Origin of the sequence: Blautia massiliensis (ex Durand et al. 2017) (assembly GCF_001487165.1) — a bacterium.
Taxonomy (GTDB): Bacteria; Bacillota; Clostridia; order Lachnospirales; family Lachnospiraceae; genus Blautia_A; species Blautia_A fusiformis.
Genome location: NZ_LN913006.1, coordinates 916,280 through 1,031,622, shown reverse-complemented (window position 1 = coordinate 1,031,622; position 115,343 = coordinate 916,280). Strand labels below are relative to the sequence as shown.

General features: G+C 45.7%; 109 protein-coding genes and 2 pseudogenes (1 of these 111 cut by a window edge). 7 read left to right on the top strand and 104 right to left on the bottom strand.

Features of this window, described 5'->3' with window-relative positions:
- From brxC to BN3261_RS05675, 8 genes are all read right to left on the bottom strand, one after another.
- Positions 1-3,259 carry the 5' portion of a BREX system P-loop protein BrxC gene (gene brxC, locus BN3261_RS05710; protein WP_059085682.1) on the bottom strand. 332 nt of this gene lie to the left of the window's left edge, so 3,259 of the gene's 3,591 nt are visible here — the first part of the coding sequence; the start codon lies at positions 3,257-3,259; its stop codon lies beyond the left edge, outside the window.
- A gap of 17 nt (positions 3,260-3,276) precedes the next feature.
- Positions 3,277-3,864, bottom strand: coding sequence for a DUF1788 domain-containing protein (locus BN3261_RS05705; protein ID WP_022427246.1), 588 nt, complete (start codon positions 3,862-3,864; stop codon positions 3,277-3,279).
- A gap of 2 nt (positions 3,865-3,866) precedes the next feature.
- The gene (locus BN3261_RS05700; RefSeq protein ID WP_059085681.1) at positions 3,867-4,457 is read right to left on the bottom strand and encodes a DUF1819 family protein; all 591 of its coding nucleotides are present in this window, start codon (positions 4,455-4,457) and stop codon (positions 3,867-3,869) included.
- On the bottom strand, positions 4,457-4,744 hold the full coding sequence (locus BN3261_RS17170; protein ID WP_110925758.1) for a helix-turn-helix domain-containing protein: 288 nt from the start codon (positions 4,742-4,744) through the stop codon (positions 4,457-4,459). Before BN3261_RS17170 ends, BN3261_RS05700 begins: the two co-directional genes overlap by 1 nt.
- 198 nt (positions 4,745-4,942) lie before the next feature.
- Positions 4,943-5,770 carry a zinc ribbon domain-containing protein gene (locus tag BN3261_RS05690; protein ID WP_059085680.1) on the bottom strand — a complete coding sequence of 276 codons (828 nt, stop codon included), beginning with the start codon at positions 5,768-5,770 and terminating at the stop codon, positions 4,943-4,945.
- Positions 5,771-5,835: 65 nt separating this feature from the next.
- Positions 5,836-6,489, bottom strand: a complete 654-nt coding sequence (locus tag BN3261_RS05685; RefSeq protein WP_059085679.1) for a vWA domain-containing protein — start codon at positions 6,487-6,489, stop codon at positions 5,836-5,838.
- A gap of 148 nt (positions 6,490-6,637) precedes the next feature.
- Positions 6,638-7,273, bottom strand: coding sequence for a hypothetical protein (locus tag BN3261_RS05680; protein WP_059085678.1), 636 nt, complete (start codon positions 7,271-7,273; stop codon positions 6,638-6,640).
- Positions 7,274-7,297: 24 nt separating this feature from the next.
- Positions 7,298-7,612, bottom strand: coding sequence for a hypothetical protein (locus BN3261_RS05675; RefSeq protein WP_022427240.1), 315 nt, complete (start codon positions 7,610-7,612; stop codon positions 7,298-7,300).
- A 430-nt stretch (positions 7,613-8,042) separates the two neighbouring features.
- Here BN3261_RS05675 and rpmB point away from each other — a divergent pair, with 430 nt between their 5' ends.
- Complete coding sequence (gene rpmB, locus BN3261_RS05670) at positions 8,043-8,231, top strand: 50S ribosomal protein L28 (RefSeq protein WP_015524898.1); 189 nt, start codon at positions 8,043-8,045, stop codon at positions 8,229-8,231.
- A gap of 294 nt (positions 8,232-8,525) precedes the next feature.
- Here rpmB and BN3261_RS05665 read toward each other — a convergent pair whose 3' ends face one another.
- The 19 genes and pseudogenes from BN3261_RS05665 to rsxC all read right to left on the bottom strand — a co-directional run bounded on the left by BN3261_RS05665 (position 8,526) and on the right by rsxC (position 26,141).
- Positions 8,526-8,897 carry a GerW family sporulation protein gene (locus tag BN3261_RS05665; RefSeq protein WP_015524896.1) on the bottom strand — a complete coding sequence of 124 codons (372 nt, stop codon included), beginning with the start codon at positions 8,895-8,897 and terminating at the stop codon, positions 8,526-8,528.
- Entirely contained in the window at positions 8,881-9,951 is a 1,071-nt protein-coding gene (locus BN3261_RS05660; protein ID WP_059085677.1) for a DUF2953 domain-containing protein, read from the bottom strand. The genes BN3261_RS05665 and BN3261_RS05660 overlap by 17 nt, the downstream gene beginning before the upstream one ends.
- A 4-nt stretch (positions 9,952-9,955) precedes the next feature.
- Positions 9,956-10,267: a hypothetical protein gene (locus tag BN3261_RS05655; RefSeq protein WP_059085676.1), complete on the bottom strand. Its 312-nt coding sequence runs from the start codon at positions 10,265-10,267 to the stop codon at positions 9,956-9,958.
- A gap of 64 nt (positions 10,268-10,331) precedes the next feature.
- A complete protein-coding gene (locus BN3261_RS05650) occupies positions 10,332-10,787 on the bottom strand; it encodes an NUDIX hydrolase (RefSeq protein ID WP_015524893.1) in 456 nt (151 codons plus the stop codon).
- A 100-nt stretch (positions 10,788-10,887) separates the two neighbouring features.
- Positions 10,888-12,381 carry a peptidoglycan D,D-transpeptidase FtsI family protein gene (locus tag BN3261_RS05645; RefSeq protein WP_110925757.1) on the bottom strand — a complete coding sequence of 498 codons (1,494 nt, stop codon included), beginning with the start codon at positions 12,379-12,381 and terminating at the stop codon, positions 10,888-10,890.
- Positions 12,284-13,663: an FtsW/RodA/SpoVE family cell cycle protein gene (locus BN3261_RS05640; protein ID WP_015524892.1), complete on the bottom strand. Its 1,380-nt coding sequence runs from the start codon at positions 13,661-13,663 to the stop codon at positions 12,284-12,286. Before BN3261_RS05640 ends, BN3261_RS05645 begins: the two co-directional genes overlap by 98 nt.
- 6 nt (positions 13,664-13,669) lie before the next feature.
- The gene (locus tag BN3261_RS05635) at positions 13,670-15,829 is read right to left on the bottom strand and encodes a peptidase U32 family protein (RefSeq protein ID WP_021651505.1); all 2,160 of its coding nucleotides are present in this window, start codon (positions 15,827-15,829) and stop codon (positions 13,670-13,672) included.
- Positions 15,830-15,917: 88 nt separating this feature from the next.
- Entirely contained in the window at positions 15,918-16,325 is a 408-nt protein-coding gene (locus BN3261_RS05630) for a cell division protein ZapA (RefSeq protein WP_015524889.1), read from the bottom strand.
- A gap of 130 nt (positions 16,326-16,455) precedes the next feature.
- Complete coding sequence (gene ruvB, locus BN3261_RS05625; protein WP_015524888.1) at positions 16,456-17,466, bottom strand: Holliday junction branch migration DNA helicase RuvB; 1,011 nt, start codon at positions 17,464-17,466, stop codon at positions 16,456-16,458.
- Between the two features lie 210 nt (positions 17,467-17,676).
- The gene (locus BN3261_RS05620; RefSeq protein WP_059085675.1) at positions 17,677-18,774 is read right to left on the bottom strand and encodes an RNA-guided endonuclease TnpB family protein; all 1,098 of its coding nucleotides are present in this window, start codon (positions 18,772-18,774) and stop codon (positions 17,677-17,679) included.
- Positions 18,737-18,871 (bottom strand): annotated as a pseudogene (locus BN3261_RS17165) (transposase); the annotation flags it as partial. The pseudogene BN3261_RS17165 and the gene BN3261_RS05620, both read right to left, overlap by 38 nt.
- A gap of 207 nt (positions 18,872-19,078) precedes the next feature.
- Entirely contained in the window at positions 19,079-19,690 is a 612-nt protein-coding gene (gene ruvA, locus BN3261_RS05615; protein ID WP_022426699.1) for a Holliday junction branch migration protein RuvA, read from the bottom strand.
- Between the two features lie 146 nt (positions 19,691-19,836).
- Entirely contained in the window at positions 19,837-20,901 is a 1,065-nt protein-coding gene (trpS, locus tag BN3261_RS05610) for a tryptophan--tRNA ligase (RefSeq protein ID WP_015524886.1), read from the bottom strand.
- Positions 20,902-21,129: 228 nt separating this feature from the next.
- Positions 21,130-21,921 carry an RnfABCDGE type electron transport complex subunit B gene (locus BN3261_RS05605; protein WP_059085674.1) on the bottom strand — a complete coding sequence of 264 codons (792 nt, stop codon included), beginning with the start codon at positions 21,919-21,921 and terminating at the stop codon, positions 21,130-21,132.
- Positions 21,922-21,934: 13 nt separating this feature from the next.
- On the bottom strand, positions 21,935-22,510 hold the full coding sequence (locus BN3261_RS05600; RefSeq protein ID WP_015524884.1) for an electron transport complex protein RnfA: 576 nt from the start codon (positions 22,508-22,510) through the stop codon (positions 21,935-21,937).
- A 16-nt stretch (positions 22,511-22,526) separates the two neighbouring features.
- Entirely contained in the window at positions 22,527-23,231 is a 705-nt protein-coding gene (rsxE, locus tag BN3261_RS05595; protein ID WP_015524883.1) for an electron transport complex subunit RsxE, read from the bottom strand.
- 14 nt (positions 23,232-23,245) lie between these two features.
- Positions 23,246-23,824, bottom strand: a complete 579-nt coding sequence (locus BN3261_RS05590; protein WP_015524882.1) for an RnfABCDGE type electron transport complex subunit G — start codon at positions 23,822-23,824, stop codon at positions 23,246-23,248.
- Positions 23,824-24,801, bottom strand: a complete 978-nt coding sequence (locus BN3261_RS05585; RefSeq protein WP_059085673.1) for an RnfABCDGE type electron transport complex subunit D — start codon at positions 24,799-24,801, stop codon at positions 23,824-23,826. Before BN3261_RS05585 ends, BN3261_RS05590 begins: the two co-directional genes overlap by 1 nt.
- Positions 24,802-24,815: 14 nt before the next feature.
- Positions 24,816-26,141 (bottom strand): electron transport complex subunit RsxC, encoded by a 1,326-nt coding sequence (rsxC, locus tag BN3261_RS05580; RefSeq protein ID WP_021650509.1) that lies wholly within the window; start codon positions 26,139-26,141, stop codon positions 24,816-24,818.
- 478 nt (positions 26,142-26,619) lie between these two features.
- Between rsxC and BN3261_RS05575 the strand changes: the two genes are divergently transcribed.
- Positions 26,620-27,639 (top strand): ribonuclease H-like domain-containing protein, encoded by a 1,020-nt coding sequence (locus BN3261_RS05575; RefSeq protein ID WP_059085672.1) that lies wholly within the window; start codon positions 26,620-26,622, stop codon positions 27,637-27,639.
- Between the two features lie 101 nt (positions 27,640-27,740).
- Here BN3261_RS05575 and rpsA read toward each other — a convergent pair whose 3' ends face one another.
- The 26 genes from rpsA to BN3261_RS05445 all read right to left on the bottom strand — a co-directional run bounded on the left by rpsA (position 27,741) and on the right by BN3261_RS05445 (position 57,257).
- Positions 27,741-28,817, bottom strand: coding sequence for a 30S ribosomal protein S1 (rpsA, locus tag BN3261_RS05570; protein ID WP_015524876.1), 1,077 nt, complete (start codon positions 28,815-28,817; stop codon positions 27,741-27,743).
- Positions 28,798-29,664 (bottom strand): 4-hydroxy-3-methylbut-2-enyl diphosphate reductase, encoded by an 867-nt coding sequence (gene ispH / locus BN3261_RS05565; RefSeq protein WP_059085671.1) that lies wholly within the window; start codon positions 29,662-29,664, stop codon positions 28,798-28,800. The genes rpsA and ispH overlap by 20 nt, the downstream gene beginning before the upstream one ends.
- Positions 29,661-30,326 (bottom strand): (d)CMP kinase, encoded by a 666-nt coding sequence (gene cmk / locus BN3261_RS05560; RefSeq protein WP_015524874.1) that lies wholly within the window; start codon positions 30,324-30,326, stop codon positions 29,661-29,663. The genes ispH and cmk overlap by 4 nt, the downstream gene beginning before the upstream one ends.
- 25 nt (positions 30,327-30,351) lie before the next feature.
- Positions 30,352-31,581 carry a BaiN/RdsA family NAD(P)/FAD-dependent oxidoreductase gene (locus BN3261_RS05555; protein ID WP_059085670.1) on the bottom strand — a complete coding sequence of 410 codons (1,230 nt, stop codon included), beginning with the start codon at positions 31,579-31,581 and terminating at the stop codon, positions 30,352-30,354.
- Between the two features lie 103 nt (positions 31,582-31,684).
- Positions 31,685-33,097: an oxaloacetate decarboxylase subunit alpha gene (locus tag BN3261_RS05550; protein WP_015524872.1), complete on the bottom strand. Its 1,413-nt coding sequence runs from the start codon at positions 33,095-33,097 to the stop codon at positions 31,685-31,687.
- Positions 33,098-33,133: 36 nt separating this feature from the next.
- A complete protein-coding gene (locus tag BN3261_RS05545; RefSeq protein ID WP_015524871.1) occupies positions 33,134-34,282 on the bottom strand; it encodes a sodium ion-translocating decarboxylase subunit beta in 1,149 nt (382 codons plus the stop codon).
- Positions 34,283-34,297: 15 nt separating this feature from the next.
- Positions 34,298-34,678: a biotin/lipoyl-containing protein gene (locus tag BN3261_RS05540; RefSeq protein ID WP_015524870.1), complete on the bottom strand. Its 381-nt coding sequence runs from the start codon at positions 34,676-34,678 to the stop codon at positions 34,298-34,300.
- 23 nt (positions 34,679-34,701) lie between these two features.
- Positions 34,702-35,463, bottom strand: a complete 762-nt coding sequence (locus tag BN3261_RS05535) for an OadG family transporter subunit (RefSeq protein ID WP_059085669.1) — start codon at positions 35,461-35,463, stop codon at positions 34,702-34,704.
- A 13-nt stretch (positions 35,464-35,476) separates the two neighbouring features.
- Positions 35,477-36,913: an acyl-CoA carboxylase subunit beta gene (locus BN3261_RS05530; protein WP_022426761.1), complete on the bottom strand. Its 1,437-nt coding sequence runs from the start codon at positions 36,911-36,913 to the stop codon at positions 35,477-35,479.
- A gap of 141 nt (positions 36,914-37,054) precedes the next feature.
- Positions 37,055-38,278: a D-alanyl-D-alanine carboxypeptidase family protein gene (locus BN3261_RS05525; protein ID WP_235812345.1), complete on the bottom strand. Its 1,224-nt coding sequence runs from the start codon at positions 38,276-38,278 to the stop codon at positions 37,055-37,057.
- 112 nt (positions 38,279-38,390) lie between these two features.
- Complete coding sequence (locus tag BN3261_RS05520) at positions 38,391-39,188, bottom strand: zinc dependent phospholipase C family protein (RefSeq protein WP_059085668.1); 798 nt, start codon at positions 39,186-39,188, stop codon at positions 38,391-38,393.
- Between the two features lie 73 nt (positions 39,189-39,261).
- The gene (gene scpB / locus BN3261_RS05515) at positions 39,262-39,831 is read right to left on the bottom strand and encodes an SMC-Scp complex subunit ScpB (RefSeq protein WP_022426764.1); all 570 of its coding nucleotides are present in this window, start codon (positions 39,829-39,831) and stop codon (positions 39,262-39,264) included.
- A 23-nt stretch (positions 39,832-39,854) separates the two neighbouring features.
- Entirely contained in the window at positions 39,855-40,640 is a 786-nt protein-coding gene (locus BN3261_RS05510) for a segregation and condensation protein A (protein ID WP_059085667.1), read from the bottom strand.
- A gap of 9 nt (positions 40,641-40,649) precedes the next feature.
- Entirely contained in the window at positions 40,650-41,456 is an 807-nt protein-coding gene (locus tag BN3261_RS05505; protein ID WP_059085666.1) for a metallophosphoesterase, read from the bottom strand.
- Between the two features lies 1 nt (position 41,457).
- On the bottom strand, positions 41,458-42,492 hold the full coding sequence (locus tag BN3261_RS05500) for a molybdopterin-binding protein (RefSeq protein WP_059085665.1): 1,035 nt from the start codon (positions 42,490-42,492) through the stop codon (positions 41,458-41,460).
- An 87-nt stretch (positions 42,493-42,579) separates the two neighbouring features.
- Positions 42,580-43,767 carry a D-alanyl-D-alanine carboxypeptidase family protein gene (locus BN3261_RS05495; RefSeq protein ID WP_059085664.1) on the bottom strand — a complete coding sequence of 396 codons (1,188 nt, stop codon included), beginning with the start codon at positions 43,765-43,767 and terminating at the stop codon, positions 42,580-42,582.
- Between the two features lie 108 nt (positions 43,768-43,875).
- The gene (locus BN3261_RS05490) at positions 43,876-45,897 is read right to left on the bottom strand and encodes a GGDEF domain-containing protein (RefSeq protein WP_059085663.1); all 2,022 of its coding nucleotides are present in this window, start codon (positions 45,895-45,897) and stop codon (positions 43,876-43,878) included.
- Positions 45,898-46,057: 160 nt separating this feature from the next.
- Complete coding sequence (locus BN3261_RS05485) at positions 46,058-49,342, bottom strand: SpaA isopeptide-forming pilin-related protein (protein WP_059085662.1); 3,285 nt, start codon at positions 49,340-49,342, stop codon at positions 46,058-46,060.
- Positions 49,339-50,562, bottom strand: coding sequence for a hypothetical protein (locus BN3261_RS05480; protein ID WP_059085661.1), 1,224 nt, complete (start codon positions 50,560-50,562; stop codon positions 49,339-49,341). The genes BN3261_RS05485 and BN3261_RS05480 overlap by 4 nt, the downstream gene beginning before the upstream one ends.
- Positions 50,559-51,143, bottom strand: a complete 585-nt coding sequence (locus tag BN3261_RS05475; RefSeq protein WP_059085660.1) for a hypothetical protein — start codon at positions 51,141-51,143, stop codon at positions 50,559-50,561. Before BN3261_RS05475 ends, BN3261_RS05480 begins: the two co-directional genes overlap by 4 nt.
- On the bottom strand, positions 51,140-51,787 hold the full coding sequence (locus tag BN3261_RS05470) for a TasA family protein (RefSeq protein ID WP_015524856.1): 648 nt from the start codon (positions 51,785-51,787) through the stop codon (positions 51,140-51,142). Before BN3261_RS05470 ends, BN3261_RS05475 begins: the two co-directional genes overlap by 4 nt.
- Positions 51,788-51,789: 2 nt before the next feature.
- Positions 51,790-52,269 (bottom strand): signal peptidase I, encoded by a 480-nt coding sequence (locus BN3261_RS05465; protein ID WP_021650528.1) that lies wholly within the window; start codon positions 52,267-52,269, stop codon positions 51,790-51,792.
- Positions 52,270-52,751: 482 nt separating this feature from the next.
- Complete coding sequence (locus BN3261_RS05460) at positions 52,752-53,645, bottom strand: M14 family zinc carboxypeptidase (protein ID WP_059085659.1); 894 nt, start codon at positions 53,643-53,645, stop codon at positions 52,752-52,754.
- A 77-nt stretch (positions 53,646-53,722) separates the two neighbouring features.
- Positions 53,723-54,256: a hypothetical protein gene (locus BN3261_RS05455; protein WP_235812344.1), complete on the bottom strand. Its 534-nt coding sequence runs from the start codon at positions 54,254-54,256 to the stop codon at positions 53,723-53,725.
- A 297-nt stretch (positions 54,257-54,553) separates the two neighbouring features.
- Positions 54,554-55,153, bottom strand: coding sequence for a polysaccharide deacetylase family protein (locus tag BN3261_RS05450; protein ID WP_235812343.1), 600 nt, complete (start codon positions 55,151-55,153; stop codon positions 54,554-54,556).
- 4 nt (positions 55,154-55,157) lie between these two features.
- Entirely contained in the window at positions 55,158-57,257 is a 2,100-nt protein-coding gene (locus tag BN3261_RS05445) for a glycoside hydrolase family 3 C-terminal domain-containing protein (RefSeq protein ID WP_059085658.1), read from the bottom strand.
- A gap of 461 nt (positions 57,258-57,718) precedes the next feature.
- Between BN3261_RS05445 and BN3261_RS05440 the strand changes: the two genes are divergently transcribed.
- On the top strand, positions 57,719-58,609 hold the full coding sequence (locus BN3261_RS05440) for a helix-turn-helix transcriptional regulator (protein ID WP_059085657.1): 891 nt from the start codon (positions 57,719-57,721) through the stop codon (positions 58,607-58,609).
- A gap of 167 nt (positions 58,610-58,776) precedes the next feature.
- On the opposite strand, the gene BN3261_RS17655 is transcribed toward BN3261_RS05440, so the two are convergent.
- Positions 58,777-58,932: a hypothetical protein gene (locus BN3261_RS17655; protein WP_173722276.1), complete on the bottom strand. Its 156-nt coding sequence runs from the start codon at positions 58,930-58,932 to the stop codon at positions 58,777-58,779.
- Positions 58,933-59,048: 116 nt separating this feature from the next.
- Here BN3261_RS17655 and BN3261_RS05435 point away from each other — a divergent pair, with 116 nt between their 5' ends.
- Positions 59,049-59,891 (top strand): ABC transporter ATP-binding protein, encoded by an 843-nt coding sequence (locus BN3261_RS05435; protein ID WP_059085656.1) that lies wholly within the window; start codon positions 59,049-59,051, stop codon positions 59,889-59,891.
- A gap of 54 nt (positions 59,892-59,945) precedes the next feature.
- The gene (locus BN3261_RS05430) at positions 59,946-60,677 is read left to right on the top strand and encodes an ABC transporter permease (protein WP_021650531.1); all 732 of its coding nucleotides are present in this window, start codon (positions 59,946-59,948) and stop codon (positions 60,675-60,677) included.
- A 90-nt stretch (positions 60,678-60,767) separates the two neighbouring features.
- Here BN3261_RS05430 and BN3261_RS05425 read toward each other — a convergent pair whose 3' ends face one another.
- From BN3261_RS05425 to BN3261_RS05265, 33 genes are all read right to left on the bottom strand, one after another.
- A complete protein-coding gene (locus BN3261_RS05425) occupies positions 60,768-63,830 on the bottom strand; it encodes a hypothetical protein (protein WP_059085655.1) in 3,063 nt (1,020 codons plus the stop codon).
- Positions 63,831-63,942: 112 nt separating this feature from the next.
- Positions 63,943-65,193 carry a glutamate-5-semialdehyde dehydrogenase gene (locus BN3261_RS05420; RefSeq protein WP_110925755.1) on the bottom strand — a complete coding sequence of 417 codons (1,251 nt, stop codon included), beginning with the start codon at positions 65,191-65,193 and terminating at the stop codon, positions 63,943-63,945.
- Between the two features lie 43 nt (positions 65,194-65,236).
- Positions 65,237-65,797, bottom strand: a complete 561-nt coding sequence (locus tag BN3261_RS05415; protein ID WP_021650534.1) for a 5-formyltetrahydrofolate cyclo-ligase — start codon at positions 65,795-65,797, stop codon at positions 65,237-65,239.
- Positions 65,775-65,996: a DUF896 domain-containing protein gene (locus tag BN3261_RS05410; protein WP_044960849.1), complete on the bottom strand. Its 222-nt coding sequence runs from the start codon at positions 65,994-65,996 to the stop codon at positions 65,775-65,777. The genes BN3261_RS05415 and BN3261_RS05410 overlap by 23 nt, the downstream gene beginning before the upstream one ends.
- 16 nt (positions 65,997-66,012) lie before the next feature.
- Positions 66,013-66,876 carry a glutamate 5-kinase gene (gene proB, locus BN3261_RS05405; RefSeq protein WP_059086874.1) on the bottom strand — a complete coding sequence of 288 codons (864 nt, stop codon included), beginning with the start codon at positions 66,874-66,876 and terminating at the stop codon, positions 66,013-66,015.
- 34 nt (positions 66,877-66,910) lie between these two features.
- Positions 66,911-67,960 carry a DUF3048 domain-containing protein gene (locus tag BN3261_RS05400; RefSeq protein WP_235812342.1) on the bottom strand — a complete coding sequence of 350 codons (1,050 nt, stop codon included), beginning with the start codon at positions 67,958-67,960 and terminating at the stop codon, positions 66,911-66,913.
- A 77-nt stretch (positions 67,961-68,037) separates the two neighbouring features.
- Positions 68,038-68,532 (bottom strand): rRNA maturation RNase YbeY, encoded by a 495-nt coding sequence (gene ybeY, locus BN3261_RS05395; RefSeq protein ID WP_015524845.1) that lies wholly within the window; start codon positions 68,530-68,532, stop codon positions 68,038-68,040.
- Complete coding sequence (locus BN3261_RS05390) at positions 68,529-69,554, bottom strand: PhoH family protein (RefSeq protein ID WP_022426778.1); 1,026 nt, start codon at positions 69,552-69,554, stop codon at positions 68,529-68,531. The genes ybeY and BN3261_RS05390 overlap by 4 nt, the downstream gene beginning before the upstream one ends.
- On the bottom strand, positions 69,547-70,752 hold the full coding sequence (locus BN3261_RS05385; RefSeq protein ID WP_059085654.1) for a sporulation protein YqfD: 1,206 nt from the start codon (positions 70,750-70,752) through the stop codon (positions 69,547-69,549). Before BN3261_RS05385 ends, BN3261_RS05390 begins: the two co-directional genes overlap by 8 nt.
- Entirely contained in the window at positions 70,752-71,015 is a 264-nt protein-coding gene (locus tag BN3261_RS05380; RefSeq protein ID WP_059085653.1) for a YabP/YqfC family sporulation protein, read from the bottom strand. The genes BN3261_RS05385 and BN3261_RS05380 overlap by 1 nt, the downstream gene beginning before the upstream one ends.
- Before the next feature lie 84 nt (positions 71,016-71,099).
- The gene (locus BN3261_RS05375; RefSeq protein ID WP_015524841.1) at positions 71,100-71,645 is read right to left on the bottom strand and encodes a DUF2284 domain-containing protein; all 546 of its coding nucleotides are present in this window, start codon (positions 71,643-71,645) and stop codon (positions 71,100-71,102) included.
- Positions 71,642-72,604: a tRNA dihydrouridine synthase gene (locus tag BN3261_RS05370; protein ID WP_059085652.1), complete on the bottom strand. Its 963-nt coding sequence runs from the start codon at positions 72,602-72,604 to the stop codon at positions 71,642-71,644. Before BN3261_RS05370 ends, BN3261_RS05375 begins: the two co-directional genes overlap by 4 nt.
- Positions 72,601-73,392 carry an NYN domain-containing protein gene (locus BN3261_RS05365; protein ID WP_022426781.1) on the bottom strand — a complete coding sequence of 264 codons (792 nt, stop codon included), beginning with the start codon at positions 73,390-73,392 and terminating at the stop codon, positions 72,601-72,603. The genes BN3261_RS05370 and BN3261_RS05365 overlap by 4 nt, the downstream gene beginning before the upstream one ends.
- A gap of 44 nt (positions 73,393-73,436) precedes the next feature.
- The gene (locus BN3261_RS05360; RefSeq protein WP_059086872.1) at positions 73,437-74,657 is read right to left on the bottom strand and encodes an L-cysteine desulfidase family protein; all 1,221 of its coding nucleotides are present in this window, start codon (positions 74,655-74,657) and stop codon (positions 73,437-73,439) included.
- 77 nt (positions 74,658-74,734) lie between these two features.
- Positions 74,735-75,712 (bottom strand): ABC transporter ATP-binding protein, encoded by a 978-nt coding sequence (locus BN3261_RS05355; RefSeq protein WP_059085651.1) that lies wholly within the window; start codon positions 75,710-75,712, stop codon positions 74,735-74,737.
- Entirely contained in the window at positions 75,709-76,668 is a 960-nt protein-coding gene (locus BN3261_RS05350) for an ABC transporter ATP-binding protein (RefSeq protein WP_022426783.1), read from the bottom strand. The genes BN3261_RS05355 and BN3261_RS05350 overlap by 4 nt, the downstream gene beginning before the upstream one ends.
- A gap of 15 nt (positions 76,669-76,683) precedes the next feature.
- Positions 76,684-77,517, bottom strand: coding sequence for an ABC transporter permease (locus BN3261_RS05345; RefSeq protein WP_021650546.1), 834 nt, complete (start codon positions 77,515-77,517; stop codon positions 76,684-76,686).
- A 13-nt stretch (positions 77,518-77,530) separates the two neighbouring features.
- Entirely contained in the window at positions 77,531-78,481 is a 951-nt protein-coding gene (locus tag BN3261_RS05340; protein ID WP_192925790.1) for an ABC transporter permease, read from the bottom strand.
- Between the two features lie 98 nt (positions 78,482-78,579).
- Positions 78,580-80,151: an ABC transporter substrate-binding protein gene (locus tag BN3261_RS05335; protein ID WP_022426786.1), complete on the bottom strand. Its 1,572-nt coding sequence runs from the start codon at positions 80,149-80,151 to the stop codon at positions 78,580-78,582.
- 222 nt (positions 80,152-80,373) lie between these two features.
- Entirely contained in the window at positions 80,374-80,619 is a 246-nt protein-coding gene (locus BN3261_RS18165) for a hypothetical protein (RefSeq protein ID WP_059085649.1), read from the bottom strand.
- 91 nt (positions 80,620-80,710) lie between these two features.
- Positions 80,711-81,130 (bottom strand): MATE family efflux transporter, encoded by a 420-nt coding sequence (locus tag BN3261_RS18160; protein WP_059085648.1) that lies wholly within the window; start codon positions 81,128-81,130, stop codon positions 80,711-80,713.
- Positions 81,130-81,417, bottom strand: coding sequence for a co-chaperone GroES (gene groES, locus BN3261_RS05320; protein ID WP_044960825.1), 288 nt, complete (start codon positions 81,415-81,417; stop codon positions 81,130-81,132). The genes BN3261_RS18160 and groES overlap by 1 nt, the downstream gene beginning before the upstream one ends.
- A gap of 115 nt (positions 81,418-81,532) precedes the next feature.
- On the bottom strand, positions 81,533-82,012 hold the full coding sequence (rlmH, locus tag BN3261_RS05315; protein ID WP_059085647.1) for a 23S rRNA (pseudouridine(1915)-N(3))-methyltransferase RlmH: 480 nt from the start codon (positions 82,010-82,012) through the stop codon (positions 81,533-81,535).
- Positions 82,009-84,756: a DNA translocase FtsK gene (locus BN3261_RS05310; RefSeq protein WP_059085646.1), complete on the bottom strand. Its 2,748-nt coding sequence runs from the start codon at positions 84,754-84,756 to the stop codon at positions 82,009-82,011. The genes rlmH and BN3261_RS05310 overlap by 4 nt, the downstream gene beginning before the upstream one ends.
- 23 nt (positions 84,757-84,779) lie before the next feature.
- The gene (locus BN3261_RS05305) at positions 84,780-85,655 is read right to left on the bottom strand and encodes an undecaprenyl-diphosphate phosphatase (protein ID WP_015524826.1); all 876 of its coding nucleotides are present in this window, start codon (positions 85,653-85,655) and stop codon (positions 84,780-84,782) included.
- A 180-nt stretch (positions 85,656-85,835) separates the two neighbouring features.
- Entirely contained in the window at positions 85,836-87,230 is a 1,395-nt protein-coding gene (gltA, locus tag BN3261_RS05300) for an NADPH-dependent glutamate synthase (protein WP_021650554.1), read from the bottom strand.
- Entirely contained in the window at positions 87,230-88,117 is an 888-nt protein-coding gene (locus tag BN3261_RS05295; protein ID WP_015524825.1) for a sulfide/dihydroorotate dehydrogenase-like FAD/NAD-binding protein, read from the bottom strand. The genes gltA and BN3261_RS05295 overlap by 1 nt, the downstream gene beginning before the upstream one ends.
- Positions 88,118-88,282: 165 nt before the next feature.
- Complete coding sequence (locus tag BN3261_RS05290; RefSeq protein WP_022426789.1) at positions 88,283-88,996, bottom strand: ClpP family protease; 714 nt, start codon at positions 88,994-88,996, stop codon at positions 88,283-88,285.
- A 68-nt stretch (positions 88,997-89,064) separates the two neighbouring features.
- Positions 89,065-89,808 carry a YebC/PmpR family DNA-binding transcriptional regulator gene (locus tag BN3261_RS05285; protein ID WP_059085645.1) on the bottom strand — a complete coding sequence of 248 codons (744 nt, stop codon included), beginning with the start codon at positions 89,806-89,808 and terminating at the stop codon, positions 89,065-89,067.
- A 153-nt stretch (positions 89,809-89,961) separates the two neighbouring features.
- Positions 89,962-90,309, bottom strand: a complete 348-nt coding sequence (locus BN3261_RS05280) for a type II toxin-antitoxin system PemK/MazF family toxin (protein WP_021650556.1) — start codon at positions 90,307-90,309, stop codon at positions 89,962-89,964.
- 156 nt (positions 90,310-90,465) lie between these two features.
- Positions 90,466-91,635 carry an alanine racemase gene (alr, locus tag BN3261_RS05275; protein ID WP_059085644.1) on the bottom strand — a complete coding sequence of 390 codons (1,170 nt, stop codon included), beginning with the start codon at positions 91,633-91,635 and terminating at the stop codon, positions 90,466-90,468.
- Positions 91,632-93,149, bottom strand: coding sequence for a bifunctional ADP-dependent NAD(P)H-hydrate dehydratase/NAD(P)H-hydrate epimerase (locus BN3261_RS05270; protein ID WP_022426791.1), 1,518 nt, complete (start codon positions 93,147-93,149; stop codon positions 91,632-91,634). The genes alr and BN3261_RS05270 overlap by 4 nt, the downstream gene beginning before the upstream one ends.
- 61 nt (positions 93,150-93,210) lie before the next feature.
- The gene (locus tag BN3261_RS05265; protein ID WP_021650558.1) at positions 93,211-93,858 is read right to left on the bottom strand and encodes a redox-sensing transcriptional repressor Rex; all 648 of its coding nucleotides are present in this window, start codon (positions 93,856-93,858) and stop codon (positions 93,211-93,213) included.
- Positions 93,859-94,072: 214 nt separating this feature from the next.
- On the opposite strand from BN3261_RS05265, the gene abc-f reads away from it, so the two are divergent.
- Positions 94,073-95,989: a ribosomal protection-like ABC-F family protein gene (abc-f, locus tag BN3261_RS05260; RefSeq protein WP_059085643.1), complete on the top strand. Its 1,917-nt coding sequence runs from the start codon at positions 94,073-94,075 to the stop codon at positions 95,987-95,989.
- 30 nt (positions 95,990-96,019) lie between these two features.
- Here the strand turns inward: abc-f and BN3261_RS05255 are convergent, their stop codons facing one another.
- The gene (locus BN3261_RS05255) at positions 96,020-96,886 is read right to left on the bottom strand and encodes a pyridoxamine kinase (RefSeq protein ID WP_015524819.1); all 867 of its coding nucleotides are present in this window, start codon (positions 96,884-96,886) and stop codon (positions 96,020-96,022) included.
- A gap of 92 nt (positions 96,887-96,978) precedes the next feature.
- Between BN3261_RS05255 and BN3261_RS05250 the strand changes: the two genes are divergently transcribed.
- Positions 96,979-98,295, top strand: a complete 1,317-nt coding sequence (locus BN3261_RS05250) for a MocR-like pyridoxine biosynthesis transcription factor PdxR (RefSeq protein WP_059085642.1) — start codon at positions 96,979-96,981, stop codon at positions 98,293-98,295.
- Here the strand turns inward: BN3261_RS05250 and BN3261_RS05245 are convergent.
- The 16 genes and pseudogenes from BN3261_RS05245 to BN3261_RS05165 form a co-directional block, all read right to left on the bottom strand.
- Positions 98,292-98,933, bottom strand: a complete 642-nt coding sequence (locus BN3261_RS05245; RefSeq protein WP_015524817.1) for a precorrin-8X methylmutase — start codon at positions 98,931-98,933, stop codon at positions 98,292-98,294. The genes BN3261_RS05250 and BN3261_RS05245 overlap by 4 nt on opposite strands.
- 2 nt (positions 98,934-98,935) lie before the next feature.
- Positions 98,936-100,456: a cobyric acid synthase gene (locus BN3261_RS05240; RefSeq protein ID WP_021650563.1), complete on the bottom strand. Its 1,521-nt coding sequence runs from the start codon at positions 100,454-100,456 to the stop codon at positions 98,936-98,938.
- Positions 100,441-101,493, bottom strand: a complete 1,053-nt coding sequence (cobD, locus tag BN3261_RS05235; RefSeq protein ID WP_059085641.1) for a threonine-phosphate decarboxylase CobD — start codon at positions 101,491-101,493, stop codon at positions 100,441-100,443. Before cobD ends, BN3261_RS05240 begins: the two co-directional genes overlap by 16 nt.
- 27 nt (positions 101,494-101,520) lie before the next feature.
- Positions 101,521-102,583, bottom strand: a pseudogene (gene cbiB / locus BN3261_RS17150) (adenosylcobinamide-phosphate synthase CbiB).
- On the bottom strand, positions 102,570-103,973 hold the full coding sequence (locus BN3261_RS05220; RefSeq protein ID WP_059085638.1) for a cobyrinic acid a,c-diamide synthase CobB: 1,404 nt from the start codon (positions 103,971-103,973) through the stop codon (positions 102,570-102,572). The pseudogene cbiB and the gene BN3261_RS05220 overlap by 14 nt, the downstream one beginning before the upstream one ends.
- Positions 103,974-105,947, bottom strand: coding sequence for a bifunctional cobalt-precorrin-7 (C(5))-methyltransferase/cobalt-precorrin-6B (C(15))-methyltransferase (locus BN3261_RS05215; RefSeq protein ID WP_059085637.1), 1,974 nt, complete (start codon positions 105,945-105,947; stop codon positions 103,974-103,976). It lies immediately after the preceding gene.
- Positions 105,940-106,671 carry a precorrin-3B C(17)-methyltransferase gene (cobJ, locus tag BN3261_RS05210; protein WP_021650567.1) on the bottom strand — a complete coding sequence of 244 codons (732 nt, stop codon included), beginning with the start codon at positions 106,669-106,671 and terminating at the stop codon, positions 105,940-105,942. The genes BN3261_RS05215 and cobJ overlap by 8 nt, the downstream gene beginning before the upstream one ends.
- Positions 106,664-107,752, bottom strand: coding sequence for a cobalt-precorrin 5A hydrolase (locus BN3261_RS05205; protein ID WP_044960833.1), 1,089 nt, complete (start codon positions 107,750-107,752; stop codon positions 106,664-106,666). Before BN3261_RS05205 ends, cobJ begins: the two co-directional genes overlap by 8 nt.
- A gap of 3 nt (positions 107,753-107,755) precedes the next feature.
- Positions 107,756-108,514: a precorrin-4 C(11)-methyltransferase gene (gene cobM, locus BN3261_RS05200; RefSeq protein ID WP_015524810.1), complete on the bottom strand. Its 759-nt coding sequence runs from the start codon at positions 108,512-108,514 to the stop codon at positions 107,756-107,758.
- A 3-nt stretch (positions 108,515-108,517) separates the two neighbouring features.
- Positions 108,518-109,219 (bottom strand): precorrin-2 C(20)-methyltransferase, encoded by a 702-nt coding sequence (gene cobI, locus BN3261_RS05195; RefSeq protein ID WP_021650569.1) that lies wholly within the window; start codon positions 109,217-109,219, stop codon positions 108,518-108,520.
- A gap of 94 nt (positions 109,220-109,313) precedes the next feature.
- The gene (cbiD, locus tag BN3261_RS05190; RefSeq protein WP_059085636.1) at positions 109,314-110,543 is read right to left on the bottom strand and encodes a cobalt-precorrin-5B (C(1))-methyltransferase CbiD; all 1,230 of its coding nucleotides are present in this window, start codon (positions 110,541-110,543) and stop codon (positions 109,314-109,316) included.
- Positions 110,544-110,562: 19 nt separating this feature from the next.
- Positions 110,563-111,903: an MATE family efflux transporter gene (locus BN3261_RS05185; protein WP_059085635.1), complete on the bottom strand. Its 1,341-nt coding sequence runs from the start codon at positions 111,901-111,903 to the stop codon at positions 110,563-110,565.
- Between the two features lie 216 nt (positions 111,904-112,119).
- Positions 112,120-113,709 carry an AAA family ATPase gene (locus BN3261_RS05180; protein ID WP_059085634.1) on the bottom strand — a complete coding sequence of 530 codons (1,590 nt, stop codon included), beginning with the start codon at positions 113,707-113,709 and terminating at the stop codon, positions 112,120-112,122.
- A gap of 177 nt (positions 113,710-113,886) precedes the next feature.
- Entirely contained in the window at positions 113,887-114,384 is a 498-nt protein-coding gene (locus tag BN3261_RS05175) for a hypothetical protein (RefSeq protein WP_059085633.1), read from the bottom strand.
- Positions 114,385-114,387: 3 nt separating this feature from the next.
- On the bottom strand, positions 114,388-114,903 hold the full coding sequence (locus BN3261_RS05170) for a GNAT family N-acetyltransferase (protein WP_059085632.1): 516 nt from the start codon (positions 114,901-114,903) through the stop codon (positions 114,388-114,390).
- 15 nt (positions 114,904-114,918) lie between these two features.
- On the bottom strand, positions 114,919-115,302 hold the full coding sequence (locus BN3261_RS05165; protein WP_059085631.1) for an SMU1112c/YaeR family gloxylase I-like metalloprotein: 384 nt from the start codon (positions 115,300-115,302) through the stop codon (positions 114,919-114,921).
- Positions 115,303-115,343 lie beyond the last annotated feature (41 nt).

The window sequence follows — 115,343 nt, the reverse complement described above, 5'->3', positions numbered from 1 at the left end:
ATGTTTCCAGTTTTTGCTGCAGTTCTTTAAAAATCGCAATAAATTTATCACGGAAAACTGCTGCAAATGACTTACTATCGAGTTCACTTAATACCGTCTTGAAATCGGCTTCCACAACTGGGCGCATAGCCTCTGTCTCTTTTTCCAGCAACGCCCCATACTGTTGTACAAATTTCATGGACATATCCGGTAATTTTTGTATCTGTCCAAATGGATTCCTTGCATTTACAATCGCTTCCATTTGAGCTACATTATCAGCAATTTCCTTTTCCCTCACATAAACCTTACTGTTTTCAAACATCTGAATCTGCTCCAGTGCTTTCTCAAAGATCTTTTTCTGTCCACCCTTGAAGAAATCAAATACCGGTGCTGTATCCTCTGCATCATCTAACAGATCATCCCGCTTCTTATCTACTGTTTTGAAGAACTCTACTGGTTCTTTGATCGTCAGAAGTTCTTCCAGATTTGTCTTTGCCTGTTCCATTAAAGCTTTGCAGGGAAGCTTTGGATTAATACGGTATTCAATCATAATTTCATCAAATGTTCCCAGCTTATCCTGCACTTTGTTCTTGAAATTGCTCATAATGGTATCATCATCATCACTGGATAAAGAATAACCAAAATAGTCCTTTAATACTTCTTTTACAGAACGGATCTGTCCATCTGTTGCCCGTTCTCTGATATCAATCAGAAGTTTTTCTACAAATTCACGTTTGGTCAGGTAACGCACCAGTTCATCTTTTGTGTTAGACATAAGAGATAAACTCTGACTGCTATAAATCAAAGATATTCTTCCCATCTTAAAAAGCATGGCAACCAGCCACTGTACATCTTTTGGATCAAATCCATATGGAGCTGCCCCGAATTTATCCTGCAAAGACTTCAGAGATGTTTTCATATGTCTCGCATTGTTCAGACTGATGACCTGTATCACTTCTCCCAGCGCCAGCTTATTCGGTGTGGTGTCACTAGTTCCAAGAAAGGAAAGCTGTCCATCATTGCCATTAAACACTGCCGCAATATCTGAAAGTTCCGGTGCTGTCTCCATGTAGGTTAGCTTGTTATACTGCATCTCAACCAGCTTGCCAAGTGCCTCATTGATACGACTTGCCGGCTCTTTTGCTGAGATATTTGCTTTATCACCATTCACATAGATATCTGCATGTTTCAGTGCATCCTCAATAAAGATACGGATACGGTCTTTCTTTTCAATACGCTCATCTTCTTTGGCACGGCGGATACTGTCAATAGTTCCTCTTGCTCCTGCCGCATTTTTATTCAGGAATTTATAAATCTTGATGGATTCTGTAATTTCATCCAGAAACGTACTGTCATTTGGAAGTTTTATAATCACTGTATGTTCCTGTGTAGAAAGCATACGAAGTGCGGAATCCGGATAGTCGTCCCCATATGGAGTAATAATAGATATCCCTATGTCATTCGACTGATTCCCTTTAAAATAGCGATCGTCCACTTTCTGGTTGAAAGGGAATAAGTAACGACTACTATAACGGTATTTCTTATCTGTAAAGATTTCCTCGAAGATCACAGTGGATGCCTCTCCGATAATCTCTCCCATTTCTACAGATTCATTATTGATGGCATTATTGATTTCCTGTTCTTCATTAGTCAGGAAGATATAAATTTCTCCATTCTTCTGCACCAGTGTCTCACGAATCAATTTCTTTAAAGACTCTTCAATCTTGCCACGGATTTCAATACGGTCATCATCTATATTGGAGATCATCAGTGTCGTAAGATTATCTACATTTGCCTTGATCTCTTTGACATATTTAATCATGAACAGAACTTTCAGCAGTTCCACATCGAACTCATCCAGTCGGCTGTTATCCTCTGCATCGGTAATCACCTGGCTGTGCTGATGATCAATGAATTTATGCAGCGGATCATAGAAATAGCTGAACGGTACCAGTACGCCTTCCTGGCTGTCTTTTAAGCGGATCGCAGACTCCTGGAACAGTGCCAGCATGGAACGGGACTGATCCGATAAGTGCTTTCCACTGGCTCCATGGGTACGCACAGCTGTCAATACCTGTCCAAGCAAATTAAACTGATATGGGATAAACGGATAGCAGTCAGCGAAATCTGTTTTATCTGTATATAATTTTTTATCTGCTGTATCTGCTGTAAATGTGATTAGATTCTTAATAATGGATTCTTTCTGCTCATATAACAGCTTCAAGGCAGATTCTGCGATCTCATTTTTCTCCAGGATACGTTTACGGATAACTTCATCTACATTGGATGCAGACAGGGATAATCTGGTATCGAAACGCCCCTGAATCTTGGAGAAGTCATTTCCTTTTGTCTTTGTGATAGAGTCAATATCTTCCTGGCTGGTAACGATAACCCATGCTTTTCCTCTGCAGGCAGTTCCCAGATCTTCTACGATGGTCTGTAAGTTCAACATTAACTGGGTATCATCCGCAATGTACTGTCCAATCTCATCCACTAGGAAGATTACATGATGGTTCGGTCCTTTTTTCTCACAGTACTCTTTGACCAGAGATACAAACTTCTCAATACTGAGGTCATAACTTCCCTTGGCATTCTTACACCAGTTGCGGGCAGCCTCTTCACTCATGAAATCCATAGCCACGATCGTCTTTACGATTTTATCCTGGATAACTGCAAAGGCCTGTCTCTTTTTCTCCCACGGTGCACCCGCAATCTCTTCAAATTTCTCTTTGAACTCTTCAAATCTGCCTTCGTTATCCAGCTGACGTTCAAATTCTGCAAGATATGGAATGGATCCGCAGTATCCCTGCATTTCATTAAACACCTTCATAAATACTTCCACGATAGCTTCTTTTCCTGATCCAACCTTTGCAGATCCTTTAGAATCAATATTAAAGAGCATGACATCAGAAGAAATGGTTCCGGAATTGGTCATCTTAGCAATCAGCATCGGATCATCGATTTTCTTTCCGTCTGTAAAGTACTCGATGGCTCTCTTTCCCTCTACCACACTGTTTTTCAGCAGATAAGAAAGAATCTTTAAGAAATGAGATTTACCACTTCCAAAGAAACCGGAAATCCAGACGCCCATTTTGTCCGTATTGTTATTGATCCCCTTTTCATAGTTATCGAAAAAATCACGGAAATGTTTTAACAATTCTTTTGTTACTACATATTCGTCCAATTCCTGAGATACGTTTTCTTCATCAGACTGACCTACTTTGATTACGCCCTTAATATCACGGTCAATCTGTTTCTCAAACATCTCTTTAATCTGCATTGTTCTTCTCCTTTGTTTTACACAAGCCGGAATGCCCGGTAATAATTTCTGGAATCCATCGTTCCAAATAATTTCAGATCCTGTCCGCTGTATTCTCCAGGATAAAACATCACAACCGGCACACTGTCCAGTACCTGATGTAAATTGTTCAAAATATTATGGCTTGCAATGATCGGATGGCATTTTCCAACTCCTGTCAGGAAAATCACGCTGTCTGTCAGATCCTCCTGTAAAATCTTTGAGATAATCAGGTTCAGTTCGTTCGTTTCATCCAGTCCCAATGTCTCTACCAGACTGTCTGCCATATCAAAAAAACCATTGTCTTTTTCCAGATCAAAGAAGGCTTCCAGATATCCTTCTTCCTCCAATACCTGAATCATCGTGTGAAACAGGTCAAATTCTATGATTTTAAAATCTTTATTGCCATTGTTGATTCTGTCTTTTAAGTATGCGATATGATTCCGTACTTCCAGCTCTGCTCTCGGATCGTAATCAAACACATAATATCCGACTTCATTTCCAAGTCCTTTATTTTCACGGAAAGACTTTTCAGAAATCTTATCCTCAATCCGGTTCAGTCGTTCTTCCAAACTTAATCTTGCCATCCTTAGACTCCCTTCACTGCTTTCAAGTATTCGCCAAGCCCATTTGCAGTCAGTAATTCTTCTGTCCGGTAATCAATATGAATTGACTTGATTGTTCTTGGTTTTGCACTGCTTTCCAGTAATCCCGCCTCAAACATCATTCTGGTAAAGCACTGTTTTAACTTCCGTACTGCAGTATCTGTCCAGCCGGCAACCACATCACTCTGCATTGCCTTATCTGCAAAAAAGACATTCAGATCCCTGTCTGTGATCTCTTTTTCACCTAATCGAATCTTCTCGTCGTATACTTCATGTAAAAACTCAAAAAATAATCTGCTGTCCATCAGAATTGCAATCAGATTCAGAATCTTTGCGGTTTCTACATCACAAGTGATAAATGCCTGTAATACTGCTTCTGGTAAGGCTGATACCCTTCGGTACGTTCCATTCAACACCTCATAAGCTCGATATTCTGCTTTCACCTGATAGATATTTTCCTCCCAGGCAATCTTGCGGATGTCTGCCTTGCTAAGTCCTTCCAGAATATAAGCTGCTGTTTTTCTGGATTCTTGCAACCAGAATAATTTTGATGTAAGTCCTGCACTGTAGTCCATTACTGTCCACCATCCTTTGTTTCCTGGCACAGCGGACATTCGCAATCCGCTTTCGCTACTTGCTCATGAACGCAGCCGCTTTGCGGCTTGCGTTCATAATGGACAATATCTCCGAAATCACAATCTAACTTCTCGCAGATCTTTTCCAGAACCTTCATGGAAACCAGCTCGTCATTGGTCATTTTTGCCACGGTGCTGCTGCTGATTCCCACCTGGTTCATCATATCCACTTTCTTCATTTTTTTATCGATTAATAGCTTCCACAATCCATTGTATGATACTGCCATATGTATTCCCTCTTTGTTATGCAAAACTTATGGTTTTTCTGTATTTTGAAAGTATATTATTTCTTTTCGTCCTTATACTCTCAATCTTCATTATTGTATCATACTGTATATTTTTCTTCAACAATAAGTGCAAATGATAGCTTCGACTTTGCGAAAGATTCATTTGAAAAATCTAATGATAGCACATAAGATTTGCTCCTATTCTTCCAAATACATTTTCAGTGCGTTATAGCAGTTCAGTGTCTCATTGTCTGCATCATTGAAATTCTGGGAATAGGTCTGCAGACTTCCTGTTGGATCCGTAACCAGATTTGTCAGTGATATATAGGCATCATACAACTTTGAAAGGGATTCATAAGCATCTTTATACTCTTCTGGTGGATTCTTTAATTTCTTCATCAGGGAGTTTACAGTATCTTTATTGCTATTGATATCCGCTATTTGTCCACTGAAACTGCTATCTGAAAAGAGCTTTTGCAGGGCATCATTAAAGTCAGATACAAAGTATCCATCCGGTTTTGTATATTTATTTGTCGTGCTATCACTTTCTTTATAAATTGCGTTGTACCATACCTGCTTGATCAGATTACCGCATGTTTCCGCATCACTGGCTCCTGAAAGCATGGAATATGCTGCCATATTCAAATTTGTCCCATATTTCTCGCTTTGTTTCTGGGCCTCTGCCACTGCCTTCGCTGTCACATTCTTCTTATGTGTCTGTACTCCAATGGCTGTGATGATTGCCGCAACAAGAACTGCTATCGTTGCAATCACAATTATTTTCTTTGATTTTTTGGTTATCTTCACACCGGTGACTTCTACCTGCTGTGGAGTTTTTTCTGTCTCAATAATGTTTTCTATTGGGCAACCGCATTTCGGACATATATCCATTCCTTCTTCCAGTTCCGCTCCGCAGTCCGGACAGTATTTCTTTTCTTCTGGGACCAACACGGTTCCACAATGCACACATTTCTTCGCCTTATCTGATATTTGCTCGCCGCAATTCGGGCATGTTGTCATAGCCATAATCTTTTTCCTCCAAATTTTTCATTTTCAATTCCGTCTCTACCATTTCCAGTAGTTTTTCCAGTCTATTTTTTTCCTTCTTTATATGCCTGAATCTCATCTGCCCAATGATCGTCCATAAAATCCATCATTGCATCACTATCAACAGCTTTTGAAATTGCTCTTCCTACAGCTTTAAAATTTAATTCAACGCCCTTGGAATCATTTTCATAAGTTACAGATCTGTTTCTGGCAATCCCTATCTTCTCAGCCTCTCTTCCTGCATCAATATTGGCACCCAGGAACAGAAATTCCCATCCACATTCTTTCTTAGCTTCTATCTTTCGCTTGATCTGCTCCTGTGTGAAATGCTCACTGGAATTTTCTAATCCATCTGTAGTAATAACAAATATGATTTTTCCTGCCCTGTGATCCTCTGGGAGATGTTTCTGTACATTTTCCATTTTTTCAATCGCTGTTCCAACTGCATCTAATAAAGCGGTACAGCCACGTACAAAGTACTCCTTCTCTGTGAGTGGTTCGATGATCTCCACCGGGAATCTGTCATGAATGATATCTACTTCATCATCAAATAAAATAGTGGTCACATTTACTTTCTTTCCCTGCGCCTTTTGCTTTGCGATCATGCCGTTAAATCCGCCAATTGTATCACTTTCCAATCCACCCATTGATCCACTTCTGTCCAAAATAAAAACCAACTCAGTCAATTCTGTATTCATGTGATTTCCTCCTTACTGGCTTGTTTTCAAGCCATCATGGTATCCCCTTGTGGGATTTCCTCCTCTGATATTTGTTGTTAATCACATTTTATCTACAGAACCAACTGGGTTGGTCGCCTGTCAGGTGACATTGCACCAAAATATTTTATTAAAACACTGGTTGTCCATACGCATCCAGCACATCATTGATTTCAAACATATCATAAATCTTATTCTGCAAGAAATATGCTACGATAATATCTGTTTTGGAACTTCTGGATAATGCGAAACCGGCACTTGCCAGTAAATCCTTTGCTTCATCCAGGGATAATTCCAAGGCAATCGTAAAAGCCAGTACCGTTTTTTTATTTGGAACATAATTGACATCTTTCCGGATTTTTGAAAAATGTCGACGATCCACATATGCCTTTGTATATGCTTCTGAATCAGTCATACCACGCTCATCGATCATTCGGAGTAATCTCTGTGAAAATGTTTCCTCCAGCTGATTCATCAGATTATCAATGTTTCTGTTTACTGACATCGTAGAAGACATACCTTTTTGTATTTTCGTCTTCTGCATCGTTGAAACATCAAATTCTTCTGGTAATGCTTTTTCTGAAAAACTGCTTTCTTTTACCGGCTCTTCCTGTAAAGCCTTTTCTTCGGCTCTCTTTTTCCGGAATTTTGTAATTTTATCAAAAATGGATTTCATTTCTTTATCCATTTTGATATCATCTTTTACTGGCTCATAATACTTGTCTATGTATTTCCCTACCTCATCAATCAGCTTCTGATCTGCCATAATCTGTACCGCCTTTTATAATTTTTAATCATCGTAATGATTGAATCCACCTAAAAATCCTGGATTGCTATGCCCCCGCTTATGCCCCTTATCATCATAATGGTTCAAACCGCCAAAGAATCCTGGACGACTCTCACCTATTTTGTGCCCGTTATTATCATAATGATTCATGCCACCAAAAAAGGAAGGCGAACTATGTCCGATTTTCTTTCCATTTGCATCATAATCGTTCATACCACCAAAGAATCCCGGTCGGCTCTCGCCCACTTTTTTTCCGTTTGCATCATAATGATTTATGGATCCAAATAACCCTGGTCTGCTATATCCTTTTTTACTCATAATCTTACCCTCCTGACTCTATTAGCCTCTTGTTTGATCTCAGAATAACACACTTTTTTCATTTGAAAGTCGCATAACAGGCGACATTCTTTTATTTCATTTACAAACATTATACCATTTATAATTCTTCCGACAATACGCAAAAAAGCCGGAAGTCACAATATTATCCGTGATCTCTGACTCATTGTGCTTATACTACACTGTCCTTACACCCCGATCAGCTCTTCTCTCCGGCTTATCTTTTTCTGTGCTACTGCTTTTCTTGCAAGAACACAACGCTTAATTCCACCATGATCCGCCCTGTTCCTGGAGGTATGGAATACTTTCCTTAAAACTCTTTGCAGAATTTTTGATAAATTTCCTTTTTTTGCTTGCAAAAGAGCAATTCATCTGTTAAAATGGTGACTGTTGATAAAAGGAGGTGCTATTCATGGCTAAATGTGCAATCTGCGATAAAGGAGCTCATTTCGGAAACAATGTGAGTCATTCCCATAGAAGATCCAACAAAATGTGGAAATCTAACGTTAAATCCGTCAGAGTAAAAACAACTGCCGGCGGAGCAAAGAAAATGTATGTATGTACTTCTTGTTTAAGATCCGGAAAAGTTGAAAGAGCGTAAGTAATATCGTATGCCCCCGTAGAATGCGGGGGCTGTTTTTTTATCTTTAAGACAGATAAATTACAAGCGGGAAGTATGCCAGGTGCACACTTCCCGCTTATCTGCAAAACATATGATATCCGCATAGCAGACATATGACTGCCATTGCGATCACAATAAAATTCTCTGTAATAAGGATACCAAGAACCATGCCCACACCAATAAAAAACAGCATAAAACCAGTTAGCTTTCCCACTCCTGTCTGCTCATTTCTTGTTTTTTATTACAGTATATGCATGAAATCTAAATGGAATACTACTCTTCTTTCCCGTCTGTATCCTCAGCATTGCCTGCACCTGGCGCAAAACGGTTCACAAAATCCGGCACCATATCCAGAACCTTGGTAAGGCCATCCTGATTTTTTACGTTTACAAGTTTGGTGCTTCCATTCTGGATCACAAGTACTGCACAGGGAGACATCTTTCCGGCAAGACCTCCGCCGCCATTGTTCTTCTTGTCCCCTTCAAAAGCTCCGGCTCCCACGCCGAAGGATACATCGACCAGAGGAAGGATAATGGTATCGCCTACATGAATGGCATCGCCAACCACTGTCTTGGCCGATACAAAGCCATCCATTCCTTTAAATAATGAATTCACGGTATCTTTGAAATTATTCTCTTTCTCCATGATTTACCTCCTTATGTCTCCATCGGTGGATGACGTATTTTATATTTTTATTGAAATAAAGCTTCGCTGCTGTTGTGAGAACTACAATTCCATAAATCCTTCCCTTTAACATGATCTCTCCCTCAAGAACATTTTCATTATCAAAAAGGGGCGCTGCTTCGATCTTGTTTTTATGAAAAGGAATCGTCATTCCTAATACAGCCAATACCATACCTGTAACTGCCGGATCTTCATTGCCAAATGTGATCTTTCCGGTGATCCTTGTCGGAAGCACATGATAAATCAGTTTTTTTGCATTTTTCCACAGAAAGGAAAGAGCCTCTCTGGTTCGGGGATGGTCTAAAAATTCCTTCCACCAGTTTATCTTATCACAGAAATTCCGGATTGTTAATGCAAGACTTTGCATTTTTTTCAGAATCCTTTTGGGGATTCCAAGAAAATTCTGTACGATTCGGATCAGCTTTCCAACTGCCGTTTTTATTTTTCCCACTATATTCGAAATTAAATCTGCAATCTTTGTCCGAAGCTTCTTTTCATCTTCCGATTCTTCCGATATTTCTTCGGAAATCGATATCGGCTCCATTATTACATTTTCCAAAATTTCATTTATATTTTCAACAGTATCTTCCTGAGGCTCAGACATTTGCAGCTCTGCGGTATCGTTCTGATTTTCGCTTTTTGATGTCTTTTCATGACTTCCAGAAGCCTCTGTCTGTTTTTTTGCATTTTGATTTCCGGAGTTGGAAAGAGCTCTTGGTTTCTTTTTTTTACGAAACAGATTTTTTAATTTTTCCAACGGAATCCCTAAAAAACATATTTTTGTTTTCAGAACGCCCTGCTCCCAGAATACCTGTGCAGATATTATATGAAGCAGCCAGCTCACTTCACCGGTAGCATGTATTTCGCGAAGACTATCCGTACGGTCTTTTTTTAAATTCCCTCTGTATCTGATTGGACAAAATAAAAGAAGCAGCAGGATCAGAAAGATCAGCCCGATCAGAATCCCCAGAAGGATCAATATCCATTTTATTATCAGCCATAATATATGCAACATTGGTTCACCTGTTTTTCAGATATTCTTTTATTTTAAAATTTCCAGTTTCGGTATAAACCTGTTCGATCATATCCTGTACCATCTGTATAGCACCGGATTTCCCTCTGGCCATTCCAACGATCAAAGGACAGGTGGCTCTGGCGCTTCGCTGTACAAGCATGCCTGCGGGAAGAATTTCCAAAATATTTCCGGGATTATCAGACAAAGTAACAACGTAGATATCCGGCACGAATTTGCCAGCAGTGATCCTGGCTCTTATTCTAGTAGGATTTTTTACATCATTTCCTATGTAATAGTTTTTCATCCATTTCAGCAATCTGCCATCACCTCCGTTTATAATGCCAAACAGGGCTGCGTAAGTACACAGCCCTGTCCTGTTGTTAAAAATACTTCTGCTGTTTCGCCCAGACGCCCTCACTTCGCATTTCCAGATACTCCTGATAGGCCTGTTCCACGATATGCTTCTCGTTGGAAAAACGGAGAAGATGATAGATCTCATGAAACTTATAGTATCCGGAATCTACAAAATATTCCTCTCGCTGGGGTTTGCTATGATAATTATCAGCTATCATGAGATACCAGTGTACCTCTTTCATTACCACATCCTCCGGAACGGTGAAATTATACTGGCTCTTACCGATATATTTCACGATAGAGGCCCGAACACCTGCTTCTTCCATTACTTCACGTAAAGCAGTCTGCTCAAAAGTCTCTCCTTTTTCTACAGTTCCTTTGGGAAGCACCCATCCTTCATAACGGTTTCTGTAGGATTTATACAATGCCAGGATCTTACCCCGATGAATTACCACACCGCCACAGCTTGTTGCTTCTATCATATTGCAATCCTCCTGTAATGCGTGTGTCTTTTGCACTGGCTATAGTATACCTCTTTTTCACCTTATAGGCAAGGGGCAAGAAGCAGATACTGTTCTCAATTTAATCGAAATAATATGCATCAAAAACATCGGCCGCAATGGGAACTGCCGCTTCACTTCCGGTTCCGCCGTTTTCCACGATCACTGCAATGGCGATATCCGGATCATCTACATTAGAATAACCCACAAACCAGGAATGACTGGAACCATTTTCATCAAACTCCGCAGAACCGGTTTTTCCGGCAACAGTATATCCTCGTCCATTCAATGCGGAAGCCGTACCGTTTTCAACTACATTTTTCATTAGTTTTCCAAGGATATTGGCTTCATTTCTTGTCATCAGACGTTTGTATTCTGTTTTTTCTGTTTCCCTGACCGTATCACCGGAATTATTCACGATCTTATCGATCATGGTTGGCTTCATCAGTATACCATCATTGGCGATGGCACTTGTGATCAATGCCATATGCATCGGAGAAACAAGAGTGTTACCCTGGCCGATCGAGGTCTGCATCACAAGTGCATTCGGAGAATCTTTATCAAGGGTAAAGCGACTGGTTTTATAGGAATTCAGCGGAAGCGCCCTATTAAAGAGCAGATCCTCTGCAGTACTTTTCAGAGTATCTCCTCCCAGACCAAGTCCCATATCTGCAAATGCACAGTTACAGGAATGTGCAAATGCGGAATAAAAATCCTCCTGTCCATGTACTGCACCATTGTAACACTGGATCGTGTGGTCATCCACTGTGATACTTCCCTGACACAGATAGGAATATCCCTCCAGTGATCCCTTTTGTCTGAAATAATCCAGTGCCGTGACGATCTTAAATGTTGATCCCGGAGGATAAGCTCCATTGGTTGCACGGTTTAAAAGGCTACTGTTACTTTCATCATTAACAAGGGTATCCCAGTTCTGTGCGATCGTGTTCGGATCAAAATCCGGTTTGCTCACCATAGCCAGGATACGTCCGGTGGATGGTTCCAGTACAACTACCGCTCCTCTCCGGTCTCCCAGAGAATTGTATGCCGTTGTCTGAAGATCTGCATTCAGACTGGAGATCACGGTATCACCCTGATTCTTTTTTCCCAGGAATTCATTTTTCATCTGTTCCAGAAAAAATGAATGTGAGGTGAGAAGCTGGAAATTTGCTTCCGATTCCAAACCACTCTTACCATTGGTATCATATCCTACTGCATGTGCAAAAATATTGGAAAACGGATACGTTCTCTCTTCTGTTCCATCTTCATACACATTGGTCTGTGCCAGAACCTCACCATCCGAAGACTGGATACTTCCACGTACTACCCGGTCCGAAAATGTATCCTGACGGGTGTTGTACGGGCTGTTGATAAAATCTTCGCTTTTTATGGCGTCAAAATAGGCCAGATATCCGATCAGACTGACAAAGATCAATATAAAGAAGGCCGATACAAAAGTTAAAGGCCGGTTCTTTTTTCTACGGAGTCTGGCGATTTCTCTTTCTCTCAGGCGTTGCTCTCTTTCCTCTTCTTTCAATCGTTTCTTTTCGCTGCGTTTCAATTTGTTCGTCCTCATCTTCCCTCAGAATATACAGTCCCTGAATGATCGCAAGCATCAGGATGGTACACATGACAGAACTGCCTCCGTAACTCACCAGCGGAAGTGTAACTCCTGTCATTGGAATAAACTTGGTTGCACCGCCGATGGTCAGAAATACCTGAAAAGCATATTCTGTTCCGAGCCCCAGTGCGATCAGTTTATAAAACGGATTCCTGATCTTTAGTGCAATAGTAACGATCATCAGAAAAAAGCTTGTGCATACAAGAATCAGGCAGATGGCAAAAATGCCACCCAGTTCCTCACAAATAGCACTGAAGATAAAATCATTTTTTACGACCGGAATCTTCTCCGGAGAGCCCTGGCAAAGTCCCATTCCAAACCAGCCTCCGGTTCCGATTGCAAACAGAGACTGCACGATCTGATAACCTTCATTTTGATAGACAGCCATCGGATCCTTCCAGGCACTGACTCGCTGACGGACATGTCCAAAAAGATGATATGCGATCACCGAACCAACGCATCCTCCGCCAAGTCCCAGAAATAAATAGCTCGGATTCCTGGTTGCCACATAGATCAGTACAAGGTAGGTGACAAAAAAGATTACTGCACTACCCAGATCCCTGGAAAGAACCAGGATCCCTACATGGATCACTGCAACGATCGTAGCCAGTACTACTTTGCGAAAATCCACCTTGGTACACAGAAGTGATGCCATAAAAAATACGAAGGTTATCTTGATCACCTCGGAAGGCTGGATTCCCATAAGAGAAAGCTTTGCACCGTAGCTTGTGCTTGCCAGAACAAGAACTGCCGCCAGAAGTACAATACCAATTCCGGCATAAGCCCATGTAAGATCCTTTAAAAATTTCATTTTTCGTATCATTACCGGTATTACCAGTGATACTGCACTACCTGCGGCCACGATCAGAAGCTGCTTAGTTGCAGACGGAAGTGAAAGCCGGCAGAGCATGATAAATCCTACGCTCAGGAGCATACACATATTATTTAAAAGAAGCAGCGATGCATTCTGATAAATAATTCGATAAAGGATCTGGATCGCTGCAAAAAAGATCATCATTTCGATATAGAACAGGATGACCCTGAAATCCATGCTTTTTAAATAGATCACAAGAAATGCTGTAAAATCAATAAAAAAGATCATGGTCAGCTGCTGATGGAGCAGTTCTCTCTTTTCTTCCTCATCCTGCCGCCACACCATATAAAAACAATGAAAGGTATAGACGATCATCAATGTGAGGATCACATACTTAGATAATTCTGTAATTACATTAATCATACACTTTTACTCGGCTCCTCTTTTAAAATGGCCTTTTGTATACCTGCGTCCGGAAGGTTTTCCGTTTTCCTGATAAACCGTCCGGAATTCTTTCAGGATCGCTTTTGCTTTCTCTGGCTCTTCGATCGTAAATGCCAGTCGCAAAGAGTGAAGGTTCAGTTTTTTTACCTGATCTTTTTCACCCGGAAGTCCGTAAGGAATGCTATTATAAATGATATTATAACAGTATTTTGCTTTTTCGGAGATGTTTTTTCCCCATGGATCACAACTGCATTTTACCGGAAATTCACTGTTATAGCGGTCTTTCAGATAAGCCGTCTCATATTTTCCTGTACATCCGAAAAGATTCTTCCTTACACACTGCGCGGAAAGCATCAGTGGGATATAACCATATAAAAGCAGCTCCGAAGAAGTATTATCTCTATGTTTCAGTTCACCCTCATTCAACTCAAGGGGGACTGTATTTCGAAGAACTCCCTCTTCCCGCCAGAAATCAACACTCTGATCATTCCAGGTATACATGGATGCATCCAGGATACATTTTTCGCCATATCCCATTTTTTTCAGTACGGCGTAAGATTCCAGGTTTCTTACCAGAAAGCCCTTCATACCCTGCTCCAACCATTTTTGAGCTGATCGAAGCCACTTTTCGGGGATTTCTCCGCGATGGATATGTGGAGTAGAAAGATATAATTCACTGCTTGCAGCAAGTTCCGGTGAAAAATATTTTTCCATAGTATCAAAAGGAAAATAAAAACCTGTAATCCCCGGTTCGTTCAAAAGTACTTCCGCAGTATCCGAACGTTCACAGGATACATACACAGGCAGGCTGTCTGTTACCCTTCTGTGGCAGGCAGCCTGATCCTTAGATTTCGTCGGCTGCTTCGTAACCTGTGCTCTCTTCTGACATCCGATCAGTGCTTCTCGCAGCTGACTCAGAGCATCTCTTCGTACTTCATTGAGAACTTTAACCGGAACAAAAATCCTTCCATTTATTTCAATGTTCAGATCCTCCCACTGAAAATCTGTATTTCCCAGTTTCTCCATCTGCTGACGGATCCTCTGTTCTTCCATTGGCTGATTTTTAGCAAACTGTACCTCACCGCCCATAGCAGTTACTGTCTGGCCCTTGCAGGTTATTTCCAGTATAACAGGACTTTCAGGAGAAAGTATTAAATTCCCATGAATTTTTTCTTTTATTTTTCTGATCTCCGGCTGGATATTACCGGATTTTTTTTCATTGGCAAAAGCCATCATTTCCGGCCCGCGATACATATCATAGTATCCTTTGCAGGATCCTCCCCGACTGAAAAGCTCAAGAAGATACTTCCGATCGTTTTCCTGAACGTGATATTCTTTTCCACTTAAATACATATCCAGATATTTTCGATATACTGCCGTGACGCCCGCTGTGTACGCCGGCTGTTTCATACGCCCTTCGATCTTCAGAGACATAACACCCGCCTCCAGGATATCCGGAAGAATATCCAGAGTGCAGATATCTTTCAGGCTTAATGCACAAAAATCCTTGTCTCCTTTATATTTTCTGTGATCCATGGTTACACTGTAAGGAAGCCTGCATGGCTGTGCACAGCGGCCACGGTTTCCGCTTCTTCCACCGAAAATACTGCTCATCAGGCACTGGCCGGAATAGCTGTAACAGAGAGCTCCATGGATAAAAGTCTCTATTTCCAGAGGACTTGCCTTATGCATGGCAGATATCTCTTCCAGGGAAAGCTCTCTGGCCGGAACCACACGCGTTGCTCCCTTTTCCTCCAGAAACCGCATTCCCTCCGGTCCGGTTACTGTCATCTGTGTGCTTGCGTGAATATCCAGATCCGGAAAATTCCGGCGTATAAAAGAAAATACTCCCAGATCCTGTACGATCACCGCATCCAGCCCTGCCTCATAATACGGAAGCAGATATTCAAACAGCTGATCATCCAGTTCACGGTTCTTCAAAAGTGTATTCACAGTAAGATATAATTTACGGTTATGGATATGTGCGGTCTCAATGGCAGTGATCAGCTCTTCCTGGGTGAAGTTCTGCGCATAAGCTCTTGCTCCAAAAGCCGGTCCCCCTACATATACCGCATCAGCCCCGGCACCAATAGCTGCCTCAAAGCTTTCATAAGAACCTGCCGGCGAGAGCAGTTCTGTTATCATATTTTTCACAGTATTCCCTCATCTCCCATCTGTTAATCAATCCGATGACCATAAAACAAAAGAGGATTACCGAAGCAATCCCCCCTCCTTATTTAAGCAGTTCATCAAGTTCTTTCTCCAGCTCCTTCACCTTACCGTCCAGAAGATTCTTCTGTTCCTGAGCTTCCTGTTCTGCCTTCTTCGCCTCTTCAATCTGCATTTTCAAAGAGATCAGTTCATGTTTCAGATCATACATCTCCTGGTCTTTCTGCTGCAGATCCTGTTCAAAAATCTCCGCCTGTTTTTTTGCCTTAAAATAATCATCTGTAATATTCAGACTGAGCAGTGTATGCTTGGTCTCCATGGCCTGTCTGGAGTATCCCGGCATCTGACTCAGCTCACTGATCTTATTATTCATATAGGCTGCAACCTTCTGAAAATATTCCTCGGACTCATACCCGCCCAGAGTAATGATCTTTCCATCGATAACAACCTGTGCTGTATTCTTTACCGCCATTCGTAAAGCCTCCTGAATTTATCTGTTACTGGTAATTTCCTCAATAACATTCCTCTGCATTGCCGGTCTTACAACCCGCAATTTCTTTTATTATAACTGATTCCCGCAAAAATGTATAGAAGTTTTTCTATTATTTTGTCGATAAATCAGGACGAGGATATCCAAGATGGGTATATGCCAGCACGGAAGCCATTCTTCCACGTGGAGTTCTGTTAAGGAAACCTGTCTGCAAAAGATAGGGTTCATACACGTCTTCCAGTGTTCCGGAGTCTTCTCCGATTGATGCGGCAAGTGTTTCAAGCCCCACTGGTCCGCCCTGAAAATTCAGGATCAAGGTCTGGAGAATGCGGCGGTCTGTTTTATCAAGGCCATACTGATCTACTTCCAGAAGATCCAATGCGAAGCAGGCAACATCGTAGGTGATCACACCATTATACTTCACCTGGGCGAAATCACGTACTCTCTTCAGAAGACGGTTGGCCAGACGGGGGGTTCCTCTGGAACGCTTGGCGATCTCGGCAGCTCCATTGGGTTCGATTTCCACGCCAAGCACCTGAGCGGAACGTAGAATGATCGTCGTCAGTTCTTTTTTATCATAAAACTCCAGTCTCTGTGTTACGCCAAAACGATCACGAAGCGGCGCGGAAAGAAGACCTGCCCTCGTTGTTGCACCTACCAATGTAAACTTCGGAAGATCCAGACGAATGGAACGGGCGGATGCTCCCTTGCCGATCATGATATCGATAGCAAAATCTTCCATTGCCGGGTAAAGAACCTCTTCTACCTGTCGATTCAGTCTGTGTATCTCATCTACAAACAGCACATCTCCTTCCTGAAGGTTGTTCAGGATCGCAGCCATTTCGCCTGGCTTTTCAATCGCAGGACCTGATGTTACCTTCATATGTGTTCCCATCTCATTGGCAATGATCGCGGAAAGTGTAGTCTTTCCCAGCCCCGGAGGTCCATAAAACAGCACATGATCCAGTGAATCATGACGCTGCTTTGCTGCTTCGATATAAATTTTCAGGGTATCTTTTGTTTTCTGTTGACCAATATACTCATCCAGACTCTGAGGCCTTAAATTTCCCTCCAGGGAAAAATCCTCTTCTGTAACATCTGTTGTAATGATCCTGTTCTCCATTTGCTATGCTCCGTTCTATTTCATTTCAGTGCGAGCATGTTTGCTCTTACTCACGGCGGTGACATGCTCCCACCACTTAAATCTTACGATTTTGAAGTGGGGGCTTCCTGCTCGATTACCCTTTAGGGCAAAGCTAAAACAGGCTATCCCCGCGTGTCCCGCGGTTTTGTTTTTTATGTTTATCCGGTTATGGATTTTTTTCTTGTGCCGTCAGGTACATTCTTTATAGATTCTTTTTCCTTCTTCACGGATATTGACTGCTGCATTCACATCCCGGTCCATCCTATTTCCACATTCACAAACATACATTCTATCCGACAATGCCAGTTCCTTTTTCTTATGTCCGCATACACTGCAGATCTTGCTGGATGCAAAATAACGGTCTACTTTTATAAGATGTTTTCCGCATTCTTCCAGCTTGTATCCCAGCATGAACAGAAACTGCCCGTACCCGTTATCCTGCACACCTTTCCCAAGGTGCAGTCCTCCGGACATTCCCTTCAGATTCAGATCTTCCACACATACTGCGTCATATCTTTCCGCAAGCTCCCTACTGAGCTTATGCTGGAAATCTTTTCTCTGGTTCTTTATCTTTTCATGACATAAAGCTACCCTTTTTTTCTGTTTCTGATAGTTCCGGCTTCCTTTTTCACAGTGGGAGAGCTTTCTCTGTTCTCTTGCAAGTTTTTTCTCTGCTTTTCTGTAAAACATAGGGTACCCGGCTCTTTCTCCTGTAGAAAATACACACATTCCCTGCATGGCAAAATCGATCCCAAGAAATCTCTCTGCCGGTCTTTTTTCCACTGTTTGGTTCTCACAGCAGAACAAAAGGCTGGCTAAATATTTCCCGGATGGCTCACGGCTCACAGTTACAGACTTCAGTTTCCAGTCTGATGGAATCTGACGGTGAAGTTTTATCCTTATGACGGACATCTTTGGAAGCTTCAGATAGGTATCCTGCAAAAGGATATTTCCGTTTAGTGCATTGGTCGTATATGAATTTCTTGCATGCTTCTTTGATTTATAACGTGGAAATCCGCAGGCTGGTTCCCGAAAAAACTTCCGGAACGCACTTTCCAGATGCAGCTGCGCATTCGCCAGGGCAAGAGAATCCACCTCTTTCAGCCATGGATATTCCTTTTTATATCCGGCCGGTGTGTTCCGGAGCATCTTTTTTTCTTTCTGGTAATAGCTGATCTTATCTGCAAGCATCTGGTTATAGATAAAGCGGCTGCAGCCGATTGTTTGCTCTATCTGAACTCTCTGCTCTTTATTTGGATAGATCCTTATTTTTACGGCGCGGTTCATTCTTCTCACCCTGGCTTTCTATATACTGCCGTATCGTTTCAATCGTTGCTCCGCCTGCACTGAGCAGACAGAAGATCTGACTCCAGAATGCATCTTTCATGGTCTAACTCCATTATATTTATCATCCTTTTTCTTATATCGACGGATATGTATTTATGAACTAATTGTTCTTTTTCAGTATACTACATCAGGGAAAGGAGAACAAGTGTTTCTTTTATACTATAGAGATTTTTTTGAGCAGATATGCTCAGATGTGCAATTCATCTCACCATCTGAAGAGGTGGGAGAATTCTTGCTACATTTGTTAAAAATTTTTCAGTGCAGCCCGAAGAATTGCTTCTACATCATCTGCCGGCACATCTTCCGGTACCTTTCGTACTGCACGAAGGGCATCTGCAGAACTGTATCCTAATGCGACAAGCGCCTCCACCGCTTCCTGACGACTATCCCTCAGATCAGATGCTCCCTCAGCTGCTTCTTCCTGTTGATGCGCCAGTTTCATCTCAAAAGCATCTTCCAGCTTCAGCTTGTCTTTCAGCTCCAGGATCATTTTCTGGGCTGTCTTTTTCCCGATTCCAGGGGCCTTGGAGATTGTTTTTACATCATCGGAAAGCACTGCAAAACGAAGCTCGTCTGCACTGATCCCGGAAAGGATACCCAGAGCGCCTTTAGGTCCGACTCCGTTGACACCGATCAGAAGCTTGAACATGCCAAGATCATCCTTCGAAAAAAAACCATATAGCTGTAGAATATCCTCCCGCACATAGAGAAAGGTATGGATCTTCTTTTCATCGCCTATCCGTGCTTTCCCAAGATCCTGTCCTGTCATATAAATCTCATAACCAATTCCGCCATTTTCCACAACCAGACAATTTTCACCGATATCTGCTACGGTACCTTTTACAAAAGAAATCAAATCTCAAGGCTCCTTCCCTGAAACAGCTGAACATCTGTTTCCCATATGAACGCAATAGTAACATAATTTTCAAAAAAAATCAACCCGGAATACAATCTCCGGGTTGATCCTGTATACGAGCCTGTGATTCCTCTCGCTGTTTTTTATCACTGATTAAGGAAATCCTGATCCTCAAAATAATTGATCCGCATAGAAGAACGAACATCATGAAGCGTTGCGGCAGCTTTTTCTCTGGCAACCTCTGTACCGGCTTTCAGGATATCGAACACATCTTCGGTTCGCTGCTCCCACATTTTCCTTCTTTCACGGATCGGTCCAAGCTCTGCCTGCATAACATTATTCAGGAACTTCTTGACTTTCACATCACCAAGGCCACCTCTCTGATAGTGAGCCTTAAGTTCATCCAGATTCTGATACTCTGGCAAAAATTCAGCAAAATGTTCCGGGCGGCTGAAGGCATCCAGATAGATAAATACCGGATTTCCCTCTACACGACCAGGATCCTGAACACGAAGATGGTTCGGATCTGTAAACATGGACATGATCTTTTTCTTTACAACATCTTCTTCATCAGACAGATAGATGCAGTTTCCGAGAGATTTACTCATCTTAGCCTTTCCGTCAATTCCCGGAAGACGTAAGCATGCTTTATTGGAAGAAAGAACAATTTCCGGATCTGTCAGTGTGTCACCGTAAACGGTATTGAATTTATGGACGATCTCCTTGCACTGCTCAAGCATCGGAAGCTGATCTTCACCTACCGGTACATGTGTCGCACGGAAAGCAGTAATATCAGCAGCCTGACTGATCGGATAGCAGAAAAAGCCTACCGGGATGCTGGCTTCAAAATTACGCATCTTAATCTCGGATTTAACGGTAGGATTACGCTGTACTCGTGCTACCGTAACCAGATTCATATAATAAAAGGTAAGTTCTGTCAGCTCCGGAACCATGGACTGGATAAAAATATTGGATTTCTCCGGATCAAGCCCGCATGCCAGATAGTCCAGAGCAACCTGAAGAATGTTATGACGTACTTTCTCCGGATGCTCTGCATTATCTGTAAGTGCCTGGGCATCTGCGATCATAATATAAATCTCATCATATAAGCCAGAATTCTGCAGCTTCACACGCTCTGCCAGAGATCCAACATAATGACCTACATGAAGGCGCCCCGTCGGGCGGTCGCCAGTTAAAATAATCTTACTCATGAATTTCGTTCTCCTTGAAGTATACTGAATATTTATATCCTATTATAGCCCCTTGAAATTCACCGGTCAAATATTTTTAACCGGAAACTGCAATTTTTCATTGAAATATAACCAAAAGTTTGTATGTATTTATTTTATTTATGCATTATCGGGCACAACATGCTTTATTCCAAAAAAAGAACTGCCATATCACTCGGAAAACTTCCGTGACAGGCAGTCCTTTTTGTTTTACAGAATCACATGTCTTGGGCAAACTTCCTTACATTTACCGCAGCCTGTACACTTATCGTAATCGATGTGTGCACAGAAATCGGTAACTGTGATCGCCTCGGACGGACAATTCTTCTCACATTTTTTACAGCCGATACAGCCAAGCTCGCAGGCAGTTGTAACTGCCTTACCTTTTGCGTGGGAGCTGCAGGCTACACGTGTCTGTTTGTCATATGGTACCAGCTCGATCAGGTGACGTGGACATTTGGCAACACATTTGCCACAGGCTTTACATGCTTCCTGATCTACGACCGCAATACCATTCACTATATGGATCGCATCAAATGGACATGCCTTTACACAGCTTCCGAAGCCCATACATCCAAATGTACAGTTTTTTGCACCGCTGCCAGGGATGAAAGCCATCATCTCACAGTCTTCCACACCTGTGTACTCATATTTCACAGTCGTCTTATCACAGGTTCCTGCACATTTTACAAAAGCAACCTGACGTGCGGTTTCTTTTACTTCCTGTCCCATGATCGCGCCAATCTTGGCTGCAACCGGAGCACCGCCAACCGGACACTGATCTACAGGAGCTTCTCCCTTTGCAATTGCGGCAGCGAGTCCGGAACATCCCGGATATCCACAACCACCACAGTTATTTCCTGGAAGAACGCCGAGAATGGCTTCTTCCTTTTCATCTACCTTAACGGTTAATTTCTTGTCTGCAAGTCCGAGGAAAATACCAATGAATAAGCCAGTACCGCCGACAATGACTGCAGCCATAATAATTCCTGTTATACTCATGCTCTTCTTCCTCCTATACGATTCCGGAGAATCCAAAGAATGCAATAGCCATCAGTGCTGCCGTAAGCAGAACGATCGGCATACCCTGGAAGGATTCCGGAATATCGTTGTATTCCATTTTTTCACGGATTCCTGCAAGTAATACAATTGCAATCAGGTAACCTACACCTGTGGCAAATCCGTTGACAACACTTTCAAGAATGCTGTATTCATATTTAACGTTGTTCAGTGCTACACCAAGAACTGCACAGTTTGTTGTGATCAGAGGAAGGTATACACCAAGTGCCTTGTAAAGGGATGGTACAAATTTCTTGAGAAACATTTCTACGATCTGTACCAGTGCCGCGATAACCAGGATAAATACGATCGTTTTCAGATACTCAAAATGGGTCGGTACCAGGATGAATTTATAAAGCAGTCCTGCAACAAAAGATGCAATAGTAATAACAAACACAACTGCACCACCCATGCCGGCTGCGGTTTCTGTTTTCTTGGAAACTCCAAGGAAAGAACAGATTCCCAGGAACTGACTCAATACAACGTTACTGCAAAGCGCAGAACCAATTGCGATCAACATCAAGCTTGCCATTTTCTATTCCCCCTTTTTATTCTTTGTCGGAAGGACATCCGCCGCAGGTCGCACAATTGGAGCCACAGCCGGACTGGATCTTGGAAACATCTTTGCCCTTCTTTGCCATGTTGATCTTTACTTTGTTCTGGATCGCTGCAAGTCCGGCAAGAACCAAAAATGCTCCAGGTGCAAGGATAAAGATAGTGATCGGGGTATAGCCGGCAGCACCGGTAGCTGCATCAGCAACCGGAATGATCTGTGCTCCGAAAGCCTTTCCAGAACCAAGGATCTCTCTTACAAGACCAATGGCAACCAGGCCCACTGTAAAGCCAAGACCCATTCCAAGTCCGTCAAAGATAGACGGAAGGACAGGGTTCTTGGAAGCATAACTCTCTGCACGTCCCAGAATGATACAGTTAACAACGATCAGTGGAATGTAAATTCCAAGTGACTCATAAAGAGAAGGAGTAAAGCCTTCCATCAGAAACTGTACGATAGTTACAAAAGATGCTACAACTACGATAAAGGCCGGCATTCTGACGGAGTCTGGAATAACCTTACGCAGCATGGAGATGAGCATGTTTGACATAACCAGAACTACGGTTGTGGAAAGTCCCATACCAATACCATTGATCGCAGAAGTCGTTACCGCAAGGGTAGGACACATACCAAGCATCAGGACGAAAATCGGATTTTCGGTTATAATGCCGTTTTTTAATCTTTCACCACAATTATTCATATTCAACTACCCTCCTAAAATGCGTTTTTGCAATAGCCGATAGCTGTATTGACTGCACCGGTAAAAGCTCTGGATGTGATGGTCGCACCACTGATAGCATCAATAGGCTCACCTTCGCCGCCGTCCTTGGATACATAGAATTTGTCGGTATTCTTTCCAACATACTGTTCCTGGAACTTCGCTTCTGTAGCACGCATTCCAAGTCCGGCAGTCTCACTGATGGAAAGAATGGAAACGCCGCTGACGGTACCGTCTTTTGTTACACCAACTGTGATCTGGATATCACCGCCGTAACCCTCTTTATCGGTTACAGTTACCACATAGCCTTCATCTGCTGCTTCACAGACTTCATCTACGGTTGCTTTGATTCCAAGATCTGCAACTGTTTTATCTGCTGCTTCCTTGTCTACATCTACAGCTTTAAAATCTTCCAGGCTTACATCACTGAATACAGTCTGCCATGCTTCTTTTTTTGCCTGTTCCTCGGTTCTTGCAATGGGTTCTTTGGTAACTTCGTAAACCAGTCCAAGGCCAAGGCCGGCAACTACTGTAATGATCGTAAGGATCAATGTATTTCTGATAATCTTACCCATTATTTCTTGCCTCCTTTTCCAAAAGCAACCGGTTTTGTTACTTTTTCAATAAGCGGAACCAGAAGATTGCAGAAAATGATCGCATAGGAAACGCCCTCTGCGGAACCACCAAAGAGACGGAATACCGCTGTCACGATACCGAGGCAGCAGCCATATACCAGCTGACCTTTCGGAGTGATCGGAGTCGTCACATAATCGGTTGCCATAAACCAGGCTCCAAGCATCAGACCTCCTCCAAAGATATGGCTGAAAAGATAGTTTACATCAAAGCCTTTGCCTGTTCCCAGCATATAGAAAATGACAAATATTGCAAAACTTCCAATATATGTAAGAGGTACCTTCAGATCGATGATCTTAAATGCAAGAAGGATCACTGCACCGATGAGGATCGCCAGGGCAGAAGTCTCACCGATGGTACCCTGGATATTACCAAGGAAGAGATTCTTTACAGGAATAGAAGTCCCCTCAATGAATCCCTGGCTTTTAAGCGCTGCCAGAGGTGTTGCCTGTGTAACCGCATCTACAACAGCATGGGAGCTTTTGGAAACTGCAAAGTTAGTCATTTTTCCGGCAAAAGAGATCATAAGGAAACATCTTCCTGCAAGAGCCGGGTTCATAAAGTTCTGTCCAAGTCCACCGAACAGCTGTTTTACAACAATGATCGCAAAAGCACTACCAAGGATCGGCATCCAGATCGGGATCTGGGGCGGCATGTTCAGTGCAAGCAGAAGTCCTGTTACAACTGCACTGAAATCAGTAGTTGTATTCTTTTTATGCATCAGTCGGTCATACAGCCATTCAAAAAACACACTGGATGCAACCGTCGCCAGCACTACAAGGAGTGCATGCACTCCAAAGTTCCAGATACCGAAAAGTGTTGTCGGCAGAAGTGCGATCACTACCAGCTGCATAATACGGCTGGTGGTCATTTTATCCCTGATATGGGGATTAGATGATACGTTATACATTTGTTCCATTGTTATTCCTCCCCCTATTTCTTTTTCTTGCGCTCTGCAAGAACCATTTTTCTCATAGATTTAATACTCTGAGTCAGAGGTCGTTTGGCCGGACAGATGTAACTGCAGCAGCCGCACTCGCAGCATTCCATACCATCCATTTTTTCGAAGCCTGCCATATCGCCGTGTTCTGCAAGAGTTGCAAGGCGGGCCGGAACCACATGGCCCGGACAGACGCTTACACAACGTCCGCAATTGATACATGCAGTCTGGATCTGCTTCGCCTCGGAAACTGCGTCACGCTCCAGGAAAAGCAGGGAAGAAGTTGTCTTCGTACATGGAATATGAAGATCATACAGCGCAAATCCCATCATCGGTCCGCCGGAGATTGCTTTTGCGATCTTTTCCTTCAGTCCGCCTGCAGCATCTACCAGTTCAGACAGATCTGTTCCTGTAAGAACGGAAAAGTTCTTCGGTGTACGGATACCATCTCCGGTAACCGTTACATTACGGCTGATAACCGGCTGTCCAAGGATCACTGCCTTATAAACAGAAGTGACGGTCTCTACGTTATCAACCACGCATCCTACGTCTGCCGGAAGCATGGTGGAATTGATCTCTCTGCCTGTTACCGCATAGATCAGTGTACGCTCACCACCCTGAGGGTATTTGGTCTTAAGCTCTTTTACTTCCATACGCTCTTTGCCTTTGATGGCTTCTTTCATCCTGGCAATACAATCCGGTTTGTTGTCCTCGATACAGATACATCCCACTGCCTTCGGGAAAGCTTTCAGGATTACTTCCAGACCACCAACAATGCTTTCCGGTTCTTCCATCATCCTTCGGTAGTCACTGGTAATATAAGGCTCACATTCCGCACCGTTGACCAGGATATGATCGATCTTGTCAGGTTCCTTTGGTGAAAGCTTTACATGTGTCGGGAAACCTGCACCACCCTGACCAACAACTCCGCCTTCCTGAATCCTTTTCAAGATATCCTCCTTGGAAAGATCCGAAAGCTTTGCAGGTGCATATTCCACAGATTCGTACAGACCGTCATTCTCAATGATGATTGCATCACCCATGGCGCCTACTGCGGTCAGACGTTTCTCGATTCCCTTTACGGTTCCTGATACAGACGAGTGTATCGGTGCGGAAACAAATCCTCCTGCTTCTGCGATTTTCTGTCCTGCAAGCACATGATCACCTTTTTTTACGATCGGCTTGGCCGGAGCTCCGATGTGCTGAGAAACAAGAATTGCCAGATCTCCCTTCGGCAGATACTTCTCGACAGGACAGTTTTTTGACAAATCTTTGCCGTCATAAGGATGGATACCACCCCTGAAGGTTAAAAATGCCATAGATCTCATCTCCTCCTTTATTTTTGCAAGTACATGTACATGGTATTTCTGCGTTGCGCATATACTCTTTTTTAAAGTTGATTCTGTGTTTCTGATTTTCCTTTTCTTATTTCATCCAAGACAAACAAGATCTATTTCGCTCCCATAAATCATTTCGCGAAACATTACCAGCAAACAGTAACAAAGTAGCTTCTGCTTTGAGCAGGATATGTATGAAAGGTTGAATCCAGACACGATCCTGTGATATACTTCGGTAGAAGATATTCATCAGCTCATAAAAAGCTGTAAATGAATAACTAATTTATGAAGCGATAATAGTCATTTTTTCACTGTCAATCCCTACATAAATCCAGTACCATTTCCTGTTTTTTATCATCAACTCTACTAATAACTATAACTCATTTCACTTTAAATTGCACTATTGAAAAGCAATTTTTTTGTGTATAATCAGATACAATCCATAAAGGAGAAAATTAACATGATCGTTAAAAAAATGCCGATTTTACAAGGATTTCCAGACTTTGAGACTGTTAAAAAATTGACTAAAAATCATGGATTTTCAGAGCGTTTTGTACCGCTTTTCTATGATATTGAAACTACAGGACTATCACGAAATTCCACTTTTCTGTATCTGATCGGTGCTGTAGCCTACGAAGAAAACAACTGGCAGATGTACCAGTGGATGATTGAAAACGAAGAGGAAGAACCTGAACTTCTGAAAACATTTTCTGAATTCCTTCAGGATTTTTCATGTACGATCCAATATAACGGTGACAGCTTTGACCAGCCTTATCTGGATGCACGATATCAGATCCACGGACTCTCTTCCCCTTTTGCAAAGCTGCCTTCTCTGGACCTTTACCGGGAACTAAAGCCACTCAAGGGACTTTTGAAGCTTTCACGGATGAATCAGCCTTCTATGGAATCATTTCTCGGTATCACTGAACGGAACTACTGTGATGGAGGTGCCTGCATCCGTCTTTACAAACAATTCGCTTCCGGAAAGAAACCGGAAGCGGCAGAGATCGTTATGGGACATAACCGGGAAGATCTTCTGGGACTTGGAAAAATTTTCTCCATGCTGTCCTATCTTGCTCTTTTCAATGAAGATTACGAAGCACTAAATTGTGAAATTCAAGACGATCAATTGGCCTTTACCATTAAAACTAATTACGATCTGCCTGTTGAATTTTCAAATCATAGTGAAGAATTCTACATAATCGGACAGAATAACCGTGTCCGTCTTCTTGTGAAGCTTCAAAATGGACGTTTAAAGCAATATTATTCCAATTATAAAGATTACGATTACATCCCTTCCGAAGACACTGCAATACCAAAAACCTTAAGTGCCTGCATGGACAAAAAGCTCCGAAGGCCTGCCAAAAGGGACAACTGTTATACTTGGTGTCCTGTAACAGAAGCTTTTCTGCATGATCCTTTAAAACAGAAAACCTATCTGAAACACTGCCTGCCATATTATCTTTCTGTTCTTAAATAATATCTCTCTGTTACGCAATTCCAATCAAAAAAAGGCCGTCACAATAAATGTGACGGCCTCTGAAATTCAAAATATTCAACTGCTGTACAGCTTCTGAGAAATTACTCCTCTGTCTGCTCTGCAGAATTATCCTCGAGTGCTTTCATGCTGAGGCTGATCTTTCTGTCTTCGCCATTGAAATCAACAACCTTAGCCTCGATCTCCTGACCGATGGAAAGTACATCAGATGGTTTCGCAACGTGCTCTCTGGAAATCTGAGATACATGAAGAAGAGCATCTACTCCAGGTGCAAGCTCAACAAATGCACCGAAATCTGTCATACGTGCAACTTTGCCCTTTACTACGTTTCCTACTGCGAAGTCCTCAGCAGCTGTAAGCCATGGGTTCTCCTCCGGGAATTTAAGGGAAAGTGCGATCTTGTCTCCGTTGATATCTTTGATAAGAACTGTAACTTTATCACCTACGTTGAATACCTTCTTCGGGTTCTCTACTCTGCCCCAGGACATCTCAGAGATGTGAAGAAGTCCGTCTGCTCCGCCGAGGTCGATGAATGCACCGAAATCTGTAACATTCTTAACAACACCCTCAACTTTATCGCCTACGTTAATCTTAGCAAGAAGCTCTTTCTGTTTCTCAGCTTTCTCAGCAAGAAGAAGCTGTTTGCGGTTACCGATGATACGGCGTCTTCTTGGGTTGAACTCTGTGATAACGAACTCGATCTCCTGATCTGCATATTTGGAAAGATCTTTCTCATATGTGTCAGATACAAGGCTTGCAGGAATGAATACTCTTGCTTCCTCAACATTGACACAAAGACCACCGTCAAGTACCTGTGTTACAGGAGCCTTCAGAACCTCCTGGTTCTCAAATGCCTCCTCAAGACGTTTGTTGCCTTTCTCTGCTGCAAGACGTTTGTAGGTAAGTGTAACCTGTCCCTCTCCGTCGTTTACTTTGAGAACCTTTGCTTCCATGGTATCGCCAGGTTTAACAACGTCTGTAAGCACAACGCTTGAATCGTTTGTGTACTCGTTCTTTGTGATGATACCGTCTGCTTTATAGCCGATATTCAGGATGATCTCATCATCTTTAACATCGATGACGGTACCCTGTACGATCTCTCCATTTCTGATTGTTTTTACGGAATCTTCCAGCATCTGTTCAAAACTTAACTCTGACATGTTCTTGAACCTCCTCAATAATTTTCTTTGGGGTGGAAGCCCCTGCTGTAATACCTACACAACTACTGCATTGGAACATTTCAGAATCCAAGTCTACAGGTGTTTGTATATAGTAAGTATTTCCACATTCCTTTTTACATATTTCAAACAGCTTTTGAGTATTGGAGCTATGTCGGCCACCTACGACCAACATAGTGTCTACCTCTCCGGCTATCGCTTTAGCTTCTTTCTGCCGTTCTTCGGTAGCATTACAAATAGTGTTTAAAATATTTAAAATATTTAAAACATTATTATCATAACTCTTTTTGCGGAGAATTTCAACTAATTCTTGAAATTTGTTGTAATTAAATGTCGTCTGGGACACTACACATACTTCTTTTTCCGGAGAAATATTGAATTTCTCAGCATCCTCAGCATTTCTGATCACAGTATATGGTCCCTGACACCATCCGCAGATCCCCTGGACTTCCGGATGATCCGGATCACCAATGATCACAATATGGGCACCTCTGGAGCTTTCTCTCTCAACGATCTTGTGGATCTTCAGCACAAAAGGACAGGTAACATCTACATATCCGAGACCATATTTTTTGATCGTGTTATAAATCTTGCGGCCTACTCCATGGGAACGGATCACAACAGTGCCGCCCTTCAGGCTGCCAAGATCCTTCTCACAGATCACAGCCACACCTTTTTTTTCGAGATCTGAGACAACCTCCTCATTATGGATGATCGGGCCCAGTGTATAAATCGGTGCTGCATCGGAACCGATCAGCTCATAAACACGGTCAACTGCTCTTTGTACGCCGAAACAGAAGCCGGCAGTTTCTGCAACTTTTACATTCATCCGTTCACCCTTTTTCTGTATACGGAAAGGATACTCTCAACCACTTCGTCAATTCCCATCTCAGATGAATCAACAAGAACAGCATCCTCTGCTTTTTTAAGCGGAGAAACCGCGCGGTTCATATCTCTCTCATCTCTGTCAACGATATCTTTCAGGATCTCATCCATATCGCAGGCTTCACCCTTCTCTGTAAGCTCCAGGTATCGTCTGCTGGCACGGGTCTTTGCACTTGCAGTCAGAAAGATCTTCACTTCCGCATTGGGAAGAATGGTGGTTCCGATATCTCTTCCGTCCATAACTACATTATTCTCGGCTGCAAGATTGCGCTGCAGCTTCAGAAGATGTGCACGCACCTCCGGATTTGCAGAGCTTACAGATGCCATATTTCCTACCTCTTCCTTACGGAGGAACGCAGTTACATTCTTTCCGTTAAGGATCACCTGCTGCTCACCGTTCTCATAACGGATAGAGATATCCGCATCGTGACAGGCTTCAGAGATTTTTTCGTCACCGCTGATCCCTTTTTCCAGAAGATAAAGTGCCATGGCACGATACATTGCCCCTGTATCTACATAAATAAAGGACAGCTCCTTTGCCACTTTTTTTGCAATTGTGCTTTTTCCTGCACCTGCCGGTCCGTCAATTGCAATATTAATACCCATAATCGTTGCTCCTTCCTCTTTTCTGTTATTCTATCGCCTGAGCTGCCGCATACGCTGTAGACCATGCGATCTGAAGATTATAGCCACCGGTCACTGCATCCAGATCCAGTACTTCACCTGTAAAATACAGATTTTTTATTTTTTTGGATTCCATTGTGGATGGCTGTATCTCTTTTACTGACACACCGCCTCTTGTGATGATCGCTTCCTTAAACTCTCCCATTCCCGTGATCGTAAACGGAAAAGCCTTGATCAGACGGCCAAAAGCCTGACGCTCTTCCCTGGAGATCTCATGTACCGGTTTTTCCCCGGGGATACCGCCAATTTCGATCATGATCGGAGTCAGAGAAGACGGAAAAAGAACACCGATCACATTTTTAAACTGCTTGTTATGATTTGCATCAAATTCACGCAGGATCCGGGCGTCAAGCTGTTCTGCATCAAGCGCCGGCTTCAGATCCAGGAAAGCCTCCAAAGGCTCCTTTTCCAGCTTTTTGCCGATCTGGGCACTGGCGGAAAGGATCAGCGGTCCTGTCACTCCGAAATGAGTAAACATCATCTCGCCGAAATCTTTATAGAGAACTTTTTTGCCGGATTTTACTGTAAGCTCCACATTCCGGAGGGAAAGGCCCTGAAGTTTGGAGACATAATCTTCTTTTGCCACCAGTGGTACCAGTGATGGTGACTGGGAAATAACTTTATGTCCCGTCTCAGCAGCAAAACGATATCCATCTCCTGTGGAACCTGTGGACGGGTAGGAAAGCCCTCCTGTGGCAACTACCACAGTATCCGCTTCAAAAAAGGTACCGTCCGAAAGTAATACACCGGTAACTTTTTCATCCTGTGTACAAACTTCCTTTACCTCTGTATGAAGATGGATCTGCGCTCCGGCTTTTTTCAGTTCCCGCTCAAGCGCACGGATAATATCTGATGAATGATCCGATACCGGAAAAACCCGGTTTCCACGCTCTGTTTTCAGCGGCACTCCTGCCTCCTCAAAAAATTCCATCACATCTCTGCTTCCATAGGTGTAGAAAGCACTGTAAAGAAATTTGCGGTTTGACATCACTGCCGGAAAAAGTTCTTCGGTATCGGAATCATTGGTGACGTTGCATCGTCCCTTTCCGGTGATGAAAAGCTTTTTTCCGAGTTTCTCATTTTTTTCCAGTATGTGAACCTGGTGTCCTCTGCGCGCAGCATATACACCGCAGAGCATTCCGGCGGCACCGCCGCCTATGATCGCAACTTTGGACATTACCTGTTATCCTGCCTTTTTTATCTTTTTTATGCACAAAGGAGCCTGCATACAGCAAGCTCCTTTTCCTGTTTTGAAATGCATCTGCATTTCTATGTGTGCTTTATACCGGGTATGCGCCGTTCTTGGTATCTGCTACAGTCTCATCAACTTTTGTCTTCTGAGCCTGGCGATATTTAAAGAAGTCCATGGCAACCTGCGGGAACAGTGCATATGTGAGAACATCCTCATCCTGCTCCTTGTACTGTGCCATCTCGCTCTCAAGCTTATCAAGCTCATCCTCCAGAAGATCTGCCGGACGGCATGTGATCGGTTCAATATCGCCGATACATTTTTTCTGTACTTCCGGATTGAACGGTCTGGCTGTTGCGCCATACTTACCACTTAACACGTCTTTTGTCTCTTTTGTGACAACCTTGTAACGCTCGCCCATGATCACGTTAAATACAGCCTGTGTACCAACGATCTGAGAGGACGGTGTAACAAGCGGTGGCTCACCAAGGTCTTTACGTACACGCGGAACTTCCTCAAGTACTTCGTAGAATTTATCCTCGGCATGCTGCTCTTTCAGCTGTGATGTCAGGTTGGAAAGCATTCCACCTGGTACCTGATACAGAAGAGTCTTGATGTTTACACCAAGGTTCTTCGGATTGAGAAGACCTGTATCAAGAGCCTCATCACGCATCGGACGGAAGTAGTCAGCGATCTCAGCGAGAAGCTGCTGATCAAATCCTGTATCATATGGTGTTCCCTTGAAGGTCTCAACCATAACCTCTGTTGCAGGCTGGGATGTTCCAAGAGCAAACGGAGACATTGCTGTGTCGATGATGTCAACACCTGCCTCTACTGCCTTCATATATGTCATGGAAGCAACACCGGATGTATAGTGAGAATGAAGATCGATCGGGATCTTAACAGTCTCTTTGAGAGCCTGAACAAGCTCTGTAGCTTTGTACGGAACAAGAAGTCCTGCCATATCTTTGATACAGATGGAATCTGCACCCATATCTTCGATACGTTTTGCAAGATCTGTCCAGTAATCAAGTGTGTAAGCATCACCAAGTGTGTAAGCCATTGCAACCTGTGCATGTGCTTTCTCCTTGTTTGCTGCTTTTACAGCTGTCTGAAGGTTACGAAGGTCATTCATACAGTCAAAGATACGGATGATATCGATACCGTTAGCTGCGGATTTCTGTACAAAATACTCTACTACATCATCTGCATATGGACGATATCCAAGGATGTTCTGTCCACGGAACAGCATCTGAAGCTTTGTGTTTTTGAAACCGTCACGAAGTTTACGAAGTCTTTCCCACGGATCCTCTTTCAGGAAACGTAAGGAAGCATCGAAAGTAGCACCGCCCCAGCACTCTACTGCATAGTAGCCGACTTTGTCAAGCTTCTCAATGATCGGAAGCATCTGCTCTGTGCTCATACGTGTAGCGATCAGGGACTGATGAGCGTCACGCAGGATCGTTTCCACAACTTTCACAGGTTTTTTCTCTATTTCTGCCATAATTATTCTCCTTACAAATTTTTATAAGACAATGGGTTAGACACCAAAAATCGCCATGAATGTACCGGCAGCAACCGCTGTACCGATAACACCAGCAACGTTCGGTCCCATCGCATGCATCAGCAGGAAGTTTGTAGGATCTGCCTCAGCACCAACCTTCTGGGATACACGGGCTGCCATAGGAACGGCAGAAACACCGGCTGATCCGATCAGAGGATTGATCTTTCCGTGAGTAACCTTGCAGAGAAGCTTACCAAGCATAACACCACCAAAAGTACCGCAGGCAAAGGCAACAAGACCAAGAACTACGATCTTCAGTGTATCTACGTTCAGGAACGCCTCAGCACTTGTGGAAGCACCTACAGATGTTCCGAGAAGGATTACTACGATGTACATAAGAGCGTTGGAAGCTGTTTCAGAAAGCTGTTTAACAACTCCGGACTCACGGAACAGGTTTCCGAGCATCAGCATACCAACAAGGGGAGCTGTTGTCGGAAGGATCAGGCAAACAACGATTGTGATAACGATCGGGAAAAGGATCTTCTCAAGTTTTGTAACAGGGCGGAGCTGCGCCATTTTGATCTTACGCTCTTTCTCTGTTGTGAATGCCTTCATGATCGGAGGCTGGATGATCGGTACCAGAGACATATAGGAATATGCTGCTACTGCGATCGGTCCCATAAGAGAAGACTGTCCAAGCTTACCTGCAAGGAAAATGGAAGTCGGGCCGTCAGCACCACCGATGATAGAGATCGCTGCTGCTGCTTTACCATTAAATCCAAGGAAAATTGCAAGGAAGTATGCAAGGTAAATACCAAGCTGTGCAGCTGCTCCCATCAGGAAGCTGATCGGGTTTGCGATCAGCGGACCGAAGTCTGTCATCGCACCGACACCCAGGAAGATCAGTGAAGGAAGAATACTCCACTCATCCATTAAGTAAAAATAATGAAGAAGTCCGCCAACGCCATTGGATGAATCCTCAATGCTCAGCATAATGTCCGGATAAATATTTACCAGAAGCATACCAAAAGCGATCGGAACCAACAGCAGCGGCTCAAAACCATGTTTAATGGCAAGATATAAGAACACACATGCCACTGCGATCATCAGGTAGTTTCCCCAGGTAAGGTTGAAAAATGCTGTCTGATGGATCAGGTTTGACAGGGTATTTGTTACATAAGACATTTGTCTACCTCCTGTTTAGTTCATTGTTGCAAGAGTATCTCCATTTTCAACGGCAGCACCCTCTGCAACATCGATGCTGGCGATTGTTCCGTCCTGAGGAGCAACAACCGGGATCTCCATCTTCATGGACTCAACGATCACTACGCTGTCACCAGCTTTTACACTCTGTCCAACAGATGCAACGATTTTTACAACTTTTCCAGGAACGGCTGCGGAAACTTTAACAGAACCTGCGCCTGCTGCCGGAGCTGCTGCCTTAGGAGCTGCTGCCGGAGCTGCCTTAGGAGCCGGAGCTGCTGCTTTTGGTGCTGCTGCAACTGGAGCTGCTGCGTTTCCGTTCTCTTCTACAGTAACTTCATATGCTGTTCCGTTAACAGTAATTGTATAACTCTTCATTTTAAAATCCTCCTAAATAATGATTATCTTTTTCTGCGGTTGACTTTGCGGATGGAACGTACTACGAATCCGTCTGTGCTTGTTTTGCCTTCAGAAGCAGCGATCGCTGCGGCGATCACGGCAATAAGCTCACCATCATCTGTCACATCTTCAACAGCAGGCTCAGCAACTGGTGCTGCAACCGGAGCCGGTGCTGTGGCTGCTGGAGCCGGTTTGCTCTCTTTTTTCTTTCCTTCCACAAGTCCGGGAATATATTTGAAAAGAGAGATCACGAAGATCAGGAATACCAGGATCACAAATACTGTTCCGAGACCCATCACTGTATTCATCGCTGCCTTCTCCATGTTCTGTGCCAGTGTATAATTCACATCAACTGTAAGAGAAGTCGGGGTTCCTGATTTATCAAATACATAAGTGAAATTCGCTTTGTTTTTCTCGAAGGATACCGGAACAACAACGGTATACTGATCATCGGAATACTCCACTGTGATATCTTTCTCCTCGATATCACCTTTTTTCTCACCAAGCTCTTCTCTGGAGCCATCCCATGCACTTGCAGCACTCTGTGTGAAAGCATCCTCTGATTCCAGATATCCCTGGATATCATCCTCGGACATTGCGATGATCGCATCCGTCAGGCCCTTGGTTGTTGTGACAAGCTGACTCTTTACAGAATCATCAATCTCATCAGCAGCCCATGCAGTAGCTGTGCATCCGATCAGAAGTGCAGCTACGCAAAGAAGTGCCATGCAGACAGAAGAGATCTTTTTATAAAACTGTCTCATACGCTCACCTCACTTAGACTGTTCCATGCTTTTTGGATGGACGGTCTTCCCTTTTTGTGAACAGCATCTCAAAAGCACCGATTACATATTTTCTTGTATCTTCTGCTTTGATCACAGTATCCACATATCCTCTTGCTGCTGCAGATGCGATACCGTTCTGGAGTTCTTTGTACTCAGCTGCCTTCTCATTCAGTGTAGAAGCGTCAGCTCCCTCATACATGATCTTTGCTGCAAGGGAAGCATCCATCATACCGATCTCAGCTGTATCCCATGCATAAACCATATCTGCTCCGACAGATTTGCTGTTCATGGCAACGTATGCAGTTCCGTATGCTTTACCAATTACAACATTTACCTTCGGTACAGTCGCAGATGCAAAAGCATGTACCATCTCACCCACAGATTTAGCCATCATCTTCTCATTGCAGAGTGTAGCTTTAAATCCTGTTACATTAGTAAGAGTAAGTACCGGAATCTCAAAAGCATCACAGAATTTTACGAAGTCTGCTGCTTTTCTTGCACCTCTTGCAGAAAGAGTTCCGTCGGAAATCTCTGTCTTATTGCCATCAGCATCGTAAGATTCGCTTCTGTTTGCAACAGCGCCAACGGTAGCTCCGTTCAGACGAAGGAAGCCTGTTACGACATCCTGGCCGTAAGCTGCCTTTGTTTCAAAAAACTCACCATTATCAGCGATTCTTGAAAGCGCAATAGCTGTGTCGCCTGTGCAGCCTGCAATATCATCACATACTCTGTTCAGGTCATCTGTGCATTCCTTGAAGCTGTCATTGTCTTCATTGTTCTCTGGAAGCATGCTGACCAGTGTACGGATCTGTCCAAGGATCTCCTCTTCTGTTCCGATGCCGTCAACAAGTCCTGTCTCCTCGCTCTGGAACTGTGCGGAAGCTGAATCGCATTTTTCCACTCTGTTTCCTTCCAGTGCATTTGGAGTGTTTACAAACAGTCTGCCCTTCTTCTCCTCTACAAATGTAAAGTCTGTAAGAGCCGGTACAACTGCCATTCCACCGCCGCATGTTCCGAAAACAGCAGTGATCTGTGGAATAACACCGGATGCCAGTGTCTGTTTCAGATAGATCTCACCAAATGCCTCAAGTGCATCGGTAGCCTCCTGAAGACGAAGTCCCGCACAGTCTACAAGACCGATAACCGGTGCTCCAACTTTCAGAGCGAGATCATAAATTTTGGCGATCTTTTTGGCATGCATCTCACCAACTGTTCCGTTCAGTACAGATGCATCCTGGCTGTATACATACACCAGACTGCCGTCAATCACACCATATCCGGTGATCACACCGTCTGAAGGTGCTTTTTTTTCAGTCATGTTGAAATCCGTAGCTCTGGCTGTGACAGCCTGTCCGATCTCAACAAAACTGTTGGCGTCAAGCAGGGAATCGATCCTTGCAGCCGCTACGCTTTGTGTCGCATTACTCATTATACTATGCCCTCCATTTTTTTATTAATATAACCAAAAATTCAGCCGAGTATAATTGTACCTTTTTTTTGCAGAAAATTCAATACTTTTCGTCACGAACGTTAAAAAATTAACCCCTGACATATGCCAGGGGTCGCTAAATTAATGGAAATAATCCTTAAATACTTTATCCACATACCATTTATAGGTAATTCTGTCGATTTTGTCATCGGCGGTTACAAGGCAGGAAAGGAGTTCTTTTCCGTTGAGCTTTGCATGGAGTGTACCGATCTTCTGGTTTTTCTGTATTGGTGCCGGGAGCTTATCCGGAAGCTCCGTTTCCCATGTGATCGTTTCTGTTTTTTTCAGAAGATATCTTTTCTCACGATCTTTTTCAGAAAGTACTGCGTGTATTTTCAGCATAACCTGTTTGGGAGGATATCCGGAATGATCGGACTTTTGCGGATATGGATCTTCTTTTCCCGGTGCTGCTTCTGTTACCGGGATCTCAGGCAGCTGCGGAAGCTCCGGCAGCATCATATACTGATAATTTTCCCTGCCATAGGAAAGGAGCTTCTTAGTATCGCTCCATTTATAATTTTTATTTCCGGGCCATCCGCATCCCAGAAGAGCCACGATAAATAATCGCTCGTCCTGTCGGACTGCGCAGACATAACAATATCCGGCATTTCCTGTAAATCCTGTTTTTCCGGAGATCACTCCTGTTTCCATATCCAGGAAAGCATTGGTATTATGTACCGAATAATGCTTTTTTCCTGAGATATCCGTGAAAGTATAATCTCTAGTCTGGGTAATATGGACAAATGTTGCATTTTTTATTGCATACGCCATGATCAAGGCAAGATCCCGGGCTGTTGTATGATGGATACCGCCTTCATCTTCTCCATCCAGACCATTGGGTGTAACAAAATGTGTGTCCTTACATCCCAGCTCTTTTGCTTTTTCATTCATCTTCTCTGCAAAACCTTCTACGGAGCCACCGATATGTTCCGCGATGGCCACTGCGGAATCATTATGGCTTTTCAGCATCAGTGAATAGAGAAGATCCTCCAGATAAAACTGCTGGCCTTCCCGCATGCCAAGACGTGTCTGTGGCTGAGATGCCGCATTCCCGGAAACCTGTACGTAATCATCTCCCTTTGCCAGCTCCAGAGCAAGAATACAGGTCATTACCTTTGTGGTGCTGGCATTCGGCCGTCCTTTGTATGCTTCTTTTCCGTACAGCACACGGCCGTTCTCCCCATCCATAAGAACTGCAGAAAGTGCATATAGATTTTCGTCATCTGCCGCCTTTACCGGAAAGATCTGACAAATAATAAGGACCGCTGTCACCAGCACGACAGCGGCCATACGCCGTTTGCTCATAATGCATCACCCCGTACACGGTTCATATAACTGTTTACAGTAACTGTTATATTTAATTTTATGCGGGGATAGCATTCAGATATCACTTGTATCTATTGTCTGCCGGGATCGATCATCCGTTAAAGGTCAGATCCCATCTGTCAGAAAGATGTCCTGGCCTGACTGCAAGTGCAGCAAGCTCTTCCAGCATATCCGGCGCCTTGGCAAGTGCCTCTTCCATCAGACTGTCCAGTTTAAGAAGCTCCTCCTTACAGTCGATCTCCGGCTCCGGGCTCATAAAAAATTCGGTAATAAACGCAGATATCTTTTTTCCTGCGGGGGAAAGGGCATGTTCCGAAAGGCGTCTCTTCCTTCCTCCATCATCACATACCAAAATACAGGTGAATATCTTCATCATTTTCAATGACAGATAAATGTTCCAGGTACGGATCGCCGGCAATACCTGGTGGATCGTCCATGCACTGAGAAAACTGGCACGGATCCCATGAGACGGATAAAAACGCAATGGATCTTTGCCGGTTTCATACATCAGCATACGATCAAATTCCTTCTCAAAGAGCGTATGTGAGACTTTCCCCTCGGCAGCTACCTGATTGACGTAAGGATGACAGGTAGAATCCAGGATATAATGACATCCGAACCCCAGCAGATAAGCCATCAGTGCAGGATTTTTTTCCTCCCGGACCTTCGCCATGCCCTTTTCAAAGAATTCTCTTGCTTTCCTTCCATGCATCTGCACTCCGTACTGTGTCACCGGATTTTTGGATATAAAATAATAAAACAGGATATCCGGACCATGCTGTCCGATCCGGTACAGATTTCCGTTGCTTCGGATCAGATGCTGTAATTTTGCGGAAAGTTTCCGGTAAACCCTTTTTCCAAAAAGATCATGTGCGTATGTTGTGGGCATTTTTGTCACTCCTCTTCTGTTTCCTGATCTGTCCGGCAGGTCCCGGTAAACCGGCATCTGTCCGTGTTATTTGTTATACGTCCAGCTTCAGCTGGATCTCTTCCTCTGCTTCCGCCTTGAAATCCTCCAGCTGGACCGGATCCATTTCCGGAAGGTCTTCCAGCCCCTGGACACCAAAGCAGCGCAGAAATTCTTCGGTGGTTCCCAGGAGGATCGGGCGACCCGGAGCATCCAGACGTCCAAGTTCTCTCACCAGATCATAATCCATCAGTTTATTGATGGCATGATCACATTTTACCCCTCGGATCTTTTCGATTTCTGCTTTTGTAACGGGCTGTTTGTAGGCAATGATCGAAAGGGTTTCAAGCATAACGTCTGTCAGCGTGGGTTTCTTTGGCTGCGCTGCGATCCGGATAAGAGAATCATAGTATTCTTTTTTTGTACAAAGCTGAAAGGAGTTTTCGAGCTCTATGATCTGGATCCCCCGTTCTTCTTCCTGATAACGGATCATCATATTTCGGATGATATTTTCCGTTGTTGTCGGATCCTGACGGATCGCTCTGGCAATACGGGGTAATTCCACTGCTTCTCCCATTGCAAACAGGATGGCTTCGATTTCTCCTTCAATTCGTTTGATTTCCACTTATTGTCCTCATTCCTACTATATTATTCATCTGCGAACTCTGTCAGATTCTTCCATGTGTCCGGATCCGTGATAACTTCCACATGAATATCATCAAAAAGATCTTCCTGTTCTGCATGAACATGTCCCATTTTCATCAATTCCAGAATTGCCAGAAATGTCACGATCAGCTGTATTTTGGAATGCTGGTTTTCCATCAGCCTGCGAAAGCTGAATTTTCGGTGAGTTTTTGCATATTCCTTCATTTCCAGCAATTTATCGGAAAGTGATATTTCCTCTTTTTCGATCCTTCCGAATTTACTTCGGATTGGGTCGATCTTATTTTCCTGTCTGCGGATCAAAGCCTGATAGATCGCACTCATCCGCTCCAGTGTCAGACCCCGGAGAAGTTCCTGGGGATCAGACGGTGGAGTATACTGCAGCACTTCTTCCGGAAGATCCTGTTTTCGGTAATAAACCCCTGCCGCATCTCCAAGCCTGTCCCGTAATTCATAGGACATATATTTGTACATTTTATATTCCAGCAGCTTCTGCACAAGCTCTGCTCTGGGGTCCTCCTCTTCTCCTTCCTCATTCACTTCTTTCGGAAGAAGCATTTTACATTTGATATCCAGAAGAGTGGCTGCCATGACAAGAAATTCACTCATGATCCCCAGATCTTCTTTTTCCATGGAATGCAGATATTCCATATACTGATCTGTGATCTCCACAATAGGAATATCATAGATATCGATCTTGTTTTTGTCGATCAGGTGAAGCAGAAGATCCAGAGGGCCTTCAAATACATTCAGCTTAACAGATAATGCCATAGGGTTTCCTCATTTCATTTTTTCGGAAGGTTTTATATCGATCACCAGCAGTTCCCTTGGATTATGGATCCGAAGGGGGATGGTATGTTCTCCAAGTCCAGCACTGACGATCATATGCTGATCCCCTTTGTGAAAGTCTCCACAGCAAAACGGTGGAAGGAACAGATATTGAGGAGATGAAAGGCCGTAATGTTCACTGAGGCGGACAACGCCTCCGTGATAGTGTCCGGACAGGATCAGATCCGCGCCCCATTCAAAATAGGTTTTTCCGTATTTTGGATTATGTGCCAGCAGGATCTGCATCCCTTTATCTTCAGGTTTTCCGATCAGTTCTTCCATCACTTCTTTTTTCAGCTTCGGTGATCTCGGCTTGTGATAATATTCGATGGGAAGCTCCAGGCCCCAGAAACAGAAACGCTCTCCCTTCAGGACCATAGCTTCATGTCCGTTCCTTAAAATATGCACACCAGCTTTTTTCAGTGCCTTTTCATATTTCGCATAATATGGCCGATATTCTTCGGAAAGGAACATTTTATATTCATGATTACCAAGTGCATAATACACGGGAAAATCCCCTGCAAGCTCTGTCAGCAGCTTACATGCAGTTACCAGAGTATCCGTTTCTGTACGTACAGCCATGTCGCCGGCAGAAAGTATCACGTCCGGAGCAAGCTTTCGGATCGTCTCTGTCAGCCGTATATTGTCTTTTCCGTAGGATATTCCGTGAAGATCCGCAAGAAGGATCATCCGCACGCCCTGTGGAGCATGGATCTTGTCCATATGGATCTCATATTGTTTGATTCTGAATTTTTTCATATTATTTTCCAAATCCGCAGTTTGGGAAAGTACAAACCGGACAGTTCAGACAAAGTCCGCCCTCTCCCAGCCTGGCGATCTCCTCTGCCTTGATCTCATCATCCGCCATTACTCTGGGCAGGATCAGATCAAATACCGTTCTTTTTGCGTACATGACGCAGCCCGGAAGTCCAAGTACCGGTATGGATCTTCCGTTCCTCTCAAGATATGCCACAAGCAGCATAGCTCCCGGAAGTACAGGTGCTCCATAGGTTACGATCTTTGCTCCGGTATTCCGGATCCCGCCCGGAGTACGATCATCGGGATCCACACTCATTCCGCCGGTACAGATGATCAGATCTGCTCCTGCATCTGCGAAAGAAAGAATTGCCTTTGTGATCTCTTCCTTATCATCTCCCGGCATCACCTGGCCTGTCACTTCTGTCGGAAACCCGGAAAGCTTTTCCCGGAGTACCGGTGTGAAGGTATCCTGGATCAGTCCTTTTTTGATCTCACTTCCGGTTGTGACGATCCCTACTTTTTTCTGCTGGTAAGGGAGAATGTCAAAGATCGGAAGATTTCCTGCTGCCTTCTCTGCTGCATCCATTTTCTCTTTCTCGATCACAAGCGGAATGATCCTGGTTCCTGCAACCTTATCACCTTTTTTTATCGGAAAATCGCCATGTCTGGAAGCAATCATCATTTCTCCCAGAGAATTCACAGCCACAAGTGCATCACGACGTATTTTCAGAATACCATCGATCTTTGATACCACCTCGATCTTACCTTCTTTGATCTCAGTTCCATGTACTTTGGAAGAATTTCCAGCACAGATTTTGTAAAGGATCTCTGCAGCTTCATTTTCGTGAAGAATCCCCGTTTTTTTCTCCCACACAAAAAGGTGTTCTTTTCCTACAGAGAGCAACAGTGGTATATCCTCTTCTTTCACTACATGCCCCTTTTTGAAAAGAACGCCTTTTTTCTCATCTTTTATGATCTGCGTGATATCATGGCACAGAATGTGTCCCACTGCATCTTCTGTTCTGATCTCTTTCATCCAAAATCCCTTCCCTGTTCTGTTATTTCTTCAATCCGTTGTATTATACATCCAGTCTGCCCTTTTTGTCAAAATATGTTGCAGGCATCACAAAAGAAATGCCTGACAGGTTCTTTCCAGCCAGTCATGGTATCCGGCCTTTTTTATTGTTTCCCCGTACAGGATATCCAGACTACCGATCTTTTTCCCATCCTGATAGTATTCCTGTGCCCCTGCTTTCTGCCCTTTTTTCACCGGCGCACTTTGTTCTTTGGGAAGGATCAACTTTTTCTTAACATTGTCAGGTTTCGTTCCATCTGTGCTGATATATCGGAATTTCCCTCTATATACAAGCGGAACCTGCTCTTTGACTCCTTTGCGGAGCTTCATAGGTTTCAGTGGCTCCAGAGCATCATCCAGATACAATGTGCATTTAGAAAAGCCGTAATTTAAAAGAGCTGCTGCATCCCGGAATCTTGTTTTCGGGTCCGGTGCGGCCATCACTGAGGCGATCAGTGTGATCCCATTTCGTTCTGCCACAGCACTGAGACAGTATTTTGCAATACTGGTGCTGCCTGTTTTAAGTCCCATACACCCCTCATAGCTGCGCAGCAGTTTATTTGTGTTGGTCAGCGTAAATTTCGAGGAGCCTTTTCTGGTAACATGTGTGATATCCTCCATCCAGACAGATGAATATGTAAGAACTTCCGGATATCTGCTGATGAGCTCCCTGCTCATAAGTGCAATGTCATAGGGAGTTGTATAATGCTCCTGTGATTCCGTCAGCCCGCAGCAATCCACAAAATGAGTATTTTTCATTCCAAGATCCTTCGCCCTCTCGTTCATCCTCTCCACAAAGGCTTGTTCTGTTCCCGCAACATGCTCCGCCATAGCTACGCTGGCATCATTTCCGGAAGCAATCACAATACATTTGATCATGGTTTCTACAGTCTGCTTTTCCCCTTCTTCCAGAAATACCTGAGACCCTCCCATGGATCTGGCATAAGCACTGGTGGTAATGCTATCCTCCAGATGCAGGGTTCCCTCACGGATAGCATCAAAGATCAGGATCAATGTCATGATCTTTGTAATACTGGCCGGGCTTCTTCGGGTGTCAGGATCCTTGGAATAGATCACTGTACCGGTTTCTTTTTCCATAAGGACTGCACCCGGCGCTTCGATCAGCTGCTGTGCTTTTCCACTATCTTCCGTTTCTCCCCTGACACCAACGGGTGTCAGAGCCAGGCATAAGACTAAAATACAGATCAAAAGACTTTCCGGAACACTTCTGTTCATAAGCTCACTCCTGCCGCAAACATCTCTGTTCTATTGTAAAAGCTTTCCTGAAAGATTATTCCTGAAATTCTGAAAAAGTATAGATTCCGGTCCGTATTCCTGTATCTTTCACTCTGCATCGCTTTGCTTTTTCAGTTCTTCGTCATACAGCTTAACACCTGTTTCACAATTTCCAGCAGCATATTTTCTTGCATAATTCGCTGCATCGATCGCCTCAGATGCATTGTTACATTCTTTGGTGATCAGATAGATCCCTGTGCGGACACAGAGCTCCATATCCGGATATTTCTCTTTCATCTGCCGTAAGAACTCCTGATTGGTCTTTAAAACAGATGTTTCCGGATCAACATCCATATCACATGGAGTGAAAAGGATAAAATGATCAGAGATCGCCCTGGTAAAATATACATCCATATCTGTTTTTAGAACGCTTATCACATACTCGGAAAACTGCCGCAGGATCTGATCTCCCACACGATATCCGTATTTTGCATTAATACGTTTAAATTTTTCAAAATCGGTATATATCACTGCATGTCCCGGCCCGTAACCTCCGATCAGCATTTTCTCCACATTTTCGCGAAATCTTGAAAAAGAAGACAATCCGGTAAGCTGATCCCGTCCGGATTCTGCAGCAATGCTACGATAAGCACTGTTAAATGCTTGGTTCTTGGCATAATGCGCAGAAATGATCTTGGTCACTTCTCCCAATAGCTTACGATCTTCTCTGGACCAGAGCCTTTTTTCCTGGCAGGTCACGTATGCAATGGCCCCTGTATAGCTTCCCTCACAGTACATGGCAGCACAGACTACGGTTTTTGCTCCGCACTGTAACACATTCTTTCTTCTCTGTTCCGAATATTCAGCCAGATCATTCTCCTGAATCACCACAGTACCATATTCATCATTGTGGCGAAACAATGTGATAAAATCACTTTTTGAAAAATGTATCTCATCTATCAAAAGCCTGTATTCTTCTTCCGAAACCCATTGAAAAACCCTGTTTATTTTCTGCTCTGCCACCTTGGTATGCAGGACTGTGATCCGGTTAAGCCGGAATTTCAGACCGATCACTTTCATCAGAAGTTCAATCGCTGCCTGAAAGCTGCTCATTTTTTCAAATATTTCAAATGCAGTAGAAACAATATCATTATGAAGATATCTGGCATCTATCTCAACACCCTCGTATAATTCCTGCTTTTCCTCTGTCTTATCCTCAAAACGTCTCAGATTATCACAGAAAGCATAGCGGTTTTTTCCATTTTTCTTTGCCTGGTAAAGTGCCCAGTCTGCATTTTCAAAGAGCTGCTGATATGTATATCCGGAAACATTTTCCGGAAGAAAGCAGATCCCCACACTGCAGGTTGCCAGATACGTGGTTCCCGGAAATTTAAGTTTCTGCACTTCCCGTATCAGTTTTCCTGCCTTTTTCATGATCGCTGCATGGCTGATATCCTTCAAAAGGATCACAAATTCATCGCCACCCAGACGCATGATCACATCATTAATGTCGAACAAAGCCACAAACAGCTCCGCAAAACGTTTCAGGACTTCATCACCGAACATATGTCCGTAAGTATCATTTACATTTTTAAAATAATCTACATCAAGCACCATCATCCCGCATCCTGCATAGGGATTTCTGGATGCAAGGTATTCATCGATCAGTTCTTTTCCGAAAAAGCGGTTATACACTCCGGTCAGAGGATCTTTCTGGGCACGTTCCTCAAGAAATTCTTCCTGCAGCTTCTCCCTGGTGATATCTCTGGAGCTTCCTATGAAATAATGATATCCGGTATTTTTATCCTGTGCTATAAATCCCCGTACTGTCAGAAGACTCGCATTACCGTCTTTATTGATACACCGCACTTCTATCGTCCCGCCTTCCCGGGATGTCAGAAAATCCGTCAGGTACTTCCAGTCGTCTTTATAAACATTGCTGTATTTCTGTCCACTGGTCTTAAAATCCGTAATATTTTTTACAGGTCTCAGGTATTCATCCAAACGTTCATATATATCCGTCTCCTGACAGTACTGAAAAAGCTTCAGTGTAGTATTTCGATAAATGCAAGCGTATTTTTCCAATGTATCCCGAATATCAAAAACGGGATTTTTTTCGTCTGTTTTCATCATCGACCTCCCAGAGAGTTCTTGAGTTCACAGTATTTGTAAAAAAGTATACCATATCTTTGGGTATATATGTAGTTCTTTTATTTCTTTTTACAGTTTGTTTTTTACTATATAAAATACGCTGCGGAGGGCAGGATTACTCCTGCCCTACTGTCTTTTTTCATGAAAATGATACTGGTATGGTATTTTTTATGCTGTCATTGTGGGAATATCGATCATATCTGGATTTCTCATTTACAAAAGTCAGCGATGCATTTTTGTTTTGCATTGTCAGAGCAGCCGTACCGGAAGCAATCTTCCGGGGATCTGTACCATATGCAGGTGCAGCGCCTTTTATGATGCGGACATTCTCTGTATTTGCCCGTACATCTTTCAGATAGTAGCGTAGTACCGGTTTTTCCCAGACCGTATACTGCCCCAGCGGGATATTCCTGAGAGTGACCGATAATGTTGCATAGCCATTTTTATCGGTTTCATAGCTTCCTCTGGTAAAGGTCACATAATCCTCATATCTGTGAGGATTTCCGGATAGATCCGTACCTTCTGCCACAAAGGAAAAGGTTGGATTTCCATGAGCCCAGGTAATATCCTCCTCTTTGATCTTTTTTATGATGGTGATATTTCCAAGCGGAAGTGTTACCGGAGTATTCTCTGCTTTCAGATCCACAGTATCCGTATCTGTATTTTCTTTTTTCTGGAAGATTACCTCCTTTTCGTATTTGCCTGTATAGTTTTCCGGATTTTTTGTTTCCACTACTTTGAACCTTCCCTGATTAGCATCTGTAAGCACCAGCTTTTCCGTAGAGTACCATCCGGTTTCTACGTCAAATTTCAGGATGCTCTGCCCGCCCAGGTCATTTTGGTAAGTCTGCTTCCCTCTATTCCACTGAAGCACGGTAAATTCCGCATCTTCCAGAACTTCCCCTGTATAGATATCTGTTTTTCTCAGACGGATCACCCCTTTATATTCCTTTTCCTTTTCATTGACAACTTCAAAGGAAAGGCGTGCATTTTTGTCTGTGATATCTACCACTTCTTCCCAGCTTCCTGTATATCCGGGCGGAGTCTTTGTTTCCACGATCTTATATTTTCCCTCATTATCCGAAGTCTTTAAAAGTTCACTGCTTACATAAAGTTCGCTGGAGCTGTCATAATCCAGAAGTGTTCCTTTTTCTTTATAGGCTTTTTTTGCTGCACTGTATTCATAAAGTGTAAATTCCGCACCTTTCAGGATCTCACCGGTTTTCGCATCGATCTTACGAACTTCAATCCTTCGTTTTTCAGTCTGGTAGTTCACTGCTTCAAACAGAAATTCCTGCTTTTCTCCCGGCTTATCCAGCGTAAAATTCTTCTGCCAGTTTCCGGTGTAATTGGGAGGAGATTTTGTCTCACGCACACGGAATTTTCCCTGATTGTCTTCGGTATAATTAAATTTCCCGGAGTTATAGGTACGCTTCTGTCCATCATAAGTCAGTTTTTTTAAGGTTACGTAGGCTTTGCTTTTTTTACTCCACTGATACAGGGTGAATTCAGCTCCTGCCAGTGGATCACCGGTATTTCCGTCTTTCTTTCTGATGGATACTGTTCCGCTGATATCCATGATATCCGTTACGTTGACGGTTGTTGTCTTTCCACCGGTTACTGTAAGATTTTTGATAACGGTGTTCAGCTTGTAGCCTGCAGCGGCTTTCGTTTCCTTCACATAATATTTTCCGGGAACCAGTTTTGAAAAAAGGATCTCTCCACCGGCGTTTGTTGTTCCGGTTGAAACCTTCTGATCCTTACTGTACATAGTACGATATCCGGAGGTCAGAGCTTCTGCTGCAAACAGTCCGTACTGCGCTCCCTGGATCAGTTTTCCCGTGTTAGGTTCCTTCTTGACCAGCTTTGCATTGCCGTAAACCGAAGGCTTTACTGAAAACGAAAGGCTTCCTCTTGTTCCCTGGTATACGTAAGCACCAAAATCCTGTACTCCATCTTTTCCTGCCTGGGCACTTCCGTCAACTAGGATATAGGAAACCGGCTGAAGCAGCATTTTGCAGGAAAACTTCTTTGTCGCAGATGCATTTAACGGAAAGATCAGAAAAAAATATGCCCCATCCTTAAGGCTCAGGCTTGTCCCCGACATCATTTTGGGATTAGTTTTGTGTGAATTATAATCCGCTGCGCTCGTCCAGTAGGCCAGCTGCCATTTTTCTGCGGCTCCTCTTGTTATGGTGATCCCGTTCCCTGCTTTTGCTCCATCTGTTACTTTCATAAGAGTACTCATCTGAAATCCGTCTTTCATACTGTCCGGAACAAAGGGAAAACCTGCAGGTCTGCTTCGAAATACACTTAACGGGATCGTCTTTCCGGATGCTGCTGCCCAGGAACCGTCTTCGGAAACATAAACGGCAGCTTTGTTTCTTGCAGGGATCGTCAATGTCTGGATCTTATCGATCAGGCGGTTTATCCCTGTATGTTCTACTTCTGCTGCTGTGGCATATCCACAGTCATTAAAATATACCTTTGACAGCGCAATATGAGTAAATACATAACGGTTCTGCCATTTTGACCAGTCTATGTGACTGCAGGAGGGGTCATATCCGGTCCCCAGATCCCCCGGTCCTCCGTAACCAAAGTACAAAAGCTTCTGGATCACAGAATTAGTCAGTGCTTTTACTGCCTCATTCTTCAGCGTCATACTGTCCAGTCCATCCTGAGTTGCTTTCAGGCAATACAGAGGTGAAACCTTTTCCTCTCCTGTATCATCGATATAATGTACAGAACGATACGTACATCCCATACGGGTTTTATTTCCGGGACCAAGAAAATCATTGGCAGCTGTCCAGATCTCATCGCAGTAAACCCTGGTCCAGCTGTCCAGATAATACTGGGACGGGGAAAGTGCTGTAGCTGCGATAGCATCCTCTCCTTCTGAGATTACTTCCGCACTGCCAGCTTCCCGGAACTCCCCGGGAAGTGCTGCAGAAAGAGCAATGATCTCTCCGTTTTCGATATCCTGGATCAGTTCCTGATCCTCTTCACTTTCTCCTGTAAGGATTTCCGCGTTTTCTTCCGTGAATACAGTAAATCCCGGATCCTCTGTCTGCTCCGGTATCTCTGTCAGAGCTATATTTTCTCCTTCTTTTGAAACAGCTTTCGGTTCTTCTTCCGGTTCGATCAGCTTATCACTGTCCGTATTTTCAGTATTATCTTCACCTTCTTCAAAATCTTCCTCCACCGTTTCCGGTTCAGGCAAGGCTGTCGGAACCGGCATCTCAGCCTCCCCGGGCTGATCTGTTACCGGAATATCCGGGGCCTCCTCTTCTTCCTCCGGTTCTGTCTGTTCCTGCTGCGGATCTGCTGATACCGAACTCATATCTGCTGCAGGACTGGCCGAAACCACAAGAGAAGAAGCTGTGATCATCAATGCCATCCATGCACCGATCATTCTTCTTTTCAATTTTTTCGTCCTCCTTTCCATAGCGTCAGACTGCAGGTAAGCAGCGCCATACCAGCCATCAGTGCAAACAGGATCACAGGAGATTCATCTCCGGTCTTCACTGGTGTTGTCCTTACCGAAGAACTGTTATTTCCGGAAGCTCTTTCTGTGGCTTCTTTCCTGTCATTCCGGCGTGGAACAGGGCTGGTATCCGCCGTTTCCTGATCCTCCTCCACAGAAAAGATCCATTTCACATCTGCAGCTCGAAGAGCATATAAATTATCCAACTCTGCCGGAACCGTAACCTCAAATCTCATGTTTCCTTTTTCTCCGCTGGAAAATTTCCCCAGGGACACGGCCTTATTGAGAGACACAGCCAGAAGATCCCCGGAATACAGCTTTTTATCATTCATGGTGATCACCAGCTTCAGCTTTTTCAGAAATTCCTGATCCTTTACCGATTTACATTCCGGTGATGTGCGGAAGAAGATCTCTGCTGCATGCTCCGTTGTATTACGGATCTCTACAGAATCATGAAAAACATCTCCCGGCATTGCCGTGGAAAATCCGGAAAAAAAGTCTTCCGGAGCCGCGATCAGTTTGTGCGCATTTCCTTCAAACTCCACCTTCAGATCCACCGGACTTTTTTTCTGAACCACAAGACCATCGGTATCGTGGATACATCTTAAGATCTTCTGATTTCCCCAGGGTGACATGGCACGGAAATCCGGTGCAAAATTTGCCGCCTGGACAGCATCCGCCACGATGGTGATCCCCAGCTTCTTATCCTGGTAGGATTCATCCCATTGGGATGGTACAGTCACACCGGTAAAAATATCCACGCTGTCTCCCTGTTCCAGCTTCCTGGTATAATAAAAATACTCTCCCTTCCGGATCCATCTCGGTGACATTCCTGTAAGATTCCTGTCATCCAGACCATCCAAACCTTCCAGATCATCTGTATAAGAGATCTTCACCCTTACCCAGCATGGCTCTGAGTGATTGGTGATCCTGGGGATCTTGGATATCTCATCTCCCGGAAGAACGATCCGGCGATCCTGATATTTCATTTCTCGGCCGTCCTTTTTTTCCAGTTCCCGAAGAGAAATATTGATATCTCCCACTGATATGTGATTGGTCACTGTCACGGAATCTGAAAATCTGGCATAAGCAGCCGTGCACGCCAGGATACTGCCTGCTACAACAGCACCTGCCAGCAGGGCTTTAAGGTGTTTTTTCAAGCATTCCCCCTCCTTTCTGCCTGAGCAGAAACCGGATCTGAAAAATACCTCCACGCACTTTCATAATCTGAAAATCCTTCTGCCTGTACAGCTTCCTCATAAACATTGATCTCAAAATCCTTAATGCTGTCCCTATAAGTATCATCGATCTTTTGGGGATCGATCTGAAATCCGGTACACAGAGGAGTTGTTTTTTCACCCTCGGATATTTTTTTCCGGTAGTAATAATAGCCGTCCTGACTGTTATACACCCAGTTTGCCGTATCCGGACCTGTTAATTTCACGCCTCTGCCGATATCGTCATTGGAGTAGGAAAGGGACATCCTCACATAGCAGTCTGCCTGGAACCCTTTCACACTGCCGGAAAAATTTCCGATCCGGATCTCTTTTCTGTAGGACGGACCATTCTCCATAGGCGTAGGTGTAGGATCCGGAAAATCTTCCTCGATCTCCGTTGTCACATACCCCACTGCAGCAGAATTTATCTTTTTTTCGAAGTCTGAAAAATACGCCGCAGTCCCTGTTGCGCACAGGAGCCCTGTTGTCAGGAGAAGGAAAACGGGTCTTTTTAATTTATTCATTTCGTGACACCACCGGCCTGTCCTTTATTCTGATTTACATATTTCTGGTAAGCAGCAGTTGCCTGCTCCAGAACCGTAGTCTTGTCATCCCCAGTATTGGTAGCCTGGATCGCATAAGCCCGTACCGGCATATCGATCTGCTGTGTATCCAGCTGACCTTCGATGATATTGGCAAAGGTTACTGTATCAAAAAGAGTTGTAGTCTTTGTTCCCGGCTTCAGGATGTGGTTATATGCATAGGTGTAGACCATATTCTGCCCCACTTCGGTCCGCTCCAGCTGTGTCCAGTCCTTGTTTTTGGTGAAGCTGAACAGCTCTGTTTTTGCAAGCGCATTCCTGGTACCATCCTTGGCTACCGTGATCACATTTCGGACCGGAACAGAAACTTCCAGATAGACAAATGCTTCATTTACTCCTTTATTTGCTACATAGGGGTCCTTCCGGATCACCTGAGTAGGAACCAGATCTGTATTGTCCTCCGGTTTCCAATTAGGCTCATCCAGGTCGATATCCACTTTTCCTACGGTAAAGCTGTTGGTTGCCGTTTCAAAATCCGTGAGATATGCAGCTGTTCCTCCGGCTGCCAGTGCAGTGATCACAGCAGCAAGTGCGATTCCTTTTACCAGTTTTCTGTTTTTCATCATGATTAAATTCCTCCCTGTATTTTTTTCTTTTTTGGGGTATATGCCAGATCAAAGAGTACTGACAGACATGCCGCTATGCAAACTGCGGCAAAAGGGATCCGGGCTTTCAGAAAATGGATCACGTAGCCCAGATAAGGCAGGTGAAAGACTACCCGCCCGATGATCTGTGACGCCTCTGCGGGAACAGGATCTTCTGTCTTGTTGGCGTCACCTTTTGTGATAAAGATATCCTTTTCTTTTTTAACCACTCTGTGGGTGACAACGGTATCTCCGTTATGAAAAGTAATGATATCTCCCTTTTTCGGAGAAAACTCTCCTTCCTTTGTAAAAACCACAGCTCCGGTTGGAATCTCAGGTTCCATGGATCCGGAATAGACCACATAGGGCCGGATCCCGAAAAGTCCGGGAATAAGAAGCACCAATGCCATCACCAGCATCAGTCCCAGAACTGTGTTGCCGATACATCGAAAAAATATTTTCATTCCTGTATTCTGTTCTACATACGATATTTGATGATCACTTCCCTCTGCAGGGAAAGAAACAGTGTTCGGATATCAGGAAAATTCCGGCGGAGACCTGCCCCACATAAATTGAGCCATAAAAAAGTCCTCCCTGTATAGCAGTTAATATGGCAATTCGCAACATGCTCCCATCACTTAAACTCACAGATTTTGAAGTGAGGACAAGCATAAGCAAAATAATAATACTGCAAAAATACTGAATGGAAATTATTCGAGCAGATATGCTCAGATGTGCAGTTCCTCTCATTACTTACAGAGGTGAAGGATTCCTGCGACATTTGTTAAAAAAGATTTGTTTCAGATGATATTATTATAGGGTCCACAGATCCGGAAGTCAATCAAATTCGTCCGACAGGATTCGACACTGGTTTCTCAGCGGATCTGTCTGTCACCCTATTTTTCATAAGCTGACAGACCCTGCATCCGTGCAACGCCAGATTTTTTTACAGCTGTACCAGAGAGTAAATATATTCCAATGGAAGCAGCATCAGATCACGGATTTCCCGTTCTTCCTCTTCTTTATTTCCGGAATTTACCGGCAATTCGATCCGGAAAGCCGGCTGGCGGATCATTTCTCCGTAATACTGTTCCGGCCTGCCTGTGCTCCTTCGCCCGTTCTGCGCTTCTCGTTCTATTGCAAGCTGCTCCAGCTTTCCCCTGGTACATTTTTTTAAGTGACGTGCAAGACGGTAGCATCTCTGACCCGTGGAAAAATTCTGATCCCGCCGGTAATAAACCACCTTTTTTCCATATCCGCAGAAAACCAGCAGGCCACGTCCTCCGTATTCCTGAAAGATCCGGATCAGTGCACGTGTCTCATTTTCACTGGCAGGCTGCTGATGGATCTTTTTTCTGCTGCAAAAGGTGGTGGGAAAATTCCTTGCAGTATCCATTCCTCTTGCATTCCCCTCGAATTCATCGCAGGGAACATCCTGCATTTTCAGCATCTGACGGAAAATAGGATTTCGCACAGTATTGTAGCCCTTCCGGCAGATCTCATATCCATCCGGATTGACCACCGGTATGATACAAAGCCTGGTCTGATCCAGGAGCTTTTTTACCTCATAAAGCTCGTCCACGGTCCAGTTGCATTCATATATTCTGCAAAGCTCCAGTGCCATCCTGGTAAGCCTGTCCGTCATCTGTCCATCCGTTCCGGAAAAACCGGCCACACAGAAAATACAGGCATCTCCCTGTCCGATCTCCAGCATAGGGATCATCCGGTCATCGTGGCTTTTTCCGATCACCCGAAACTGTGTAAAGCTGCTGTAACGCCTGGCTGCCTCCCACAGTGAATAGTAAATTGTTTCGTAGGTTTTATCCTGTACTGTATCCATGATGTTCCCTTCCTTCCGTCTTTATACATGTTCATTATTATGTATATTATGCGAAAGGGCATAAAAAAAGAACCGGTTTAACACCGATTCCTTTTGTTTACAAAATAATTCAGGATACCGCCGCCGATGATGATCACCAGCGCAACTGCAACCACTCTTTTCGCTGCCTCCTGAGGGAGCTGGCCCTTGGAGCCAATGGAAGCCTCATAAAAGGTCAGTGTATAATCGATCTCATGAGGAGCACCCATGGCCAGTGTATCTGCGATCACTTCCATCTTATCATCCAGGGCAGTTACCGGGACAGTAAAAACAGAATTTCTACCTTCCTCGCTCTCATTGAGATATTTTTCCCCATCTACGATCATATAATCATAGTTGGAGCTGCTCCACTGGAGCCGTGCATACATCTTCCCCTCTTTTACCAGCATCAATGTGGGGGAAGAAACGCTGGCTTTTCCGCTTCCGCCTTCCAGCTCCACCTGTATGGAATATTCTCCGTCCTCCAGATCTGTCTTCACTGCGTTCTCTCCACCTGCAGCCAGAACCTGTATCGGGCATAGCAGTAGCATAGTCAGAAGAAGCAGCATTATTGTTCTCATCCTGTGTTTCATGGTTTTCTCTCCGTTTTCTGTTTTTCCTTCGTATCACTATAGCACAACCCTCCTTTTCTGTAAAGAACATCTCAGAGTTGTTGAAATGTCTCGGGAGTTTGACAGTTGATCCAAGAAATTTATGATCTTGATGAAGAACAGATCCAGAAAGAAGAAATGTAGGATGGGTTTTATGCAGTTATCACAAACCTGGAAGGTGATGTTTCAGAGATCATAAGGATCAATAAACAACGTTGGGAAATCAAAGAAAACTTCCGGATCATGAATTCATTACTAAAGCAGATATGCGGACCCTCATCAAGAATACAAAACAGATAAAATCAAAGCAAGGATAATATAGTACATATCGCTGCAAAAAGAAAAACGGCCACAACACCCATAATCTGGTTTGTGCAAAAACTTTTCTGCAATTCCCCTGAATGCATCATTGTGATGACAGGACGGAGTCCACCTCATAAAATCCTCCGGAATGCGGAAATTTTCTGTAGACTCCACAGTCCTGCTGTATGCAAACCCAAGATTCTTCAGGGTATTGATGACCCTTTCGTCATATTCTCCAAATGCATAAGAACATCCCCTGATAATCCTTCCCGTTTCTCTCTCCAGACTGCATCTGTCCTGATAAAATTCCTGAACCAGTCTTTCCTGCGAAAGATGTGTGGGATACTCATGTGCAACACCATGACAGGCAATTTCATGTCCCTGATATAAGCTTTTCAGTTCTTGTGTTTTTATAAATCCTTCTGTATCCAAAGTCCCTGAGTTCAGATGAAATGTTGCTTTCAGATTATATTTATTAAAAATATCAACCAGTCTTCTATCAAAAATCTGGCCATCATCATAGCTGAATGTAACTGCCCGGTCTTTCCACTGCGGATAAAACAATTCAAATTTCACAAGCTCAGTCTTCTTTCTCCCAGATTATCTTTACAGGTTCTGTTCCGGTAAGCTCCATACTTCTTTCATCCGGCTGGCTGCAGCCTGCAAAAATCTCATATTTCCTGCCATCCTCTACGCGTTCTCCATTTTCATTTACCACTGTAAATGCCTTTTCCCAGACAGGAACCATAACTTTTCTGCGTTCTCCTGCTTTTATAAAAATTCTCTGGAATCCTCCCAGTGCAGGATTTGGAATTGCATTTTTACTGTCAAGATTTTTTACATAAACCTGGACAACTTCCTCAGTATCTGCATTACCCTTATTATATACTTCTGCCTCTACTGTTATCTTCCGTCCGCACTGTCTTACCTCTGCATTTTCTACTTTTACATTGCTGTAGGTAAGTCCATATCCAAAGGGGAACTGTGCTTTTCCTTCCATATAACGATAGGTTCTGCCTTTCATGGAATAATCTGTAAATTCCGGAAGTTCTTCAAGGCTCTCGTAAAAGGTAACCGGAAGTTTGCCGGATGGGGAGTTTTCCCCAAACAGAATTTTTGCTGCCGCTTTTCCGCCCTGACTTCCCGGATACCACAGAACCATAACTGCATCAAATTTCTCTGCTGCATAGCTCATATCAATATCACTTCCTGCCATCAGACAAAGAACCACCGGTTTTCCGGAACCAGCCATTGCTTCCATTAAATCAATCTGGGACTGAGGAAGCTTCAGGCTCTCTTTATCTCCGGATGCATAGCTGTTTCCGGTATCTCCTTCTTCACCCTCCAGTGTCTCATCCAGACCTACACAAAGAATCACCACATCACTATTTTCTGCAACGATCTTAGCTTCCGCAAGACGATCTCTGCTGAATGCCAGAGGTTCTGTTCTGTCTCTAAACAACTCGCTTCCTACAGAACTAAGAATTCTCACATTCTCACCTACATAATCCTGGATTCCCTCCTGGATTGTAATATATCTGGATGCAGTTCCATGATAATTTCCAATCAAAGCCTTTCTGCTGTCTGCATTAGGTCCCACAATTCCGATTGTTTTGATATCCTCTTTTTTTAATGGAAGAATTCCATTATTCTTCAAAAGTACAAAACTCTTCTCTGCTGCTTTCTCTGCTGCTGCCAGATGTTCTGCTGATTCTACTTCCCTATAGGAAATATTATCATATTCACTGCCATCAAATAGCCCAAGAAGATATCTGGTAGTAAAAAGTTTTACTGCTGATTCTGTAATCCTTTCCTCTGTGACAAGCCCCTTTTCATATGCTTTCATAATATGAAGATATGTATTTCCACAGTTCAGATCGCAGCCATTATTAATGGCAAGTGCTGCTGACTCATAAGCCGTATTAGTCACCATATGATGTTCATGGAAATCTCTGATCGCCCAGCAGTCTGATACAAAATGTCCCTGGAACTTCCAGTCATCTCTCAGTTTTTTCTGCAGAGCAGGGTTTCCACAGCAGGGTTCTCCATTTGTGCGGTTATATGCTCCCATAACTGCCTCTACATCAGCCTCCTCTACCAGGCTTTCAAATGCAGGCAGATACGTTTCTTCCATATCTTTTGCAGATGCCTTTGCATCAAACTCATGTCTGATCGCTTCCGGTCCGGAATGCACTGCAAAATGCTTTGCACATGCCGCAGCTTTCATAGTTTCTCCATTACCCTGAAGAGCTTTTACAAAAGCTACTCCAAGCTCTTTGGTCAGATACGGATCTTCCCCGTAAGTTTCATGGCCTCTGCCCCATCTCGGATCACGGAAAATATTTACATTGGGGGACCAGAATGTCAGTCCTTTATAAATATCTCTGTCTTCTTCACTGGAATATGCATTGTATTTTGCACGTCCTTCTGTTGCTACAATATCTGCCATTTCAGCTACGCAATCTCTGTCAAATGTGGCAGCCATGCCAATTGCCTGCGGAAATACAGTTGCCTGTCCTGCCCTGGCTACCCCGTGAAGTCCTTCATTCCACCAATTATAAGCAGGGACACCAAGTCTCTTTATAGCCGGCGCATCATATCTTAACTGACTGGCTTTTTCTTCCAGTGTCATTTTGGATACCAGTTCCTGTGCTTTCTTTCTTGCCTCGTCTCTGTTCATACAAGCCTCCTTTTACACATTCCTTTCATACATCATCCTTTTACAGCACCTGTAGTCAGACCTTCTACAATCTGATTACTGAACAGGCAGTATACAATAACGGTAGGTGCGATTGCGATAATGATTGCTGCGAACATCTGTACATATTTTTAATCCTCCTTTTGATTCATTACCTCGTTTCTTGATGGTTCTACTATATCAGAATGTCCTGTGATTGGCTCCATAATTCTTGTCATGTTGCTATCAATTCTTGCTATTTATCTGCTACTATTTTCTTTAATATGTCAATTTTAATGGGTTTTTATATTCTTTTTTGCATATTTTGACATATGTTTTTATTATTTCAATTTTTTCAATGTTATATATTGCCATTTACACATGTTTTTGATACATTATATACACAAACATTAAAAAGCAACATTTGCTATCAAAAGCAATAATTAGGTGTGAAAGGAATCCATATGATCCATAATTTACAGGGAATTCATGAAACCGTTGATTACAGAGCAGATACCCAGATCTGTCTTTATTACAATGAGGAAGCCGAAAACTATCCGCCTCACTGGCATCCCTCATTCGAAGTGATCATGCCTGTTATTAATGACTACCGGGTTGTCTGCGGTCATAACGATTATCTTATCAAAGAAGGAGAAATTCTTGTTATATGTCCCTGTATACTTCACGAGCTTTTTGCTCCGGCTACAGGAAAAAGGATTATTTTTCAGCCCGGCCTGAACCACATCCAGCTAAAAGAGCTAGATCTGATCACACCACTCCTCAGTCCTGCCATTCTGGTCACCAAGGAAGAATATCCACAGGTCTATGAACACATCCACCGTCTTATGTTGGAAATCAAGGATGAATATATGAATTTTACCACCTATTCTGAAATTTCCATCATTGCAAAATTCCTGGAAATCTTTGTGGATATTGGCAGAAATCACAAAGCTTTTCATCAGCAGGACGGAGACCGTGATATTCACCATCAGAAAGAATATATGGAGAAATTTCTGTTTATCACCGACTATATCAGCAACCACTTTTCTGAAAACCTTACTCTGGAGGAGGTTGCCAGTCTGGCAGGGTTCAGCAAATATCACTTTGCCCGCCTTTTTAAACAATATACTAATTCCTCCTTCTACAAATTTCTGAACCAGAAAAGAATTGAATACGCAAAATCTCTTTTGCTGGATCCGGAGCTTGCTGTTACCGAAGTGGCAGTACAATCAGGCTTTTCCAGCCTGTCCGCCTTTTTACGGATGTTCAAACAATTAAACCTGTGCACTCCCACAGAATTCCGAAATATGTATGATTCACACTTCCAAAAAACACCTGTTTCCGGGAAAAAGTAATCCCGGAAGCAGGTGTCTGTATTTGCTGCTTTGCAGCAAATACACCCCAGATATTCACTGATAACTACATTTCGCAGTTTTCTGGTCAGAGGAAAGGTTCTATCTTCTCGCCCTGAAAAAGCACTCCACATTTTTCTGCGGAGCGCGTTCTTAATCTCTTATGTTTTTCACACCTTGATTTCCGTTCCGTTCTGGAATGTCACCCGAACATCATCTTTACTGTAGACCGTGATGTAATCGCAGAGTGCGTACCATGCTCCCTCGTCAAAAATCTCGACCTGCTCCGGCAGGGACTGCAGCGTTTCCATAAAATTTTCCATCATCTGCCGCTGCGCCTTTTTGCTTTTCTGTAAAGAACATCTCAGAATTGTTGAAATGTCTCTTCTTTTCCAGTATAATAGAGTGAAATTTGCATACAAACGAAAGGAAATGAACAGAGATGATCGAAACAAAAAATCTCACAAAAAAATTCGACAATTTTACTGCTGTGGATTCTCTGGATCTTCGCATAGAAACCGGCGAATTTTTCGGTCTGCTGGGACCCAACGGTGCCGGAAAGACCACCACGATCAGTCTGCTTTCCACTCTGCTCCTGCCCACAGAGGGCGAAATCCTCATTGATGGGCAGACACTTGGACGCAACCGACCGGATCTGAAGCGCAAGATCAGCGTGATCACGCAGGAATATTCCATGCGCCAGGATATGAACATGGACGAGATCATGGAATATCAGGGCCGTCTTTATTTCATGCCACGAAAAGAGATTAAACGGAAAACTGAAGAGCTTCTGGATTTCTGCGGACTTCTTCCCTTCCGCAAGCGGACTGTAAGGAAGCTTTCCGGTGGTATGAAACGAAAGCTTATGGTATGCCGGGCACTTCTCACAAGTCCGGAGATCCTTCTTCTGGACGAGCCCACTGCAGGCATGGACGCGCTATCCAGACGACAGATGTGGAATCTTCTCCGTCAGCTGAACGGAAAAAATCTGACCATTCTTCTGACAACCCACTATATGGAAGAGGCACAGTCTCTCTGCAACCGGGTAGCACTTATGGATCACGGAAAGCTGGAGGAGATCAATACTCCATCGGGCCTGATCGACGGCCTGGGCAAATACACCGTAGATCAGGAAACACCGGAAGGGGCAAAAAGCCACTACTTCCACAGTCGGGAAGAGGCCATCTCTTTTCTGTCCTCTCTGGACGGACAGTGCACCCTTCGGGAGACAACTCTGGAGGATGTTTTTGTGGAGCGCGCAGGCAGGCATCTGATGCAGCGATAAGCCGGCGTCAGCCACAGTTATCTTATAATTTAACAGAATGGACGATGAATTATCATGGGAATACTTACTATTTTATGGGAAAAATGGGTGGAGTTCCGAAGGGATTTCTATAAGATCACGCTGGCGGCCATGATCGCGCCGCTGATGTATCTGATCGTTTTTGGAATGGGGATCCAGACCTCCTCACACGGAGAGCCTTATCTGAATTTCCTGATCCCGGGTGTGGTTTCACTGACTACAATGAACGGAAGCTTTAATGCTATCGCACAGAATCTGAATGTGCAGCGTCTTTACGAGAAAGCCTTTGACCAGGTTATGATATCTCCGACACCTCTGTGGCAGTTTATTGCCGGACAGATCATCGGAGGCAGTCTCCGCGGGCTTTATGCAGGAGGGATCATCCTTCTTCTGACCATGCCGATCGGAACCGGTCTTGTTTTCAACGGATGGTCATTACTGGTGATGTTCCTCAACGGTGCTGTATTTTCAGCCATCGGCGTTGTGGTTTCTTTCCTTGCCAAAAACCATGCGGATGTACCTCGTTTTTCCAATTATATCATTATGCCAATGGCTTTTTTGTGCAACACCTTCTTCTCTACAGAGAAGATCCCGGGCTTTCTTGGGAATTTTGTAGCTGCTCTTCCACTGTCACAGACCAGTCATCTGATCCGTACCATTGCTTCCGGCGGTGGAGTCAATTACCTCAGTGTCCTGATCCTGACAGTCTATCTCATTGCATTCAGCATTGCAGCTTCCTGGTTTATCTATAAGAAAAAAAATCTGTAAATTTATCTTTACAAAAAATCACCGGCTTTCCTGTTCTTTCGGAAAACCGGTGATTTTTTTATTTGTTATGCTATTTTGGCTATTGTGCGTTTAGATGTCCTTTTTTCTTCTTCTCACGATCACATATCCACCTGCAAGAAGGGATGCCACTGCCAGTGCGGACATGGTTCCGATCGGTGAGTTATCGGCTGTTGATACTGCATTCTTAGATCTGGTTCCGTTGCCTCCGTTGGAGGATGTTGCAGATGCCTCTCCTGTTATAGTTGCATCCGGATCAGAACCTGTCTGGCCGCCGGTACCGTATGTACCGTCTGCTCCTGGAGTTCCGGTAGGTGTCAGTTTTGCAGATCTAAACTGATATACTGCGGATTCAATGGTGTCTGTCTCCTGCCACTGACCACCCGTGTAGATGTATTTCTTGAAGAATACGTACAGGTTGTATGTAGCGTCTTTGTTGATTCCCTTGCCGGAACCAATCTTCCATGCTGTATGAATCTGGCTTTGTTTTGGGTTTGCAGCTGTACTCCAGTAAACCGGAACCCATTTCACATCACCCTCATTTGGATCCTGATTGGTTGTTCCAGCACCAATTACAGTAAATGGATAGAACTGATTCGGATAGAACTGAATTGCCTCATCCAGTCCCTGTACTATGCTCTCTTTTACATCCGGGATGTATGCATTCGGTGTGTCAGTCGGAGTTGGATCTGCAACTTTCGGTCTGGAATCTTCTTTAAATGCTATTTTCAATGGATTTGTCAAAACACCATTTTTATCTTTGATCTGGATATAAAGATCAATTGGGTTGTCAGAATCTAAATCCTCAAGACCGATATTAAATTTCTTATCAGCAGTAAATGTTGTCTGTTTTCCGGTAGATGTAAGATCTTTCGGAGTGGCAGACGTGCCATCACTGTTACGAGAAACCCATTTATAATAACAGGTACCGCTCTTATTCGAAATAAGAGTAACATTCGCAGATGTATGGTTGATCCATGAAAATCCAACCCATCTGACATTTGCCGGACGCTTAGCTTCATCCAATGCAATCTTCTTTGGTGTACTTACAGTTCCATCAGTTCCTTTGATGCTCACATAAACATCAATTGCATTGTTTGCATCCAAATCTTTCAAACTGATCGTGAAATCCTTATTTGCAGAAACATTTTTTCCCTTGCTCATTTTATCAACTGTCGGAGCTTTGGAACCACGATTTACCCATTTATAATAGTACACACCAGCTTTATCAGAACGCATAGTTACAGTAGCAGATGTATGACCTTTCCATTTGTAGCTTACGTTGGAAATCTTCGCAGGTGTTTTCGCTGTTTCTTTCAAAGCAACAGTTGCAATCTTTGTTACTGCTGACTCTGATCCATCTTTCGCTACTACCTGTACATAGAGATCAATCGCATCACCTTTCAGATTTTTCAGATCAATCTTAAAATCTTTGTTTTCAGTGATCTCAATCTTGCTGTCTTTAGTTGTGCTAATGGAAGGTTTATCCGCTCCTTTTGCCACCCATTTATAATAGCATGTACCGCTCTTATCGGACTGAAGAACTACTTCTGCAGTTGTTGCACTTTTTCTTTTTGCGCTGATTAGATTAACCATTGGCGCTGTCGGTTTTGGCTTCTCTGCCTGTGTTACTGCAATATCCTTCCTTACACCTTCACCAACAATGGCGTTACCACTTTCACTTTCTTTTACCCATACATAAAGGTCAATAGTCTTGTCTGTGACGTTGGTAAGTTTCAGGGAAGTGGTTTCTCCTGCCTTAACCATTCCACCTTCTGTAGCTGTCTCGATGGTCGGAGCTTCCGCACCTTTTGCAACATATTTATAGTAATATGTACCTGCTTTATCAGATGTGAAGGTTACAGAAACTGTATTTGCTTCTTTACTCGTAGCATTATCAATATTAACCGTTGGTCTGTTAGAAACAAGCTGACCTGTAGCTGTATTTATTCCATAACTCTGGTCGCCCTCATAGCTCATCGCATTAACTGCTTTTTCAAATGCAGTTGCATCTAAAGATTCAGGTTTCTGGAAAACTGTATAGTCAACTGCCGGATTCTCTACGGAATATCCAATATTCTGGTTCTCAAATGCACCGGCAATGATGATACTTCCAGCACTCTGATCCTGCTGTCCTAATACGATATTGGATTTTACGCTCTTTTCTGCGCTTGTATAGTTCTCGATGATCTTTGGTTCGTCATCAGACGCACCCTCACCTTTTTTAAGTGAAACTGTACCTGTGCTGTAAACAGCTCCACCTGCAGATACGTTGTCTTTGATCTCTCCACCGGTAATGATAAGTTTACCACTGTTCTTTATTGCCGCACCTGCGGATGTGGATGAATTATTAGCAAGAGTAACACCTGTAGTCATTACAAATTTTGCATTTGCATCTACAGAAATAATAGAACCCTCTGCCTGTGTTCCATCAGCTTTGGCTCCATTGATAAGAAGTTTACCAATTGTTGTGGTGCCATCTCCGTCATTCTTGGTCATGGACAAAATACTACCAGGGCTTACTTTAAACATATCACCGGTTACTGCTCCACGGCTGACTGTGGTTTCGCTTCCCTGCACACTGAAAATTGCAATATTCTTATTCTCAGGAACCGTAATCGGCTCTGTAAGAGCAAAAGATTCACTGATCAGGATCTTATAAGAAGAAGCATAAAGATTCTCTTCCGTATCATCAATAGAACCTGTAAAATCCGGAGCCCCTTTAATCGCATTCTTAAGATCTTCTGCTGTCTTTACAACGGCATTTGCTGCTTCTGCAGTTGTTTCCGTCTGCTCCTGCTGCGCCTCTTCCGCCTGAGCCTGAGCTGCTGCCTGTGCTTCCGCCTGGGCCTGGGCTGCTGCCTGCGCTTCGGCCTCTGCCTGGGCCTGGGCTGCTGCCTGTGCTTCTGCCTCTGTCTGAGCCTGGGCTGCTGCTTCTGCCTGGGCGTCGGCTTCACTCTGTGACTGGTCATCCACAGCCGCTCCGTCATCTGGTGTTTCTGTATTCTCGTCTGCAGTCGATGCTTCTGCCTCTGTTACCGCTCCGGTATCTTCAGCGGCAAACGCTGCGGCAGGTGCCATTCCAACAGTCATGGAACCTGCAAGCAGGACTGCAAAAAGCTGCTTTTTTTTCATTTATAAGTCCTCCTGTTATGAGTTAGTCTGTTTAAATCCAATTACAAAAAAGTATAGCACAACGCTTCAAAAAAGTAAAGCGGACCAAAGAATCCGCTTTACTTTATCTGTCTTACGGACGTACCTGTCCATTACCATAAATGATATACTTGGTGGTGGTCAGTGCAAGGAGTCCCATTGGGCCTCTTGCATGGAGCTTCTGGGTGCTGATCCCGATCTCCGCACCGAATCCAAACTCATTTCCATCGGTGAATCTGGTAGAAGCGTTCACATAAACTGCCGCTGCATCTACCTCATCCAGGAATTTCTGGGCATGGGTGTAATCATTGGTAATGATAGCCTCCGAATGCTTTGTATTATATTTATTGATATGTGCAATGGCTTCCTCCACGGAATCCACTACCTTTACAGAAAGGATATAGTCAAGATATTCCGTTCCCCAGTCCTCTTCTGTTGCAGGAACTGCTCCCGGCATCAGAGCCTTTGCTGCTTCATCTGCACGGACCTCCACATGCTTCTCCTTAAGGCGTCCGGCCAGCACCGGCAGAAAATCGTCCTTCACCTTACGGTTTACAAGAAGGGATTCGCATGCATTGCATACGCCCACACGCTGGGTCTTTGCATTGATCACAATATCCGCTGCCATCTGAAGATCTGCAGTCTCGTCCACATAGATATGACAGTTTCCGGTTCCGGTCTCGATGACAGGGATCGTACTCTGGTTTACCACTGCTTTGATCAGTCCTCTTCCGCCACGTGGGATCAGTACATCCACATACCGGTTCAGCTTCATAAATTCCGCAGCCGTTTCTCTGGAGGTATCCTGGATCAGCTGGATAGCATCCTCGATAATGCCGCAGGCCTTCAATGCCTCACGGATACAGTTGACAATGGCAGTATTGGAATGAATTGCGTCGCTTCCACCCTTCAGGATCACGACATTTCCGGTTTTGAAGCAGAGACCGAATGCATCTGAGGTAACATTGGGACGCGCTTCGTAAATGATGCCGATCACACCTAAGGGAACACGTTTCTGTCCGATCAGAAGTCCGTTGGGACGTTTTTTCATACCGGTAACTTCCCCGATGGGATCTTCAAGACCGGTAAGCTGACGAAGTCCGTCTGCCATTCCTTCGATCCTCTCCGGTGTCAGCATCAGACGGTCGATCAGTCCTTCCGGCATCTGATTCATTTTACCGTTTTCCACATCCAGGGCATTGGCCTTCAGGATCTCATCGGTATGAGTGACAAGAGCCTTTGCCACAGCTTCCAGGGTTATATTTTTGTCATTTGTGGAAAGATTTCGAAGGACTGTCTCCGCATCTTTCGCATTCTGTCCCAGTTTTTCAAGCATTTCATTCATTTCCAAATATTCCTGCCTTTCTTTCTGTCTTTACAGCAATATCTTACTGTGCATCGCGGTATATATTCTCTTCCGTCACAATGACCTGCGGACGGATATCCGTAGGCTCTGTGGGAACCTCCGAAAGGATCTGGAAGGAAAATCCTACTGCAACGCGGCAGACCTCCGGATGTTTTTCCAGAAAACGGTCATAAAAACCGCCGCCATAGCCTACCCGGTTGCAATTCACGTCAAAAGCCACCCCGGGCATGACCATCATGGCTTCTTCCCAAGAAACCGTTTCTCCGTCTTCCTTTGGCTCAGGGATCCCGAAGTAGCCGGATTCTAGCTGACTGAAATCGGTCAGTCTGTAAAATACCATATCCTTTCCGAAAACCTTTGGCACTGCCACTTCCTTGCCGTCTTTCCAGGCTTGCTCGATGATATAGCGTGTGATCACTTCATGGTTATAATCTGCGTATGCCATGATCCGTTCTGCATTCCGGTATTCCGGAAGCTGTGTCAGGGCCTCTGTGATCCGGAGACTGTTTTCCCGGATCCAGGCATCGGTATGTTCTTTTCTGGCTTTGAAGATCTTTTTTCTAATTTCCTTTTTTTCTTCCATATTTTTCTCCAAGATTGGTGATGCTGCCATCCTTTTCTTTGATATCGATATTATTCAGATGCGCACGGAGATTTCCTTTCACTGCATCCAGATATTCTCTCCGAAGCTTCGCCTGTTCCACCTTTTCTTCCTCGGTAAGACCTACACTTTTCTGTTTATGTGCCAGTGCGTTGATCCTGTCGATCTTGATATTGTCCATCATAATGTTATTCTCCTTAAAGCAGTTTTTCGATATAATCAATGAGGAAGAATTCTTCCTTCTTGTTTCCTACAAATAATGTTCCGCAGCTCCTGCCTTCCACGATCCTGTGGATGTTGTGGAAGTCATTTCCGTTGGCAATGACCATGTCCGCTCCTGCCGCAGTGGCGATGATCGCAGCGGTAAGCTTGGTCGCCATTCCGCCGGTGCCTACATTACTTCCTGTGGAGGATTTGCCAAGCTTACGCATATTGTCATCCATGTTTTCTACAATGTCGATAAACTGTGCATCCGGATTGGAATTGGGATCGTCTGTAAAAAGACCGTCAATATCGGACATGAGGATTAGAAGATCCGCATCGATCAGTGCAGCAACCACAGAGGAAAGGGTATCGTTGTCTCCGAATTTTACCAGGTTCTGGAATTCGTAGGAGGATACCGAGTCGTTCTCATTTACAATAGGGATCACCTTTTCTGCCAGAAGCTGCTGGAAGGTATTCTGGGCATTCCTGCGGTTGGTATTGTTGACCATGGTATTCTTAGTCATCAGGATCTGTGCCACCATCTGATTGTATTCCCCGAAAAGCTTCTGATAAATGGTCATCAGCCTGGCCTGTCCCACAGCTGCACAGGCCTGCTTTTTCTCAAGCTCTGCCGGCTTTCCCTGCATCCCCAGTGCAGCTGCACCTACCGCAATGGCTCCGGAGGATACCAGCACTACGTCTTTCCCCTGATTGTGAAGGTCGCTGAGCTCTCTGGCCAGGATCTCCAGCTTACGGAAATCCAGTCTTCCTGTTTCTGCGTGGATCAGTGATGATGATCCGATCTTGATAACGATGCGTTTCTTGTCTTTCAGTCGTTCCCTGTAATTTGCGTTCATGTTTTTTGTTTCTCCTGATACCTGTATATTAGTCTTACTGATAAGTAACGGAATCGATCCTGTCATTCTGTACGATCTCCACCCAGGTAGTACCCGGATTCAGGCGGATCTCCTGTTCATTTCCGTCGTAATAATGGGTGATCCCCCATGGAGAATCCTTCTCCCAGCGGATATCAATGGCTCTGCCTCTGGTAATAAACTTGCCCTCTCCGCCGGAAATGGCATCAATATTCAGATAGCCGTTTCCATCGTAGGCCGGGCAGGATGAATACTGAAGGATGATATTGTCGCAGGTAAGCGGTTCATTATCCAGCTGATCCACATGTTCCTTGCCAAACTGGAATCTCTTATATTCCTTTGTCTCCTCATCGTATTCATACCAGGGATGATTGTCAGTAAAATTATCCAGCTTCACAAGGCTGGCTGTGATCCCATCCGGTACAGTCTCTGTACCATCTTCTGCAAAAAGATAATGTCCGGTATATTCTTCTTTATATTCCTGGCTGTATCCCATAGCATCTATGCCTGCCTGAAGGTGACTGGCATCTGTGTAGGCATTGTGAGGTGCCTTCCTGTCTGTTGTGCGGAAAAAAGCCAGCTTGCCAATCTGGATCCCGTTGAGGTTATCGATCACATGCTGTTCCAGATAAGGCAGTGCATAGGCAGCCTGTCCGTAGTGGGCATAGATCGCATTAAATTCGTTGGCATAAAAGAGATAATAGTCACGGCAGCTGCGAACGGAACCGATCCGTTCCAGCTCATCGTAATCTTCGAGAATGCCCATAAGACGGGTAATATTACCTTCCACCGGCGCTTCGTAGACAACACCGGCATGTCCGATACCACTCTGGGGAGCTCCGACACTGTTGTTGCCCATCATCACGGCAACCGGTCTTCTCCGTCCAATGCTCTCCGGAACATCTTCGCCGGTAAGATAGCTCTTTACCTGGGTTTCTTCCTGCTTTTCCTCATTGGGGACAAAGCCTACCAGATCCTGCCCTGCTCCAAAAGCGGGAACAGTCTGGGCAATGCAGATGCATGCAGCTGTGATACCTGCCAGGATACCTGTCTTTTTCATTCTCATATATTACCTCCTTTTCTTAAAGCGGAAGAGTTTTCCGCTTAGCTTTTCCGTGGGACAGCCCGCAGTCATTCGCTGTACTAACGGTTAATCCCCAGCTCCTTCAGTGCCGCTGCCTGCTTGGCTTCCATGACCTTCGCCTCATCCTCTGTCATATGATCATAGCCCAGAAGATGCAACATACTGTGTGCCACCAGGAAACAGAATTCCCTTGTCACACTATGTCCGTATTCCTCTGCCTGGGCAAAAACCTTGGGCACGGAGATCATGATATCTCCAAGAAGGAGTTCATCACTGTCCAGATCAAAATAGGACTCATCCTCTTCCACAACGGAATAATCCGCCGGTGTCTCAAAGGGGATCATAGGAAATGACAGCACATCCGTAGGAGCCTGGATATTCCGGAATTCCGTATTTACCCTCTTGATCTCCTCGTTGTCTGTCAGGACAAGATTGACCTGTCCGTCATAGGGACATTTTTCCATTTCAAGAACCTTGTCCGCAACCTGGGATGCAAGGGCAGCATAGTCAATGCCCAGCTCCTGATCTGTCTCATATTCGATATTTATGGTCATCTTCTGTACTCCTTATTTTTTACAGCATACCTGTCATCCTTCCTGGATTTGGCAGGCTTCTGTTTTTTTTCATAATCGTCATAGGCCTGTACGATCTGCTGTACAAGTGGATGACGTACAACATCCTTGCTGGTCAGCTGACAGAATCCGATGTCATCGATCTTCTTCAGCACCTTCATCGCCACATCCAGACCAGACGTGGCATCCCTGGGAAGGTCCTTCTGGGATGCATCTCCTGTGATGATTACCTTGGAACCGAAGCCGATCCTGGTCAGGAACATCTTCATCTGGGCAGGTGTGGTATTCTGTGCCTCATCTAGGATGATGAAGGCATTATCCAGTGTACGTCCCCTCATATAGGCAAGAGGGGCAACCTCTATGAGCCCCTTCTCCATGTTTTTGGCAAAGCTGTCTGCGCCCATGATCTGATACAATGCGTCATAAAGAGGACGCAGATAGGGATCGACCTTGCTCTGGAGATCGCCAGGAAGGAATCCCAGCTTCTCGCCTGCCTCAATGGCGGGTCTGGTAAGAATGATCCTGGAAACCTCCTCATTGCGAAAAGCAGTTACTGCCATAGCCATGGCAAGATAGGTTTTGCCAGTTCCGGCAGGTCCCACACCGAACACGATCATCTTCTTACGGATCTGTTCCACATAATCCTTCTGTCCGAGAGTCTTGGGCTTGATGGGTCTGCCCTGTATGGTATTACAGATAAAATCCTTGTCGATCTCCTCCATCACGGAGCCGATCTTCTCCATGGCAAGGGAAAGTGCGTAATTCACATTCTGCTGTGTGATGGTATTGCCTCTGCCCGCAAGTGTGTTCAGTTCCTCCACGATCGCCCTAGCCTGTGTGGCTCCCTCCTGGCTTCCCAGGATCTTAAGAGAACCGTCACGGAAGATCATGGTTACGTTCAGAGTACGTTCGATCAGCTTCAGATGCTCGTCAAACTGTCCGAAAATATTCGCCTGGCGGTCTGCCGGCACATCCACATATAATTCGATAATGCTGCTAGCCATCCTCTGGTGTCCTTTCTTTTGGCTGCGTCTTTTTTTCTGTGGGGGCTTCTCTTCCGGTCCGTTCAATGACGGTAAGAGTGCCTCTGCTGACGCAGTCCTGGTGATTTATTTCTATTTTAACATTATTTTCAGATATTTGAACCCCTTTTTCTATTAATTTTTCTTCATAGGCATAAAGCCTTTGTATGGCCTGTTTTTTTGCGGCATCCTCTGTCAGCTGCTCTTTCTGTACTTCGTACTTCCCGATCGCAGCGATCCCCAGGGTAACAGGAGAACGAAAAATCCCGATACTGAAAAGAGGTTCCCGGCTGACGAGGCATTCCTCATTTTGTTTCAGAGGAGAGGAAAAATCCAGAAACCAGTTTCCCAGCTGAAAAATAAGCCTTGTTTTCTTTTTACCGGACCACACCTTTTTCTCTATGTCCAACGGAAAGGTATCGTAATAGGCAATGGTATGTCGGATGTAAATATCCGCATCTGCCTGAACATATGCATAGCGGATGACCTCCTGACTGTCATCGGTGATGTCCACGATCCCGGAAACCAGTTCCTGGCCTTTTTTTATTTCATCCCCGGCCCTGACAAGAGGAGTTCCCTGCCGTGTGACCATGGAATCGATCACACCGTCCAGGGTTGAAAACAGACTGCATGCTCTTTCTTCCGGCTCTGCTTTTTCTCCGGCAGTTCCCTCCCGGATCTCAAAACGCAGGCCCGTTCCCGAAAATCCGGCTGACACCCAGGTGATCTCCGGAAATTCTCTTCGCAGGGAAGCTGCAAGTGCACTGCAGCTGATCTTCTTTCTGGATACTCCGAAACAGACCCCTTGCTCTTTCAGAAAGCTCATCAGCTGGGGTGTGGGATTTAAAATATTTCCCCGAATTTCAACGTTCCACACTCTGCCTGACAGAAAAAAAAGGAGGCAGCAAACTGCCAGAAACCCCGCGGGGATCATTTTTCTTCTTTTACAGAAAAGCAGAAAAAACAAAGGCCCTTTTTTTTTCAGGATGTGGATATGTACCCCTGTTTTTCTCCGCAGTGGCGAGATCTGCAGAAAATCCGCTACCTTCATAGTCAGCTGAAGCTCCGTCTCACCGGTGCGGATGATCCTTTTCAGATCCATTTCCCTGCCTCTGCAAAGGTTCACGAACCGCTGACATTGCTGTCCCTTAACAGAAACCCGCACAAAACCTGGGACCATTACTTATTTCCCTCCTCCAGCGTAATGCTTTCGATCTGCCCGCGGATACATAGTTCAAGGGTTGTGTAGCAGGGGATCACAAGGTTTTTCCCACGGATCACAAGTCTACCGGAAGGTGTCAGTATCAGGATCTCCTCCCTTGTATAGCTCTGGATATTCCGGTAATTTTCGATCACTGCCCGGCGTTTTCCCGTAAGTATCACCTGCACCTCCCGAAATGCCGGTTCCTCGGGAAGCTCCAGAAAAGCTGACATTTTTCTCATTAAAAAAATCCTCCGGCTTTTATCATTAATCTATGCCGGAGGATTTCTTCTTATGTATCTTTCACTGTATCTGCTTTTTGTCTTTTATCTGCGGATCAGCACCATGGAAAACCAGAGAATGGTATTTCCACCCAGATTATATTCCATAGCTTCCTTTTCTACGATCTCACTGACTACCACGCCATAGCTTTCCAGACATGGATGCATATGCTCCGGAAAACGGCATGGTTTTCCGTCCAGATAGGCACAGCGTTCACAGAAGTCACAGGATTCCGTGGAAAGCGTAAAGGTCTCATAGCCCTCTCCCTCCAGAAAATCACGTACCTTCTCTGTAAGCGCTTCGTGTTCCATTCTTGTGGAAAGCATCTCCTTCATGTTCATGATATCCGATACCTCCGCAACGCTGGAAAAGAAAACTGCTTTCGGATAGCTCCGGATCTTCTTTTCGCATTCTGACAGCTCTCCCACTGCCGGAGGACAGGCCCATGTGCTCCCATAACGTTCACATTCCTGTTTACAGATCGTACGCACACGTGACTGTACTTTAATATCCCCGGTATCCAGCACACGATACTCAAAAATGGGATACTGGGAAATAAACTCATCAAATTTTTCTTTTATACTGTTCATACCTTTAAGATCTCCTGTTCTCCAAAAAGGCTCATAACTGCTGCCTCATAGTCACCAAAATGCTGGGATTTTTTGATCTTTTTCAGATATCTGGCATAATTGGTAAAGCCCGGTGCCATATAACTCCACAATTCCTTCATGCGGAAAAGTACATTTCGTTCTCCTGAAAGATATTCCTGATAATCCCGGTAAAGACGGTCATGGAACTGCCGCAGCTTTTTCCGGTATTCTTCCCGGTGATCCTCTCCGTCTTCTTTTTGCATAATGGCATCCAGAAGATAGGGCCTTGCGATCAGGCCTCTTCCGTACATGACGCTGTCTGCATCCGGAAATTTCTCCCGGATTTCCTGATAAGCCTCCACTGAAAAAATATCCCCGTTATATCCCAGGGGAACCTTCAGCTTTTCCCTTGCCTCCTCATACAGTCCATATCTGGGAATCCCCTTATAATGATCCTTCAGAAGGCGTGGATGGATGATCAGCTCCTTCAGCGGATATCTGCCGTAGATCTCAAGAAGCCGTTCCCAGTCTTCCTCATAATCCGTTCCCACTCTTGTTTTTATGGAGATCTCCATCCCGGTCTTTTCGAAAATCTCATCCAGAAAACGTTCCAGCTTATCCGGCTCGCCCAGGAAACCGGCACCCTTTCCCTTGGCTGTGACAGTTCCCGAGGGGCATCCCAGATTGAGATTTACTTCCCTGTGTCCGTATTCATCCCGGAAGATATGGGCTGTTTTCACAAAATCCTCCGCATTGTTGGTCAGGATCTGGGGGATCACCGGAAGATCTCCGTTGGTTTCCGGTGATACCTCTTTGATCTCCTTGCTGCTGAGACGTTTATTGGGCTTGGCAGTGATGAAGGGCGTAAAGTATTTATCCATGGGATAAAAACAATCATGATATGCATTCCGGTAAACCCAGTTGGTTACGCCCTCCATAGGTGCCAGATAATTCTTCATTGTTTATCCTCCTTCATCCGGAAATAGATCTGCTTTCTCCCTCCGCTTCCTGTGGGGATCCTGCCTGTCTCATAATTTCCCAGAGATTTGATAAAGGGGGTCAGCTTGGAATATCCGTAATTACGCACATCAAAATCCGGAAGTCGTTTCCCAAGCTGATCGCCCAGCTGTCCGGAGGAAAGCCATCCCTCTTCGTCAGAAAATTTCTCGATGATGGCATTAATGGCCTTGCGCACCCGCTTGAGATCTTTGTTCTTCCTGGAGCCGGAGCTGCTCTGTTTGCTGCTGTTTCCGGATTTTTTAGCTTCTGCTGCAGTAGCCAGATCTTCCTTCTTCTCTTCCTCCTGCTGGTTGCGGTAGAGAAGATCCAGATATTTAAACTGGTTGCATGCGGAAATAAACGGCTTCGGCGTCTTCTCCTCACCCATACCCAGGACCAGCATTCCGGATTCCCGGAGCCTTGCTGCCAGACGGGTGAAATCACTGTCCGAAGAAACAATACAATATCCATCCACATTTCCGGAATACAGAATATCCATGGCATCAATGATCATCGCCGAATCGGTGGCGTTTTTTCCAGTGGTATAGCTGTACTGCTGGATAGGAATGATGGAATCCTCCAGAAGAACCTTTTTCCAGGAGGAAAGCCGTGCACTGGTCCAGTCTCCATAGATCCGTTTGTAGGTGGCTATGCCGATGTTTGCCACTTCATCCACGATGATCTTGATGTATTTGTCTGATACATTATCTGCATCGATCAGTATTGCAATTCTTAATTCGTTGTCCATAAATCCAACCTTTTCTGTTTAATCTGTGCCGTCTCCGATACGGATCAATGCTCCAGCATGATCTTGAGGATCTCTCTGTCTGTTTCCTTCATACCGTCTTTTCCGATCTGACCCACACAGCTGATGGTCTCTGCGGTTTCTTCCTGGAGAATTCCTGTATAAGGTGCATAAGACTGCCCGTTCATGGCAAGATGATGCGCCAGGAAGGCTGCGTCAAGACAGGCTGCGATCTTGGCAGCACAGGAGATCTTGGCCCCATCACAGATGATTCCCGGAATATTGGCAAGGGTATTCTCGATCGTTTTTTTGATCAGGGAAATATCTCCGCCTACCATATAGGTAATGGCAGCTCCGGCTGCACAGGAGGCCGATACCGCACCGCAGAAGGCAGACAGCTTCCCTATATATTGCTTCTGATAGACTGTGAGGAGATTGGAAAACACCAGAGCCCTGTAGAGGCTGTAATCCGGCAGCTCCATCTCTCTTGCATAGACGATCAGCGGAACAGAACATGCAATTCCCTGATTTCCGCTTCCGGAATTGATGACAACCGGCATATCACAGCCACCCATACGTGCCTCAGAAGCCGCTGCAGTAAGACTTCTCATTCTGGTGAGCATATCGTGAGAATAATTTTCACGGATCACGCGCCCGATACCCAGGCCGTATTTTCCGGTCATTCCCTCATGAGCAATGGCCATGTTGCTTCTGATCTGCGCATCCAGAAGCTCCTTTACATCGGAAAGCTCTACGGTATCTGCAAATTCCCGAATATCCTCCAGATTTAACAGGCCGCGGTCCGTCTCTTCCTTTTCTTCCACTGCTTTATCTGCATCAAGGAGGATCTCTCCGTTTTTGCTGATCCTGGTCACGTTGATATGGTCGTATTTGATCTCCAGGCTGACGGCATCTTCACCGGCATACATTTCGATGATAATGTGAAGGACTACCGGCGTGTCCAGAAGCTCCACCTTACAGATATCTGCCTCCAGAAGTTCCCGGCAGCGTGCCCTGCCCTTTTCATCGACTTTGGAAAGAACTTCCATATCCAGTGAGGCATCTCCTGCCACCGCCCCAAGGATCACACCTGCAGGAATCCCCTTTAAGCCTCCTGAATTGGGAATGATCACACAACGCACATTTTTGATGATATTTCCGGAACATTTTGCTACGATACGCTCCGGCTCTTTCCCAAGGATCTCTCTTGCTCTTGCCGCACCATAGGCCAGAGCGATCGGTTCTGTACATCCCATAGCCGGAATCATCTCTTCACGGAGGATCGCCAGATAGTTTTTATATATTTTTTTGTCCACTTTTTTATTTACCTTCCCGTATTTTATGATTATTTCTTTTCCTGATATTTATGACATGCTACCATATGTCCCGGCTCCACCTGACGAAGTGCCGGGGTTTCCTGTCTGCAGCGTTCCTCACACCACGGACAGCGGTTATGGAAGCGACAGCCCCCGATAGATCTGGACTGTACTCCGGTATCCGTAACGATCTGATCCAGAGTTTTGACTCTCGGGTCCGGAACCGGAATCGAGGAGATTAGCATTTTTGTATAAGGATGCAGCGGATTGGAATAGAGCTTATCTGCATCTGCGATCTCCATGAGATTTCCAAGATAAAGCACCCCGATCTCATCACAAATCTTCTGGACCACCTGCAGCTGATGGCTGATGAACAGATAGGTCAGCCCGTATTTTTCCTGAAGATCCTGAAGCATCTGGACGATCTGGGCCTGCAGGGAAACATCCAGCGCAGAAATGGGCTCATCGCAGACTACAAATTCCGGCTGTACGGAAAGTGCTCTTGCAATGGAAATCCTCTGACGCTGTCCGCCGGAGAACTCATGAGGATACTTCAGAAGATCCTGTTCTTTGAGGCCAACCACGCGGATCAGTTCTTTTGCACGCTCCTTACGTTCTTTCTGCGTGTACATTTTATGGATCTCCATAGGCTCACAGATGATATCCTGCACTGTATGGCTTGGGTCCAGAGAGGAATAGGGATCCTGAAAAACGGACTGCATTTTTTTGCGGTATGGAAGCAGTTCTTTTTCCCCCATGGCTCCGATCTCTGTTCCCTCATAAAAAACCTCACCGCCTGTGGGTTTATGATAACGTAGGATTGCCTTTCCGATGGTAGATTTTCCGCTTCCGGATTCTCCTACCAGACCGAAGGTTTTCCCCTTTTCAATCGAAAAGCTTACCTGATCCACGGCCTTCAGTATGCCCGGCTTAAAGGACAGAAGCTTCGGAGATTTCTGTTTAAAATATACTTTCAGATCTTTTACTTCAATTAAGGGCTTGCTCATCTCTTCTCCTCCCTTCTGTGACAGAATATCCTGTGTCCCTCTGAAGCCTCATAATATTTCGGAAGACAAGCTTCACAGGTTTTGTCCGCATATTTACAGCGATTCAGGAAGGGACACAGATCACCGTTTCCGTCCGAAAGATCTCTCTCCAGAAACTGTTCAAAGGTACCTCCCACCCGCGGCATGCTTGCGATCAGTGCCTGTGTATAGGGATGTCCCGGATGAAGAAAAATCTCTTCTACAGTTCCCTCTTCCACCACGTAGCCACCACACATGACAGCTACCCGTTTACAGGTCTGCGCTACAACGCCCAGATCATGGGTGATCAGGATGATGCTCATATTGTTTTTTTTCTGAAGTTCCAGAAGCAGATGAAGGATCTGCGCCTGGATCGTAACATCCAGGGCTGTGGTGGGCTCATCTGCGATCAGAATCTTCGGATCACTGCTCATGGCCATGGCGATCATCACACGCTGGCGCATACCGCCGGAAAGCTCGTGAGGATAGCTGTTCATAGCTTTTTCCGGGTCTGTGATGCCAACGGCTGTGAGAAGCTCCAGCACCCGGGCCTTTGCTTCTTTTTTATTCATATTGGTATGGCGTCGGATCAGCTCTACCATCTTATTACCAACAGTGTAAACCGGATTCAGTGCGGAAAGAGAATCCTGAAAGATCATGGCGATCTCACCACCGCGGATCTCACGGAGCTCTGCTTCATTTTTCTTCAGGATATCTTCTCCCCGGAACAGGATCTCACCACCCATGATCTTACAGTTGGATGGTCCGAGACGGAGAATGGATTTGGTGGTCACGCTTTTTCCGCTTCCGGACTCTCCTACGATCCCGAAAAAATCCCCCTCACCGATGGCAAAGCCTGCACCTTTTACTGCCTGTGTCTCTCCAAGGTCTGTAAAGAAAGACACCTTCAGATCTTTTACTTCCAGTAATTTTTCCATATGTAAATGTCCTCCTTACTTGGGCTCGAATACTTTTCTTAATACTTCTCCCAGATAATTGAAGCTGACGACCGTGATCAGGATCAGGATTCCGGGGAAAATAGCCAGATACGGTGCCTGCTGGATATAGCGCTGTGCATTGCTCAGCATACTTCCCCAGGAAGCCGTAGGCGGCTGGATACCCAGGCCGAAAAAGCTCAGTGCAGATTCCATCAGGATGGCATTGGCAATGTTCATGGTTGCAGCCACGATAATGGTAGGCATGATGTTAGGCAGGATATGATGTACAATGGTGGAGAATTTCTTCTGTCCGGAGATCTTTGCATAGATGACATACTCTCTCTCGTTCAGGGAAATGGTCTCGCCACGGACGATCCTGGCAATATTCATCCAGGTCAGAAAGCCGATGATCAGGACAATGTTCTGAAGTCCCGGTTTCAGAAAGGCATTCATAACGATCATGATCAGGAATGTCGGAAGGCTCATCAGTGCATCCACCAGACGCATCAGCACCGCATCCACCGTTCCTCCCACAAAACCGCTGATGGAACCGATGATCACACCAAGGGCTGTCGAAAGCACCATGGAAAGGAAGCCCACCAGAAGGGATGCTCTTCCTCCGTAAATACAGCGAGCCAGATAATCCCGTCCCATATCATCCGTACCGAAAAGATGCGCCATGGAAGGAGCATTCAGTCTCTCTGTGGCGCTGATGGCATTGGGATCTACCGGATACAAAAAGGCAAAAATGGAGATCAGTGCCAGCAGGATGATCGCTGCTGCACCTACCACTGCAAGTTTATTTGTCTTAAAACCAAGTTTGATATTTTTCCAGATATTTTCTCTCATGTCCCTTTACCTCCTAACATCCTGCTTTGCGGATCCTCGGATCAAAGACAGCATACAGGATATCTGCCAGAAGATTTCCGAGCACCACGAGAAGCGCGGTAAACATGGTGATTCCCATGATCAGGGGATAATCATACTGCATAACAGCGGTCACTGCCAGCTGACCGATTCCCGGCCATGCAAAAACCTGCTCGGTGATAATGGCACCGGAAACCAGAGACTGCAGGCTCATTCCGAGAACTGTGATCATAGGAAGCATGGCATTTTTCAGTACATGCCGGAAAAGGATTCCAGACTCTTTCATTCCATAAGCCTTCTGCACCATAACATAATCGGAGGACATTTCCGTAATGGTACTGCTTCTTAAATACCGGATGTACTGTGACGCATTTGCAAAGGTCAGAACTGCGCAGGGCATGACCATATGCAGGATCAGATCTCCTAAGGAACGGTTGCCGTCTGAATGCATACCGATACTTGGCAGGATATGGAGATGCACACTGAAGAGATAGATCAGCATGATACCGAACCAGAAAGTAGGAATGGAGATGCCTACATAACAGAACATGCTGGTGATCTTATCCAGAACACCATTTTTATTCTTTCCGGAATACAGGCCCAGTACAATGGCAATGAGAAAACCAAGCAGCATGCTGATTCCCATGAGGATCACGGTTGCGGGAAGTCTCTCCAGCATCTGTGTCAGGACCGGTCGGTTATTCATCAGGGAATTTCCGAAATTCCCGTGAAGGATCCTTCCCAGCCACAGAAAGTACTGCTCATAGACAGGCTTTGTAAGTCCCAGGCTTTCTCTCAGGTTCTGGATATATTCTTCACTCATATTTGGTTCCACATAAGTCAGGACAGGATCTCCGGGCGCTGCTTTTGTCAGTGCAAAGCAGAGAACAGAGACAATAAACAGTGTCAGAATACACTGTATCAGACGGTTTACGATCTTCTTCAAAATGTACCTCCTTTATTTTCCCCGAAAACAGGAAATCGGCTGGCGCAAAAACGCGTCAGCCTCTTTCTGTTTCCGGTATTCATCCGCTATAAAATTATTTATTTCTCCAATGTGTAGATCTTGGAATAATCATAATAAATAGTTTTTAACAGACATTCATCAAAGCCTCCGAAATCTTTACTTACCGCATAGAAACCATTGGAATAAGCGATCGGATAGATATACATGTTATCATTGATCGTATTCTGGATCTCCTTATAAATCTCGCCACGTTTTGTCTCATCTGCAGTGCTGTTGCCCTCTTCCCACAATGCATCCAGATCTGTATCCTTGATCCTGGAATAGTTGGAACGGCTGACGGAAGAACTCATGTCTGCATAAAGGCTCGGCTCTTCTCCCAGAGTGTAGAAGCTCAGTACCAGATCATAATCTGTGCACTCCGTATCCTTTGTCTTATTCTTGAAGGTAGACTCATCTGTAGGAAGAAGATTGATGGTGATTCCTACATTGGCAAGGGCAGACTGTACATACAGAGCTTCACTCTCCATTGTCTTATCTGTGGAGATATACATCAGGTTCAGAGAAAGACTTGTCTTTCCTGCTTCGGAAAGGAGCTCCTGTGCTTTAGCCGGATCATTGTCGTAGGTATTGTCCGGTTTTGTATAGTAGAGTGTATCCGGTGTAAAAATAGAATCTGCAGGCTCTGCATAATCCTCGGAAAGGAAAGCAAACTGACAGAACTCCTCTTTATTCAGTGCGTATGCAATCGCCTGACGTACCTTTACATCCTGAAGATCTTCGTTCAGCTCATTCATGAACATGGCGTTGACACGTCCGGAATTATAGGTATTGATGTTTACGTTATCGTAAGCACTGACGGTATCGTAATCATCTGCGCTGATCAGACGTGCATCCAGATCTCCGCTTGCAAGTGCCGCATTGGCGGAGCTGGAATCCTTTACGATCTTGAAGGTGATGGAATCCAGATTTACATCATCAAAATAGTCATCGAATTTTGTTACTTTATAATACTCTCCGGATTTGTATTCCTCGAACTTAAAAGGACCACTTCCCACCGGTTCATTGTTGAGATCACTTTCTCCGATATTCTCCACGCCGTCATAAATATGCTTCGGAATACAGTAAACCTGGCTCAGTCCACCAAGAAATCCTGCGGAAGATGATCCAAGGGAAATCTTGACTGTAAGGTCATCAACCTTCTCTGCCTCTACTGCCTTGTCATTAACGTATCCGTAAGAAGAATACGGAACATTCTGCTTCTCATCTACCAGCACCTGCATGGTGAATACCACATCATCGGCTGTGATCGGCTGACCGTCATGCCATTTCAGTCCGTCTTTGAGCTTCAGTGTGAATTCGCTGGCATCATCATTGGCTGTTACACTTTCGCAAAGTCCGTTTCCGTAATACATCTCTCCGTTCACGATCTCAAAAAACGGGCTGTACAGTGCCTGCATCATATCGAAGCTTGTCTGATCCACAACATAAAGCGGATTGATGTTCTGCGGATCTGCTGTTTCTGCAATGGTAATATTTCCGCCTTCCGCCTTGGTTCCTTCTGTTTCTGCTGCAAAAGCAGTCATTCCTGACATAACAGTTGTTCCTGCCACTGCAGCTGCCAGAAGCGCTGCCAGTACTTTTTTTCTCATTTCCTGTTCCTCCTGTGTTTCAGTGAGTATTCCTCTTTTCCCACCAGTTTAATATGATATAGGTAAGATAATACTATACCATATTACCTTTGTCAAGCTGTCCCTGGCTCTTCAGAGATTTTTTTACTGCATTTCGTTAAAGCTTGTATTTATTCTACATACAGATCACACAGGCGTCAAGATAAATTTTCTGTATCCTGCCTCTGATCTATATATATTTCCTTAATTCGTCATATTTTTGATCCAGTGTCCGTAATTGCACTTCAAAAATGCAGGCACGCATTTAAAGATCTGATCTGCATTCAGGCAGCATACCACCACTGCCGGAGATGCCTTGACTACAAATGCCATAAACATGGACAGAGGGATCACGAGCCCCCAGGTACTGATCAGGTCCACCTTCATGGAATAAGCGATGCTTCCGCTTCCCCGGATGATACCACCGTTTGTCGGCATCTGATAGGACATTCCCACCATTACTACACTTAAGTCATTACCGAAAGCCCGAAGGCAACCCCTGCAATTTCTACACAGCGCAGTGTAGCAAGCAGGATCTGCGTCACCGCAAAGAAAAAGTAAGTAAACCGGATGATCGCCAGATAGGAAAGACCGGCTTCGATAATCGTCTGTCTGTTGTAAAAAGCCCCAGCAGCTGTGTTGGAAAAAGGCTGGCCAGGATAAACAGCATAAGGGCAATAAAAAAGCCTGTGCGCATGGCCCAGGCACTGATCTTCCTTACCGGCTCTGTCTCTTTCTTTCCCCAGTACTGACTTCCGAATATGACAAGTCCGTCTCCCAGAGCCATAAGCAGCTGCTGAAAGACGAACTGTACCTGGTTTACGGTGGTCACACCGGATAATGCAGTTTCGCTGAAGGCTCCAAGCATAATGTTGTCCGCAAGATTGACACTTAAGGTCACTACATTCTGCAGCACCAACATGGAGCATAATTTCAGAAAATTACGATAAAAATTCTTCATCAGTCTTTTACGATGGCAATGATATCATCTGCGTTGATCACCAGATATTTCTCACCCTCATATTTGATCTCGGTTCCTGTGTATTTTCCGTAGATCACACGGTCGCCCGGCTTTACCTGTACCGGTACTTCTTTACCGTCTACGACCTTACCGCCACCTACTGCGATAACCTCTGCCTGCTGGGTTTTCTCCTTGGAGCTGTCCGGAAGTACGATGCCGGATGCGGTTTTGTCTTCTGTCTCAAAATATTTTACGATAACTCTGTCTGCAACTGGTTTTAATGCCATATTCATTTCCTTCTTTCTGTGATTATTAGCACTCTTGAGCTTCGAGTGCTACTCTTTTTTTATCATACTACATATCCGAAAATTGTCAAGATATTTGCAGATATGTAGTATGATATTATTTATGATAGGGCTCTCCGCTGATGATACGATAGCTACGGTAGATCTGTTCCAGAAGGATCACACGCATCAGCTGATGAGGAAATGTCATCTTCGAAAAGCTTAAAGCATAGTCTGATCTCTTCAGTACTTCTTTTCCAAGACCGATAGAGCCGCCGATCACAAACTGGATATGGCTGGTCCCACGTATTCCCAGCTCGTCGATCTTCCGTGCGAAGTTCTCAGAGGTCAGCTGTTCGCCTCCGATCTCCAGAGTGATCACAAACGCATCATCCCGGATATATTTAAGAAGACGCTCCCCTTCCTTGTTCCGAATGGCATCTTCTACTGTTTCGCTGGCATTATCCGGTGTTTTTTCGTCGGACACTTCTATGATCTCCAGCTTGCAGTAACGCCCGAGGCGCTTGGAATACTCCGCAATGGCATCCCGCAGATATTTTTCCTTGATCTTCCCTACTGTCAGGATACTTATTTTCATCCGCCGTTCTCCTCCAGATAATTCTCAAATTCTTCTGCTGACATCAAAACCTTCCTTGGCTTGGTTCCTTCCTCCGGACCTACCACTCCTGCGTCACAAAGCTGATCCATGATCCTTGCCGCACGGTTAAATCCGATCTTGAACATACGCTGGAGCATACCGATGGAGGCCTTTTCCTTCTCAATGATAAATTTACCGGCTTCTGTAAAATAGACATCTCTGTCACCGCCGCCGGCTCCTCCCGGGACACCGGCTGTATTGACCTGCTTCTCGATGGAGGTATCATAAACAGCACCCTGATTTTTGTCAGAGACATATTCTACGACTGCACTGACCTCCTCATCTGAAACAAAAGCGCCCTGCAGTCTGGCCGGCTTCTGATATCCCTGAGGATAAAACAGCATATCGCCCTTGCCAAGAAGCTTCTCGGCACCGTTCATATCCAGGATCGTTCTGGAATCCACACCGGAAGATACGGAAAATGCGATCCTGGACGGCATATTGGCCTTGATCAGACCTGTGATGACATTGACCGATGGCCTCTGGGTAGCAATGATCAGATGGATACCTGCTGCACGTGCCAGCTGGGCCAGACGGCAGATCGCATCCTCAACTTCTCCCGGCGCAACCATCATAAGATCCGCAAGCTCGTCCACGATGATCACGATCTGCGGCATCTTCTCAGGTGCCTTTTCTCCCTCCGGGACCCGCATATTGGCAACCTTTTTATTATATTCTCCAAGATTACGTACCCCATATTCCGCAAAGGCATTGTAACGGCTGGTCATCTCGGAAACAGCCCAGTTCAACGCACCGGCCGCTTTCTTCGGATCTGTGACCACCGGAATGAACAGGTGCGGGATCCCGTTATATACACTGAGCTCCACCACCTTCGGATCGATCATGATCAGACGCACCTCATCCGGTGTAGCCTTATAAAGGATGCTGATGATCAGCGTATTGATGCAGACGGATTTTCCGGAGCCGGTTGCTCCGGCGATAAGAAGATGCGGCATCTTGGCAATATCTGCCACTACCGGTTTTCCGGCAATATCCTTACCTGCTGCAAAGGACAGCTTGGATTTTGCATTTTTAAACTCCTCTGACTGAAGAAGATCCCGCAGCATGACCGGGCTGTTCTCCTTGTTCGGAACCTCAATCCCCACGGCTGCCTTTCCCGGTATCGGTGCTTCGATGCGGATATCCGGTGTAGCAAGATTCAGTTTGATATCATCGGAAAGACCAACGATCTTGCTGACCTTCACACCCATTTCCGGCTGCAGCTCATAGCGGGTAACGGTAGGTCCGCAGCTCACATTGGTAACGGTTACATTGACGCCGAAATTATGCAGGGTTTCCTGAAGCTTCTGTGCTGTTTTACGCAGATGTGCATCGGAATCTCCCTGAGATCTGCCATCTCCGCGCTTCAGAAGCTTCAGCGGCGGATACTGATATGGTTTCTTCTCCGGAGCTTCTCCCTGGCTGATCTCATGCTGGATATTTCTGATCCCATGCTCGATCTCTGTCTGAGATGACTTCGGGTTTCTGGAGGGCTGATGGGATGCCTTCTGTTCAGCTTCCGGCTGAGGATCCTCCTTTATCTCAGCGGGAACGTCTGCCTTTCCTGTTTCCCGGGAAGCTTTTGCTGCTGCAGCTGTCTTTGCCGGCAGGATCTGCTGCATCTCGGGAATATCTACATCCTCATAGCCGGCATAAGCATCCTCCTCTTCGGCTTCCTGCATTTCTCTTTCGAAATCCGGCTCCTCCGACTCTTCCCGGGCCGGCTGGGACTGTGAACGGTGGATCTGGAATTCCAGCGGCTGAGCATGCTCCTCCGGTTTCTCATCAAGCCCTGGATCCTCTTCTGTCAGATCTGTATCTGCCGGAAGTACAGCCTTTTGTTCATCAAGGAAAGAAGGAAGATTAAATTCTCCTTCCCGGTTCGCCTTCACCGCAGCCTGTCTTTCTTTCTGCGATCTTCTTGTTTTTTTCTTTTGTTTTTTTGAGATATTTTCCGGATCTTTCTCTGTAAGGGCAAGTTCTTCTTCCTCCAGCTCTTCTTCCAGCCGGCGGATCTTCTCCGCTCTTTTTTCCGCACGGATCTTTCTGCGAAGCTCCTTCTGCTTTTCTCTGTCCGGCTGTCCCTCAAGATAAGCTTCTCTGCCCTCTCTTGCTGCATCTGTAAAAAAGTCCAGGATCTTATTCATAAATCCGAAGAAGGATCTCTGTGTTATGATGATGAAAGACACAAGAAGCACCAGAACGATGATCACAGTTCCGCCCACAACGCCAAAAGCGGATGCTGTGGAAATACATACTGCACCACCGAATACTCCACCACCGGTACGGTATTCCGAACTCAGTGAATAATAATCCGAAAACGTGGTACTTGGCGTATAGCCCTCTGTGATCAGCTGAAGAAAGCCGCAGAGGAACACAAAAAATACCACGCCCGCCAGTACCTTTTTGTAGGCAAGGCGGTTGGTATTGTTCACGATCAGGAACGTAACTCCGGCAAAAAGCAGGATCGGGAAAATATATGCACAAAGTCCCATGATGCCAAAGCATACGGCACTGATGGCATTTCCTACGATCCCTCCCATACCAAATGCACTGATCATCAGGATCAGGCAGGCCGCAAACATCACAAGGATCAAGATCTCTGTCTGAAAGCGGTTACCGACAGGCTGCTGCTTCGCCGCAGGTTTTCTTTTTCTTTTTTTTGTCGTTTTTGAAGCTGCCATTGTCAGACTCCTCCCAGTTGATATCAAATATAATTCGCTGCCAGAATAAGGATTCCGGCTGCAAAAGAATAAAATGCAAAATAACGCAGTCTGACCTGATTCGAAAGCTTAAGCATAAAACGGATCACCAGATAGCCTGTGATCCCGGCCACGATCATTCCAAGAACATAAGTAAATCCCTGGCCAACAGTCATATGAACAGAAGTGAACTCTCCCATCTCCACAAAAAAAGCTCCCACCACAGCCGGAATGCTCATCAGCAGCGAATATTTCACTGCAAACTTCCGTCCGAGGCCGCAGAAAAGTCCTGCGCTCATGGTAAGTCCAAGCCTGGAAAGTCCCGGAAACACAGAAAGGCCCTGACAGATACCCATCCACATAGCATCTCCGAAGCTGGTTTCTTTTGTTCCCTTGCTGCCATTGACATTACTGTAGTCCACAACAAGGAGGATCACACCTGTAAGAAGGATTCCGATCCCGGAAAACATGTGTGAGGATGCGCTTCGCACAACAAGTCGTTTGCACTGATATCCGATCAGGACTGTAGGAATGGTGGATACCATGATCAGGGCAGTAAGCTTCCGGTAAGTTCCGCTTATGATCTTTGCGTAGGTAAGCTCTTTCCCAGTCCTACGGTTATAGAGAAAAATATTGGCATTTCCGATCAGATCCAGTATCATTCCGATCAGCTCGATCCCGATCTTCTTGATGTCCTTCAGAAAAACAAGGATCAGAGCTATCATAGTTCCCAGATGGAGCATCACTTCAAAAAGCACACCGGAGCCTCTGGTACCGCCCAAAAGATCCTGCACTCCACAGAGATGTCCGAAGCTGCTCACCGGCAGAAATTCGGTGATTCCCTGAATGATTCCCAATATAATCGCATGTATCACTGACATAATGATATTTCCTTTTCTTAAATTTTTTCCAACACATTATAGCATAACTGAGTAAAACTTACAATCTTCACTTGGCAAAAGTTTCAAACAAATGTTCTTTTTTTAATCTGCAAGAAAAAAAATCCTCCGGCTGCATCAGAAAACACAGTCGGAGGATCTGTTTATAAACAGACTTTCTGCTTATTTATTTTTCAGATATTCGTCGATACCTTTTGCACCAGCTTTACCTGCACCCATGGCAAGGATTACGGTAGCTGCACCTGTAACGGCATCACCACCGGCATATACGCCGTCCTTGGATGTCTTACCGGTTTCTTCCTCGGCAACGATACATCTTCTCTTGTTGATGTCAAGGCCCTTGGTTGTGGAAGAGATCAGAGGGTTCGGTGAAGTACCAAGAGACATGATGACAGTATCTACATCCATATCATACTCGGAACCAGGAATCTCTACCGGACGTCTTCTTCCGGATGCATCCGGCTCACCAAGCTCCATCTTGACAACCTTCATACCGTTTACGTGGCCGTTCTCATCAACGAGGATCTCCTTCGGATTTGTAAGAAGATCAAAGATGATGCCCTCTTCCTTAGCGTGATGAACTTCCTCTGCTCGTGCAGGAAGCTCTGCCTCACTTCTTCTGTATACGATATGTACCTCAGCACCAAGTCTCAGCGCTGTTCTTGCAGCATCCATGGCAACGTTACCACCGCCGACAACTGCAACCTTTTTGCCTGCTGCGATCGGTGTATCATAGGAATCATCGAATGCTTTCATGAGGTTGCTTCTTGTCAGGTACTCGTTTGCAGAGAATACACCGCTTGCATTCTCACCCGGGATACCCATGAACATCGGAAGTCCTGCACCGGAACCGATGAATACAGCCTCAAAGCCCTCATCCTCGATCAGCTGATCGATGGTAGTGGATTTACCGATGACAACGTTTGTCTCGAATTTAACGCCAAGCTCTTTGACCTTCTCGATCTCTTTCTTAACAACCTTCTGCTTCGGAAGACGGAACTCCGGAATACCGTAAACAAGAACACCGCCAAGCTCATGAAGAGCCTCGAATACAGTGACATCGTATCCTGCCTTTGCAAGGTCACCTGCACAGGTAAGTCCGGATGGACCGGAACCAATCACTGCAACCTTATGTCCGTTCTTAACCTCTGCTCCTGCAGGTTTGATATCATGCTCCAGAGCATAGTCTGCAACGAATCTCTCCAGCTTACCGATAGAAACAGCCTCGCCCTTCTTACCGCGGATACACTGTCCCTCACACTGGGATTCCTGCGGACATACACGACCACAGATAGCCGGAAGTGCGGAAGATAAACCGATCACCTTGTAAGCCTCTTCCATGTTGCCTTCTTTGATGTGCTCGATAAATCCCGGAATATTGATGGATACCGGACATCCCTCTACACATTTCGGTTTCTTACAGCCAAGACATCTCTGTGCCTCTTCCATTGCTTCTTCCTGATTATATCCAAGACATACTTCCTCGAAGTTTGTCGCACGTACCTTCGGATCCTGCTCTCTTACAGGAACTTTTTTTAACATTTTTGCATCTGCCATTAGTTGTCACCTCCGCAATGTCCGCATCCACCGTGGTGGGTATCGCCTTCCTGAAGCTTCAGTAATGCACGGCCCTCCTGGGTCTTATACATCTGGCTTCTCTTCATAGCCTGATCGAAATCAACGAGATGTCCGTCGAACTCCGGTCCGTCTACGCAGGCAAATTTGATCTCATCACCGACCTGGAGACGACAAGCGCCGCACATACCGGTTCCGTCAACCATGATCGGGTTCATGCTGACAATTGTGTGGATACCAAGCTTCTTGGTAAGAAGACAGACAAATTTCATCATGATCATCGGTCCGATCGCTACACAGACGTCATAATGCTTGCCCTCGTTTGTCACAAGATCCTCAAGAGTCTTTGTTACCATACCGGAACGGCCATAGGAACCGTCATCTGTTGTAACATAAAGATTGGAAACAGCGCCAAGCTCTTTCTCAAGGATAACCATATCCTTAGTCTTGGAACCAAGGATAACATCCGCTGTGATGCCGTGCTCATGGAGCCATTTAACCTGCGGATAAACAGGTGCGGTACCGACACCACCGGCTACGAATACCATTTTTTTCTTCTTAAGTTCTTCGATATCCTCATGGACGAACTCAGACGGACATCCCAGAGGTCCTACGAAATCACGGAATGAATCTCCCGCCTTCAGTGCGGACATCTTAATGGTAGATGCTCCGATCTCCTGGAATACGATGGTAACTGTACCGGCCTCGCGATCGTAATCGCAGATGGTAAGCGGGATCCTCTCTCCCTTTTCGTCAAGTTTCACAATGATAAATTGTCCTGGCAGACAGTGGCTTGCCACACGTGGTGCATGCACAACCATAAGATGGATCTTAGCTGCCAGCGTTTCAGCTTTTAAAACCTTATACATGGTCTTCCTCCTCGCGCAAATTATAAACCTTTATTAATAATACGCTAAAAATCAGCATATGACAAGAGTAGATTTACAATTTCTGTCAAAATTCTTTACCACAGCACAGCGCAACCATGTTAGCCTTATACAACTAGCATCATCAAAAGCCACATACAAAACTGGTTATTTCTGTGTTTTTTTCCTTTCGATAAGGGTATACAATCGGTCCAGTGCCTCCCGGATCCCTCCTACTTCATCGATGAGTCCTTCCTTTACCGCTTCCTCACCCTCCAGCATAGTCCCCACATCTTTTACAAGCTGGGAAGTATCCAGCATCAGCTCCTCCATCCGTTCTGCCGTGATATGTGAATGTCCGGATACAAAGGCAATGATCCGGTCCTGGATCTTTTCCATATTGCGGTAGGACTGCGCCACGCCGATGAACATTCCGTTCTGGCGTACCGGATGGACCACCATGGTAGCACTTGGCACGATAAAGGAATAATCTGCTGATACCGCCATGGGTACACCTATGGAATGTCCCCCGCCCAGCACCAGAGAAACCGTAGGGATACTTAGAGACGCGATCATCTCCGCAATAGCAAGCCCTGCCTCCACATCTCCTCCTACCGTATTTAAAAGGATCAGAAGCCCCTCGATCTCCTCATCATCCTCAATGAGAGCCAGCTTTGGCAGTACATGCTCATACTTGGTTGTTTTGCTGTGAGACGGCGCGGATTCATGACCTTCGATTTCCCCGATCACCGTCAGAAGCTCCACTTTATGCTTCCGGGAATTTCCATCGAGCACTGCCTGCCCGGTTTCCCGGATCTGTTCGTTCTGGCTCGCTTCCCGGTCCAGTTCCTTCTGTTTTCCCTCTTCGCTCTGTTTTTCCATAAAAAAATACCTCCGGAATCTGAAATTCTGGAGGTATTATATGCAAAATATTACTTTCTATTCAGAGATCATTCGTCCCAGTTTGTCCATACGTCAGTAACGTCGTCGTCATCATCAAGAAGATCCAGTGTTCTGTGAAGATCTTTGATAGCCTGATCATCCGTCAGATCCACATAGGTCTGCGGGATCATGGCGATCTGTGCTTCTACAAGCGGGATTCCGGCTTTCTCAAGAGCCTCACGTACAGCACTGAAATCGTCCGGTGCTGTGATGATCTCAAAGCTGTCCTCTTCCTCGTTGAAGTCCTCAGCACCTGCATCCAGAGCTGTCATCATCAGCTCGTCCGCATCCATCTCGCCGCACTCATCCTCAAGCTCTTCCTTGTCGATGATGATCTGGCCCTTCTGGTCGAACATAAAGGATACGCATCCCTGTGTTCCGATGCTTCCGTTACCCTTGGTAAACGCGTTACGTACATTACCTGCAGTACGATTCTTGTTATCTGTAAGAGTCTCTACGATAATAGCAACACCGTTCGGACCATATCCCTCATATACAGCCTTCTCGTAGCTGTCTGCAGAATCCGCACCTGCTGCCTTCTTGATTCCACGATCGATCGTATCGTTCGGCATGTTGTTCGCTTTTGCTTTTGCAATGACATCACGAAGCTTGCTGTTGTTTGCAGGATCCGGGCCGCCGGCCTTTACTGCCATAACGATCTCACGGCCGATGACTGTGAAGATCTTACCCTTCTTGGCATCATTTTTCTCTTTCTTATGTTTGATGTTGGCAAATTTTGAATGTCCTGACATGGTATCTTCCTCTCCTTGTTACCGTATATTTTCTTTCGTGCCCTGCTCATTTTGGGTACCGTTTTACATAATTGCAACTCGGTTTAATATAGCACTTATGAAAGATTTCGTCAAGAATCAGAAAACAAACCGGTCAAAATTCCTCATGTTCCCCTAAAAAGTCAGTTCCAGACTGATCTCAAGCGCATGATTCACCTTATCAAGCATAGCACTGTCCAGATGACACACCTTATCCTTCAGACGCCGCTTGTCGATGGTGCGGAGCTGTTCCAGAAGGATCACGGAATCCTTTTCGATCCCGTAGGCGGATGCATCGATCTCAATATGTGTCGGCAGCTTTGCCTTATTCATTTTTGATGTAATTGCCGCACAGATCACTGTGGGACTGTGACGGTTACCCACATCGTTCTGGATGATCAGCACCGGACGGATGCCGCCCTGTTCACTGCCCACTACAGGTCTTAAGTCCGCGTAAAAAATATCCCCTCTTTTTATAACCACACAATTCACACTCCGATTCTGGTCCGGCTTATTTGCAAGCCGTATTCCTTTTTACAGATAAGTATTTCCACAATTTCTTTGTGTATACCATGCGTGGTACTTTTTTACCGGCCTTATGTCTGACCCGGCGTTTTCCGGATCCGGGTATTTACGGATCTACTGGAAAAAGCTCTCCTCTTCTCCGCATTCCTTACCGTCTTTGATATAAACCCGCGGAACACGTTTACTGATCCCGCAGACAAATTCATAGGAAAATCTTCCGGAAAGATCTCCCAGTGTCTCCACACTGATAAATTCCTCTCCATCTCTTCCCATCAGGGTGACCTCGTCCCCGGCCTTCACCTTCGGGATATCTGTGACATCAACCATAAACTGATCCATGCAGACACGTCCGAGGATCGGAGCTTTTTTGCCCCGGATCAGGACCCAGCCCTTATTGGAAAGCTGTCTCGGATAGCCATCTGCATAACCTACGGGGATCGTTGCCATTCTGGTAAAGCGTTCTGTAACAAACGTTCCTCCATAGCTTACCGCTGTTCCACGTTCCACATTTTTCACATAGGATACATGACTTTTCAGCTCCATTGCAGGTGTCAGCTTCACAATATCACGTTCTACCTCCTCTGACGGATAAATACCGTAAATGGTGATGCCGGCACGAACGACATTGAGATTTGCTTCCGGAACACGGATGATACCTGCACTGTTGGAGCAGTGACGTACCGGAATATGAACACCTCTTTTTTCCAGAAGCTCTGCAAAACGGAGATAACGGTCCAGCTGCACCAGTGCAGGAGAACGGTCGGTCTCATCCGCCCTGGCAAAATGGGTAAACATTCCCTCGATCACCAGATTCGGGATTTTTGAGATTTTTTCGATCTTTACCGCATTTTCCGGAATATCCGCATATCCGATCCTTGCCATTCCCGTATCCAGAGCCAGATGAATATGTACATTTTTTCCAATGCGTGCACCTGCTTTTGCATATTCTGCTGCTGTATTAAGATCCGATATGGTGATCCGGATATCATTGGCTGCAAGTTCCTCATAATATTCCTCAAATACAAGGCCAAGGATCAGGACAGGCTTGGTGATCCCTGCATGCCGAAGCTCCAGTGCCTCCTCCGCAGTAGCTGTTGCAAATCCCCAGATATAGTCATAGTCCTGGATCAGACGGGCAATAGCTCTGGCACCATGACCATAACCGTCTGCCTTGATCACAGCGATGATCTTTGTCCCTTCTTTGACATTTTTATGCATTTCCTCAAAATTGTGGGCAATGGCATCCAGTGATACCAGTGCTTTTACTCTCTCGTATTTTTTCATAATCCCGACTCCTCTTCACCTATAGCTAATGCCTTGGGCAGATATTCTATGATATCTCCTGCCAGCATACTGCGCTTTCCTTTTTCAGCGGCTGCAAGATCGCCGCAAAGTCCGTGAAGATAAACACCTAACGCGGCCTTTAAAACCATGGGAGGCTGTTCCTCCGTTTTCAGATACATACATAACACTGCTGCCAAGATCCCGGAAAGCACATCTCCGCTTCCTGCAGTTGCCATTCCGGAATTACCGGAAAGATTCAGATACATCTGGCCTTTCTCATCTGCGATCACCGTACATGCATCCTTCAGTACGCACACAGAGCCTGTTTCCGCAGCACATTTCAGTGCAGTATCTGCGATCTCATGCTGGATCTCCTGGATCGTTCTGCCACTGAGCCGGCTCATTTCTCCGATATGCGGTGTCAGGACTACATGCTCTCCCAGATACTGATACCACTGTGGATGTGCAGCCAGAAGGTTCAGGCCGTCCGCATCCAGGATCAGCGGCTTTTTCTCCCGGGCAGCCGCCGTGAGAAACCACTGTTCTCTCTCACGGCTGGCCACTGATGTTCCAAGTCCCGGTCCGATCACGATCACATCACACCAGGATAGAAGCTGTTCATTGGATTCCTGATCAAAGCGGCTGCAGACCATAGCCTCCGGAAGGAGTATCTGCAGTGGGATCCTGTTGGCTTCCACAGTCTGGATCTTTACCATTCCCGCACCGGCACGAAGTGCTGCACTGGCGCTTAAATAAGCGGCTCCGCACATTCCCTCACTTCCGGTCACAAAGAGCACTTTTCCGAAGGTACCCTTGTTTCCGCCGGGATCACGTTCCGGAAACAGCTTCAGATCTTTATTTTCCAGACAGGCGGCAGATGCAGTCACAGCTTCTTGCTCATAGATCCCGATATCGGCGGTAACGATCCTTCCTGCATACAGTCTTCCCGGATAAAAGCAAAGACCTCTTTTCCGGTAGGCAAATGTGACAGTCAGATCGGCGCTGAAGGCAATTCCCATTTCCAGGCCAGTATCTCCGTTCACTCCTGACGGGATGTCAACTGCGATCTTTTTGGCCCTCGCACTGTTCATCTCATGGATGATATCAGCATAATGCCCCTCGATCGGACGCGTCAGGCCTACCCCAAACACGGCATCTACTATAGTAGTATATTCACTCCACTGCGGGTTATTCACCTCCGGGACACGATAACCGGAAGCGATCTTATACTGAAGAGCGGTCTCGCTGGTCATTTTATCTTTGTTTCCGACCATATAAAACTCTACCCGCATCCCCTTCAGATGGAACAATCTGGCAACTGCGATACCGTCACCGCCATTGTTTCCGCTTCCGCAGACTACCAGGATCCTTTCGTCCTTCTGGAGATACTTTTCTGTTTCCTCTACCACCTTCAGTGCTGCCCGCTCCATCAGAACCTCGGAGGGAACTCCGATCTCACGGATCGTTGTGGAGTCCAGATCCTTCATTTCTTTGCAGGTAACAAGCTTCTTCATTCTGTCTTCTGCCTCCCCTCTGTCATAGAGAAAGCTGCCGTTTCCGGCAGCTTAACAATTCTTACTTATCCACATGTTCCTGCCTGTATTTACTGAGATTATAAGACAGTGTCATCAGACTCTCGGAAAGATGAACGTTCTCTACGATCACATCATCCGGTGTCTCAAGATCGAGATGTGCAAAATTCCAGATTGCCTTGATCCCGTTCTCCACCAGGATATCTGCCATTTCCTTGGCTTTATTCTTGGGAAGTGTCAGGATCGCGATCTCCACGTTATTTTCTCTCAGGAAAAACGGAAGCTCACTGAGCATTTGGATCTCAAGTCCACGGACTGCGATGCCCTCAAGCACAGGATTTACGTCAAAGATACCAACCAGCCTGAACCCGCGCTTCTCAAAATCCACATAATTGGCAAGTGCCTGTCCCAGATTACCGGCACCCAGGATGATCATCGGATGAACGGTATCCAGTCCCAGGATCTTACCGATCTCTGTATAAAGATAGTGTACATTATAGCCATACCCCTGCTGCCCAAAACCGCCAAAATTATTAAGATCCTGACGGATCTGAGAAGCTGTGGTATGCATCTTTTTACTTAATTCATTGGAAGAAATACGTTCTACATTATCTTCCATCAGCTCTCCTAAGTAGCGGTAATAGCGTGGCAGACGCTTAATCACCGCTTTCGAGATTTGTTTTGTCTCCACGATAGTTTTCCTCCTTACCTTACACTAGGTTAATTATAACGAATTGACATTTTCCTGTCAATTAAAGTTGTCTATTCTGTACAAATTTCTTTATATTTTTTCTAATAATTGATTTTTTCTTTGAAATCCCGGCAGTTTCCGTTATAATAGGTGGAGGATTTTTCCCTGTTCAGACATAAACAGGGGTGATTCTTTATACAGGAGGACAGTTTTTATGATCTTATCATGTCAGAATATATGCAAGGCCTTTGGCGAAAAAGTAATTTTAAATGATGCATCCTTTCACATTGAAGACCGTGAAAAGGCTGCTCTGATCGGATGCAACGGTGCAGGAAAGACCACACTGCTGCGGATCATCATGCAGGAGCTTTCTGCTGATTCCGGTACCGTGGTGCTTGCCCGGGATAAAAATATCGGCTATCTTGCCCAGTACCAGGATATCCACGGACATCATACCATCTACGAGGAGCTTCTTACCACAAAGCAGCACATCATCGATATGGAACGCCGTATCCGCAATATGGAACAGGAAATGAACACGGTGACCGGTGATGAGCTGAACCGTCTGATGGAAACCTATACCCGCCTGACCCATCAGTTTGAGCTGGAGAACGGATACGCTTACAAAAGTGAGCTGACCGGTGTCTTAAAGGGTCTCGGCTTCACGGAGGAAGATTATGACAAGCAGATCGAAACTCTTTCCGGCGGTCAGAAAACCCGCGTGGCGCTGGGCAAGATGCTTCTTTCCAAGCCGGATATCCTGCTTCTGGATGAGCCAACCAATCACCTGGATATGGAAAGCATCTCCTGGCTGGAAACTTATCTTCTGAATTATCCGGGAGCTGTTTTTATCGTCTCCCATGACCGTTATTTTCTGGATAAGGTGGTCACCAAGGTCATTGAGATCGAAGCCGGACAGACCCGCGTATACAGCGGCAACTACTCTGCCTATGCTCTCAAGAAGGCTCAGCTTCGTGACGCACAGTACAAGGCATACTTAAATCAGCAGCGGGATATCAAGCATCAGGAAGCTGTTATCGCCAAGCTGAAATCCTTTAACCGTGAAAAATCCATCAAGCGTGCGGAAAGCCGTGAAAAAATGCTGGACCGTGTACAGAGGATCGAAAAGCCTCTTGAGCTCCAGGACCGGATGCGTATCTCGCTGGAACCCCGGGTGTTAAGCGGAAACGATGTGCTCCACGTGGAAGCGCTTTCCAAGGCCTTTCCGGGACAGACCCTGTTCTCCGATATCTCCTTTGATATCAAACGCGGCGAGCGTGTGGCACTGATCGGAAACAACGGAACCGGAAAGACCACCATGCTGAAGATCATCAACGGTCTTATTGAGGCAGATGCCGGCAAGTTTTCCCTTGGTTCCAAGGTGCAGATCGGTTATTACGATCAGGAACATCATGTTCTGCATATGGACAAAACGATTTTCCAGGAAATCTCCGATACTTATCCGACTCTCACAGAGACCGAGATCCGAAATATGCTTGCCGCATTTCTCTTTACCGGAAATGATGTTTTCAAGGAGATCTCCGCACTTTCCGGTGGAGAAAGAGGCCGTGTTTCCCTTGCAAAGCTGATGCTTTCCGAAGCCAACTTCCTGATCCTTGACGAGCCTACCAACCATCTGGATATTGCCTCCAAGGAGATCCTGGAGGAAGCACTGGTCAGCTACACCGGTACAGTCCTTTATGTCTCCCATGACCGTTACTTTATCAATCAGACTGCAACCAGGATCATGGAGCTGACAAACCAGGCAGTGGTAAATTACATCGGTGATTATGATTACTATCTGGAAAAGAAGGAGGAGCTGACCAGTACCTATGCACCGGGAAGCACTTCTCCGGAGGCACCTGCCGAAGAAAAATCGGTTTCCGAGAACAAGCTTTCCTGGCAGCAGATGAAGGAAGAACAGGCAAAGAAACGAAAACGGGAAGCCGAGCTGAAAAAAGTCGAAGCCCGTATCGAAGAGCTGGAAACAAGAGACAGCGAGATTGACGAAACCATGGTCCTTCCGGATGTCTGCACCAATGTAGCGGAATGTACAAAGCTAAGCCGCGAAAAAGCAGCCATCGCTGAAGAACTGGAAGAGCTTTATGAAAAATGGGAAGAGCTGGCCTGACGGTCAGCTCTTTTTTATCCCCTTATGTTTTTATGGAAGCAGCATGCCGAGATGCTGTTCAAAGCATACGCCATCGTTACGGTCTGTTCCTTCCTCCACCGCATCCCGGATCGATGCCGAGATAAAGTCCACGGCCAGCTCTGCACAGGTTTTCATGGAATATCTTTTTACCAGCCCTGCACTGAGCACGGATGCAAAAAGATCTCCTGTCCCGGAATAGCTTCCGCCGGATTTCTCTGCAAATACCCAGGAGCTGTTTCCGTTTTCCAGGACAAGATTTCCCATTTTCAGAGGCTGCCCCTCCTCCCTGTGATCCACTCCGGTGATCACAACGGCAGGAAGTGAAAATTTCCGGGCAAGTCCGCACCCGATCTCCCGGATCTCTTCCATCCGCCGGGCCTCTGATGCCTTTTGCAGTTCCTTCCAGATCTCCTCCATTTTTTCTTTTCCGTAGAGAAGAAGGAGGGCTTCCGTAAGGTTCGGTGTGATCACATAGGAACGACGTGTCAGTTCGCAGAACCGGCTGCGGAGCTCTTCTGTATAGATCGGATAAACCGCGCCGTCATCCCCCATCACCGGATCTGTAAGGATCAGAGTATCCTTCCCTGCAAACGCATCCATAAATTTCAGAATCCTGTCTGCCTGCTTATCATCAGAAAGAAATCCAGTATAGATCCCATCCGGGAAAAATCCTCTTTTTTTCCACTGCTCCATATATGGTTCCATATGCTCTGTGAAATCCTCACAGAAATAACTTTCATAACCGGTCTGGTTGCTTAAAACAGCGGTGGGAAGTGGACACGCCTGGACTCCCATCACCGAGATCACCGGGATCGCTGCTGTCAGTGAACATTTCCCCAGCCCGGAAAGATCATTGATCACTGCTATTTTTTTCATGGTAATTCTCCAGTCTTGAGTTTTTTTCTGTAATATTATAGAATGAACTGTCAGGTTTACGCAATCATTTTTGGAAGGAAATCATCATACTTATGTTAAATATATCTGCAGAACACAAAAAAGAACACCTTTATCTGGAGGTTTATCACTATTACCGGAAGCTGATCCTGGAAGGCCGTCTCCTTCCCGGAAGCAAAATGCCCTCCCTCCGCAAATGCGCCCAGGAGCTGAAGCTGAGCCGTACCACCATCGAAAATGCCTATCTTCTGCTGGCAGCAGACGGCTATATCATCGCCAGGGCACAGAGCGGCTATTATGTCACCGGCATTGCTTCCAAGCAGCATCTGCTTACCCCCGAAAAACAGGATAAGGATATCACGCCCTGCCTTTATGATTTTGCCTCTTCCGGTGTTGACCGGGAAAGCTTCCGTTTTGATCTGTGGCAGCGTTACATCAAAAGCGCCCTCCGCCAGGGCGACCGTATGCTTTCTTATGGCGAACCCCAGGGCGAAAGCGATTTCCGGGAGGTTCTCGCAGACTATATCCGGGAACGCAGAAATGTGATCTGCTCCCCGGATGACATTGTAGTAGGGGCCGGTCTCCAGCCCCTTCTCCAGATCCTCTGCCCTCTGATCCATGAACGGAAAACCGTTTCGTTCCCCACACCGTCCTTCACCACATGCAGCACCATCTTTCAGGATTACGGCTTTGATGTCCATTACCGGGACAAAAGCTGCGATGTGATCTATGTTTCTCCTGCTCACATGACGAAATGGGGCGAGATCATGCCGGTAAAACGACGCCTGGAGCTGATCCGTCATGCGGAGATCGATGACCATCTGATCATTGAGGATGATTTCGAAAACGAATTTGTTTATTTCCAGAAACCGACGCCTTCACTTTTCGGTCTTGCAGGTGGTGAAAACGTTGTCTATATCGGTTCCTTTTCCAGGCTGCTGCTGCCCTCCATCCGTGTCAGCTTCATGGTATTGCCACGCTCTCTCCGGGAAAAATATACAAAAAAAGCAGCCTTTTATAATCAGACTGCTTCCAAGGCAGAACAGATCGCGCTCTGCCAGTTTATCCGCGACGGGCATCTGGCTTCCCAGACTAGAAAGCTCCGCCGCCTTTATTCCCAGAAGCTGAAGGCTCTTTCCCAGGCTGTCCGGGAAACCTTCGGCCAGGACTGCCAGATTCAAACAGGAGCCGCAGGAACCAGCCTTGCCCTTACTCTTCCCTGTTCTCTCACAGGCAGTGAACTGACAGACAGAGCCCGGAACCGTGGTCTGGGACTGGAGGTTCTCAGAGAAAACGGAGCCGAGGTCACCCTGGTCCTCTCCTGCTCCTCCATTCCATCCAAGGATTTTCTGCCTGCCTGTCAGCTTCTGAAGGAGGTTACCGGCTCCTAATCTCTCCGGTTATCGATCATGTAGAGCAGGGCATTTACAATGCACGCAGCAATATTGCTTCCACCCTTGCGTCCTTTTGCCACAATATAAGGCACATCTGCGTGCATGATTAGCTCCTTGGACTGCACAACATTCACAAAGCCTACCGGCACACCAATGATCAGCTCAGGAGAAAGCTTTCCGTTCTCAATAAGCTCATAAAGACGTACCAGTGCGGTAGGTGCGTTTCCAATGGCAAAGATCAGCTTTTTATCCATCTCTGCTGCCTTGTCCATGCTGGCTGTGGCTCTGGTAGTCCCGTTCTTTTTTGCAAGGGCAGCCACATCCTCATCGGACATGAAGCAATAAGCCTCACCGCCGTAGCGGGCAAGTGCACGCTTGTTGATCCCGGCCTTTGCCATCTGGGTATCTGTGACGATACAGGCACCGTTGCGAATGGCGTCCATGGCCATCTCCACTGCCCCCTCCGAGAAGCAGAGATTTTTTGCATAATCAAAATCTGCGCTTGTGTGGATGCAGCGTTTTACGATCAGCTCTGTTCCCGGGATCAGGGGAGTATCCCCCAGCTCTTCTGTGATGATCTCAAAGCTTCTTTTTTCGATCTCCATGGGTTTTACATTTTCAAGCTCAACTTTCATTTCTATTCTTCCTCCGTAATCCCGTTTTCCAGTATCTCATAGATTTTTTTCATATCCAGATGCTTCCGCAACTCTGCAGCCAGGATATCATACTGCTGTTCCTTAAATGCCGCAAAATCCACGCCTGTCATATTTTCCACATCAATACCTTTTTTCTCACCGATCACGCGAATGATCGCCTCTGCAGATGCTTCCTTATCGAAAACGCCATGGATATAGGTTCCGCACACATTTCCTGCAAAAGCACCCTCTTCTTTTTTCTTACCGCTGACGCTGTCTGTGATCTTCGTGGCTGTTCCTGCATTGTCCTTCAGGATGCTTTCGCCCATATGGATCTCATAGCCCTCGATCTCCGCACCGGAAAGAGGAGCAAACACACCGGACAGCTGACCGAAATGCCCCTGCACCCTGGTCCTGGTTTTCTTTTCGGCAAATACCGTTTCCATAGGAAGAAGTCCCATTCCTTTCATGGAACCGCCATTTTCAACGCCATGAGGATCGCTTAAGGTTTCACCCAGCATCTGATAGCCGCCGCAGACACCAAAGATCAGCTTGCCTCTGGAGGCTTCCTTAAGAACTGCTGCCTCCATTCCGCTTTCCCGCATCCAGATCAGATCACCCATAGTGTTCTTGGTTCCAGGAAGGATGATCATGTCCGGAGAGTGAAGATCTCTCGGGTGTTTTACATAGCGGAGAGAAACTCCGGGAATGCTCTCAAAAGGATTAAAATCCGTAAAGTTGGAAATCCTTGGTGTACGGACCACTGCGATATCAATGACACCGGCTTCCTGCTTCCGGTCAAAACGCTCCGTCAGGCTGTCCTCATCCTCCACCTGGATATCCAGATAAGGCGCCACACCCACCACCGGGATCCCGCTTCTTTCCTCAAGCATGACAACACCAGGGTCCAGAATAGTCTTATCTCCGCGGAATTTGTTGATGATCAGCCCCTTTACCATAGCCTTCTCATCGTCCTCCAGAAGCTCCACCGTACCGATCAGCTGGGCAAAAACACCTCCACGGTCAATATCTCCCACAAGAAGGACCGGTGCCTTGGCCATCTTTGCCATACCCATATTTACAATATCCTCATCCTTGAGATTGATCTCGGCAGGACTTCCCGCACCTTCGATGACAATGATATCGTTTTCCGCTGCAAGAGCGTTGTATGCCTTCATCACATCCGGAACCAGGGTCTTCTTATATTTGAAATAATCCCTGGCACTCATGGTTCCAAGAACTTCTCCGTTTACGATCACCTGGGAGCCTACATCATTGGTAGGCTTCAGAAGGATCGGATTCATCAGGACAGACGGCCGGATCCCGGCTGCCTCTGCCTGCATGACCTGGGCCCGTCCCATCTCAAGACCATCCTCTGTGATAAAGGAATTCAGTGCCATATTTTGTGATTTAAAAGGAGCCACACGATATCCATCCTGCTTAAAGATCCTGCAAAGTCCCGCAGCCAGCAGGCTTTTTCCGGCATTGGACATGGTTCCCTGCACCATTATTGCTTTTGCCATAATATACCTCCCTCAAGTACTTCGATCAGTTTTACATTTTCTTCATGGCGCTTTACCGCGATCCGGTAATACCCCTTTGTAAGACCCGGATAATTGCTGCAGTCACGGATCAGGATCCGCTTGCGCAGACAGAAATCAAAGAGCTCCTCCGGTCCTTTAAAGAAAATATAATTTGCTTCCGACGGAAATACTTTATACCCAATGCGGACTAGCTCATCCTTCAGCCACTGTGCCTCCCGAAAAACAAGCTGCCTTCCCTCCTCTACATATTCCGTCTCTGTAAGTGCCTGGAGCCCGGCTGCCTGGGCCATGGTGGAAACATTCCATGGCTGAACGCAGAGCTCCATCTTTTCCATCAGCTTTCTGTCAGAACAGAGGCCATAGCCCAGCCGCACACCGGCCATGGCATATCTTTTTGTAAATGCTTTCAGGATAAAAAGATTATTGAACCCGGAAAGAGAATGCTTCAGAGAATACTCTTCCGGTTCCTTTACAAAATCAAGGAAACATTCATCTACCACCAGCAGGATATCCAGCTTTCTGCATTTTTCCAGGATCCTTTTCAGAAGCCTGTGGGGGATCAGCATGCCGGTAGGATTGTTGGGGTTACATAAGAAAGCCATATCCAATCCCTTATGAAGGATATCCAGATATGCTTCACTGAGCACAAAACCGTCATTTTCCGTCAGCATGTAATATTCCAGCTCACAGCCAGTGCTGGCCAGAGCCTGTCCGTATTCCGCAAAAGTAGGCGCCGGGATCAGAGCCCGCTTTGGCTTTACTGCATGACAGAGAGTAAAGATCACTTCTGCTGCTCCGTTACCGCATATTACCTCTTCCGCTTTTACCCCTTCCGATTCTGCGATCCTTTCCCTGAGAACGCCACATCCCACCTGGGGATACTGTGCAATATGATCCAGACTGTGGATAATGGCCTGCTTCACACTTTCCGGTGTTCCCAAAGGATTCAGATTTGCCGAAAAATCCAGGCAGTCTTTATGTTTATATACGTCTCCTCCATGTATGTGTTTTGTCATTGGTCATTCTCCTGTCTGTATTTATTGTTACCTTAATAACCCGAACCGGATCCCCGCACTGAGCAGTCCAAATACAACCACACCCAGTATGGATGCCGCGTACATCAGCCGGTTAGCTCTTTTGATATCCTCCGGCTCCACCGGGCGGATCGGATCCCCGATCGTGGGTTTTTCATATAATTTTCCGAAATAATATGCATTTCCCGCAAGCTGTACATCCAGCGCTCCGGCCATAGCAGCCTCTGTCTGAGCAGAGTTGGGGCTTGCATGGTTTCTCCGGTCACGTTTGTAGATCTTTGCCGCATTTTTTGTATCCATTCCTGTAAAAACAGTTCCTGCCACCATCAGCCATCCGGAAATCCTGGCAGGGATATAATTGGCCACATCATCCAGCTTTGCCGCAATACGGCCGAAATAAAGATATTTGTCATTTTTATATCCAAGCATGGAATCCATGGTATTGATACCCTTGTACAAAAACATCAGCGGCACCCCGCCGATAGCCATATAAAGCATGGGGGCGATCACGCCGTCGGATGCATTTTCCGCAACGGTTTCCACGGCAGCCTTTGTCACGCCGGTTTCCGTAAGCTCTCTGGTATCACGGCCTACGATCATGGACACCGCATAGCGTGCCTCGTCCAGAGTCCCGTTTTTCAACCGGTCATAAACCTTCATACTCTCATCCTTCAGGGAACGGGTGGCAAGAAGCTGATAGCACCAGAAAACCTCCAGCACAAATCCGGCCACCGGCAGATACCGGTAAAGATAATAAAGCACCAGAAGCGGCACCCCGCCACTGAACAGACAGACAAGCACTACGATCAGAAAGCCTCCNCAGATACCGGAAAAGAAAAAAAAGCACCAGAAGCGGCCCCCCGCCACTGAACAGACAGACAAGCACTACGATCAGAAAGCCTCCTGTCAGCTCACCACCGTGATTTTTCGGAAAAATCTTCCGGATCATTTTTTCCAGCACTGCGATCAGATTGCCGATGACACAGATCGGATGATAAAGCCATCTGGGATCTCCGATCAGAAGATCCAGCACAAATCCTATGACCAGTGCAGGAAGACTATATTTCAGCATCTTCTTTCTGCCTCCGTTCTTTCTTATATTCCAGTGCGTTCTTCAGAAAGCGTGCCGGAACCCTAGGATTTCCGTAATAATAAAGATGCGGAAATCCTGCCATCAGCCTGCCCCGGTCATGGATACAATCCCATCCTCTTTTAGATGCCGGCTTTGCCGCATGAAAATCCTCTCCGCAATCTGTAGAATCAAAGTAATGGAATTCATGAGCCGGGATCTCACCAAGTCCGGTATCCTGTTTTTCCGTAAGGGTGATATAGCCGAACCGGTTCAGCTTCGGTGTCCGGTAAGCCCTTCCAGGGATCACCCCGCAGACTCTGCGCTGCTTTCCTTCCATATCCTCCATCTCCTGATGAAGATACATGAATCCGCCACATTCTGCCAGACAGGGCATTCCGTCCAGGATGACTTCCCGGATCCGGGTGCACATTTCCTGATTTTCTTCCAGCGCCTCCCCGTTTAATTCCGGGTAACCGCCGCTTAAAAGAAGCCCGTCCAGCTCCTCCGGAAGCTCTCTGTCATGAATGGGGGAAAAACGCACCAGCTCCGCTCCCATCTGCTCCAGAAGATTTAAATTATCCGCATAGAAAAAGCAGAAGGCTTCATCATCCGCCACACCGATCCGCACCTTTTCCTCTGTACGGTATCCGAAGGTAGTATCCTTCTGTATCAGCATTTCCGTCTCCGGTGCCGCAAGCTCCGGTGCTTCCCCTGCAAGCTCCAGGATCCCATCGATATCCAAGGTTTTCTCCAGTACCTCGGAAAGCTTCTGCAGACGGCTTTTCAGCTCCGGGATCTCCTCCGGAAGCACCAGCCCCAGATGACGGCTTTCGATCACACAGTCCTCCACCTTCGGAACATATCCCAGCACCTTTACGGAAAGCTCCTCTTCCAGAAGCTTCTTCATCCTGGGATACAACATGGGAGACATCTGGTTAAAGATCACGCCGCAGATATGACTGTCCTTTTTGTATTCCAGAAAGCCCTTTACATAGGCAGCCAGAGAAACACTCATGCCACGGCTGTTTACGATCAGGATCACCGGTGTATCTGTGGTGGAGGCCAGATCATAGGCGCTGGCTCTGGAGGTAATCCCTCCTACACCGTCATAATACCCCATAACTCCCTCCATCACTGCAATCTCACAGTCCGATGCGTTCTTTGCCAGAAGATACCGGGTTCTGTCTCCATCTGTAAAAAACGTATCCAGGTTTCGGGATCTTGTACCGATCACACGGCTATGGAACATAGGATCTATGTAATCCGGGCCGCATTTAAAAGAAGCCACCTTAAGGCCACGGTTCACCAGCGCCTGAAGCAGCCCGCAGGTGATCAGGGTTTTTCCGCTTCCGCTGGCACCTGCCGCAAGAAGTATTCTCGGGATCTTCACCTAAATCTCCTCCCCTCTTCCGCTGCAGGAAATGATATAGATCGGATTCTCACCCATCATCATATGATACCTTCCGATAGATTTGGATCTTGCCGCAGACAGCTGTACGATATCCACATCCGTCAGGCTGAAATCTCGTATGGCATTCATGGCTTCCGTCACCGTCTCCAGGGTGATGCAGTTGATCACGATCCGTACTCCCGGATTTTTGTCCAGAAGAAGCCGGATGATCTCGTTCATGTTTCCGGAGGACCCACCGATAAAGGCATGTGTCGGAACAGGCAGTTCCACCATTGCTTCCGGTGCAGTACCTGGCACGATCTCCAGATTGTCTGTGGCAAATTTCCGCCTGTTCTCCTTCAGAAGAGCAAGGGCATCTTCCTTTTTCTCGATGGCATAGACCTGCCCCTTCCAGGCACGAAGCGCCATCTCAACAGAAACCGAGCCTGTGCCCGCTCCCACATCATAGCAGACAGAATCCTCCTGAAGACGAAGCTTGGACAGAGAAACCGTACGCACCTCTTCCTTTGTCATAGGCGCCTTCCCACGAAGAAATTCCTCATCACAGATCCCGTGAACTGCGGGCAAAGGTAGTGCCTTTTCATTGCACGCAGTTACCACGCTTAACGCATCTCCCCGGTATTCTGTAAGCTCTGCCGCACTGGCATGAAAGATCTTTTCATTTTCGTAGGAAAGATTTTCGCCCACATAAAGGGTCACATCACCCATTCCATACGCAACCAGACGAGAAGCCAGACGAGCTACCCCATCCTCTGTTCCCAGAATGGAAAAAACCTTGGGGTTATGCCGGATCAGGGCAATCAGATTGCAGTCTCTTCCATGAGCGCTGACGATCCTGGCATCATCCCAGGAAAGACCGATCTTCGCCATAAAATAAACAACGGAAGAAATCCCGCAAATCACCTGGACATCACCATCCAGAAGATCCATCAGCTTCCTTGCACCGCTGTAGAAGCCCACATCGCCGGAAAGGGCAATGGCTACGGTACGGTACTGTGGATGTGTCTTGATATACTCCACGATCTTATCACTGCGGTACTCATGGAGAACCATCTGCCCCGGCCTCTGTACGGCATCTGTCATACGCTTTGCACCGATCAGAAGCTCCGCCTCATCAAAGGCCTTCTTTCCTTCCAGGGTCAGTGTTTTTTCCGCACCCATGCCGATGCCTACAAGAGAAACCCTCTGTGACAGGGTAAGGCCGAACAGCTTTGCCAGAAATACCCTTGCTTCCGGCAGGGACAGCCCCTCCTCCTGCAATGGTCTTCCGATGATCACAGGTGTGACGCCGCAACGCTGACAAGCCTCCATCTTTTCCGGGAATCCACCTGCCAGACCGGTATCCTTGGTGACCAGATAGCTGCACTGAAACTGTCGAAGCATGGCTTCGTTGATCTCTGTGGAAAATGGCCCCTGCATACCGATGAGATGCTTTCCCTCGATCCCCAGCTCCGCGCAGGAGCTGATCACGGAAGGGATGGACAGCACCCGGGCAAAAAGCCTCTCCTGGTAATCCGGGATCACTGTAAATTTAGACAGCTCCTTGCTTCCTGTGGTAAGAAAAATGTTCCCCTCTGTACCGGAAAGAAGCTCTGCCGCCTTCTCCGTGCTTTCCACATAGATGGCTTCCCTGTTCTTCTCCCCCTCCGGGCGAAGGACACGCTGATATCGGATGCTTCCGTTCTCACAGGCAGTCCGGATATTTTTTGTCACCTCTGCTGCATAGGGATGAGTGGCGTCCAGAACGATCTCCGGCGCTTCCCTTTGGAAAAGCTCCTCCATATCTTCGATTTTCAGCCTTCCGGCGCTGACATGGAGAAATTCATTTTCCTTCAGAAGGGAGCCGCCATATTCCGTAGCTGCACAGGCATAGACCGGAACATGATTTTCCGCAAGGAACTCACAGAGTGCATAGCCCTCGGTGGTTCCTGCAAAAACAATGGCTTTATACATTCTTATATCCCCTTGGTGTTACCATCTTGCCGTTTACATTCTTAGTCTGTGAATTTCCCACAAATACGGTAGTAAACATATCCACTTCTGTATCACGGAGCTCCTTCAGTGTCATGACCTGTGCAGTCTCGCCGTCACGTGCGATCTGGGCAACCGTGCCGCAGACAGTATCCGGAGACTTGTATTTCATCATCAGATCACAGGCCTTCTGAAGATAATCCTTACGTTTTCTGCTGGACGGATTGTAAAGGCATACCACAAAATCCGCCTGTGCTGCTGCCAGAAGCCTTGCCTCGATCTTCTCCCACGGAGTCAGAAGATCACTTAAGCTGATCAGGCAGAAATCATGGATCAGCGGTGCACCCAGCACTGCGGCGCCGCCTGTGGCTGCTGTCACACCCGGGATAATGGTCAGCTCCACATCAGGATAGTTTTCTCCCACCTCATACATCAGACCTGCCATGCCATAGACACCGGCGTCACCACTACAGATCATGGAAACGGTTTTTCCTTTTTTTGCCTCGTCAAAAGCAAGTACACAGCGGTCTACCTCTTTTTTCATCGGTGTGGTCATGAACTCTTTGCCTGCAAAATACTCCTTTACAAGATCCACATACACCGTGTAACCGATGATCACATCACTTTCATTTAATGCACGGATCGCTCTTCCAGTCATCTGGTCATACGCACCCGGGCCAATTCCTACAACATAAATCTTACTCAAAACGTATCCTCCGATTTCCGGCTGCAAGGGCGGTAGTCACACCGTCCCGGCCTGTTTTTTTTCTGATCAGTGTACCCTGTCCGCAACCCAGAACCGCGCTTCTCTCACAGACATTCTCTACACCTGTTATCTTTTTTACAAATTGTGACGGGGTAAATTCACCCTGCACTGCCTTCAGCTCTTCCTCTGTAAAGGTCAGAAACGGAAGCTGCCAGGCTTCTGCCAGAGAAAGAAGTCCCACCTCTTCCTTCTTCAGATCGATACTGGCAATAGCACTCAGCGCTTCTCTGTAAACATCCGATTCTCTCAGACATTCCTCTGCCGCCTTCCGGATGGAGGCTGCATCCTTTCCCCTGCGGCAGCCCATTCCCAGAACTGCAGCGGGCGGCACCACATGGACTGTATTTTTAAAGGGCAGGCAGCCTCTGTGGATCGTCACCGCAATACCTGTTTCCGGTGCCTCACCGGCTATCTCACCCTTCTCCGGATCCGCTGCAGCTGAGGGCCTTCCGTCCTTCCCGCAAAGCACCAGACCCTCCGGCAGCTCCCCGTCCCATGGAAACTCACTGTAAAAGCCAACGCTCTTTCCTGCAAGAAGGGCCGCAGAAGCCTCCTTTGCAGCCTTCATATGAAAAATAGCACAGCCATTCTTTTTTGCAAAAACATCCACTGCAAAACGGCTGTGAAGATCTGTGGCTGTTGTCACAACCGGCACCGCCTTAAGATATCCGGCACAGCGAAGAGCCAGCTCATTGGCTCCGCCCAGATGTCCGGAAAGAAGCGCAATGACAAATTTTCCGCATTCATCGATCACCAGCACAGCCGGATCCGTCTTTTTTCCGGCAATGTAAGGTGCGATACTGCGCACTGCGATCCCGCAGGCGCCAATAAAGATCACGCCCTCTTTTCCTGCCTGGAACTGTTCCCCTGCCCACTGGGAGGTGGAAACAGAGATCGGATCCGGAAGGTACCGGCTCTTTTTTGCAAGGGTGACACTCTCACCTTCTTTTTCCAGAGCCCTCTGAAGCCTTTCCCCTGTCTCCAGCCCTGTCATACTGAAGCAAATGATGGAAATGTTCATATTTTATTTCGTAGCCTCACGGAACTCTGTAGTAAAGCCCGGATCATACAGCTTGGATCTGTCATAGCTTGCAGCATTGACCGCATCACCTACCAGCATAAGCGCTGTTTTTGTGATCTTGTTCTCTTTTGCTGTCTGGGCCAGAGTACCCACTGTACAGATAAACTTCTTCTCATCGGGCCAGGTTGCCTTGTAGACGATGGCAGCCGGTGTATCCTCACGGTATCCGCCTTCCACCAGTCTGCGGCTCAGCTCCTCCAGCATACCTGTACTGAGGAAAATAACCATAGTGGCATTATGAGCGGCAAAGGACTGAATACTCTCTTTTGCCGGCACCGGTGTCCTTCCTTCCATTCTTGTGATGATCACACTCTGGGAAATATCCGGAAGTGTATACTCCAGGTTCAGTGCAGATGCAGCTCCGCAGAAGGCACTGACACCCGGGCAGGAATCATAGGGGATTCCCTTTTCATCCAGGATATCCATCTGCTCACGGATCGCACCATAGATACATGGATCGCCGGTGTGGAGACGAACGGTCATCTTACCTTCAGCCTCTGCTCTCTCCATAACAGAGATCACTTCCTCAAGGGTCATCTTTGCACTGTTATGGATGGTGCACACATCCTTGGAATACTCCAGAAGCTGGGGATTTACAAGAGATCCCGCATAGATGATCACATCTGCCTCTTCCAGATACTGTTTACCTCTTACTGTAATAAGATCCGGTGCTCCCGGACCTGCTCCTACAAAATGTACCATAATCTATTCCTCTCTTCTGTCTTTGTTTTCTTTGATAATGATCAGGGAATAATATCCTGCATCCTCAGGGATCTCCTCCACGGTCCGGTAGATCTTTTCGTCCGGCATTCCGCAGTTTTCGATCATCATGGCCTCTGCCCCCTGGGAAAGAAGCTCCGCCTTCACATCCTTCATTTTCTTTCCGGCCTTCATAAGGACCTTGGTACCAGAAAGCTTCAGCGCATCCTCGATCTGATAGGAAGCCGGGATCACGTGAAGAGGCTCTGCCTTCTCCACAAGTCCGGTGTTCAGACGGGCGGAAACTGCACAGAAGGATGTGATGCCACAGACGATCTCCGTCTCATAGCCCTGAGCCACAAGTCTGTGATGGATATAGAGATATGTGGAATACACGGTAGGATCTCCCAGTGTGAGAAATACCACATCTTTCCCCTGGTCCAGGACAGTCTTGACTTTTTCTGCTCCTGCATCGTGATAGCTCTTCAGCACCTCAGGATCCTTGGACATTGGAAAAGGAACTGCAAGAAGCTCCTTCTTTCCAAGCTCCGGATAAGCTCCCTCCACGATCTTAAACGCTACCGTATCCTCCGGAACCTGTCCCGGAAGTGCGATCACCTCTGCCTCCTTTACAAGACGAAGTGCTTTTAAGGTAAGAAGCTCCGGATCTCCCGGTCCTACACCTACACCATATAATTTACCTGCCATATTTCTTTCCTCCTAACTATATTTTCCAGACAGGATAAAACCTGTCTGTTATTTATATCAAATTTTGTCCCCGGATCAAAAATCTCCATCCGGATCAGGGTTTCACGCATGAAATATCATTCACCCCGACTGCCTGCTCCTGTATCTTATGGATCAGCTCCTCTGCATCCCGGGTCTGCCCCAGCAGTCCGTATACATTGGAAAACACCACAGCACCCAGAAGGATCTGCTCATAGGATCTATGGTCCAGATAAAACTGGATCTTCTCCATGACCACAGCCATAGTCTCTTTCAGGATACCATAGCTGTCAAGAACAGCCAGCGCCTCATCCGTAGTCCCCGCCTCCAGGATCTCTCTGGCACATTCCAGAGAGCCCCCTGCACGGATGGCACTTGCACAGAGAACCTCCATCCTTCCGTCAGCACAGTGGGAATGGGTATTCATGATCCCGGCGGCAACCTTTACAAACTTACCGATATGAGCCACAAAAAGAATGCCCTTTACGCCCATATCAATAGCCATGTCAATGGTCTCTCCTACATAATTGCTGCACTTGATATTGTTCTCAAAGGGAATGGACATATGCTCCCTGAGATAATCCGCACCGTAATTCCCCGGTGTCACCAGAATATAGTTTTCTCCCTGGCAGAAATGCTGCTTCATCTCCACATGAATGCTTTCGATCAGAGCCTTCTCACTCATGGGCTCTACGATCCCGCTGGTTCCAAGTATGGATATCCCGCCAAGAATGCCAAGACGGGGATTAAAGGTTTTCTTTGCGATCTCCTCCCCCTGAGGGACGGATACGGTAAGCTTCAGACCGCCCTCGTAGTCATATTCCTGGGCCGCCTCTTCGGCTTCCCGCAGGATCATGGCTCTGGGAACCGGATTGATCGCCGCCTCGCCCACGTTCTGGGAAAGTCCCGGCTTGGTGACACGCCCCACACCGATCCCTCCGTCCAGGATGATCTGAGGCCGGGATTTCTCTGTTTTCTGCTGCTGCCCGACCTGTTCTGATGCTGAAATAGAAAACTTCTCTGCTTTTACATAGACCAGGATCCCGTTGGTGGTATCCGGATCATCACCTGCATCCTTCTGTACCGCACAGGAGACATACGTTTCGCCCCGGGTAATATCGTGAAGCTGTAATGTGAGAGTGATCCCCTTTGGAGTATCAAGCTCTACCTCTGAAAGAGACTCTCCCGAAAGCAGCATCCGGACTGCACCCCTGGCTGCCCCGGCTGCACAGGAGCCTGTTGTGTAGCCGTAGCGGAGGCGCTTGTTGTTTTTTATGACATACTGGTCTTCCAGTCCGTTCTTCATATATGCGACGCCCTCCTTTTTAAATTACCTTGTGCTCCAGCCATTTGCGGCTGTGGAAACGCCAGGTGAAAATAATCCCACGAACAGTCCAGTCCGCAAACATTCCGATCCAGACACCCATAGGCCCGAAGCCCAGGACACGGATCAGGAAAACACAGAGACAGAACCTGCACGCCCACATGGTACAGCAGGAGGTGATCATGGAAAACTTCACATCACCGGCTGCACGAAGACCATACCCAGGCACGAACGCCATTGTCCATACCACAGGCTTTACGATGGTGATCCATGTCATCATGTGGATGCACATTTCCGCACTGGTACTCTCCATTCCGCCAAGGATCGTCACTGGTCTGACCAAAGCATACACACTCAGACAGCTTACGATAATAACTGCCTCTGCAATGACGCAGAGTTTTTTTATGTAATAGACCGCCTCATCCTTTCGACCGGCACCAAGACACTGGCCTACGATAGTCATCAGGCCCACACCTACTCCGATGGCTGCGATACCATTCAGGTTCTCAAGGATATTGGTCATTGCCTGAGCTGCGATAGCTGCTGTTCCCAGTGTGGAAACCGTAGACTGGATGGCAAGTTTTCCAAGCTGAAACATGCTGTTCTCAATTCCCGAAGGGATCCCAAGTCCCAGAATACGTCCGATCATGCTCCAGTCCGGACGGATCTTCAGATAATCCTTCACAACGACAGGCTGGCGATCCTTACGCAGCTGCCAGAGAACAACCACTGCACAGAAAATACGGGAAACCAGTGTGGAGATCGCCGCTCCTGCAACACCAAGGTGGAAAACCCAGATCAGAACCGCATTTCCGCCAATGTTCATAATATTGGAGATCATGGAGATCGTCATAGGCCCCCTGGTATTCTCCTGGGCACGAAAGATCGAAGCCGCAGAATCATAAGCCGCAATAAAGGGGAATGACAGTGCCGTGAAAAAGAAATAGGTTTCCGATGCACGCATAACATCCGCATCCACTGCACCGAAGATCAGCCTCAAAAGCGGTTTCTGAAAGATCAGACAGACTGCAGACACCACTACAGAGATCGCTGTGATGATAAAAAGCACCTGCCTGGCAGACATGTTCGCCTTCTCATAATTTCTCTGTCCGATATACTGGGCGCAGACAATGGCGCCTCCCGCTGCCAGCGCCGAAAAAGCCTGGATCAGAAGCACATTGATGGAATCCACCAGCGATACCGCAGAAAGAGCCGCAGATCCCACATTGCTGACCATCATGGTATCTGCGGTTCCCATTATCGAATTCAAAATCTGTTCCAGCACTACCGGCACCAGAAGATTACGGATCATCCGATTGGTAAACATATGCTGCTGTTCCATTGTTACATCCCCCGCCTCACTTATTTATGACCTGACAAAGCAGAAAAAATCGTCTGTATTTTATCAATCACACTTTCTCTGACATTATACCCTTTTCCCGCTCTTTTTCCAATATATTTTCTGTGTTTTTTGTACAAACTGCAAAATGCCGCAGGCGCGAAACCTGCGGCAGTCTTTGTATTTTGTGTTTTTTTATTATACAATTATGTTCCAAAGTCACTCTTTTTCATATTTTTCAATTAAACATTGATGTTCCTTGCTGGTTTTATCATAGTTAATCCCAACAAGCAGGATTTCACCTGTGTAATCCAGAATTGAAGAAGGATATTTTTTATCTTTAATCTGCCTCACGGCAGTCTGGGCATTTTGATTCCACTTCAGCTCTACGATCAACGCCGGATAAGAAGAACAGTACTCTATCTTCGGGATAAACACGAAATCAGCAAATCCACGGCCTGTCGGCAATTCCCGGACAGGTTTAAAATAGTACTGCATTGCACTTAAATATGCAATTGCCAAAACACTGCTCAACGAGTTCTCATTGTTATATTGAATGGAAGACGCATACTCGTTGTGGATTTTTTCAATCTGAGCAGCAACTTCTACTCCATCCATGTCCAACGTAGCATCAAGTAAATGTTCTGAATTTTTCTGGAATTCCAACATCTCATTCCACTGCTTACTTCCAACAGCAGCTGTAAGTTCTTGTCGAATCTCTTCGTTCGGCACGAAGGCAGTCTTTAATTTAGGGTTATATCCAAAATAGCCCAGGTGAATCATGTAGGTTAACACATCATCCTTACTTTTGATGCTTACCGTATCGTTCTTAAAGGTTGCTGTGTTTACTTTAACCTCTGCACCAGAGATCATTTCAATAATAGCTGTTTTCAAACCACCATAATTCATGTTGATCAGCGGAACAATGGCATCATAAGAAGCTGTTTCTGACCAATAGCTCTTAAATTCACCTCGAAGCATCACGCCGACAACTGCTCGTGGATTATAAACCTGATGACCATTCAGCAGATATCCATCATACCAACGCTTTACCTCATCGAAATCCTGATGATATTCTTCTGCCAGTTTCCGCACTTCATTCTCAGTAAAACCAACATACGGCGCGAGACTGCCTGGGCTCAGCATAGAAAACTCATCAAAATTATTCAGAGCTGACTGTGTTTTTTCCTTCTTTATGGGAAGAATACCTGTAAGGTACGCCAGTTGAATATACTTTGTAGGTTCTATTCCTTTGAACATTCCTCGCAGGAAATTTATATAATCTTCCTGTGCTTTTTTATTGGCCGCCTCATCACGAATCAGTACATCCCATTCATCAATGATAACAACAAACTTCTGTCCCACCTTATCTTTGATTCTTGAAAGTGCATCCGGCAAGCCAGATACTTCAAGTGGCAGAACATCCGGATAAACTTCCCGCAATTCATCCAGAACCGCCTCCGTGACATGCTTCACTATATTATCCGCATCATCACAGTTTGCCAGAAACCACTGAATATCGATATGGATCACATCATACTTGTTAAGATGCTTTTTGAAGTCGGCCTCCCTGCTTATCTGCAATCCAGAAAACATCTGCTCAGAATCTGCGCCTTTGCTATAATACGCAGCCAACATATTAGCTGCATAAGATTTTCCGAACCGGCGCGGCCGACTATTGCAGATATAAGCATTTGTTGTATCAAGAACACTGTTTGTGTACTCAATCAGGCCAGTCTTATCCACATATATTCTGGAGTTAAGAGCAACCTGAAATGCACTGTTGTCCGGGTTCACAAATCTTCCCATGCTATTCAGACTCCTTTCTGAAGCTGTTCCTCAAGCACGAGGTTACAACTCACCTGTTTTATTTTGATTTTATCATTTCATAGAGCAAATAACAAGTTGATGACTGCTTTACTTCGTGCAACATATGCAAATCCCACTCGAACAGTACGCTCTTTCCCGGTTCTGTCAACCATTATTTCATTTTGATCTCGCTGTTATACGAACATCTGCTGATCCTTCTTCTGTTGGGGCATTCCTCCAACGCTTCATCGCTCTGTACCTCCGCTGCCGCTCGGCTCCAACACTGATCTTATCTGCCGGTGCTGTACCTGGAAAATACACACCCTTTTTGTACGGAAGATATGAAGTAACAGAGGACCTGGACAGGCCAAGAGCATTTGCAGTTGAAAGGACAGCAGCTTTATGATCCTGTGTTTTTCTGAAATCATCAAAGGTCACCTGCACCTTCTCCGCCATATCCGATACATACACACCGGCCGTGATAAGCAGCTTCCGAACCTTGATCGGATTCAACCCCAGCTCATCTGCAATAGCCTGCAAAGACATCCCCGCTTCATAAAGCACAACAGCCGGATCCATCAGCTCCTTAAGGATCTTCCCGGCATCATACTCCGGCTTTGATTTCCTGCGACCACCTCCGGGCTTTCTTGGTTTATACGCTCTTTTCTCACCCATAGATTACAAAACCAGCTCATACATTTTGAAGGTCATCTCGCCAACCACCTCATAAAAAAGTGTCTTTGTCTGGATATACCGAAAACCCAGTTTCTGATACAGACCTTCCGCTGCTGTATTGTTCTCGATCACATCAAGCCTCAGCGCTTTCTTTCCGGCTTTTCTTTCCGATCCTACAATGTGCTCCATCAAATTCCGGGCCAGACCCTTACCACGCTGCTCCGGATGCACTGCCAGAACATGAACGACCATAACCTCATCCGAATCGATCTGCCACGGCACATCTGCGTAGCCATCCACCTTTTCATCATTAACTATCGCACAGGCCGCAATCTCGCTGCCATCTGCCAGAACATACAGCTCTTCCTTACCAATACTGTTACGTAGCATTTCATCAGAAGGATGGATACCCTTCTTCCAATGTGGAAACGATGGATCACCCTGCTCCTGGTCGATCAGCTCCCAGTACAGAGATTTTATGTTGTCAAAATCCTCTTTTACTCCCTTACGAAATATCATTTGTTCCATCTCCCCTTACTCATGCAGTTCCAGCGGCAGTCCGTCCGGGTCATGAAAAAACGTCATCTTCTTACCGGTAAAATCATCCACACGGATCGGCTCACATTCGATCCCGACCTCCGCCAGCTCTTTCACCGTCTGCTCCACACTCTCCACACAGAAAGCAAGATGACGCAAACCACAAGCCTCCGGACGGCTCACCCGTTTCGGTGGATTTGGTTCTGCAAAAATCTCCAGCTCCGTGTGCTCATCCACACGCAGATCCAGCTTCCAGTCCCTGCGCTCTGAACGATAGTTTTCTCTGATAACGGAGAAGCCAAGCTTGTTTACGTAGAAATCTTTGGCGGCTTCGTAGTTGGATACGATGATTGCGATGTGGTGTATTTTAGATAAATTCATTTTTTGTACTCCTTTTTAGTTTATCTTATTTTCGTTATAAA

What these genes read in the sequence shown, in the direction of transcription:
- BN3261_RS05705 (WP_022427246.1), bottom strand. Translation starts at nt 3,864, where the DNA reads ATGGCAAGATTAAGTTTGGAAGAACGACTGAACCGGATTGAGGATAAG.
- BN3261_RS05700 (WP_059085681.1), bottom strand. Translation starts at nt 4,457, where the DNA reads ATGGACTACAGTGCAGGACTTACATCAAAATTATTCTGGTTGCAAGAA.
- BN3261_RS17170 (WP_110925758.1), bottom strand. Translation starts at nt 4,744, where the DNA reads ATGGCAGTATCATACAATGGATTGTGGAAGCTATTAATCGATAAAAAA.
- BN3261_RS05690 (WP_059085680.1), bottom strand. Translation starts at nt 5,770, where the DNA reads ATGGCTATGACAACATGCCCGAATTGCGGCGAGCAAATATCAGATAAG.
- BN3261_RS05685 (WP_059085679.1), bottom strand. Translation starts at nt 6,489, where the DNA reads ATGAATACAGAATTGACTGAGTTGGTTTTTATTTTGGACAGAAGTGGA.
- BN3261_RS05680 (WP_059085678.1), bottom strand. Translation starts at nt 7,273, where the DNA reads ATGGCAGATCAGAAGCTGATTGATGAGGTAGGGAAATACATAGACAAG.
- BN3261_RS05675 (WP_022427240.1), bottom strand. Translation starts at nt 7,612, where the DNA reads ATGAGTAAAAAAGGATATAGCAGACCAGGGTTATTTGGATCCATAAAT.
- rpmB (WP_015524898.1), top strand. Translation starts at nt 8,043, where the DNA reads ATGGCTAAATGTGCAATCTGCGATAAAGGAGCTCATTTCGGAAACAAT.
- BN3261_RS05665 (WP_015524896.1), bottom strand. Translation starts at nt 8,897, where the DNA reads ATGGAGAAAGAGAATAATTTCAAAGATACCGTGAATTCATTATTTAAA.
- BN3261_RS05660 (WP_059085677.1), bottom strand. Translation starts at nt 9,951, where the DNA reads ATGTTGCATATATTATGGCTGATAATAAAATGGATATTGATCCTTCTG.
- BN3261_RS05650 (WP_015524893.1), bottom strand. Translation starts at nt 10,787, where the DNA reads ATGATAGAAGCAACAAGCTGTGGCGGTGTGGTAATTCATCGGGGTAAG.
- BN3261_RS05645 (WP_110925757.1), bottom strand. Translation starts at nt 12,381, where the DNA reads ATGAGGACGAACAAATTGAAACGCAGCGAAAAGAAACGATTGAAAGAA.
- BN3261_RS05640 (WP_015524892.1), bottom strand. Translation starts at nt 13,663, where the DNA reads ATGATTAATGTAATTACAGAATTATCTAAGTATGTGATCCTCACATTG.
- BN3261_RS05635 (WP_021651505.1), bottom strand. Translation starts at nt 15,829, where the DNA reads ATGATAACAGAACTGCTCTCGCCGGCAGGTTCTTATGAAAGCTTTGAG.
- BN3261_RS05630 (WP_015524889.1), bottom strand. Translation starts at nt 16,325, where the DNA reads ATGGCGGTAAAGAATACAGCACAGGTTGTTATCGATGGAAAGATCATT.
- ruvB (WP_015524888.1), bottom strand. Translation starts at nt 17,466, where the DNA reads ATGGAGAACAGGATCATTACAACAGATGTTACAGAAGAGGATTTTTCC.
- BN3261_RS05620 (WP_059085675.1), bottom strand. Translation starts at nt 18,774, where the DNA reads ATGAACCGCGCCGTAAAAATAAGGATCTATCCAAATAAAGAGCAGAGA.
- trpS (WP_015524886.1), bottom strand. Translation starts at nt 20,901, where the DNA reads ATGAGTAAGATTATTTTAACTGGCGACCGCCCGACGGGGCGCCTTCAT.
- BN3261_RS05605 (WP_059085674.1), bottom strand. Translation starts at nt 21,921, where the DNA reads ATGAGTATAACAGGAATTATTATGGCTGCAGTCATTGTCGGCGGTACT.
- BN3261_RS05600 (WP_015524884.1), bottom strand. Translation starts at nt 22,510, where the DNA reads ATGGCAAGCTTGATGTTGATCGCAATTGGTTCTGCGCTTTGCAGTAAC.
- rsxE (WP_015524883.1), bottom strand. Translation starts at nt 23,231, where the DNA reads ATGAATAATTGTGGTGAAAGATTAAAAAACGGCATTATAACCGAAAAT.
- BN3261_RS05590 (WP_015524882.1), bottom strand. Translation starts at nt 23,824, where the DNA reads ATGGGTAAGATTATCAGAAATACATTGATCCTTACGATCATTACAGTA.
- BN3261_RS05585 (WP_059085673.1), bottom strand. Translation starts at nt 24,801, where the DNA reads ATGGAACAAATGTATAACGTATCATCTAATCCCCATATCAGGGATAAA.
- rsxC (WP_021650509.1), bottom strand. Translation starts at nt 26,141, where the DNA reads ATGGCATTTTTAACCTTCAGGGGTGGTATCCATCCTTATGACGGCAAA.
- BN3261_RS05575 (WP_059085672.1), top strand. Translation starts at nt 26,620, where the DNA reads ATGATCGTTAAAAAAATGCCGATTTTACAAGGATTTCCAGACTTTGAG.
- rpsA (WP_015524876.1), bottom strand. Translation starts at nt 28,817, where the DNA reads ATGTCAGAGTTAAGTTTTGAACAGATGCTGGAAGATTCCGTAAAAACA.
- ispH (WP_059085671.1), bottom strand. Translation starts at nt 29,664, where the DNA reads ATGAATGTAAAAGTTGCAGAAACTGCCGGCTTCTGTTTCGGCGTACAA.
- cmk (WP_015524874.1), bottom strand. Translation starts at nt 30,326, where the DNA reads ATGGGTATTAATATTGCAATTGACGGACCGGCAGGTGCAGGAAAAAGC.
- BN3261_RS05555 (WP_059085670.1), bottom strand. Translation starts at nt 31,581, where the DNA reads ATGTCCAAAGTTGCGATCATAGGCGGCGGTGCCGCCGGAATGCTCTGC.
- BN3261_RS05550 (WP_015524872.1), bottom strand. Translation starts at nt 33,097, where the DNA reads ATGGCAGAAATAGAGAAAAAACCTGTGAAAGTTGTGGAAACGATCCTG.
- BN3261_RS05545 (WP_015524871.1), bottom strand. Translation starts at nt 34,282, where the DNA reads ATGTCTTATGTAACAAATACCCTGTCAAACCTGATCCATCAGACAGCA.
- BN3261_RS05540 (WP_015524870.1), bottom strand. Translation starts at nt 34,678, where the DNA reads ATGAAGAGTTATACAATTACTGTTAACGGAACAGCATATGAAGTTACT.
- BN3261_RS05535 (WP_059085669.1), bottom strand. Translation starts at nt 35,463, where the DNA reads ATGAGACAGTTTTATAAAAAGATCTCTTCTGTCTGCATGGCACTTCTT.
- BN3261_RS05530 (WP_022426761.1), bottom strand. Translation starts at nt 36,913, where the DNA reads ATGAGTAATGCGACACAAAGCGTAGCGGCTGCAAGGATCGATTCCCTG.
- BN3261_RS05525 (WP_235812345.1), bottom strand. Translation starts at nt 38,278, where the DNA reads ATGAGCAAACGGCGTATGGCCGCTGTCGTGCTGGTGACAGCGGTCCTT.
- BN3261_RS05520 (WP_059085668.1), bottom strand. Translation starts at nt 39,188, where the DNA reads ATGCCCACAACATACGCACATGATCTTTTTGGAAAAAGGGTTTACCGG.
- BN3261_RS05510 (WP_059085667.1), bottom strand. Translation starts at nt 40,640, where the DNA reads ATGGCATTATCTGTTAAGCTGAATGTATTTGAAGGCCCTCTGGATCTT.
- BN3261_RS05505 (WP_059085666.1), bottom strand. Translation starts at nt 41,456, where the DNA reads ATGAAAAAATTCAGAATCAAACAATATGAGATCCATATGGACAAGATC.
- BN3261_RS05500 (WP_059085665.1), bottom strand. Translation starts at nt 42,492, where the DNA reads ATGAAAGAGATCAGAACAGAAGATGCAGTGGGACACATTCTGTGCCAT.
- BN3261_RS05495 (WP_059085664.1), bottom strand. Translation starts at nt 43,767, where the DNA reads ATGAACAGAAGTGTTCCGGAAAGTCTTTTGATCTGTATTTTAGTCTTA.
- BN3261_RS05490 (WP_059085663.1), bottom strand. Translation starts at nt 45,897, where the DNA reads ATGAAAACAGACGAAAAAAATCCCGTTTTTGATATTCGGGATACATTG.
- BN3261_RS05475 (WP_059085660.1), bottom strand. Translation starts at nt 51,143, where the DNA reads ATGAATAAATTAAAAAGACCCGTTTTCCTTCTCCTGACAACAGGGCTC.
- BN3261_RS05470 (WP_015524856.1), bottom strand. Translation starts at nt 51,787, where the DNA reads ATGATGAAAAACAGAAAACTGGTAAAAGGAATCGCACTTGCTGCTGTG.
- BN3261_RS05465 (WP_021650528.1), bottom strand. Translation starts at nt 52,269, where the DNA reads ATGAAAATATTTTTTCGATGTATCGGCAACACAGTTCTGGGACTGATG.
- BN3261_RS05460 (WP_059085659.1), bottom strand. Translation starts at nt 53,645, where the DNA reads ATGGATACAGTACAGGATAAAACCTACGAAACAATTTACTATTCACTG.
- BN3261_RS05455 (WP_235812344.1), bottom strand. Translation starts at nt 54,256, where the DNA reads ATGAAACACAGGATGAGAACAATAATGCTGCTTCTTCTGACTATGCTA.
- BN3261_RS05445 (WP_059085658.1), bottom strand. Translation starts at nt 57,257, where the DNA reads ATGAACAGAGACGAGGCAAGAAAGAAAGCACAGGAACTGGTATCCAAA.
- BN3261_RS05440 (WP_059085657.1), top strand. Translation starts at nt 57,719, where the DNA reads ATGATCCATAATTTACAGGGAATTCATGAAACCGTTGATTACAGAGCA.
- BN3261_RS17655 (WP_173722276.1), bottom strand. Translation starts at nt 58,932, where the DNA reads ATGATGGAAAATTTTATGGAAACGCTGCAGTCCCTGCCGGAGCAGGTC.
- BN3261_RS05435 (WP_059085656.1), top strand. Translation starts at nt 59,049, where the DNA reads ATGATCGAAACAAAAAATCTCACAAAAAAATTCGACAATTTTACTGCT.
- BN3261_RS05430 (WP_021650531.1), top strand. Translation starts at nt 59,946, where the DNA reads ATGGGAATACTTACTATTTTATGGGAAAAATGGGTGGAGTTCCGAAGG.
- BN3261_RS05425 (WP_059085655.1), bottom strand. Translation starts at nt 63,830, where the DNA reads ATGAAAAAAAAGCAGCTTTTTGCAGTCCTGCTTGCAGGTTCCATGACT.
- BN3261_RS05420 (WP_110925755.1), bottom strand. Translation starts at nt 65,193, where the DNA reads ATGAATGAAATGCTTGAAAAACTGGGACAGAATGCGAAAGATGCGGAG.
- BN3261_RS05415 (WP_021650534.1), bottom strand. Translation starts at nt 65,797, where the DNA reads ATGGAAGAAAAAAAGGAAATTAGAAAAAAGATCTTCAAAGCCAGAAAA.
- BN3261_RS05410 (WP_044960849.1), bottom strand. Translation starts at nt 65,996, where the DNA reads ATGGACAATATCAAGATCGACAGGATCAACGCACTGGCACATAAACAG.
- proB (WP_059086874.1), bottom strand. Translation starts at nt 66,876, where the DNA reads ATGAACGCAAATTACAGGGAACGACTGAAAGACAAGAAACGCATCGTT.
- BN3261_RS05400 (WP_235812342.1), bottom strand. Translation starts at nt 67,960, where the DNA reads ATGAGAATGAAAAAGACAGGTATCCTGGCAGGTATCACAGCTGCATGC.
- ybeY (WP_015524845.1), bottom strand. Translation starts at nt 68,532, where the DNA reads ATGACCATAAATATCGAATATGAGACAGATCAGGAGCTGGGCATTGAC.
- BN3261_RS05390 (WP_022426778.1), bottom strand. Translation starts at nt 69,554, where the DNA reads ATGGCTAGCAGCATTATCGAATTATATGTGGATGTGCCGGCAGACCGC.
- BN3261_RS05385 (WP_059085654.1), bottom strand. Translation starts at nt 70,752, where the DNA reads ATGGTCCCAGGTTTTGTGCGGGTTTCTGTTAAGGGACAGCAATGTCAG.
- BN3261_RS05380 (WP_059085653.1), bottom strand. Translation starts at nt 71,015, where the DNA reads ATGAGAAAAATGTCAGCTTTTCTGGAGCTTCCCGAGGAACCGGCATTT.
- BN3261_RS05375 (WP_015524841.1), bottom strand. Translation starts at nt 71,645, where the DNA reads ATGAACAGTATAAAAGAAAAATTTGATGAGTTTATTTCCCAGTATCCC.
- BN3261_RS05370 (WP_059085652.1), bottom strand. Translation starts at nt 72,604, where the DNA reads ATGAAGAATTATCTGGCACCTATGGAGGGCGTAACCAACTGGGTTTAC.
- BN3261_RS05365 (WP_022426781.1), bottom strand. Translation starts at nt 73,392, where the DNA reads ATGGACAACGAATTAAGAATTGCAATACTGATCGATGCAGATAATGTA.
- BN3261_RS05360 (WP_059086872.1), bottom strand. Translation starts at nt 74,657, where the DNA reads ATGATTCCGGCTATGGGATGTACAGAACCGATCGCTCTGGCCTATGGT.
- BN3261_RS05355 (WP_059085651.1), bottom strand. Translation starts at nt 75,712, where the DNA reads ATGAGCAAGCCCTTAATTGAAGTAAAAGATCTGAAAGTATATTTTAAA.
- BN3261_RS05350 (WP_022426783.1), bottom strand. Translation starts at nt 76,668, where the DNA reads ATGGAAAAATTACTGGAAGTAAAAGATCTGAAGGTGTCTTTCTTTACA.
- BN3261_RS05345 (WP_021650546.1), bottom strand. Translation starts at nt 77,517, where the DNA reads ATGAGAGAAAATATCTGGAAAAATATCAAACTTGGTTTTAAGACAAAT.
- BN3261_RS05335 (WP_022426786.1), bottom strand. Translation starts at nt 80,151, where the DNA reads ATGAGAAAAAAAGTACTGGCAGCGCTTCTGGCAGCTGCAGTGGCAGGA.
- BN3261_RS18165 (WP_059085649.1), bottom strand. Translation starts at nt 80,619, where the DNA reads ATGTCCTATCAGATGCCGACAAACGGTGGTATCATCCGGGGAAGCGGA.
- BN3261_RS18160 (WP_059085648.1), bottom strand. Translation starts at nt 81,130, where the DNA reads ATGAAGAATTTTTATCGTAATTTTCTGAAATTATGCTCCATGTTGGTG.
- groES (WP_044960825.1), bottom strand. Translation starts at nt 81,417, where the DNA reads ATGGCATTAAAACCAGTTGCAGACAGAGTTATCGTAAAATATTTTGAG.
- rlmH (WP_059085647.1), bottom strand. Translation starts at nt 82,012, where the DNA reads ATGAAAATAAGTATCCTGACAGTAGGGAAGATCAAGGAAAAATATCTG.
- BN3261_RS05310 (WP_059085646.1), bottom strand. Translation starts at nt 84,756, where the DNA reads ATGGCAGCTTCAAAAACGACAAAAAAAAGAAAAAGAAAACCTGCGGCG.
- BN3261_RS05305 (WP_015524826.1), bottom strand. Translation starts at nt 85,655, where the DNA reads ATGTCAGTGATACATGCGATTATATTGGGAATCATTCAGGGAATCACC.
- gltA (WP_021650554.1), bottom strand. Translation starts at nt 87,230, where the DNA reads ATGGCAGATGCAAAAATGTTAAAAAAAGTTCCTGTAAGAGAGCAGGAT.
- BN3261_RS05295 (WP_015524825.1), bottom strand. Translation starts at nt 88,117, where the DNA reads ATGTATAAGGTTTTAAAAGCTGAAACGCTGGCAGCTAAGATCCATCTT.
- BN3261_RS05290 (WP_022426789.1), bottom strand. Translation starts at nt 88,996, where the DNA reads ATGGAAAAACAGAGCGAAGAGGGAAAACAGAAGGAACTGGACCGGGAA.
- BN3261_RS05285 (WP_059085645.1), bottom strand. Translation starts at nt 89,808, where the DNA reads ATGTCAGGACATTCAAAATTTGCCAACATCAAACATAAGAAAGAGAAA.
- alr (WP_059085644.1), bottom strand. Translation starts at nt 91,635, where the DNA reads ATGAAAAAATACGAGAGAGTAAAAGCACTGGTATCACTGGATGCCATT.
- BN3261_RS05270 (WP_022426791.1), bottom strand. Translation starts at nt 93,149, where the DNA reads ATGAAGAAGCTTGTTACCTGCAAAGAAATGAAGGATCTGGACTCCACA.
- abc-f (WP_059085643.1), top strand. Translation starts at nt 94,073, where the DNA reads ATGATCTTATCATGTCAGAATATATGCAAGGCCTTTGGCGAAAAAGTA.
- BN3261_RS05255 (WP_015524819.1), bottom strand. Translation starts at nt 96,886, where the DNA reads ATGAAAAAAATAGCAGTGATCAATGATCTTTCCGGGCTGGGGAAATGT.
- BN3261_RS05250 (WP_059085642.1), top strand. Translation starts at nt 96,979, where the DNA reads ATGTTAAATATATCTGCAGAACACAAAAAAGAACACCTTTATCTGGAG.
- BN3261_RS05245 (WP_015524817.1), bottom strand. Translation starts at nt 98,933, where the DNA reads ATGAAAGTTGAGCTTGAAAATGTAAAACCCATGGAGATCGAAAAAAGA.
- BN3261_RS05240 (WP_021650563.1), bottom strand. Translation starts at nt 100,456, where the DNA reads ATGGCAAAAGCAATAATGGTGCAGGGAACCATGTCCAATGCCGGAAAA.
- cobD (WP_059085641.1), bottom strand. Translation starts at nt 101,493, where the DNA reads ATGACAAAACACATACATGGAGGAGACGTATATAAACATAAAGACTGC.
- BN3261_RS05215 (WP_059085637.1), bottom strand. Translation starts at nt 105,947, where the DNA reads ATGTATAAAGCCATTGTTTTTGCAGGAACCACCGAGGGCTATGCACTC.
- BN3261_RS05205 (WP_044960833.1), bottom strand. Translation starts at nt 107,752, where the DNA reads ATGAACATTTCCATCATTTGCTTCAGTATGACAGGGCTGGAGACAGGG.
- cobM (WP_015524810.1), bottom strand. Translation starts at nt 108,514, where the DNA reads ATGGTACATTTTGTAGGAGCAGGTCCGGGAGCACCGGATCTTATTACA.
- cobI (WP_021650569.1), bottom strand. Translation starts at nt 109,219, where the DNA reads ATGGCAGGTAAATTATATGGTGTAGGTGTAGGACCGGGAGATCCGGAG.
- cbiD (WP_059085636.1), bottom strand. Translation starts at nt 110,543, where the DNA reads ATGAAGAACGGACTGGAAGACCAGTATGTCATAAAAAACAACAAGCGC.
- BN3261_RS05185 (WP_059085635.1), bottom strand. Translation starts at nt 111,903, where the DNA reads ATGGAACAGCAGCATATGTTTACCAATCGGATGATCCGTAATCTTCTG.
- BN3261_RS05180 (WP_059085634.1), bottom strand. Translation starts at nt 113,709, where the DNA reads ATGGGAAGATTTGTGAACCCGGACAACAGTGCATTTCAGGTTGCTCTT.
- BN3261_RS05175 (WP_059085633.1), bottom strand. Translation starts at nt 114,384, where the DNA reads ATGGGTGAGAAAAGAGCGTATAAACCAAGAAAGCCCGGAGGTGGTCGC.
- BN3261_RS05170 (WP_059085632.1), bottom strand. Translation starts at nt 114,903, where the DNA reads ATGATATTTCGTAAGGGAGTAAAAGAGGATTTTGACAACATAAAATCT.
- BN3261_RS05165 (WP_059085631.1), bottom strand. Translation starts at nt 115,302, where the DNA reads ATGAATTTATCTAAAATACACCACATCGCAATCATCGTATCCAACTAC.